This is a genomic window from Micromonospora sp. ZG13 (assembly GCF_059359355.1).
In genome coordinates this window covers 170,270-283,217 of record NZ_JCADBQ010000002.1, presented here as the reverse complement: position 1 = coordinate 283,217, position 112,948 = coordinate 170,270, and the positions used below count along the sequence as shown (strand labels likewise).

The following is a 112,948-nucleotide window of genomic DNA, read 5'->3' as shown; positions in this document are numbered from 1 at the left end:
GATGTCGACGCGACCTACACCGCCAGCATCATGCCGGGCATGATCGTGCTGGGCCTCTTCTTCGGTCTGGCCATGCCGGGCACCGCCAACACCGCCCTGTGGAAGGTCACCACCCAGGACACGGGCCTGGCGTCGGCGATGCAGAACGTCATGCAGCAGGTGGGTGGGGCCCTGGGCCTCTCGGTCCTGGTCGCGCTGGCCCTGCGGTTCGGCAACAGCCAGCTGGGCGAGGGCGCGGCGCCCGCGGTGGCCGCCACCGAGGGCTACGCCCTGTCGCTGCGGATCGCCGCCGGTGTGCTCCTGGTCTGCGCCGTGGTCGTCCTCCTGGCCCTGGAGCGGATCACCGTGTCTCCGGAGCTGACCGGGGCGCCCCGGAAGAGCGAACCCGAGCAGGTCGCCAGCGACCCGACGCCGAGTCACTGAGCACCACGGCTTCCGGGTCCACCGGTCGCGGCCTCCGGGTCTCCCGGCGCCGCGTCCGGACCCGCCGGCCGGGGCCGCCCGGCCCGCGACGCGAAATGCCCCGCCGCGAATGCGGCGGGGCATTTCGCTCGGTGGGTACCGGCTTCAGTGAGCGGCCACCGGTGGCGTCGTCTCCGGCGCCTTCTCAGCCGCCTCGCCCTTGCGCCGACGCCCGTTGAGCAGGCGCCCGATGAAGGTGTAACGCACCAGGTAGCGGTAGCTGACCAGGGTCAGCGGGTAGGTGACCAGCAGGATCAGCGGGTACTTGACGAACCACGGCAGGCCCACCTGGGCGACGGCCGTCTGCAACGCCATGACCACCGGCAGGTGGATGATGTAGATCCAGTACGAGGCGTCCGAGACGTAGCGGATGGCCGGGTTGGGCTTGGACAGGTACCGCATCGCCAGCCCCATCAGCGCCATCGTCCAGGCCCAGATCGCGAGCACGTAGACGACCGCGTAGACGATCTTCTTGGTCCCCATCGGCTCGGCCTCGTCGGGCGGGATGGTGCCCGCCATCGCGAGCGCGACGCCCGTGAGCACCACGGCGATCGCGAGGTTGCGCAGCCCGCGCCGCTCCCAGAAGCGGAGCAGGTCGATCTGCCGGTGCAGCAGCCAGCCGAAGCCGAAGGCCGTGCCGTAGGCGACCACCGCCACCGGGTTCGGGACGACGCCGTTCTCCGCCGGCGGTACGCCGTACCAGATCTCCCAGTCGTCCTTGAGCAGGAACGCCACGAGCAGCGGCGCCCCGATCACCACCGGGGTCAGGTCGGTCTTCACGATGGTCCGGATCACCGGGTCGACGACCCGCGACCGCAGGTTGCCGGCCTTGTCCAGCGACACCACGATCCCGCGCACGACGAGCGCCGCCACGTAGAGCATGAGCAGCCAGTAGAGGAACCACAGGTGGGTCAACGGGAAGGTGCTCGGGGTCATGGGCGTGGGACCGGGCACCTCCTCGCCGGCCTGGTTGGCGGCCCAGATGATCACCATGACGGTCGAGACCATCATCAGCGGCCAGAAGACGACGAAGGGCACGAGGATCCGTACGGCCCGGTTGCGGATGAAGCCGCCGGTGCCCCGGCGGTGCAGCAACATTCGCGCGAAGAAGCCGGCGATCAGGAAGAACAGCGTCATCCGGAAGACGTGCACCACGAAATAGACGCCGTTCATGGCTGGGCTGGTGGACACGTCGCCCACCACCCAGGTCCGCGGTTCGAGAAAGGAAAGTGTCGTGTGGAGGACGACTCCGAGCAGTAGGGCTCCCGCCCGTACCGCGTCGAGCGCGTGGAGCCGTTCGGAGTTGCCGGTGGCGGTGCTGGGGACATTTGCTGTGGGGATGGCCATGTTCTGCTCTCCACTATCCAATCTTGCCGGGACGGCCTCCGTTTACGTGACGTCGTACCGGTTGCCGATCGGTCCCGACAGGGCAGTCCGGTCGGTGCCGCGTACGGCCGTGAGTAGCGGGGTGGCCGACGCTAGCCGAATGCTTCCGGGGAGATTACGCGGTCGCGTCCGCGAAGATAATCCTCGATACCGTTGAGTGTCTTCCGACCGTCAGGACGATTACCGACGCCATCCGGATAAGAGCTGGGCACGGGCCAGGGATGGCGCTGCGGAACGAGCTGGGAAATGCCCTCTGCCCGCCGAATGAAGACGCGTCGAATGGCGGCCCGGCTTATTGCCGAAGCCGGATTCCGCCCGTTGTCGAGAATAGGCTCCAGTCGAGAGCACGCCCCCGTCGTCGGATGTCGTCAACGAGCAGACCCGGCTCTTCGACGCCGGGGCGGCGGCGCCCCGGTCGCATGCGACACCGACCTGCCGCGTCCATCCTGGACTGATCGAGGGGGTGCGGACATCTCCGCAATTGCGGAGTTGACATCCGCGAGCCGGTGGCGGGGGACCGGTCGGGTCGACCGGGAGGGTGGCTGCGGGCGGGCGGGGGTCAGCCGCTGGTCGCGTTCCGGGCCCGCGAGTAGAGGTAGCGCTGCTCGGGCAGGCTGAGGGTCTCCCGGGCGGCCAGCTCGTAGTGGGTGCGAGCGGCCTGCCGGTCACCGGTGAGGTCGAGCAGGTGGGCGCGGACCGCGTGCACGCGGTGGTGGCCGGCCAGGGCCGGGTCGGTCTCCGCCGCCGTGAGCTGACGCAGCGCGGCGTGCGGACCCTCCACCATGGCGACGGCGACGATCCGGTTGAGGGCGACCATCGGACCGGGCGCGATGCGCTGCCACAGGTCGTACAGGCCGAGGATCTGCCGCCAGTCGGTGTCCCCGGCCCGGGGCGCCTCGTCGTGCACGGCGGCGATGGCGGCCTGGATCTGGTACGGACCGACCGGGGCGTTGGCCAGCGTCCTCGTGATCAGGGCGATCCCCTCGGCGATGGCCCGGCCGTCCCACAGCGAGCGGTCCTGCTCGGCGAGCGGGATCAGGGCGCCGTCCGGGCCGGTGCGTGCCGGGCGACGGGCGTCGGTGAGCAGCATCAGCGCCAGCAGCCCCGCCACCTCGCCGTCGTCGGGGAGCCGGGCGTGCAACTGCCGGGTCAGGCGGATGGCCTCCGCGGTGAGTTCCATCCGGTTGAGGGCGGCCCCGGAGGAGGCGGTGTAGCCCTCGTTGAAGATGAGGTAGAGCACCTCCATCACCGCGGCCACCCGCTTGGGACGCTCCGCCGGTGAGGGCATCCGGAACTCGGCCCCGCTGGCCCGGATCCGCTGCTTGGCGCGGCTGATCCGCTGGGCGACGGTGGACTCGGGCACCAGGAACGCCCGGGCGATCTCGGCGGTGCTCAGCCCGCCCACGGCGCGCAGGGTGAGGGCCACCTGCGAGACCTGGGTGAGCGACGGATGGCAGCACAGCATCAGCAGGGCGAGCGTGTCGTCGGCCTCGGGAACCGGGCCGGAGCCCGGGGACGCCAGCGCGGCGGCGGTCCGCTCGCGGCGCCGCCGGGCCGCGTCGCTGCGCCAGAGCTCGGTCCAGCGGCGGGAGGCGACGGTGGTCAGCCAACCGATGGGGTTGGCCGGCACACCGTCCGCCGGCCACTGCACCGCCGCCGCCAGCAGCGCCTCCTGTACGGCGTCCTCGCAGGTGTCGAAGCCACCGTGACGGCGGACGAGCGCGGAGAGGACCTGTGGCGCGTGTTCGCGCAGCAGGTCCTCGACATCCGTGGCGGTGCTCACCGTCCCGTGGCCCCGGTGCCGAGCACCGGGCGAACCTCGACCTGGCCGAAGGCGGCCTCCGGAATCCGGGCGGCGTGCGCGACAGCGCTGTCGATGCCGTCGCACTCGATCAGATAGAACCCGGCGAGATACTCCTTGACCTCGGGAAACGGGCCGTCGGTGGTGGTCACTCTGCCGTTCTTCACGAGGACCCGCTTGCCGCGGCTCTGGTCGGCCAGCGCCTCCGACACGATCAGCTCGCCGGTCTCGGCCAGCTCGTCGCCCAGTGCGGCGTGAGCCTTGAGACCCAACTCGCGCTCGGCCTCGGACATGTTCTGCCAGGCGTTCCGTGTCTGCTGATTATGGGTGATCAGGAGTAGATACTTCACGGTACCTCCATGGGTCTCGCCCATTATCCCACCACTGTGTCGAAACCGACGGGAACGCCTCGACATCAGCCCGGCGTGGACGTCATGCGCGACCGGTGGCGAATTCGGTGACCGTGGCCGCGACGTAGTCGATCATCTCTTCGGTCAACGCGGGATAGACGCCCACCCAGAGGGTCTGCTCGGTGATGATGTCGCTGTTGGTCAGGTCACCCACCACCCGGTACGGCTGATTCAGATATCCCGGCTGCCGGGTCAGATTACCGGCGAACAACTGTCGGGTGCCGATCTTGCGATCCTCGAGGAAGGCCACCAGTTGCGAGCGGGTGAAGGGCGCGTCCGGGGCAACCGTGATCACAAAGCCGAACCAGCTCGGATCGCTGCGCGGCGTGGCCTCCGGCAGCAGCAGGTGCGGTACGCCGTCCAACTGCTCCCGCAGCCGACGCCAGTTGCGGCGCCGCAGCGCGGTGAAGTCGTCCAGCTTCGCCAACTGGGTGAGGCCGAGCGCGGCCTGAAGGTCGGTGGCCTTCAGGTTGTAGCCGACGTGCGAGTAGATGTACTTGTGGTCGTACCCGGCCGGCAGGTTGCCGAGCTGGTGCTTGAAGCGCTTCAGGCAGGTGTTCGAGTCCCCGGGCGCGCACCAGCAGTCCCGGCCCCAGTCGCGCAGCGACTCCACGACCCGGGCGAGCGCCAGGTTCGACGTCAGGACGCACCCGCCCTCACCCATCGTCAGGTGGTGCGCGGGATAGAAGCTGACCGTGGTGAGGTCACCGAAGGTGCCGGTGAGCCGGCCGTCGTAGGTGGAGCCCACCGCGTCGCAGTTGTCCTCGACGAAGAACAGCCCGTGTTCCCGGGCCAGCTCGGCGATCTCGGTCGCCTCGTACGGGTTGCCCAGCGTGTGCGCCAGGACGATCGCCCGGGTCTTCGGCCCGATCGCGGCGGCCACCCGCTCCGCCGTGGTGTTGTACGTGCCCAGCTCGACGTCCACGAAGACCGGCAGGAGGCCGTTCTGGATGATCGGGTTGACGGTGGTCGGGAAACCTGCGGCGACGGTGATCACCTCGTCGCCGGGGCGGAGCCGCCGCTCCCCGAGCACCTCGGAGGTCAGCGCGGTGACCGCGAGCAGGTTGGCGGACGAGCCGGAGTTGACCAGGTGCGCCTTGCGCCGGCCCAGCGTGCGGGCGAACCGTGACTCGAACGTGCGGGCGTAGCCTCCGGCCGCGATGCGCATGTCCAACGCCGCCTCGACCAGGGCCACCCGGTCGTCGGCGTCGAGCATGGCACCGGAGGGCCAGATCTCGGTGACGCCCGGCTCGAACGCCCGGTCGGGTTGCACGTCCTGGTGGTACTTGCGTACCTCGTCCAGCAGCAGGGCCTTGCGGTCGCTCATGGTGTGTTTCCTCTCCTGGTCACGACAAAAGGTGCGACGGACGCGGTGGTTCTCGGACCGGCGCTGGGGCCGGAGGTGGTGGGGAACGGCAGCGACCGCGCCGACGTTCACGAACCCGCCGTCGGTCGGCCGGGCCCGGCGGCCGTGATCGGCCTCAGCGGCGACCGGTGAAGGTGGCGGTGCCGACGGCCGGTTCCGCCGGCCGCCCGGGTCCGGCCGCGGCTCCGCCCGCCACCATCCGTTCGAGTACGCCGACGACCTCGGCGGGGGTCGGCTGAGCGGCGATCTCCCGGGCCACCGTCGCGGCGGCCGCGCGGAACCGGGGGTCCGCGAGGACACGACCGGCGTGGTCCGCCACCCCCTCCGGGGTGGCCTGCTCCAGCCGCAGCGACAGGCCGACCCCGGCGTCGACCACCGCCTGGGCGTTCTCGAGCGCGTCGTCGAACCGGGGCAGGACGACCTGCGGGCACCCGGCGGCCAGGCCGGTCAGCGCCGACCCCTGGCCGCCGTGGTGGATCAGGAGCCGGCAGCCCGGCAGCACCTCGGCCAGCGGCACCCGCCCGGCGTGCAACACCGTCTCCGGCAGCGTGCCCAACTCCTCGGCCACCGCGTCGTCGACCGCGATCACCAGCTCACAGCCGAGCCCGCCCAGGCTGTCCACCAGCCGGCGCAGGAACCCGGCCGCGCCGTCGGTGGAGAGCTGCGGGATCACCGTCCCGAGGGTGAGGCAGACCCGTGGCCGGGTGCCGGGCGCGGACGCCCAGGCCGGCACCACGGCGGCCCCGTTGTAGGACACGTGCCGGAGGCTGAGGTCGGCACGGGCGTGCGGCAACCGGAGGCTCGGCGGCCACGGGCTCAGCCTCAGCCCGGGTGTCGGGAGCCCGGGCAGGCCGAGTGCCCGCAGCTGGTCGCGGAGGACGTCCTCGCCCGCCGCCCGGTACTCCGTCAGCTCCGCCACCCCCCACCGGAGCTCTGCGTGGGGTGTGCCGGCTGCGGCTGCGGCGACCGGACCGGCGAGTTCGGAGCGTTCGTTGACCACCAGGTCGGGGCGCCAGGACTGGACCAGGGCGTGGGTGTCGGCCAGGTTCCGCGACGCCATCGCCCCGAACACCTCGCCGTGGGCGTACGGGGCGTTGTCGATGCCGTGCGCCGCGGCCGGGGCGGCCAACTCGCTCAGCGCCATCCCCGGCCCGACGGGCGCCGCAGGCAGGCCGGCCTGCACGACGCTCGGTACGAAGTGCTCCGTGGTGGCGACCAGCACCTCGTGCCCCGCCGCCCGGCAGGCCCAGGCCAACGGCACGAGCGGAAAGAGGTGACCGTGCATCGGTGCGGTGGTGAACAGCACGCGCATCTGAGCTCCACGGTCGAGGAAGGTGGGGCCGGTGCCGTTCCGCCCGGCGGCGGTTCCTACCGGCTGGTGATGTTGCGGCTTGATCGTGACAGAGGAGCGGATGCGCGACATCTCCCCGATTGCCCTATCTGGCAGAGATGTCGCACATCCGCTCGTCAGCGACTCAGGATGCCGGCCGGAGCGTCACCACGCTCGGCAGACCGTTGTCCGCGGTGGTCTGCACCCCGGCCGTACGCGGACCCATCACACCGATCCCGTCCATCCGCACCACCGGAGCGAACCAGGCCAGCTCGGTCGTCCGGGCGACCGCCTGCTTGAACAGCGCGGACTGCTTCCCCTGGTCGGGCTCGGCGATGGCCTGGTCGAGCAGCCGGGCCAGCTCGGCGTCGGCGGTCGCGAACGGGTTGAACGGGTTGGGCACCGGACGCATGAAGTCCAGCGACGACAGGTAGGTGGGCAGGTTGCCGTAGCCGAAGCCGACCACCGGGAACTTGCGTGACAGCACGTTCTCCAGCCACTGCTGCACCTGGGTGTCCGTGGTCAGCTCCACGTTTACGCCGATCTTCTTCCACTGCCCGATCACCGCCTGGGTGACCACGCCGATGCCGGGGGTGTGCGCCTCGACCTTCAGCGTGAACCCGTTCGGGTAGCCGGCCTCGGTCAGCAGTTGCTTCGCCTTCGCCGGGTCGTACGGGTAGCGGTCGTCCAGCGCCGGTTGGTAGCCGTCGAAGCCGGGCGCCGCCGTCTGGCTGGTCGGGTGCGCGAAGTCACCGAAGACCGTCTTGGTGATGGTGGCCCGGTCGATGGCGTGGTTGAGCGCCTGGCGGACGCGGACGTCCTTCAGCGCCGGCGCCACGGTGCCGTTCCGGTCGGCGAGGACCACGCCGACGAGGGCGACGCTGGCGGTCACGTGCCGCAGACCGGCGGCCTTGACCGCCGGGCCGGCGTCGGCGTTCAGCGCGGCGTAGTCCACCTGACCCGACTGGATCGCCTGCACGGTGGAGTTCGAGTCGGGGATGATCCGCACCACCACCTTCTTCCAGTGCTGGTCCGCCTTGTTCCAGTAGCGGGGGTTCGCCACGTACGTGTAGTGGTCGTTCGGCACGGTCTCGGCCGCGTCGAGCACGTACGGCCCGGCGCCGAAGGTCCGCTGGGCCAACTGGTCGGGGTCGGCCAGCCCGGCCGGCGAGATGATCGAGCCGGACAGCACCGCCTGGCTGAAGATCTGGCGCATGGAGGGGTTGGGCGCCTTGTTGGTCACCACCACGGTGCTGGCGTCCGGGGCGGTGATGCTGGTGATCGTGCCCGCCCAGGTCTTCGCCTTCGGGCTGACCTTGCGCATGTACTCCAGGGAGGCCACCACCGCCTTGGCGTCCAACGGCGTGCCGTCGGCGAAGGTCAGCCCGGGGCGGAGCTTCATCTGGAAGGTCTTGTTCTGCTGGTCGACGTACCCGAACGACTCGGCGAGCTCACCGGTGAAGGTGCGGTCGGCGTTCATCCGGATCAGGGGCGCGTAGGCCAACGCGACGGTCGGGATGTTGTTGAGGTCGATGTTGGCCTTGTACGGGTCGAGGTTGGGTGGCGCCGAGATCGCCAGGGTCAGCGTCTGGGTGTCGGCGTTCGACGCGCCGTCGGTGGCGGCGCCGGAGCATCCGGTCAGCGCCGCGGCGGCCAAGAGCGAGGCGGCGGCCAGGAGACGTACCCGGCGCGTGCCCGCTCGTAGGACATGACGAGACATGGTCGTCCTTTCCCGGCGTACCGCCGGTGTCGGAGGGGGTTCGGCGAGTGGTGGTCAGTGGGCCATGGATGCGACCTTGGGCCGGGCGAGGTCCGCGATCTCCCGTTGCCGCAGGCAGGCGACCTGGGAACCACTCCAGGCCTGGGTGAGCGGGGGGCGCCGGCGGGTGCACTCGTCGACGACGTACGGGCAGCGCGCGGCGAACCGGCAACCCGGCCCGCCGGCCGGTGCCGACCGCTCGACGGGCTGGTCCGGCTGGACGGGCGAGTCGGCTCCCGTCCGCGCCCGTGCCGGGTCGGGCACGGGCGCCGCCGCGATCAGGGCCCGGGTGTACGGGTGCGCGGGTCGGGAGTAGACGGTCTCGGCGGGGCCCGACTCCATCACCTGGCCCCGGTAGAGCACCACGACGCGGTGCGACAGGTGGCGGACCACGGCCAGGTCGTGCGCGATGAACAGGTAGCTCAGCCCGAGTTCGGCCTGGAGGTCGGCGAGGAGGTTGATGACCTGTGCCTGCACCGACACGTCCAGGGCGCTGACCGGCTCGTCGCAGATCACCAGCCGGGGTATGCCGACCAGCGCCCGGGCCAGCACGATGCGCTGCCGCTGCCCGCCGGAGAAGTGCGCGGGGTAGCGCTGGGCCGTGTCGGTAGGCAGGCCCACCCGGCGCAGCGCGGCCTCGATTAGCTCCCGGCGTCGGCGCGGCTCCACGTCGCGCCGGGCCAGGAGCGGCTCGACCAGGCTGTCGCCCACCGTCCGGGCCGGGTTCAGCGAGCTGTACGGGTCCTGGAACATCATCTGCAACGCCGCGCTGAGCTGCCGCCGCCGGCGGCGGGTGGCCCGGGTGATGTCCTCGCCGTCGAAGGTGACGGAGCCGGCGGTGGCGGCGGCCAGCCCCACGACGGCCCGGCCGATGGTCGACTTGCCGGAGCCGGACTCGCCGACCAGGCCGACGGTCTCGCCCTCCGCGACGGAGAGGCTCACCCCGTCGACCGCGCGGAAGGCGGTCCTTCCCCGGCCGTACTCCACGGTCAGGTCCCGGACGTCGAGCAGAGGGTGTCGCGTCACACTGCAACCTCTCGCTGGAGATCGTCGTCGGCACGCAGGCAGCGCGCGACGTGTCCCGGTTCGGGTCGGCTCAGTCCGACCGGCTCGCGGCGGCACCGCTCCTCCACGAGGCGGCACCGGTCGGCGAACCGGCAGCCGGTCGGCCAGTCGGACGGCGCCGGCACCGTTCCCGCGATGGTCGGCAGCCGCCCGTCGGGTGCGGCCCGGTGCGGATCCGCGGCCAGCAGACCCATCGTGTACGGGTGGCGCGGGCGGCTGAACATCCGCGACACCGGGCACACCTCGACCACCTGCCCGGCGTACATGACCACCGCCCGGTCGCACAGTTCGGCCACCACACCCAGGTCGTGCGTGACCAGCAGCACGGCCATCCGGCGCTCCCGGCTCAGCCTGCGCAGCAGGGCCAGGATCTCCGCCTGGACCGTGACGTCCAACGCCGTCGTCGGCTCGTCGGCGATCAGCAGCCTCGGGGAGCCGGCCAGTGCGAACGCGATGGCCACCCGCTGCGCCAGCCCGCCGGACAACTGGTGCGGATAGAGCCGGGCGACCCGTGCGGGGTCGGGCACCCCCACGTCGCGTAGCAGGTCCAGGACGCGGTCGGCGGCCTCCGCCCGGCGGACCCCGGTGTGCCGCCGGACCGCCTCGGCGAGTTGCGCACCGGCCCGGACGGCCGGGTCGAGGCTGACCATGGAGTCCTGCGCGACGTATCCGATCCCGCGTCCGCGCACCTCCCGCCACTCGCTCTCCGAGGCCCGCGCCAGGTCGTGGCCCGAGAAGAGGAACGCGCCGCCGGTGACCCGCCCACCGCCGGGCACCAGGCCGAGGATGCTGAGCGCGGTCACCGTCTTGCCGCAGCCGGACTCGCCGACCAGGCCGACGATCTCGCCGTCGGCGACGTCGAACGACACGTCGCCGACAACCGGGGCCGCGGGCGCGCCGGGCGGTCCGGAGCGCACCGGGATCTCCACCGACAGGTGCTGCACCGACAGCAGGACGCCCTCGGGCACCAGGGTGGCCGCGCCGTTCGGCGCCGGTTCCGATCCGCGCCGCGGCGTGGACCGGACCAGCTTCGACGAGGACCAGGACTGCGTGGCGGTGTCCCGTACGGCGTCACCGAGCAGGGTGAAGGCCAGGACGGTGATGGCGACGGCGAGGCCGGGCGGGACCAGGGCCCAGGGGTGCTGCACGATCACGTCGCGCGCCTCGTCGACCATGCCGCCCCAACTCGGCTGCGGCGGCTGCGGCCCGAAGCCCAGGAAGGCCAGCCCCGCCTGGATGACCAGGGAGACCGCCGCGATCAGGGAGGCCTGGACGATGACGAGGCCACGCAGCCGGGGGAGCACGTGCCGGCGCAGGATCTGCCCGGAGGACAGCCCGGAAACCCGGGCCGCCGCGATGAACAGCTCCTCCCGCGTGGACCGGGTCGCCGTGCGTACCACCCGGATCAGGCCGGCGGCCAGCAGCACACCGAAGGTGACCATCGCGATGGTGACGTTCTCCGGGAACACCGCCACCACCACCAGCAGGATGATGATCGCGGGGACGGCGAAGAGCAGGTCGGAGACCCGCAGGATCGCCGCGTCGACCACCCCGCCCAGGTAGCCGGCGGGCAGACCCAGCAGCACACCGAGCACCGTGCTGGTCAGCACCGCGACGAGGACGCCCCACAGCGTCGTCCCGGCCCCGTGCACGAGGCGGCTGAGCAGGTCCTGACCGAGGCGGTCGGTGCCGAGGGGGTGCTCCGCCGAGGGCCCCTGCAACGCGGCGATCAGGTCCTGTTCCAGCGGGTCCCGGTCGGTGACCAGGTCGGGGAAGAGGGCGCACACCGCCACGACGACCAGCCACAGCAGGGCGGCCACGGCCAGCGGCCGGCGCAGCAGCCGCAGCGCGAAGCCCTCCGGCCCGCTCACCGGTGCCGCACCCGGGGGTCGAGCCAGGCTTGGCAGAGGTCCACCAGCAGGCCGATGACGATCACGATGAGGGTGAAGTAGACCACCGCGCCCTGCAACACCGGGATGTCGTGCTGGGCGGCGGCCAGGGCGGCGCCGGAGCCCAGCCCGGGCAGGCCGAAGATGTTCTCGATCAGCACGGTCGTGCCGAGCAGGCTGGCGGAGATGACCCCGAGCAGGGACACCACCGGCACCGCGGCGGTCCGCAGGGCGTGCCGGTAGACGATCGACCGGCGGGACAACCCGTTGGCCTGCATGACCCGGACGAAGTCGCGGTCGAGGGTGTCCAGCATGGAGTCGCGGGTCTGTTTGGCCACCGCCGTGACGGCGGCCAGCGAGGTGGCCGCCACCGGTAGCACCAGGGACCCCAGCCAGTCGCCCGGGGACTGGGTGACCGGGACGTACCCGGTCACCGGGAAGAGCGGCCACCGTACGGCGAACCAGGAGACCAGCATCAGGGCCAGCCAGAATCCCGGTACCGCGAGGCCGACCACGGAGAGCACGTCGACCATCCGGCCGAGCGGGCCGCCGCGGACCCCGCTGAACACGCCGAGGCCCACGCCCAGCAGCATGGCGGTGAGGGTGGCGAGGACGATCAGGGAGAGCGTCGGCGCCAGCCGCGCGTTGAGCATGGGCCCCACCTCGGCCCCGGTGATCACGGAGACGCCGAGGTCGCCCTGGACGGACCGGCCCAGCCAGCTCACGTACTGGTGCAGCAGCGGCCGGTCGAGCCCCATCTGCTGGTGCAGCGCGTCGACCTGCTGCTGCGGGGCGAGCGGGCCGAGCACCGAGCGGGCCGGGTCGCCGGGCACGAGCGACACCAGCAGGAAGCAGAAGAAGGAGACGACGAACAACATCGGCAGGGCCCACGCGAGGCGCAGGGCGACGAGACGGAGCACGGCCACCACCGAGCCTCTACATGTACGTTCCGGGACGGGTCGGGACCGACGACGTCCGCGCCGTTACTCCGACGGCGCGGCCCTGCGGGTTCGGGAAGCAGGTGCTCTGCGCGTCGGGTCGGGCGTCGGTGATGGCGTCACGCTCCCAGGTCGGTCGGCCTCGGGTCTGCGGTGGATCACCGCCGCGAAGCCGTGTCGACTCTCCCAGAACGGGGGCGTGCTGTCTTACGCGCGATTGCTCAACGGTGGAAACCTGGCCGGTAGAAATCTCATGCGGGTACATCCGTCCTGAAGGGACTGTCCCATCGGGTGGCAGGGGTCCCCGGTCCGGCCCCGCCGGGGTGGTACCTCCGGCGGTCGGACATCGACGAGTACGGAAGTGCCAGGGCCGATCAGCCCGCGGTGTGCGCCAGGATGGCGGGCACCACCGTCTCCCAGGTGGCGGCCGGGGGCATCTGGTGCCCAACCCCGGCCAGCGGCAGCAACCGGGCGTCGGGGATCTCGTCGGCCAGGGCCTCGCCGTGCCCGAGCGGGAACAGCGGATCCTCGGTGCCGTGGATCACCAGGGCGGGCACGGCGATCCGGGACAGCGAGGAGCGGTAGTCCGACCCGCCGTCGATCATCCAGTGGTTGGCGAGGCTGGCGGCGATGTCGCCACTGCGGTCGAACATCCGCCCGGCGATGCGGCGCAGCCGCGTCTCCTCGATGGCGAGCGCTCCGGCCAGCGGGCGCTGACCGGCGACGACGTGGTCGATCACCGCCGCCCGGTCGGTCCAGTCGGGCGTCGGCCGCTCCTCGGCGAAGCTGGCGAGCAGCGCCGGCGAGATCGGCGGCAGGTCGGGGTGGGGACGCTTGTTGACCCGGAGCGCCGGACTGGTGGAGAGCAGGGTCAGCGAGGACACCAGGTGGGCGTGCTCGATGGCGAGACGCTGCGCGACGGCGCCGCCCATGGAGACGCCGCAGACGTGCGCCGGCCCCACCCCGAGCTGCTCGATCAGCCCCGCCGCGTCCGTGACGAGATCGTCGAACCGGTACGGCGGTTCGCCCGACGGGAAGCCGGTGGACCGGCCGGTGTCCCGGTGGTCGTAGCGGATCACGAACCGGTCGCCGGCCGCCAGCCGCCGGCAGAGGTCGTCCTCCCACCAGTCCATCGAGCACGCCGTACCGCTGATCAACAGGACCGGCGACGCGCCCGGGTCGCCGAAGGTCTCGACGCAGAGCTCGACGTCGTTGGCCGGGATGAACAGTTCCTCAGCCGCGCGTACCCGCTGGGACGTCGCCCGTGGCGTTGTCATGTCGTCTCCTCTTGCCCTGGATCGCTGGGGAGTAACCGCTGTGCGACGTCCGTCCCGATGATGTCGAAGCCGAGCCGCCGGTCACGACATCCGGCCGGAGATCGTCGGGACCAGCCAGGCCGCGGATGCGGAGGAGCACCTGCCCCCGGCGTCCCCGCCGGGCCGGTCCGCATGCCCAGGATTATCGGGTACGGGCGGGCCGACCCGTCGACGATTCGCCGCACACACGGACGGTGCCCCCCGATTCGGAAGGCCGGACGTGGATCCGGTCACCGAATCGGAGGGCACCTCGTGTCGTACGGGCTGTCGCCGACGACGCGGTGGATGGCGCGTCGGGTCAGCCGCCGGCCCGCGCCGCCGCCGCGAGGGCGTCGTCGTAGCGGGGATGCTGGCCGATCTCCGGCACGTACTCGACGTACGCCAGCCGGTCCCCGGCATCGACCACGAAGACGGCGCGGGCGAGCAGCCGGAGTTCGGCCACCGCCACCCCGTAGGCCGTGCCGAACGAGAGGTCACGGTGGTCGGAGAGCGTCTCGACGCCGCTGAGGCCGGCGGCGCCGCACCAGCGCTTCTGCGCGAAGGGCAGATCCGCCGAGACGGTCAGCACGCTGACCCCGTCCAGCCGGGCGGCCTCCTCGTTGAACCGGCGGGTCTGCTGGTCGCACACGTCGGTGTCGAGCGACGGCACCACCGAGAAGATCCGCGTCGTCCCGGCCGACGAGGCGAGGGTGACCGGGGTGAAGTCGTTGGCGAGCACGGTGAAGTCCGGTGCGGTGTCGCCGACGTGCAGTTCCGGGCCGAGCAGGGTGATCGGTCGGCCGCGAAAGGTGGTCACGCCGCTACGGTGCACGGCTACGGTCATGCGGGTCTCCTGTCCGGGTCGGGGACGGCCAGCCGGTCGGCTGGCGGTCAGCTGGAGGCGTCCTGCGCCTCGGGGGTCCGCGCGCGGGCGCGATCCACCACCGCCGCGATCCGGTCCCGCAGCTCGTCGAGGTCGGCGGTGGTGACCTCGCCGTCCTGCCAGCGGGCCAGCGGGTCGGTGCGGAACGTGTCGTGCAGCCGCCGGAGGTCGTCCCGCACCCCGGCGAGGGTGGCGGCGAGCGATTCGTCGCCGTGGTCCGCGACGAGACGCCCCGCCGGGACCAGGTCGGCGTCGAGCTGCTCCAGCCGGGGCACGACGGTCGTCCGGACCGCCTGGGCCGCGGCGACCAGCACGGCGGTCCGGTGGAACAGCTCGTTCATCTGCTCGACCGCCGCCGCGACCGTCAACCGGACCCGGCCGTCCTCGGTGATGTGACGCTGGGCCAGCGGCGGCGGCGTTCCCTCGACCAGGATCGACGCCTGACTCAGCAGGGCGCTGATCCGGTCCAGGTCGGCGGCGGTCGGCCCACGGTCGACGGCCAGCGGGCGGGCCACCTCGTCGACGACCGCCGAGTAGGCGTTGAAGATCTCCCACAGCCGGGCCAGATCGGCCCGCGCCCGGTCCCTGCTCTGCCGGCTTCCACCGGTCAGTTCCGTCCCGACGAGCGGCTGCCGCTCGAAGCCGCGCTCGAGGTCGACGAGGTTGGCCTGGATGGCGTCCCGGTCGGCCACCACCGTGGCCACGGTGGTGGCGGCCTCGTCCCCGCTGAGCACCACGGCGGCGGGCGTCGCGACCAGCGGAGCACGGGGCAGCGCGCGCGGGCGTGCCGTCCCCCGCCCGAGGAGCCGGTCGACCCGCGCGGCCAGCGGCTGTTCGAGCAGGTAGTAGCTGAGCGAGGCGAGGAGCACCGCGCCGCCGAGGGTGACCAGTTCCAGTTCCCAGAACCCGGCCTGGCCGTACAGCTCCCGGATGGGGCGCACCTCGCCGCGCAGGATGTTGCCGGGTTGCAGGTAGAAGTGCATCACGGCGAAGTGCCACAGGTACACGCCGTAGGAGACCCGCCCGAGGTGGACGATCGGCCGGGCGGTCAGCACCGCGTGGACCGGCCGGTAGGGCGCCGCGCCCGGCGAGATCAGCGGCAGCGACGCCAGCAGCCCGAAGAGCGCGACCATCACGTACGTCATGAACAGGCCGCTGGTCGAGTAGATCGCGTCCATGCCGATCACGCTGAACGGGCGGGCGCAGTTGACCAGGTAGACCAGCAGCGCGCCGAACCAGAACAGGTGGGGACGGGCCGCCGCCGCGCGGAGCAGCCGGGGGGTGTCGGCGGGCGACACCTTGGACAACGCCAGCAGGACGGCCAGCGCGATGCCGATACCGATGGTGGGCGCGAAGCCCTGCGGCCACCAGAACACCATCCGGTTGTCCCAGCCGTTGCCCTTGACCAGGAACAGCCAGCCGACCCCGACGCCGATGAGCACCGGCACCGGGAGCAGCAGCCGCCGGGCCCGGCTCACCGGCGTGGCGCCCTTGGCCGCGAACCGGTGGGTGGCCGCGGCGATCAGCGGCAGCGCCAGGTACCACTGGACCATGCTGGGCACGGTCCAGCTGACCTCCATCCCGTTGATGAAGTTCGGTGCGAACGGGGTGGGCGAGTAGATCTGGAGCAGCAGGATCGGCCGCAGGACGTACCAGAGTCCGTCGACCGCGTCCCGGTTGAGCAGGACCAGCACCACCAGGTACATGGCGTAGTACGCGGGCAGCAGCCGCATCAGCCGGCGTACGACGTTGCGGCCCTGCGGGGGACGCTCGGTGCCGGCGATGATCGCCTTGGCCAGGGGCAGGTACAGGAACAGCGCGGGCAGGACGAAGAACACCCCGATGAACGAGGGCAGCCCGCTGACGAAGAACGCGCCGAGCCAGTTGCTCGGCGGGCGTGGCGTACCGAACGCCTTGGTGCCCAGCAGCCCCGAGAACATGGCCACGTGGACGGTCAACAGGGCCAGCGCGGCCAGGCCCCGGATGCCGAAGATCGCCGGCGACCGGTCGCCGCCGGTGCCCGCACCCCCGCTGCGGCGTACGTCCCTCGTCATGACGCTCACGTCATCGTCCTTCCAGTCGGGCGGGCGAGGCGCACAGGCGACCGACCGCACGTGGTGTCGTGCGGTCAGCTGATGACGGACTTCACGAACCGCAGGGTCGTCCGGACGTCCGGGTTGTCGGCGATCTCCCGCACCCGCTTCAGCTCCGGTACGCGGTCGATGACGAGGTCCCGCAGTGCCTTCAACTCGTTGGAGTTGACGCTCAGAGTGGTGGAACCGTCCTCGTTGTGAGTCAACTGGGGCATCTGTCCGTCCTCATCTCGCAGCCCACCCGACGGCGGGGGCGGTGACTGCGACCGCCGGTATGACGATGGTCCGAGGCCGACACCGGATTCACCTTCGAGAATGCGCTGGGGTGTGCCGGTCGCGCGGGGCGGCGGGGATTGGGCACGTTGGAGGAAGATCCGGCCGGACGCCCGGTGGTTGCATGAGCAGCACACGGCCGAGCCTCACGACACGGGCGGTGCGCACGGGCGATTCGGTGGCCCTGCTGCGGCTCGGCGCCGCGACGGTGGACGCGACCACGTCCACCCTCGCGAACCGGGCGACCCCACAGGAGGCATCGGAGCGATGGGCGACCAAGTTGGAGCAGGCACGGGCGACCGGGACGGCGGGCTGGTCGGTCGGTTGCTGGCCGCGATCCGGGGACGGCCGCCGGCGGCACCGACCCCCCGGCTGATCGGCGAGCGGGCCGTGGTGGCGGGCGGGAGCATCGCGGGCACCCTGGCCGCCCGCGTGTTGTCCGAGTGGTACCGCGAGGTCGTGGTGGTGGACCGGGACGAGGTGCTCGGCGCGGTCGGCCCACGGCGCGGCGCCTCGCACGCCGTGCACGCGCACGGCCTGCACGCCCGGGGGTACGGCATCCTCGCGGAGCTGTTTCCGAACCTGCTGGAGGACGCGCGGGAACTCGGTCTGCCGGTGCGCGACTTCGGTCTGATGCGGTGGTACTTCGACGGCCGGCCGATGTACCGCACGGAGACCGGCCTGCTGTCGATCGCCGGCAACCGCCCGGTCCTGGAGAACTACCTGCGTACGCGGGTGGCGGAGCTGCCGAACGTCACCTACCGGCAGTCCACGGAACTGCTCGGGCTGCTCTCCTCGCCCGACCGGAGCCGGGTCACCGGCGTACGGCTGGTGGAGCGGGGGGAGGGCAAGCAGGCGTTCGAGGTCGGGGCGGACCTGGTGGTGGACGCCACCGGCCGGGGTTCCCGCCTGCCGGTGTGGCTGGCCGAGCTGGGGTACGAGCGCCCGGCCGAGGAACGGATGACGATCGGCCTGGCCTACACCACCCGCACCTACCGCCGGGCGCCCGGCACGTTCGACGGCCCGATGGCGATCAACCCGGTGGCCTCGCCGGCCCATCCCCGGGGCGCCTTCTTCGGCCAGACCGCCACCGGGGACGTCCGGCTGTCACTGACCGGGATCCTCGGCGACCACCCGCCGACCGATCCGGACGGCTACCAGGAGTACGTCCGGTCGCTGCCGGTGCCCGACATCTACCAGGCGGTCGAGCACGCCGAGCCGACCAGCGCCCCGATGTCGTTCACGTTCCCCGCCAGCGTCTGGCGGCACTACGAGCGGCTGTCCCGGTTCCCCGCCGGCCTGGTCGTACTCGGTGACGCGGTGTGCAGCTTCAACCCGGTCTACGGGCAGGGGATGACGGCGGCGGCGATGCAGATCACCGCCCTGCGGCGGCACCTGGCCCGCGACGTCGCCGCCGACCCGCGCCCCTTCCTGCGGGACGTGGCCCGACTCATGATCGACCCCTGGCAGATCTCGACGCGGGGCGACCTGGACTTCCCGGGGGTGGTGGCGCCCCGTCCCCTGCGTACCCGGATCTACAACGCCTACCTGCGCCGGGTGCAGTACGCCAGCACGAAGGATCCGGAGGTCACCCGGGCGTACATGCGGTTCGCCGGCCTGATCGACCGTCCCCGGGAACTGTGGCGGCTCCGGCTGCTCGCCCGGGTGCTCTGGCTGTCGCGGGACATGCCGGCCCCGTCGGCGCGTACGCCTGCGGCACCTGCCCGGGAGCGGGTCGCCGCGGCCCCGGTCAAGGCCGACCGGGTCGACACGTAGGGGTGGCACGGCCCGGCCGACGGGACCTCGGCCGGGCCGTGAGCCTCACTGTTTGCCGCGGTCGCCGCCGTCCACCTCGTCGGTGGACTGCTGCGTCGGCCCTTCGGGTCGCGGCGGTGGCCACGGAAGGTACGGCCGGGTGTTCCGTCCCGGCCGGGACGGCCCCGGGGCCCGGGTCGGGGTGGGCCGGCTGGGCCGTACGCCGTCGGTCATGCGACGTGGCCGCGCGGAGACCACCAGCGAGCGACCGGCGCCCTCGCACCGGGCGTGGTCGCCCACCGGGCCGTACGGCTCGACGGTCGGCCCGCCGGCCCGCGCGTCGAGGAGCCCCTCGCCCGGGGGAGCGTCGGCGACGGCGTGCACCACCGGTGGGTCGAAGGCCTCGCGCGGACGGAGGACGAGGTCCACGGGCCGGGGCGGGGCGCCGCGCTGGACCACGACCGGCCCGTGGGCGCCGACGAGCAGGTCGCGGGGCGCGTCCGCGGCCGGGGGCGTGCCGGCGCCCGGGTCGACCGCGTGCGCCATCAGGTACCACTCGCCGGCCGGCACCTGGTCGAGGACGAACGGTCCCGGACCCGGCAGGAAGACCGAGCGCACCGGCTCGCCCTGTTGGATCCGGCTCGGGAAGAGCCCCAGGAAGATCCAGTGCGGACTGGTGCCCGGCGGCGTGCGCACCTCGCCGCGCAGCGCCGGGCCCGTGCCGGCGGGCGGGGGCGTGCACTGGTCGGTACGGGGCCGGGGCAGCACCCCGCCGAGCCGGCGGTAGTTGGTGGGTGAGGTGCCGACGCTGCTGCTGAAGCGGGTGCTGAACGTGCCGACGCTGGTGTAGCCGACCAGGTGACTGATCTCGGTGACGCTCAACGAGGTGGAGACGAGCAGGTACTTCGTCCGTTGCAGGCGCAGCGCGGAGAGGAAGCGCCCGGGGGAGACCCCGGTCATCCGGTGGAAGACCCGGCAGAAATGGAACTTGCTGAACCCGGCCGTGCGTGCCATTTCGTCCACGGTGAACTGCTCACCCACATCGCTGTGCATTTTCTCGATGACGCGCTGGATCGCTGTTCTGACGTGATCTTCCATCATGCCCCCAACGAGAGGAAATGTCGGCGAACAGGTCCCTGACGCTACCGTTGCGAGAGACCCTGTCGTTGGTAATGATTTGGATTTTGGTCATGAAAGGCCCGCCTCGCCATGCGCGAGTGCGGTCGGGTGACTGGTTGCCAATTGCCGAGTTGCGAAAACAATGTCCGCGCCTCAATGGGCCAACTCGATGCTATGTCAACGGAAAGTGGCGGTCAACGTTGCGGAAAGTAGTCGAATGACTGGTCCGCATATCAGACTCAGGCGGACTATTTCCGTGCGATTACCGCCCGCCTCGCGATGATTCATAGGGCTTTATGGCATTTGAGCCATAGCCTGCCTATGGTGGATCTGTAGACTATGGGAGAGTTGTCCCATTAGTACGGTTCGTCCGCTCTGCGTACGCCCAGGACGAGGGCGCCCGAGCGTCGCCAAAGGCGCCCTGACATCGGAGGTTGTCTTTGTATCACGTGCGTCGGGGCGTCCTCGCGGAGGATCGGCGGGGAGCGGCACGCGGCGCGAGGAACGGCGGATCATCCGAGGTGGGGACCGATGGCCGGCGCGAAGGGTGGAGCGTGCGACTCCGGGGCGGAGCGGAAGGCAGACCATTCACGGGGCCCTGTAATTGTTGTTACGGCCCTCCGCTGCGCGCGGCAGAAAGGGGGATCCGCCGGCGCGCCGAAGAGGGCGCGGACCGTCTTCCGGACGGGCGGCGGTCGGCACCCCGATGCGGAGAGCTGGCGGCGACTGAAATGTGTCGCGTTTGCGACAAGAGGCGGGCGCCGATGTGTGCCCGTAGCCCTTACGCGTCCGCCGGGGGGTGATCGGAGCGAAAGAGCGCCACGGGAATCGGCGCCCGCCTGGTCGGTGGTGCGGTTCTACTGATCCACGAGTGCGTAACCCGCCTCGGTGGAGATCTTGTCCTCCTGCCACCAGTCCCGGTTCGACCGGTACCAGTCGATGGTCGCCGCCAGACCGGCCCGGAAGTCCGCGTACTCCGGGGCCCACCCGAGCTCACTGCGCAGCTTCGTGCTGTCGTTGGCGTACCGCAGGTCGTGCCCGGCCCGGTCCCGGACGTGCTCGAAGTCGCCCGGATCCCTCCCCATGAGCTGGTTCACCAGTTCGACGACCTCCCGGTTGGTGCGGGTGTCGCCCGAGCCGATCAGGTACGTCTCGCCGATCCGGCCCCGGTCCAGGATCAGGTGCAGGGCCCGGTTGTGGTCGTCGACGTGCGTCCACTCGCGGACGTTGACCCCCTGGCCGTACAACCGGGGCCGCCGGCCCTCGATGATGTTGGTGACCTGCCGGGGGATGAACTTCTCCACGTGCTGGTAGGGGCCGTAGTTGTTGGCGCAGTTCGACAACGTCGCCGCCACCCCGTACGAACGCACCCACGCCCGGACCAGCATGTCCGAGGCCGCCTTGGTGGCCGCGTACGGGCTCGACGGGTTGTAGGGCGTCCCCTCGTGGAACAGCTCCGAGCCCTCCAGCGGCAGGTCGCCGAAGACCTCGTCGGTGGAGATGTGGTGCAGCCGTACGTCGTGCCGGCGCACCGCCTGGAGCAGCGCGTACGTCCCGATGATGTTGCTGTGCACGAACGCGTCGGCGTCCCGCAGCGAGTTGTCGACGTGCGACTCGGCCGCGAAGTGGACCACGATGTCGCTGTCGGCCACCAGCCGCTCGACCAGTTCCGCGTCGCAGACGTCGCCGTGCACGAACTCCACGTCCTCGGCGACGGACCGGTGACCGGCGTAGGTCAGCTTGTCGAGCACCTTGATGCGGTAGCCCGGGTGGTGCTCCAGGGTGTGTCGCACGAAGTTCGTACCGATGAAACCGGCTCCGCCGGTGACGAGCATCCTGGTCACACCAACGCCCCGAACTCCTCGGCGATGTCCATCACGTACCGACCGTAGTTCGAGCCCGACATTCCCGTGCCCAGCCGGTAGCACGTCTGCGCGTCGATGTAGCCCATCCGCAGCGCCGTCTCCTCGATGCAGGCGATGCGTACGCCCTGCCGCTCCTCCAGCGTCCGCACGTACTGGCTGGCCTGGAGCATCGCCTCCGGCGTCCCGGCGTCCAGCCAGGCGAAGCCGCGGCCGAGGTCGATGAGCTTGGCCCGGCCCGCCGCGACGTACGCCCGGTTGACGTCGGTGATCTCCAGTTCCCCCCGGGCCGACGGGCGCAGGTTCTTGGCGATGTCGACCACGTCGTTGTCGTAGAGGTACAGGCCGGTGATCGCGCGGTTGGAGTGCGGCCGGGACGGCTTCTCCTCGATGTCGACCAGCTTGCCGTGCTCGTCGGTCACGCCCACGCCGTGGCGTTCCGGATCCTTGACGGAGTAGCCGAAGAGCGTGCAACCCCGCAGGTCCCGGACCTCGTCGCGGAGCAGCTTCGAGAAGGCGGTGCCGTGGAAGATGTTGTCGCCCAGGACCAGGGCGCACTGGTCGTCGCCGATGTGGTCGGCGCCGAGCAGGAACGCCTCGGCGATCCCGCGCGGCTCCGGCTGCGCGACGTAGGTGAGGTCCAGGCCGAGGTGGGAGCCGTCCTTGAGCAGGGTCCGGAACTGCGGCAGGTCGGCGGCCTTGCCGATGATCAGGATCTCCCTGATGCCGGCGAGCATGAGGACCGAGAGCGGATAGTAGATCATCGGCTTGTCGCTGATGGGCAGCAGCTGCTTGGACACCGGGATGGTCAACGGATAGAGCCGCGTACCGGATCCTCCGGCCAGGACGATTCCCTTCACGGGCGAGCTGTCCTCCTCAACTGTGTCATGTCAGTGACGGTCGAACGGGCTGGACGACCTCGGGCGGAGCGGATGAGCTGGGCATCGACGGCCCGAACCCCGGGTGGTGAGTCCCATGGACCGGACTTCGTCGGCGGGCACGTCGCGGCGGCGCCGACCATGGACACACCCGGGCACCCGGTCGTGTCATGGCCTCGCGAGGACTGCGACCCGCACGTCCCGACGGCGAATCCCCGGCGTGCTGCCGGTCGTCGCCACCCGGGACGCGGTCGGTCGCGACTCCCCCGATCCCAGGACCTTGATCCTGAACGCTCGGACGAAGGTGCGCACCTTCTGAGTTGCCCGACGCGGTTCCGTTCTGCGCGCACCACGACGGCGGCTCACCCGAACGGACACGTCCGCCACCGTCTCGACGTGTCGCTGACCTGTCCATGGCCGTGCCCAGGCGAGGGAGCCGATGGCGGGAACGCGGCTGAGGCCCGGGCTGGCGGGTGGCGAGCCGGTGTCGCGCGGTTTCCGTCTCAGCCGGCCGGGGCGGGTGGTGTGGTGGTGGCGCGGGCGAGCATGCCGATGGCGGCGATGGCGCAGCATCCAGCGATGGCGGCGAGTAGCGGCACGTACCCCGCGGCGGTGTGTAGGAGGGTGGCCGCGGCGAGGGGCGCGGCGGCTCTGGCGATGGTGACGGGGGCGGTGAGTCGCCCGGCGATGGTGGCGTAGGCGGTGGTGCCGTACCGGTCGGCGAGCAGGGCGGGAGTGGCGAGGCTGGTGATGCCGAAGCCGAGTCCGAAGCCGACGACGGTCGCGGTGGCGCCGGTGCGGGTGTCGGCGAACAGGGGCATCGCGAGGACGGCGGCGGCCTGGATGGCGAAGACGGCGGCGACGATGGTGGTGACCCGCAGGTGTCGGCGGGCGGCGGTGAGGACGAGCCTGCCGGTGACGGACAGGACGCCGAGTAGGCCGACGGCGGTGGCGGCGAAGGTGGTGGGGTGTCCACGGCTGACGAGGTAGCCGATGAGGTGCACGGTCATGGTGCTGGTGGCGGCGCCGTGGGCGACGAGGCTGCCGGCGAGGATCCAGAACCGGGCGTCGCGCATCGCGGCGGTGGCGACCGCGCGCCGCTGGGCGTGCCCGGTGCGCGTGGTGCTGGCGGGTGCCGTCGTCGCTGTCGGCGCACGGCGGACGGCGAGCGCGTGCAGGGGCACGGTGAGCAGGCCGTGGATGGCGGCGAGTACGAGCAGCGTGTCGCGCCAGCCGAGGTGTGCCTCGAGCAGGCCGGTCAGGGGCATGAAGATGGTGCTGGCGAACCCGGCCACGACCGTCACCGCCAGCAGCGCCGTGGTGCGTCGGTCAGGGGTGAACCAGGAGACGATGACGGCGAAGGCGGGTTCGTAGAGGACCATCGCGCTCGTGATCCCGATGCCGGTCATGACGGCGTAGAGCTGGCTGATGGTGTGGACCTGCGACCAGGCCACGAGCAGGGCGGTCGCGGCGAGCGAACCAGCGGTCATGAGCGCACGTCCGCCGTGGTGGTCGAGCCACCGGCCGACGGGGATGGCCGTGAGGGCGCCGGCGAGGACGGAGGCGGTCAGCGCGCCGGTGACGGCGGTGGTGGAGACGCCGAGGGTGGAGGCCATCGGGGCCAGCAGGACCGCGTAGGCGTAGTAGAGGACGCCGTAGCCGACGGTCGAGGTGACGGCGAGAGCGGCGACGATCCGCCAGCCATGGGCGTGGTGCCCGCCGACCGTGGGGCCGGCGGGCACTGTCGTGGTGGCGGGCATCAGCTGCCGCAGCAGCCGCCAGCCTGACCGCCAGCGGGTGCGGCGTCGAGGGTGACCAGTTGCAACGGTGCGGCCAGTAGCCCACCGGAGACGCCGGTGGCCAGCCCTCGTCCCGCCGGCTCGGCGTCCCGGGCTGGCCCACAGCAGCTGTCGCTGGTCGCCGAGTCGTCGGGGTTGCTGTTGCATACGCCGGTTTCGGGCAGGTCGAGCTGGACGTCGCGGGCTGCCCGCCAGTCACCGGCGAGGGCGGCGACGACGGAGCGGACCTGCTCGTAGCCGGTGGCCATGAGGAAGGTGGGGGCCCGGCCGTAGCTCTTCATGCCGACGGCGTAGTAGCCGGGCTCGGGGTGGGACAGTTCGTCCACGCCGTGCGGGGGGACGGTGCCGCAGGAGTGCTCGTTCGGGTCGATCAGTGGGGCGAGGGCGCGGGTGGCGCCCATGACCGGGTCGAGGTCGAGCCGCAGTTCGGCGGCGATGGAGTGGTCGGGGCGGAAGCCGGTGGCCGCGACGACGCGGTCCACGGTGACCGGTTCCTCGCTGCCGTCGGCGTGCCGGACGAGCACGGTGACGCGGTCGTCGGTCGGGGTGAGGGCGTGCACGGAGAAACCGGTGAGCAGCCGGATGCGGCCGGCGTCGACGTGCGTGCGCAGCCGCGAGCCGAGCGCGCCGCGCGCCGGCAGGGCATCTGCGTCCCCGCCGCCGTAGGTGCGCGCCGGCGAGGAGGATCGGATCGCCCAGGTCACCTCGGTGCCCGGCTGTTCGGCGGCCAGATCGGCGAGGGACAGCAGGGTGTTCGCGGCGGAGTGACCGGCGCCGACGACGAGGGTGTGCCGGCCCGCGAACCGGTCCCGGTCGGCGCCGAGGACGTCCGGCAGCGCGTGCTCCAGGTACCTGGCCGCGTCGCGCTCGCCGCGGGCGGGCAGACCGGAGGCACCGAGGACGTTCGGGGTGCCCCAGGTGCCGGAGGCGTCGACGACCGCCCGGGCCAGGACCTCCTCGCCGTCGGCGAGGCGGACGAGGAACGGGGTGGTGTCGCGGCCGGCGGTGCGCAGCCGGTCCAGGCCCAGTCGGCTGATCGCCTCGACTCGGGTGCCGTAGCGCAGGTGCGGCTTGAGAGCCGGCAGCTCCGCGAGGGGCTGGAGGTAGGCGGTGACGAGTTCGGCGCCGGTGGGCAGGGCCTCGATGTCGGGGGCGACCCAGCCCGCGTCGTCGAGGAGCCGGCGGGCGGCCGGATCGATGTTGTACCGCCATGGGGAGAACACCCGCACGTGCCCCCACTGTCGCACCGCCGCGCCCGGGGTGTCGCCGGCTTCGAGGACGGTGAAGGCGATGCCGCGTTCGTACAGGTGCGCGGCGGCGGCCAGACCGACCGGGCCGGCGCCGATCACCACGACGGGCAGTTCGGTCAGCGTGCTCATCAGGTAACTCCTCTGTCTTGAAGACTGTCGAATCAGTTGGGCGGACGGGCGCTCTGCCCGGGCTGGGGTTGGTCAGGTGATGGCGGGGCTGCGTCGTTCGAGCAGGACGACGTCGCGCCATCGGCCATGGTGGCGCCCGACGCGTTCGCGGGTGCCGACGATCCGGAAGCCGGCCCGCCGGTGCAGGGCGAGGCTGGCGGCGTTCTCGGGGAAGACGCCGGACTGGATGGTCCAGATGCCGGCGGCTTCGGTGGAGGCGATCACCGCATCGAGGAGCAGCCGCCCGGCGCCTCGGCCCTGGGCGGCGGGGTCGACGTACACGGAGTGCTCCACCACGCCGGCGTAGACGGCGCGCGTCGAGGTGGGCGAGACGGCGATCCAGCCGAGGAGGTCGTCGCCGTCGACGGCCACGAAGCGGTGCGCGGGCAGCTTCGCGGCGTCGAACCTCGCCCAGGTGGGTGCGTCGGTCTCGAAGCTGGCCTGTCCGTCGTCGAGGCCCGCCTGGTAGATGGTGAGGACCCGCTCGGCGTCGCCTGCCGCCATGGGGCGGACGGTGATGTCGGTCATCAGCAGGCTCCGTTCGGGTGAGGAGCGGGTCGGCCCATGACGACGTCGGCGGCGGAGGGGAAGCAGCCGACGCAGGCGTCGTTGATGCGGTAGTGCCGGGCCGTGCCGACCGGGTCGACGAGGACGAACCGCACCTCGGTGAGGATCTTCAGGTGCTGGGAGACGGTGGACTGGGCCAGGCCGACGGCGGCGACGATCTCTCCCACGCTCATCGGCCTGGCGTGGCGGGCGAGGTACTCGACGATCTGCACCCTGGTCGGGTCCGCGAGAGCCCGGAACCACGACGCGTATCGCTGTGCGGTCGCCCGTTCGAGTAGCTCGTCCACACCCGTCCGCCTCCTTCTATCGTCTATCGCCGATTGACGATGAAGTGTAGCGGGTGCGGAGGCGGCCGGCGCAGGGGTCGCAGAGCCGCACTCCCGCCGACCGCCGAGCCGTGCCGGGCATGAGGATCCCTCTTCCGTGGCGCCTGTCTCGACGTTTGTCGAATCAGAGAGTTGCACGCTGATTAGACGTCTGTCAACCTAGAGGAATGTCAAAGCAGCCGGCGTCGCTTCCCGTCATCGACCTCACCGCCGACACGCCGTGCTGCCCACCGCTGGCGCAGCGCCGGGTGCCGGCCGAGACCGCCGCTGTCCTCGCGCCGGCGTTCAAGGCGCTCGGTGATCCGGTGCGCCTGCAGTTGGTGTCGATGATCGCTTCGGCCGAGGGCGGGGAGGCCTGTGTCTGTGACCTGACCCCCGCGTTCGACCTGACCGGGCCGACCATCTCGCATCACCTCAGGACGCTGCGCGAGGCGGGCCTCGTCGATGCCGAGCGGCGGGGCACCTGGGTGTACTACCGGGCCCGGCCCGCCATCCTGCGCCAACTCGCCGCACTGCTCACCGTCGAACCGGCCGCCGACGCTTGAGCCACGGTCGGCGCCCCGCACCGCGCAGGCCCTCGGCCACGGCGGCGACGACGTACGCGGCGTCGCGGCCGACGCCGCGCAGGGTGTTCGACGAGAACGACCGTTGAAACTCCAACCCCAGGTAGACCAGCCCGGGATGGGTGGTGGAGACCCCGCTGATCTGCCGGGGCGTGCCGTTGGGCGTGAGGGCTCCGAGCGTGGCGAGATAGCCGAGGTTCGGGCGGTAGCCGGTCGCGAAGATGACCGCGTCGACCGGCTCGGTTGCGCCGTCGGGCCAGCGGACGCCGTCGGGGGTGAAGGCGGTGAACATGTCCCGCCGGGGGAGCAGGCCGGAGGCGATGGCGTCGCGGTATGCGCCGGTGTCGAGCACGGCGGCGTGACGGACCAGGCGGGTGAGCGCCGGGCGCGGAAGGCGGTCCGCCCCCGTGACGTGGAGCCAGTGATGCAGGTCCCGGCCGCGGATGCGCTGGGGCACGAACCGGACCGGCGCCCGGGTCGCCAGCGTGACCCTCGCGAGCGGTGCCAGTTCGTGGGCGACCTGGACGGCGGAGTTGCCGGCGCCGACCACGACGACCCGCTTGCCGGCATAAGGCTCGGGCCGCCGGTAGTGCGCGACGTGCCGCACCTCGCCGGTGTAGTCGACGCGGCCGGGCAGCTCCGGCAGGTGCGGGTTTGCGAAGGAGCCGCTGGCGGCGACCACGCCCGCCGCCGCGATCTCGTCACCAGCGCGGGTGTGCACCAGGTAGCCGCCGCCCGGGCGTTGCCGCACGGCGGTGACACCGACGCCGGTACGGATGTCGGCATCGATGTCGCGGGCGTAGCGGCGCAGGTAGCAGACGACCTCGCCGCGCGTCGGGTAGCGGTCCGGATCCCTCTCGTCGAACGCCCTGCCGGGCAGTGCGCTGTAGCGCGCCGGGGAGAACAGGGTGAGGCTGTCGTAGTAGTCCGGCCACGAGCCGACCGGCTCCTCCCCCGCTTCGAGTACGACCGGGCGCAGACGTGCGGACAGGGCGGCACGAGCGGCGGCGAGGCCGGACTGGCCGCCGCCCACGATGATCACAGGTTCCGAGGAGGCGCTCACCTCGTCATCATATTGTCATTTCGTTGAATGACAATATGATGACAGTGCGGGAGGGTGGAGCCATGGACCACTCGACACCCGCAGCCGAGGCGCGAAGCGCCGGGCCGACCGGGTTGGGTTCGGACACCCAGGAGTTCCTGAAGGCACTGGGTAGCCCGACGCGACAGCGGATCATGATGCTGTTCGCGCGGGGCGCCGAGCTGTCGGTCGGGGAGGTGGCCGAGCTTGCGGGCATCAGTCAGGCCACGGCGTCGCAGCAGTTGACCCTGCTGCGCCGGGGGCGCGTGGTCACCTCGCGCCGCGAAGGCAAGACCGTGTACTACCGGGCCGACCGCGACGGCGCAGTCGCGGCGCTGGCCGAGCTCCAGTCGTACCTGATGACCTGCTGCTGACGACGCCGTCCGCTCTCCGGCTGGCCGTACCTTGTGCACCCGGGGGAGCCGCCGCGCCGCGACCCTTGTTGTTCGCCTCCCAGGGAACTTGTCGTGATCCAGCCCTCGTTTGACCGGCCTATGGGTGGTGTTGCTGCAACGATGCAAGACGTGGGAACTGCGAAGACTACGACGCCTGCCATGTCGCCCCTTGCCGGCGAGCCGATCAAGCGTGCCGATGCCGAGCGGCTCGCGGGAGTGCTGAAGGCGTTCGCCGACCCGGCCCGCCTGCGACTGCTCAGCCTGATCCAGTCGTCGCCGGAGGGCGAGGCGTCCGTGACCGACCTCACCGCGCCGCTCGGTCTCTCCCAGCCCACCGTGAGTCACCACCTTCGGATCCTCACCGAGGCCGGTCTGCTCGAGCGTGAGAAGCGTGGCGTCTGGGCGTACTACCGCCTGGTGCCGTCCGCGATCGCCGCGATCGCGGACCTGTTGACGCCACCCCGCAAGCGGGCGGCGAAGAAGGCCCGCTGACTGGCACCGTCTGAGCTACGGCTCAGCCTCCCCCGCCCCGGACCGCAGCGGCGAGTGCTCCCCGGCTGCGAAGCTGCTCAGGGGCGTCGTCGGCGACGACCCGCCCGCCGTCGAGGACGACGACCCGGTCGGCGCGCATGATGGTGGCGAGGCGGTGGGCGATCACCAGGGTGGCCCGGCCGTCTCCGGTGGACTCCAGGGCGGCGGCCAGGTCCGCCTCGGTCGCGGCGTCCAGGTTGGCGGCGGCCTCGTCGAGGACGAGCACCCGTGCGCCGGTGATCAGGGCCCGGGCGACGGCGACCCGGGCCCGTTGACCGCCGGACAGTGCCGCCCCCCGCTCGCCGGCCGGCGTGTCCGGACCGGCCGGTAGCGCGTCGAGGAACGGTGTGAGCTGGGCGGCGCCGGCTGCGGCACGAACCTCCGTGTCGGTGGCGTCCGGTCGGCCCAACCGGATGTTGTCGGCGATCGAGCCGGGGAACAGGTGGACGTCCTGCGGCACCACGGTGACCGTGCGCCGCAGGTCGGCGTCGCCGAGGTCGCGCAGGTCCACGCCGCCGACGGTGATCTGTCCGGCGCTCGGGTCGTGGTGGCGCAGCAGCAGGTGCGCACACGTGGACTTGCCCACCCCGGAGGCGCCCACCAGCGCGACCGTCTCACCGGGCCGAACGGTGAACGACACGCCCCGCAGCACCGGCCGGTCCGGCAGGTACCCGAAGTGCACGTCGTCGAAGACCACGTCGCCGCTCGTGGGTGCGGGTACGGGTCGAGCCGGTGCCGGGACCGGCGAGGGTGCCTGGAGCAGGGCGTCGATCCGGTCGGCTGCGGCGCGCAGGGTGCCGGCCTCCTTGAGCAGGAGGGCCAGCTGACTGGCCGGGCCGAGGACCGCCCCGGCGAGGACCAGCGCCACCGGGCCGGCGGCGACGTCGAGCCGCCCCGCGCGTACGCCGTCGAGAACCACCAGCACCGCGCCGATGCCGGCGGCGGCGACCAGCGCGTCGATCAGCGCGGTCTCCAGGCCGGCGCGGGCGGCGTTGCGCCGCTGGACCCGCCCGAGCCGCCGGGTACGGGCGGCGAGGTGGGCGCGGCGCCGCTCCAGCGCTCCGAAGACGGTCAGCTCGCGCAGGCCGTGCACGGTGTCGACGATGTCGGCGGTCAGTTCGGCGGTGGCGACGCGAACCTGGGCGCCGTGCCGGTCGGCGTGCCGGCGCAGCAGCCAGGGGGTCACTGCGATCAGAGCCGCGGCGGGCAGCACCACGGCGGGTAGCCAGGGGTCGATCCAGGCCGCCAGCGCGGTGCCCGCGGTGAGGACGACGGTGGCGGTGAGCAGTTGCGCGATGGTGTGCGCGAACAGCCACTCCAGGGTCTCGATGTCGGACAGCGCGACGGTCGCCAGGTCGCCGGAGCGACGTCCGCCGAGGCCGCCGGGGGCGATCCGGGTGATGGCGTCGTAGACCCGGGTGCGCAGGTCGGCGAGGATGCGGTAGGCGAGGTCGTGGGAGACGTACATCTCCCACCAGGTCGCCACGGTGACGATCGCGACCAACGCGCCGAGGACCGCCGTGACCACACCGACCGGGGTGGGGACCCCTGCCACGGCCCGACCCACCAGGGTGGCGCCGAGCACCGCCGCGGCCAGCCCGGCGAGCTGCCCGAGGAGATTCGCCGCCAGGGTGCCCCGGAACGCGCGGGGATGCCCGGCGATCGCCGGCAGCAGCCGGCGCAGCGCCCCGGCACGTCGACCGTCGGTCGGCCGGTCCGGCGCGGTCATCCGGCCGCCTCCTGCGCGGCGACCAGGTCGGCGTACGCGGGGCAGGACGCCAGCAGGTGCTCGTGGCGGCCCGTGGCGACGACCCGGCCGCGTTCCAGCAGCACGATCCGGTCGGCGTGCCGCACCGCGTCGAGCCGGTGGGCGATGATCAGGCAGGTCTTCCCCCTGGCGGCCGTGGCCAGGGCGTCGAGGATCTCGGTCTCCTGCCGTACGTCGACGGCGGAGGTCGCCTCGTCGAGGATGAGCACCGGCGTGTCGGCGAGCAGCGCCCGGGCGATGGCCAGCCGTTGCCGTTGCCCACCGGAGAGGGACCCGCCGCGTTCGCCGACCTGGCTCGCGTACCCCTGCGGCAGCGCCCGGATGAAGTCGTGCGCGCCGGCGGCGCGGGCGGCGGCCACCAGGTCCGCGTCGGTGGCGTCCGGGCGGGCCAACCGCAGGTTGTCCGCCACCGAACCGTGGAACAGGTACGTCTCCTGGGCGACCACGGTGACCGCGCGGCGCAGCGCCTCCCGAGTGAGATCGCGCAGGTCGGTCCCGTCGACGGTGATGCGACCGGCGTCCGGATCCAGGTGCCGCAGCAGCAGGTTGGCCAGGGTGGACTTGCCGGCGCCGGAGCGGCCGACGACCGCGACGGTCTCACCGGGGCCCAGCCGCAGGGTCACGTCCCGTAGCGCCGGTTCGGGCCGGCCGGAGTAGTGGTGGCCGACCGCGTCGAAGACCACGGCCGGTACGTGGTCGAACCGGCGGTCCACCTCTCCCCGGTGCACGACGCCGGCCGGGGCGTGGAGCAGCTCGCTCAGGCCGTCGACCGCGGTGACGCCGAGGTAGCCGGCGTGCCAGTGCGCGCCCAGGTCGCGTACGGGCCGGAAGCACTCCACCGAGACGAGCAGCACCAGGAACACGGCAGCCGCGTCGGCCCGCCCGGCGTACGCGGCGACCGCCGCGGCCACGGCCGCGGCGGCGAGACCGGCCTGGATCAGCAGGGCGCTGACTCCGCTCTCGATCAGCGACAGGCGCAGCTGCGCCATGGTGGTGGTGTGCAGGTCGTGGGTGCGTCCCAGGATCCGGTCCCGCATCCGGTCGACCGCGCCGAACGCGCGCAGCGTCGCCGCGCCCTGGAGGGTGTCGAGGAAGTCGGCGGCGAGCGCGGTGAACGCCGCCCACCGGCCGCGCCCGCGACGTAGCAGGGTGGCGTCCCAGACACGGGGGACGGTCAGCACCAGCACCACGGCCGTGCCGAGCAGCGTGGCGGCGACCGGCTGCACGGTGGCGAGCCAGGCCACCAGGGCGGTCGGCACGGTGATGGTGACCAGCACCTGCGGCAGGTACCGGCGGTAGTAGGCGTCGAGCCCCTCCACGCCGTCGACGAGGGTGGCCTGGGTGCGGCCGGTGCGGGATCCGGCGAGCCACGCCGGGCCCAGCTCGGTGAGCCGGGCGACCAGCCGGTCGCGCAGCCGCGCCCGGATCCGGGCGCCGGCGGCGGCGCCGGCGACCTCGCGGCACCAGAGCAGCGCCGCCCGCACCACGATCACCCCGAGCGCGCCGGCCAGCAGGGTGGTGGCGGCGGCGAGGTCCCGCCGGGCCGTCGCCGCCAGCGCGCCGGCGACCAGCAGCGCCTGACCGACGTACGCGGCCGACACGGCCATGCCCAGCGCCGCGCACCCGACGACCGGTCCGGTGACGGCACCGGCCAGCCGGACCAGTTCCCGGTGGACGATCACCGGCCCGCCAACGGCTCGTCGGCCAGCGCGCGGACCGTGCCGGTGTGCGCGTCGGCGAGCACCCGCCCGCGTACGCCGAACACGTCGGCGAGCAGCGCCGGCGTGACCACCTCCGCCGGCGACCCGTCGGCGGCGACGCGGCCGCCGGCGAGCGCCACCACACGGTCGGTGAACCGGGCGGCGTGGTCCAGCTCGTGCAGCACGGTCACCACGGTCAGACCCCGCTCGGCGTGCAGCCGGCGTACCAGCGACAGCACCTCCAACTGGTGGCGGACGTCGAGGAAGGTGGTCGGCTCGTCCAGCAGCAGCACCGGGGTGCGTTGGGCCAGGGCGAGCGCGAGCCGGACCCGCTGCCGCTCTCCGCCGCTGAGCGTGTCGACCTGCCGGTCGGCCAGCCCGGTCACGCCGGTCGCGGCGAGCGCGGCGGTCGCCTCGGCGTCCTCGGGCCGCCAGAGCATGCCCAGTGGCCCCCGGTGCGGGTAGCGGCCCTGCGCGACGAGCTGCCGGACGGTCAGCCCGGGTACCGGCGGCAACTGCTGGTGCAGGACCGCCACCTGCCGGGCGACGTCCCGCCGCCGCTGCCCGTACGCCGGGCGACCGTGCAGCAGCACCCGGCCGCTCTCGGGCTGGTCGGAACCGGTGAGCAGCCGCAGCAGGGTGGACTTGCCGCAGCCGTTGCGCCCGACGAGCGCGACGGACTCGCCGGCCCGGACGGTCAGCGACACCCCGTCGAGCACGACCCGGTCGCGGTAGCGGTAGCGGGCCTGCTCGACGGTGAAGACCGGTGCGGTCACGACACCTCCACGTGCGGGGAACGACGGGCGACGACGACCAGCGCCGCCGCCCCGAGCAGGGCGGTGACCGCCCCGGCGGGCACCCCGAGCCGCTGCCCCGCCGACCCGGACTGCACCAGCACGGTCAGCGCCTGGGCCACCGCGTCCGCGCCGACGACCGTGATGGCCCCGAGCAGGGCGGCGGCGGGCAGCGCCCGGCGCAGGTCGGCTCCGCAGAGGGCGCGGGCGACGTGCGGGACGACCAGCCCGACGAAGGCCAGCGCGCCGGCCAGCGCGACCGCGCCGGCGGCCAGCGCCACCGCCAGGGCCAGGCCCAGGGCACGTATCGGCCGAGGCGACAGCCCGAGCGCGGCGGCATGCCCGTCACCGGCCGCCAGCATGCCCAGCCCGGCGGAGCACAGCCAGGCCAGCACCAGCGCCGTGGCCAGCCACGGCCAGGCGATGGACACATGCGCCCAGACCCGCCCGTCCACGGAGCCGACGAGCCAGCGCAGCGCGTTGCCGAACCGGCCCGGTTGGTACGCCAGCAGCAGCGTGGTGAGCCCGGCCAGGGCCGCCGAGCCGAGCAGCCCGTACGCCGCGACCTGTGCCGGGGAGCCGTCGCGGGCCAGCACCCACATCAGCGAGCCGCCGACGGCCCCGCCGAGCAGCGCCGCGACCAGCGCCCCGGCGGCCGAGTCGGCCGGAACCAGGCCGAGCTGGATGCCGCCGAGCACCCCCAGCACCGCACCGGGATTGACCCCGGCCAACTCCGGTGCGGCCAGCGGATTGCGCAGCACCGCCTGCAACAGCAGCCCGGCCGCGCCGAGCCCGGTGCCCGCGAGCAGCGCGGTGACCAGTCGGGGCAGCCGCAACTCGACGAGGATCCGCTGTTCCAACGGATCCAGCTGCGGCCAGTCGATGCCCCGCCCGACGGCGAGTTCGGCGGCCGTCGCGACGATCAGCGCCGCACCCGCCCACCACCACCTCACGACGCGCCCCGACGACGGAGCAGGACCAGGCCGGACAGGATGCCGACGGCGGCGGTCCACGCACCCAACGGGGTCTCGGCCGGTGCGAACGCGTGCCGGGCGGCCAGGTCGGCGACGGTGGTGAACAGCGCGCCGAACGCCGCCGCCCAGGGCAGCAGGGCCCGGGCGTCCGCGTCCGGGCGTACCCGCCGGGCCACGTGCGGGGCGACGAACCCGATCCAGGCGATCGGACCGCACGGGCCGACGACCACGGCGACCAGGACGGCGGCGAGCCCGAGCACCGCGACGCGTGCCCGCCCGACGTGCAACCCGAGGGCGCCGGCCGCCTCGTCGCCGAGGCGCAGCACACCGAGCGCGGGCAGGACCGCCACGACCAGCGGCCCGCAGAGCAACAGCCACGGCAGAGTGAGCCGGGCATGGTCCCAGGTGATCCCGGTGAGGCTGCCCACCAGGTAACGGAAGAGCGTGTCGTACTGGAGCCGGTCGGCGGCGGCCATCACCGCCAGCAGCACCGCCTGCAACGCGGTCGACATCGCCGCGCCGATGAGCAGGACCGCACCGGGACCACGGCCGGTACCGGCCGCGGCCAGGCAGAGCGCCCCGCCGCCGAGGGCCCCGGCCAGGGCCACCACGGGCTGCGCCGCCGCCGGAACCGGAAGCGCCCACACCACCACCACGGCGGCGGCGAGCGCGCCGCCGGTGGAGACGCCGAGCAGCTCGGGTACGGCCAGCGGATTGCGCAGCGCGGCCTGCATGAGCAGCCCGGCCACCCCGACCGCCGCCCCGCCGAGCAACGCCAGCAGCAGCCGGGGCGTCCGCAGTTCCCAGAGCACCACCCGGGCGACCTCGGCATCGGCAGGCAGGGCAAGAGCAAGGGTCAGCAGGATCGCCGCCGCCAGGGTGGTCGGCAACGCGACCGCCGCCGGCCACCGCGGAACCGTCCGGGCCGGTGTGAGCGCCGCGCCGGTGGCCGTTGCCGGCGCCGTCACGCCGTGGCCTTGGCGACCGCCTCGTCGAGGATCAGGCCCAACGCCCGGGTGCCACGGCCCGACGCCCACAGTTCTGCGGGAACCTCGTGGGCGCGGCCCTCGCGTACCGCGGTGATCCGCTTCCACACCGGGTTCTCGGCGTACTGGGCGGTGACGGTCCTGGCGTCCGGGCCGAAGGTGAACGACTGGATGAACACGATGTCCGGGTCCCGCGTCAGGATCTCCTCCACGCTGTACGCCTGGGCGGTGTCGAAGCCCCCGCCCTTGCTCGGCCACGGGTAGTCGAAGACCTGGGAGAGCAGGTGACCGAGCAGGTCGTCGGAGGTGTTCACGCCGATCGACGTGCCCCCGTACATCGCCAGCGCGGTCGTCTTCCGCAGGCCGCGCTGGTCGGCCGCGGCCCGGGCCGCGGCGAGCCGGTCCCGGAACCTCTGCTCCGCACCCGCCTGTTGCGCGCCCCGGTCGGTGAGCGTGGCGATGTCGCGCAGGTAGCGCACCGAGTCCTCGTAGGTCTTCACCTCCACCAGCCACAGCGGCGCGAACTTCTCGATCGCGGGCCGCAGCTGGTCGTGTACGCCGGCCAGGCCGATGACCAGATCGGCCCGCGTGGCGGCGATCGACGCGACGTCCTCGTTGCCGAAGGTGCCGGGCAGCGCCGGCACCGCCGCACCGGCGGCACCGAGGTAGTCCGGGCGGGTGAGGAGCTTGGGTGTGGTCGTCGCCGCGGGGGTGAGGCCGAGTTCGACCAGGGCGTCGTCGCACAACCCCGTGAGGCAGACGATCCGCTCCGGCTTCGCCTTGAGCGTGACGGCGGCGCCCTTGACGTCGGTGACGCTGAGCCGGTGCGTGACCGGCTCGACGGGCGGCGCGGAAGGGACGTCCGGCGTGGTGGCGGGAGCGGGGTCGGCGCTGCCGCAGCCCGTCAGGACTGCTGCGGCGACGAGGAGGGCGGCGAGGGCGTTGCGATGACGTGTCACGGCCTGCACTTCCGATAGCGAGTTGACCGGCAGACGATAATGGTTTTCATTGCTGACGGGCAAGGCTGCTCGTGTGATCCGCCTGACGGGCGGACGCTGCGGCAGGGCCGGGCGCGATCGCCGACGTCCGGGGCGGCCTGGAACGGCAGCCCCGGACGGGGATGGGCGCTTCGCGGGTCAGGCGGGGGTGACGTTGACCTGGAGGATCCAGGTGACGCCGAACCGGTCGGTGAGCATCCCGAAGCCGGGGGCGAACTGCGACGGACCGTACTTCTCGATGACCTCAGCGCCGTCGGCGAGCCTGTCCCACAGCGCGCTGACCTCTTCGGTGGTGTCGCCGCCGACGGCTACGAAGAACCGCTCGCCGGTCAGCGTCATGCCGTTCTCGCGCGTGGTGGCGGTCGGCGCGGTCGTGACCGGCGACTGGCCGGGTGCGTCGTACGCCATGATGCTGAAGCCGCTCTCGGCGGTGACCTGGCCGAAGACGACCTTGTCGGCGTCGGGTAGTTCCTTCGGCATCCCGAAGTCGCCGTACGCGACGACCGTCAGGTGCCCGCCGAACACGGACTGGTAGAACTCGAGCGCCCGACGGGCATCGCCACGGAAGTTCAGGTGCGGGGTGGCGGTGATGGCCATGGTGAAGACTCCGTAATCCAGGGGGTGGCCGGTGCTTCCGGCCGGGAGACCAACCCTCACCGCAGTAGGTGCCAGGATGTGACACCTACTGCGGGGAGAATCAGGTTCATGCCGAAGACGTCCGCCCGCCTGCTGACCCTGTTGTCGCTGTTGCAGGCCCGGCGGGACTGGCCCGGCACGCTGCTGGCCGACCGGCTCGGCATCAGCCTGCGCACCGTCCGCCGCGACGTCGACCGGCTGCGCGAACTCGGCTATCCGATCGCCGCGGTCAAGGGCCCGGACGGCGGCTACCGGCTCAGCGCCGGCACCGAGCTGCCGCCGCTGCTGTTCGACGACGAGCAGGCCGTGGCCCTGACCGTCGCCCTACAGATCGTCGCCACCACCTCGGGCGACGGCCTCGCCGAAGCCGCGGCCCGGGCGCTGACCACCATCCGGCAGGTCATGCCCGCCCGGCTCCGAAACCGCATCGAGGCCCTGCGGGTCACCGCCGTCGAACGGCCGACCACCCGACCGACCGCACCGGTCGACGGCGACCTGCTGCTCGCACTCAGCGCCGCCGCCCACGCCCGCGAGATCCTGCGCTTCGACTACGGCGCCACGGACGCGGACACGCCTCCGCGCCGCGTCGAACCCCACCACGTCATCACCTGGGACGGACGCTGGTACCTCATCGCCTGGGACCTCGACCGCGACGACTGGCGTACCTTCCGCGCCGACCGGATCACCCTGCGCACCCCCAACGGGCCACGCTTCACCCCACGCGAACTCCCCGGCGGAGACGTCGCCACCTACCTCATCGGCACGTTCCGTGGAGCGGGCGACGGGGGCGGGTGGCCCTGCCAGGGCACGGTGATCCTCGACCTGCCCGCCACCACGGTCGCCCAGTACACCCGCGAAGGCATCCTCGAAGAGGTCGGCCCCGGCCGCTGCCGCCTCACCCTCGGTTCCTGGTCCTGGCCCAGCCTCGCGGCCACCATCGCCCGGTACGACGCCGACATCGAAGTCGTCGGCCCCGCCGAACTGACCGAGGCCTTCGCACACCTCGCCCGCAGGTTCACCAGAACCGCGGCGCTACCTCGGTCGGAAGGCTCGTGATCGTGAAATTGGCTGCGCGGCACGGTCGTGCGTGCCGTTGAGGTTGCCGGGCTGTCAGCCGCTGAACCGCTGAATCAACGCTACGAGGGCATAGGCCACCCCAACCCACGCAGCCACTTGCCCGGCGCGAAAGTACGCCGTACCGGCGAGGAGGAATCGGATTCTCGCCTGCTCAGCCTCGTCTGGGGTCGGCGATCTGCTATCGATGAGTTTGCCCAGCTCATCCGGTGCGCCGGTGACGATATCTGGTCGAGTTGGCTAAGCTGTTAGCTAAACGAGGAGGTCGAATGATGTCGGCTGAAGCCGTGCACTACAACATGCATGATGCCAAGACCCACCTGTCACGCATCATCGAACGGGTGGAACGTGGCGAAGAGATCATCATCGACCGCGCGGGCACTCCGGTGGCGAAGGTGGTGCCGCTGGTACGGCGGGCCAACCGCACCGCAGTCGGCTCCCTCGCCGGGCAACTGGACCTCTCGGGCGACTGGGATTCCCCTCAGACTAACGCCGAGATCGCCGCTGACTTCGGCATCGGCGCATGACCCTCCTGCTGGACACTCACGTCGCGCTCTGGGCCATCACCGGCGATGCGACCCTCGGCACCGAGTTCCTCGACCAGCTACGTCACGATCCAGACATCTCTCTCTCCCCGGTCAGTCTGTGGGAGATCACCATCAAGCAGAGCGTGGGAAAGCTTGCAGGACCCCCTGACCTCGCCGAGCGGGTAAGGGACATGGGCTTCCGTGAACTCCCGGTAACTCATGCCCACGCCATCGCCGCCGGCCGCCTGCCACCCCATCACCGCGATCCCTTCGACCGCATGCTCGTGGCACAGGCGATCACCGAGAACTTGACCCTGGCCACCCGCGACGCGTCGATAGCGCTGTACGACGTGGACGTCCTCAAGGTGTGACCGGACGAGGTCGTCCCGGCACGCCCGAGTACCCGTCGGAGAAATGCGTCGTCGCTCGCCCATCTGCACCGGGTGGGAGTCGGGCTCGGGCGGTGCGGTTACGGCCGGAACACCGGCATGGCCCGCGACCACCCGGATCCCGAACCCCTCCGTCCGGGCATCCGTTCAGGTGGGCCGCCAGGGACTCGAACCCTGAACCTATGGATTAAAAGTCCACAGCTCTGCCATTGAGCTAGCGGCCCGCGCGCTCAGGTTACCGGAAGGCGGCCGGTTGCGACTCTCGGCTTTCGCGCCGTAGGAGGAACCGGCAGCTCAGGCGAGGAGCGGGCCTCGCCGTCCATGGCGGGGCCTTCGGCGTACGGGAAGAGTCGGGCCGGGCGGCGCGGACGGTGCCGGGAGGTCAACTGCCCTCCCGACCGCGGCCCGCTGAGGGTCTTCTGGATCTTGGCGGGCCTGGGCCGGACGTGGTCCGGTGATCGATCCCGAAGCAGGCTGGTGGGACTCCGGTTGGACCCTATCGGAGAGTCGGCGCCCGCGGTGTCCCTCCTCGTCATCGTGCCGGCTTGTCGGCGCGCTGGTGGGCTCGCCCAGCGCCGTGACCAGCGGCTCTACCAGGGGTGTTGGCTGGCCGAAGCTGCCGCAAAAACCGGGCCATGGGAATGTAACAACTTGGGAACAACGCGAGCCGCGTTCTTGTCGGCGGTTTGTTAGCCGCCTGTACTAACCGTGTGACGTGCATTGATGAGACGGGGACCACGCCGCCGGAGCCGCAGGGCCGCGCGGTGGGGACCGTGCGGCGAGACCGGGTTCCGGCCCGGGTCCGCTCCGGCGAGAAGGTGCTCCCGGAGCAGGCCCGTGTGCACAACCGCGAGTTGCTGCTGCGCATGCTCTACCGGGAGGGGCCGCACAGCCGGGCGGATCTGGCGCGGCGCACCGGGCTGACGAGGGTCTCGGTCTCGGACGTCGTGAGCGACCTCCTCGCGGACGACCTCGTGGTCGAGGTGGGTACGCGGGCGGGGACGCGGCCCGGGAAGCCGGCCATGATGCTCGAGTTCAACGAGCACGCCTACCAGGCGATCGCCGTGGATCTGAGCCACTCGACGCTCTACCGGGGCGCCGTGTTCAACCTCGGCGGCTCAGTGGTGGCTCGTCAGCAGGTCGAGATCGAGGGCAGCGCCGGCGCCGACGCGTTGGCGAAGGTCGTCGGTCTCGTCGGGGCGCTGCGCGAACAGGTGACGGCGCCGCTGCTCGGCATCGGCATCGGCACCCCGGGCATCGTGGACCTCGGTGGCGTCGTCCTCAGCGCACCCAACCTGGGGTGGAAGGACCTCGACCTCCGTTCGGTGCTGACCGGGCACTTCGCCTGCCCCGTGGTGGTGTCGAACGACGCCAACGCCACCGCGCTCGCCGAGCGCAGTTACGGCGAGAGCGCGGCGGACACCCTCCTCGTGCGGGTCGGTGTCGGCGTGGGGGCGGGCCTGCTGCTCGGCGGCACGCCCGTCCTGGGCAGCAGGTTCGCGGCCGGCGAGATCGGCCACGTGGTCGTGGACACCGCCAGCGAGCGGGCCTGTGTCTGTGGAAAGTTCGGTTGCCTCGAGACCTGGCTGTCGACCCGGCGCATCCAGGAAGACCTCTCGGAAGCCCGTACCGATGCGGAGCACACCCGGGTCCTCGCCGCCGCGGGCGAAGCCCTCGGTTCCGTGCTGGCCCCGATCGTGGCCGCCATCAACGTCTCGGAAATCGTCCTCAGCGGGCCGCACCGGGTGCTGGAAGGACCGCTGGCCGCCGCGGCGATGGAAACCATCCGACAGCGCGCCCTGACAGAGGTCCACGGCGACATCGTCCTGCGGCTCTCGGAGCTCGGCGACGACATCGTCCTGCGCGGCGCGACCGCCATGGTCATGAGCCAACAACTCGGGATCGCCTGAACCGCACGATCCGATCCCCGTCACTTGGAGCGACGCCGACCGGCGCTGGCTTTGCAGCAATAGAAGGGAACACGGTGCAACTGACACGCACGCTGACGGCAGCGTTTGCCGTAGTCGCTCTCGCCCTCGCCGGTTGTAGCGGTGGTGGGCAGGCGAATGAAGCAGGCTCGTCCCAGCTCGTACTGGGCAACAACGGCGACGTGCTGACCTGGGACCCCGCCGAGATGAAGGAAGGCGCGGTCATCCACTACGCGGAGGCCGTCTACGACCCGCTGCTCCGCAAGACGCCCGAGTCGAAGATCGAGGGCAACCTGGCCACCGCGTACGAGTACAACGCCGACCTCACCGAGCTCACCCTGAAGCTGCGCGACGGCGTCACCTTCAGTGACGGCGCCGCCTTCGACGCCGACGCGGTGAAGGTCAACCTCGAGGCGCGCAAGAAGGGGGCGGGCAGCGCCTCCGAGGCGGCCCGGGCGATCGAGCGCGTCGAGGTCGTGGACAAGGCCACGGTGCGCCTGCACCTCAGCGAGCCCAGCCCCGGCCTCCTGGCCGCCCTGGCGACGTACCTGGGATACATGGCGAGCCCCACGGCGCTCAGCTCGGGCACCATCGCCTCCAACCCGGTGGGCTCCGGGCCCTACACGTACGACTCCGGCGCTTCCGAGAAGGGCGTCAAGTACACCTTCAAGGCGCGCGACGGCTACTGGAACCGCGAGGCGTTCCCCTTCGAGAACGTCGTGATCCGCCCGTACGAGGAGTTCACCGCCCGGTACAACGCGCTCGCCACCGGCCAGATCCAGTTCATGTACGGCACCTCCGACATGGTGCCGAAGGCCAAGACCGACGGGCTCACCGTCAAGACGGTGCCCGGCGAGTGGCAGGGGATCATCCTCCAGGACCGTGCCGGCAAGGCGTCGGCGGCACTCGGCGACGTGCGGGTGCGGCAGGCGATCAACCACGCGCTCGACCGCAAGGCCATCCTCGACACCCACTACGGCGGCTTCGGTCAGGTCTCCACCCAGACCTTCAACCCGTCCAGCGAGGCGTGGGTCCCGGAGTTGAACGCCCGATACCCGTACGACCCGGCGAAGGCGCGCGAGTTGCTGGCCGCGGCGGGCTACGGCAGCGGCTTCAAGATCAAGATTTCGTACAGCGAGGGCTTCATGTCCCCGCTGGTGCCGATCGTCACCCAGTACCTGGGCGACGTGGGCATCACGGTCGAGCAGGTGCCGGTCAACGGCTTCGCCAACGGCGGCCTGGAGACCCTGAAGGGCCAGCCGGCGTTCATGCTCTCGTTCTCCACGAACATCCCGGCGTGGACGGACGTGCTGAACAAGCTCACGCCGACCTCGCTGTGGAACAACTTCAAGTACACCGACGAGACCGTCACCCGGCTGCTCAAGGAGATCCCGGCCGCGCAGGGTGACAAGCAGGCCGCCCTCTACAAGGAGCTGAACACCCACCTCGTCGAGCAGGCCTGGTTCGCGCCGATCGTCACGCAGGAGAACGTCTACCTGTTCAAGTCGGACATCGACGTGACCATGCAGCAGGCGCAGCTCATGCCGAGCCTCCGCTTCTTCGCCCCGGCGAAGTAACCGCCGATCAACCCCGGATGGGTCGGACGACGGGCCGGCCCATCCGGTGGATCACTACAGCTCATCTAGGAGGTAGCAGGCATGCTGGGCTTCATCGGTCGGCGGTTGGCCACGGGCCTGCTGCTGGCGTTCTCGGTCGTGACGGGGATGTTCTTCTTCCTCATGCTCACCGGCTCCGATCCGGCCCGGGGCGCGTTGGGCCTCTACGCCACCGAGGAACAGGTCGCGGTCAAGCGGGAGCAACTTGGCCTCGACCGGCCGCTCGTCGAGCAGTATCTGAGCTGGCTGAGCGGGGTCGTACGCGGTGACCTGGGGGTTTCGTCCGCGCAGAACGCCGAGGTGAGCGAGCTCATCGTGACGCGGCTGCCGGTCACCGTCTCCCTCGCGTTGGGTGCCGTCCTGGTGGCCGCGGTGCTGGGTGTCGTGCTCGGGCTGCTCGCGGCGACCCGACCCGGAACGTTCGACCGCGTACTCCAGGTGTTCATGGTGCTCGGCTTCAGCCTTCCGAACTTCTGGGTCGCGATCATCCTGGCCCTGGTCTTCGCCGTGCAACTGGGCTGGTTCCCCGCCACGGGCTACGTCCACCTGGGCGACTCACCCGGCGGTTGGCTCTGGTCCATCACCCTGCCGATCGTCGCGCTGTCGATCGGTTCGATCGCCGCGATCGCCCAGCAGCTGCGGAACTCCGTGATCACCGTCAACAGCCAGGACTACGTCCGTACGCTGCGCAGCCGGGGTCTCTCGCAGCGCGACATCCTGCTCACCCACGTCCTGCGCAACGCGGCTCCGCCGGCGCTGACGATGCTCTCCCTCCAGTTCATCGCGGCGATGAGCGGCGCCGCCATCATCGAGCGGGTGTTCGGCCTCCAGGGCATCGGCGCCGTCGCCATCAACGCCTCGGGCAACAGTGACATCCCCGTCATCATGGGCGTCCTGCTCTTCACCGTGCTCGTCGTCGTGCTCGTCAATCTCGCGGTCGACATCCTCTACGCCGCACTGAACCCGAAGGTACGGAACGCATGAGCGCCGACGTGACGGCCCGCGCGGGCCTGACAGCCAGGAGATTCCGCTCCTTCCTGCGTAACCCCATGGGCGTGGTGGCGGGCGGTGTCCTGCTGGCCATCGTCGCGGCGAGCATCCTCGCGCCGCTGCTCGCCCCGCAGGACCCGAACCTGGTCGTGCTCTCGGAGGCGCTCCGACCGCCGAGCGGCGACCACCCGCTCGGCACGGACGGAAACGGGCGGGACATCCTCAGCCGCCTCCTGTGGGGCGGCCGGGTGAGCCTCCAGGCGGGCGCGATCATGGTCGCCGTCGCTCTCCTGTGCGGCATTCCCGCAGGTCTCCTCGCCGGCTACCACGCGAAGCGGTTCGACGGGGTGTCGAGCTGGATCTTCAACATGCTGATGTCCCTGCCGGAGATCCTCATCATCATCGTGGTCATCGCCTCCCTCGGCAGCGGCCTCGCCCCGACGATGATCACCCTTGGCGTGCTGGCGTCGCCGGACATCTTCCGGCTGACCCGGAGCGCCGTGATCGCGGTGCGCGAGGAGCTCTACCTCGACGCCGCCCGCGTCGCGGGGCTGTCCGACCTGCGCATCATCTTCCGTCACGTGCTCTCCGTGGTGCTGGGGCCGGTCCTCGTACGGTCCTCGTTCATCTTCGGCATGGCGATCATCGTCCAGTCCGGCCTGGAGTTCCTCGGCTTCGGCGACCCGCAGCGCCCCAGCTGGGGTGGCGAACTCAGCAACGCCTTCCAGAACTTCCAACGCGCGCCCGAGCTGGTCATCGCACCCGGCGTCGCCATCGGCCTCACGGTCATGGCACTTGTGCTCTTCGGCACGGCCCTGGCGGATTCGCTGGGGGTCAGCCGCAAACCCAAGGCCAAGCAGGCGGCGCGGTCCGCCCGCCGGGACGACAAGACGGTCACCCAGGGCGAAACCGACCGTACGCCCGCGACCGCCCTCCCCGCGGACACCCTGCTCCGCGTCGAGGACCTGTCGGTGCGGTACGTGACCGAGGACGGAGCCACCAAGGACGTGGTACGGGGCGTGTCGCTGCACGTCGCGCGAGGAGAGGTGCTCGGCCTGGTCGGGGAGTCCGGCTCCGGGAAGTCCCAGACGTCCTTCGCGATCCTCGGACTCCTGCCACCCGACGCCTCCGTGTCCGCCCGACACCTCTCCCTCGACGGGCAATCCCTGATCGGGCTGCGCGAGGGCGAGTTGCAGAAGCTGCGCGGGCCGAAGATGGCCTACGTACCGCAGGAGCCGATGTCCAACCTGGACCCGTCCTTCACCATCGGTGCCCAGCTGACGAAGCCGATGCGGCGCAAGCTCAACCTGTCCAGGAAGGCCGCGACCGAGCGGGCCCTGCACCTGCTCGAACGCGTCGGCATTCCCGACCCCGCCCGCACGCTCGCCGCCTACCCCCATCAGCTCAGCGGCGGAATGGCACAGCGGGTGCTCATCGCGGGCGCCGTCTCCTGCGATCCCGAGCTGCTCATCGCGGACGAGCCGACCACCGCCCTCGACGTCACGGTCCAGGCGGAGGTCCTCGAACTCCTCCGTGACCTGCAACGGGAGCGCAACATGGGCCTCATCCTGGTCACCCACAACCTTGGTGTGGTCGCCGACCTCTGCGACCGGGTCGCGGTGATGCGGGACGGCCTCGTCGTCGAGCAGCAACCGGTCGCCGAACTCTTCGCCGACCCACAGCACGAGTACACCCGCATGCTCTTGGACGCGACCCTGGAGGACGCCCCTCCCCGGCGGTCGCGCGACGACCTTCAGGAGGCGCAGTCATGAGCACCCGCGACGATTCCGGCGCCCCACTGCTCGACGTCCGCGACGTCAACGTCGTCTATCGCGGGTCCCGGTGGCGCAGTCCGTCCTTCCACGCGCTGCACGACGTCTCGATGCAGATCCGGGCGGGAGAGACGGTCGGCCTGGTCGGCGAGTCCGGCTCGGGAAAGACGACCCTGGGCCGTGCGCTCCTGGGGCTCGCCCCGATCAGCGCCGGCACGGTCACGTTCGACGGCGCCGACATCACCCGGGCGAACCGACGCGCCCGCCGGGCCCTGAGCCGGGACATCCAGGTCGTCTTCCAGGACCCGTACTCGTCGCTCAACCCGGCGATGTCCGTGGAGAGCATCCTCGCCGAGCCGCTCAGGGCGCAGGGGGTGCCCGGGGCCGAAGCCTCCGCGCGGATCGGTCAGCTGCTGGGCCAGATCGGCCTGGAAGCCGACGCCGGACGACGGTACCCGCGCGAGTTCTCCGGCGGGCAACGGCAGCGCATCGCCATCGCCCGCGCCCTCGCGCTGAAGCCCCGACTCATCGTCTGCGACGAGCCGGTGAGCGCCCTCGACCTCTCCACCCAGGCACGCATCCTCGACCTGCTCATCGACATCCAGGAGCAGACCGGCGTCGCGTACCTCTTCATCTCCCACGACCTGTCGGTGGTGCGCTACATCTGCCACCGGGTCGCGGTCATGCTCAAGGGCCGCATCGTGGAGACCGGTGACGGTGACACCGTCACGTCACGACCGCGCCATGCGTACACGAACCGGCTGCTCATGGCGTCGCCCATCCCTGACCCGGCACGCCAGGCGGAACGACGCCGCCAGTACGCCGCGCTCTCGTCCTGACCCCTCCAACCCGACCGAAGGAAGTACCCGTGCAGTTCGGCTTCAGCTCCTACTCCTTCTACCAGCACCTGCGCACCGGCCGGATGAGCCTCCTCGAGGTCATCGACTGGATCGGCGCCAGCGACGCCACCCACATGGAGATCGCGACGGTGTCGCTCTCCCCGGAGATCTCCAACGACACCTCCACCCTCGACCAGGACCCCGGATTCGTCCAGGAGATCAAGACCCGCGCGGCCGACCAGGGCGTCACCCTGTCCAACCTCGTCGTCCCGGCCGACCTCCTCGGCGAGGACGCGGCGAAGAACATGGCGCGGGTCAAGCGGCACATCGAGGTGGCGGCCGCGCTGGACATCACCCTCTTCCGCCACGACGTCGCCAAGTGGGCCCACCGGGCCAAGGACGTCGCCGAGTTCGAGGCGCTGCTGCCCCGCATGGTGGAGGCGTGCAAGGAGATCGCCCAGTACGCCGCCCCGTACGGCATCACCACCAGCGTGGAGAACCACGGGCTGCTGATGAACGGCGGTGAGCGCGTACGCCGGCTCATCCACCTCGTCGACGAGCCGAACTTCAAGACGACCCTCGACGTCGGCAACTTCATGTCGGTGGACGACAACCCGGTGGTGTCGGTCGCCGAGAACGCCCCGTACGCCAGCATCGTGCACCTGAAGGACTTCTACGTCCGCTCGCAGTACCCCGGCGACGGCTGGCACCACACCCCGGGCGGCACCTACCTGCTCGGCTCCATCGTCGGCTACGGCGACCTCGACATGCGCAGGATCGTGCGGGGCATCGTCGACGCCGGCTACGACGGCTTCGTGTCCATCGAGTTCGAGGGCATCGAGGAGTGCCTGATGGCCAACCCGATCGGTCTCGCCAACGCGAAGCGGCTCTTCGCCGAGGCGGAGGCGGCCAAGTGAGCCGGCTCGGCGTGGGCGTGATCGGCGTCGGGAGCATCGCGGAGATGCACCTGGGCGCGTACGCCGCCAACCCGGACGTCCACCTCGTCGGGGTGTTCGACGTCAACCACGAGCGGAGCGCGCAGAAGGCCGAGACCTTCGGCGTGACCCGCGTGCACCCGACGCTCGACAGCCTGCTCGCCGACTCCGAGATCGACGCGGTGAGCATCTGCACGTGGAACGACAGCCACGCGGAGATCGCCACGGCGGCGCTCGACGCCGGCAAGCACGTCCTGGTGGAGAAGCCGTTGAGTCGTACGGCCGGCGAGGCCGAGGCGCTCGTCGAGGCCGTCGAGCGCAGCGGCAGGCACCTGGAGGTCGGCTTCGTCCGGCGCTTCGGCGCGAACGCCAAGGTCCTCAAGTCGTTCGTCGACAGCGGGCTGCTGGGCGACGTCTACCACGCCCGCGCGACGAACATCCGACGGCTCGGCAACCCCGGTGGCTGGTTCGCGGACCACAAGCGGTCCGGCGGGGGGCCGCTCATCGACATCGGCGTGCACGTCCTGGACCTCTGCTGGTACTTCATGGGCACCCCCAGGGCCGTCACGGTCAGCGCGGTCACCCACGCTCGGCTGGGCAACCGGGCGAACGTCACGTCGTTGTCGCGGTACAAGGTCGCGGACTACGACCCGGCCCAGAGCGACGTCGAGGACTTCGCCGCGGCCTTCATCCGGTTCGACAACGGGGCGTCCCTGACGCTGGAGACCAGCTACTCCCTGCACGCGATCGAGGACCGCCTCGAAGTGGCGGTATTCGGTGAGCGCGGTGGCGCGGAACTCGAACCGGAGCTTCGGATCGCCACCGAGATGCACGACACCATCCTCAACGTGGGACCGCAGATCGACCACCTCAGCTTCGACTTCGCCGAGGGGTTCGCCAACGAGATCGCGCACTTCGTCTCGCTGTGCCTGGGAGAGGCCGAGCAGGTGGCCCCCGTCTCCCACGGCACGGAGATCATGCGCATGCTCGACGGGATCTACGAGTCGGCGCGGGCCGGCCACGAGATCAGGCTGTCCTGACATGGTCCCCATCGGAGGAACCGTGCGGGTGGGGGTCGTGGGGTGCGGAAACGTCAGTTCCCGCTATCTGGCCAACCTCGCCGGGGAACCGGCGGTCACCGTCGTCGCCTGCGCCGACGCCGACCCGGCGCGCGCACGGGCGCTCGGCGCCGCCCACGCGGTGCCGGAGGTGCACCCGGTCGACGACCTGTTGGCCCATCCGGAGATCGACCTGGTCCTCAACCTGACCCCACCCAGGGCGCACGCCGAGTTGACCCTGCGCGCCCTGGAGCACGGCAAGCACGTCTACACGGAGAAACCCCTCGCGACCACCATGGCCGACGGTCACCGCATCGTCGAGGCCGCCCGGGCGCGGTCGTTGCAGGTCGGCACCGCTCCGGACACCTTCCTGGGAGTCGGGGCGCAGACCTGCGCGGCGCTGCTCGCCGAAGGCGCGATCGGCACCCCGACCTCGGTGAACGCCGCCATGATGAACGCCGGGCCGGAACGGTTCCACCCCGAGCCGGAGTTCCTCTACCAGGAGGGCGCCGGACCCCTGTTCGACATCGGTCCGTACTACCTCACGGTCCTGACCGAACTCATGGGTTCCATCGTCCGGGTGGGGGCGCTGGGCGCGACTGCGCGTACCGAGCGCGTCGTGTTGGCCGGACCCCGCGCGGGGTCGACCTTCAGCGTGCAGACACCCACCCACGTCAACAGCGTCCTGGAGTTCGCCAGCGGGGCCATGGGCATGCTGGTGACCAGCTTCGACGTCGTGGCGACGCGTACGCCGCACCTCGAGATCCACGGCACCGAGGGCACGATCGTCGCGGCGCAGGCCAACTCGTGGGGCGGCCCCGTGCTGCTCAGGGGAGCGGGCAGCACCGACTTCGTCGAGGTGCTCCCCGGCCCACGCGACTCCGACGGATTCATGGGGATGGGCCTGGTCGAGATGGCCAGGGCCATCCTGACGGGGCGGCCCGCGCTGGCCGCGGCGACACGGGGGCTCCACGTCCTGGAGGTGCTCACGGCCATCGCCGCCGCCGCCCGGGACGGCGGGGGTTTCACGACGATCAGTTCGCGGCTGGACACCCCCGACCGACGTGACGTGGGTGTCGTCGGGTGAGGGCCGGCCGAGCGCGGGCAACCGCCGCCGGATACGCCCGCCCGTCGTGGGCGGGCGTCTCCGGGCGTACGGGACGAGGCAGGCCCGGGGCGTCGCGCAGATGTTGAGCGGCTCTGCCATGGGCGGGCGGGACAGCGTCCGGTTGACTGGTGGGACGACGACGGGGGAGGACCACCGATGACCGAGACGATCCGCATCGCAGCCCTGGCCGGGGCGACGCTGACCACCGGGCTGGTGGCGGGGCTGTTCTTCGCGTTCACCTGCGCGGTCATGCCGGGGCTGGCCGCCACCGACGACCGGACGCTGGTCGGCACCATGCAGTCGATCAACCGGAAGATCCTCAACGGCTGGTTCCTGAGCGCCTTCCTCGGCGCGCTGCCGCTGCTCGCCGCAGCCGTCGCCACGCATTTCACCCGGGGCGGGCCGGTCCTGCTCTGGACCGTCGCCGCGCTGGCCTGCTATCTGGTCACCTTCGGCGTCACCATCCGCCTCAACGTGCCGCTCAACGACCGGCTGGAGGCCGCCGGCCCGGTGGACCGGATCGCCGACCTGGGCGAGGTGCGGGCCTGGTTCGAGGCGGCCTGGGTGCGCGGGAACCTCGTCCGCACGATCTCCTCGGTGGCCGCGTTCGGCTGCCTGATCGCCGCACTGCTGGCCGAACGGGGCTGAGCTACGCCGCGCCGAGCCGGCCCGCCGCCACGGCAGCCCGCGGGCCGCGGAGCACCCGGCCGACGGCGCGGCCGAGGGGCGGCAGGCATGGGCGGTCGACGGCGGGGAACCGTGTCCGCATGAGGATGAGCAGCACTCCGGCCGTGGCGGCGTCGAGCGAGGAGACGGGCCCGGACGGCGTACGGGGGCCGGCCGGCGAGGTGCACGCCTGGCTGCCGGGGCAGAACCAGACCGTGTGCGGGCTTCCCCTGAGCCGGACCCGGCTGCGCCGCTTCCCGCACGTGCGGTTCGAGTACACCTCGACGGACGTGCTCACCGAGACGGACCCGGTCGGCCGGATCTGCCCGCGCTGCCTCGCCGCCTCGCAGGGTCGCCGGGGCGGGCAGAAGAACTGGGTCCGCCACTCGCCCCGCCCCTGACGGGCGCCACTCGCCCGGCCCCTGGAAGCGGGCCGATCGCCCTACTCCTGACAGTGGTCGTGATCGGCGATTGACTCGGGGCTGACCGGGTACGGGGCGGACATGCGGATCGTGGTGGTGGGGGCGACCGGCAACGCGGGCACCGCCCTGTTGCGCCGGCTGCGGCGGGAACGCGGAGTGGATCTCGCCGGGGTGGCCCGCCGGCTGCCCGGGCCGGAGTGCGGTGAGCCGTACGACCAGGTGGAGTGGCACTCCTGCGACGTCGGCCTGCCCGGCGCCGCCGACCAGCTCGCCGAGGTCTTCGCCGGGGCCGACGCGGTGGTGCACCTGGCCTGGCAGATTCAGCCCAGCCACGACCAGCGCGTACTGCACCGCACCAACGTGGGCGGCAGCGCGGCCGTGATCGACGCCGTGGTCCGCGCCGGCGTGCCGGCCCTGGTGTACGCGTCGTCCGTCGGCGTCTACGCGTCCGGCCCGAAGGACCACCCGGTCTCCGAGCGCTGGCCGGCGACCGGGGTGCCCGGCTCGTCGTACAGCCGGGACAAGGCCGAGGTGGAGGCGCTGCTCGACCGGGCGGAGCGGGAGCACCCGGACCTGCGGGTGGTGCGGCTGCGGCCCGGCCTGAACTTCCAGCGGGCGGCGGCCACCGAGATCACCCGCTACTTCCTCGGCCCGTTCGCGCCCGTCCGGCTGCTGCGCTTCGGCCGGATCCCGCTGGTGCCGACGAACCGGCGGCTGCGGATGCAGGCGGTGCACACCGACGACGTCGCCGACGCGTACGCCCGCGCGGTCCTGGGTGACGCGCGCGGCGCGTTCAACGTCGCCGCGGACCCGGTGCTGACGCCGGAGCTGGTGGCCCGGCACTTCCACGGTTGGACGGTGCCCGTCGCCGCCCCGGTGCTGCGCGCCGCCGCCGCGCTGACCTGGCGGGCGCGGCTGCAACCGATCGACGCCGGTTGGGTTGAGCTGGCGCTGCACGCGCCGCTGATGTCGAGCGAGCGCGCCGAGACGGAGCTGGGCTGGCACCCGCACCACGACGCGCTCAGCGCACTGAAGGAACTCTTCGCCGGCATGGCCGACGGCGCGCACGCCGCCGGCCCGCCGATGTCGGCGGCCGGCGACCTCCCTGGCCGCCCCACCGCCCTGCTGCGTGGCCGCCCCGCCGGCCACGGCAACCCCTACTGACACGCCCCCGCCGGCCCGCGTCACCATTCGGGTCGATCAAGAGGGTTGCGCCTCGAATCGACGCCCCGGAGGACGCAAACCTCTTGATCGACAAGGCGGAGGGCGGGAGGGAACGGGGTCAGAAGTCGGCGAAGACGTACGGGTGCTCGCGGGGGAAGAGGCGGCGCAACTCGGCGGCCGCCTCCGGCGACACGTCGCCCAGCCCGCGCAGACCCACCTCGACCGGGTCCAGCACCCCGTACGCCAGGGCGGAGATGCCGGCGGCGGTCAGCGTGCTGGTCGGCGGCGAGCCGGCCGTGGCGGCGGAGCCGGTGACCAGCTCCAGCGTGCCGGTGGTGCCGTCCAGCAGGTACGACCCGGCCAGCCACCGGTCGCCGGTCAGCTCCACCCGCACCCGGCCCGGCCCGACGGGCAGCCCGGCCAGCGCGTCGACCGACAGCAGCCGGGCCATCGGCGCGGAGGAACCCGGCCGGGCCACCTGCGCCTCGACGTGCACGGCCAGGTCGGTCAGCCACAGCTCCGGCACCTCGTCGACGGGCACCTGGACCGTGACCCGCTCCACCTGGTCGACGTGCCGGCCGAAGAACTGCAACAGCAGCGCCCGGGCGACCGGGTCGGCGGCGAGCAGGTCACCGGCGGCGAGCGTGCCGCCGTGGTCGTCGATGCGGTAGATCACGGCACCGGTGACCGTGCCGCCCGTGCGGGCCGTCAACAGCCAGTGCTCGTCGCGGTCGCGCAACCCCACGTCGCGGTAGCTGGGGAAGATCGCGAAGCCGTGCCGCTCGTTCAGGCACCGCTCGGTGAACCGGCGCCAGTCCTGGTAGCCCTCGCCGATGCGCTGCCAGCCGACCTCGCCGGGCAGGTCGGCGCCGAGCAGCTCGCCCAGGTCGGCCGGCGAGAACGTGACCGTACGCGGCTTCGGCAGCCCCACGTAGCCGAACCGGGCGTAGAACGACGGCCGGAACGGGTAGAGCGCGCTGAGCTGGTGCCCCTCGTCGCGCATCTCGTCGAGGAGCCGGTGCAGCAGGGTGCGTACGTGCCCGCGCCGGCGGGCCAGCGGATGGGTGGCGACCCCGGCGACGCCGGCCATCGGCAGCACCTCGCCGCGCACGTTCTGCCGCATCGGGATCGCCGAGGCGGCGGCCAGCGTGACGCCGCCCTCCTCGACGACCAGCGTCCGGTTGCCCTCGTTGTAGGGCAGGTAGCCGCGGAACTCCTCCGCCCGGGCCGCGCTGCGCGGCGACGCCTCGAAGGCGTACGCGCCGAGCGCGAAGCTGGTGGACAGTCTTTCTTCGGCGTTCACCCGGCGGACGGTCATCCGCCCATCCCATCCCGACCCGGCGGTCGCCGCAACCGCAATCGCCGGTGACCGGACCGGCGGACGGTCAGCCGATCGGCAGGTGTCGAAGGTGCCGGCGGCGGCGCAGCCGGACGCTGAACACGGCCGCCACGGTGCCGATCAGCAGCGCGGTGACGGCCAGCCCGTGCAGCGACCCTCGCGCCAGGTAGCCGGAGTCGGTGTGGTCCACGGCCCAGGTGGCGATCTCCCGGCTGGACCAGAACGGGGTCAGCTTCGCGCCGGTGCCGGCCGGGTCGATCAGCATCTGCACCGCCACCACGGTGAGCAGCAGCAGCGTCCCCTCCAGCTCGCGGGGGAGCAGCGCGCCGATCAGCATCCCGAAGGGCGCGGCCACCCCCACGCAGCAGAGCATCGCCACCGCCACCCCGCCGTGCCGCAGCTCGGGCGCGTCGACGACGGTGAGCACGAAGAACGGCACGGACAGGATGAGCCCGGTCGCCCACAGGCCGAGCATCCGGCCGAGGTAGAGGTCGTGCGGGCGGTAGCCGGCCAGCCGCAGCCGGGGCTCCAGCTCGCGGGCCGCGCCGGTGGCGAAGAGGGCGGCGGTGCTGACGGCCCAGCTGATGCCGAGCAGCAGCGAGCGTACGGACTGCCCGACGTGCGAGTCCCGCCGGATCAGCCAGAACGCCAGCGGCATCAACAGCAGCAGCAGGAGCACGCCCCGACGGCGCAGCAGCTCCCGCAGGGTCATCTCGGCGACGGTGACGAGCCGGTTCACGCACGCCCTCCCTGGGTGGCCGGGGTCAGGTCGAGCACCAGGTCGACCCGGTCGAGTTGGTTGAGCAGGTGGGTCACCACGACGATCGCCCGTCCCTCGTCGCGCAGCCGGGCGAGCTGGTCCCAGAAGTTGACGTACGTGCCCCGGTCGAAGCCCTGGTAGGGCTCGTCGAGCAGCAGCATGTCCGGCTCGCTGAGGGTGGACATGGTCAGGTTCAGCTTCTGCCGGGTGCCGCCGGAGAGGTTGCGGGCGAGGACGTCGCCGTCGGCCTCCCAGCCGAGGTGGCGGGCCGCCGCCCGACCGGCACGGCGGGCCGGCCCCCGGGCCACGCCCCGGCCGGCGCCGATCAGCACGAAGTGCTCGTCGGGCAGCAGGAAGTCGGCGGTGCCGCCCTGCTGGGGGCAGTAGCCGACCCGGCCGGAGACGGTCACGTCCCCGGCGTCGGGGGAGACCAGCCCGGCGCAGACGCGCAGGAAGGTGCTCTTGCCGCAGCCGTTCGCCCCGATCACGGCGGCGATCTGACCGGCCCGGACGGTCAGGGACGCGTCGCGCAGGACGGTGTGTCGCCCGTACCGCTTGGTGATGCCCCGCGCGTGCAGCCGGACCGGTCCGGGGCGCGCAGCGGGCGAGGTGCCGATGGTCTCGACGATCGCGGCGGCGTAGTCCTGCGGCCGGCCGAAGACGGCCCACGGGTCGCCCCCGCCGTCGCGCAGGTGCGCGGCGGCCTCGGCGACCACGTGCCGGGCGGCGTCCGCCCGGACCCGGCGCCGGTCCAACTCGGCCGCGAACGCCCGCAGCCACTCGTCGGCGTTCATCCGTCGACCCCCTTCGTGACGAGGCCGGTCACCGGGGCGACGAACGCGAGCCAGGCGCTGCCGCCCTGGCGCAGGGTCGCCCGCCCGCTGTCGGTGAGCCGGTAGTACTTGCGGGCCGGACCGGACGCGCCCTCCCGCCAGTCGGCGGTGACCAGACCGGTGCGTTGCAGGCGCAGCAGCACCGGATAGAGCGTGCCGCCCTGGATCGGCCCGATGCCGGCGGCCTCCAGCGCCTGGGCGAGCTGGTAGCCGTAGGACTCGCCCTCGCGCAGCAGGGCCAGGACGCAGAGGTCGAGCACCCCGCGCAGCCACTGCCCGCGCCGGTCGGAATCCACGCGAGGAACATAGCGGCACTACCTAGCTGGCACAACTACCTAGCTGCCGGCGGCTGACCGCGACGGGAGCCGGGACGCGCTCAGACGGCGACGACGTCCGAGACCACGACGGTCACGTTGTCCGGCGCGCCGGCCTGGTGGGCGAGCTTGACGAGCTGCTCGCCGCACTGGTGCCGGTCGCCGTACGTGCTCAGCGCGGCGGCGATCGTGCCGTCCTCGACGTAGTCGGAGAGCCCGTCGCTGCACAGCAGCAGCCGGTCGCCGGCCACCACCGTGAGCACCCCGATCGCCGGGGGCGTGTCCGAGCCCTGCACCGCCCGGGTCACCAGGGACCGCTGCGGGTGGTGCCGCGCCTGCTCGGGCGAGAGCGCCCCCTGGTCGACCAGCGCCTGGACGAAGGTGTCGTCCCGGGTGAGCTGGGTCAGCTCCCCGTCGCGCAGCAGGTAGCAGCGCGAGTCGCCCACCTGGGCCAGCACCAGCGCGTCCCCGGCGAGCAGGGCGGCGGTCAGCGTCGTACCCATGCCGTCGCGCGCCGGGTCGACCGTGATGGCGGCGTGGATGCGCCGGTTCGCGGTGCTCACCACGGCCCGCAGGGCTCCGGCCGCCTCGTCGGGGGTGGTGGGCGGGCTCAGCTCGTCCAGGATGCGGATGACGATCTCGCTCGCCACCTCGCCCGCGGGCAGGCCGCCCATGCCGTCCGCGACCGCGACGAGGCGGTCACCGGCGAGGGCGGAGTCCTCGTTGTTGGTGCGGACCAGGCCGATGTCGTTGATGATGGCCGAGCGGAGGATCAGCGTCATGGGGTCAAGCTTGCCAAGAACACCCTCCCGCCGTCTCTACGCACTACTGCGTAGGGTTGGGGAATGATGCCGGTGTCCATGGTCGGGCGCGCCGGTGAGCTGGTCGAGCTCGACCGGGCGTGGTCCACCGTGGTCGATTCCCGGCGCTCCGCGCCGGCCGTCGCGGTGCTCACCGGCGAGGCCGGGGTGGGCAAGTCCCTGCTGGTCGCGGCCGCCCTGGACGCGTTCGCCCCCCGACCGGCGGTGGTGCTCTCCGGCGCCGCCCGCGTGCACAGCCCCGCCCCGTACGACTGGCTGGCCGCCGTCCTCACGGGCCGCGACACGAGCCGGCTCGACCTGCCGCCCGACGCGCTGGCCTGGCTCGCCCAGCAGCCCACCGCGCCGCGCGAGCGCTACGCGCCGGGCACCCTGCTCCGGCTCGCGGTGCGGGTCGTCCGGCTGCTCGTCGGCGCCGGCCCCGCCGTACTGGTGGTGGAGGACCTGCACGCCCTCGACCCGGCCAGCCTGAACCTCGTGGGCGAGCTGGCGACCGCCGCCGACCTGCCGGCGCTGCTGGTGGTGGCGAGCCGGCCCGCCGAGGACGCCGTCGCGCCGGACCTCGCGGTCCGCGCCCTGGCCCGGCTCTGCGGCGTCCGGGGCGCCGTCCGCCAACACCTCGGACCGCTGCTGCCGGCCGAGGTCGCCGAGGTGCTGACCCAGGTGTACGCGGACCCGCGCCCGTCCGGCCGGCTGGTACGCGCCGTCTGGCAGCGCACCGGCGGCAATCCGTACGCGCTCACCGAGCTGCTCGCCGCGCACGCCGGCCGGGGACCCGAGGCCCTGCTCCGGCCGCCGCCCGCCCCGCGAGCGCCGAGGGTGGCGCCGCAGCGACCCGCCGACCCGGTCGACGCCGAGCTGACCGGGCGGGAGATCGAGGTGCTGGGCTGCCTGGTCGCCGGGATGTCCAACAAGCAGGTGGCGCGGGCCCTCGGCATCTCGGTGCGGACCGTCACCGTGCACGTGTCCAACCTGCTGCGCAAGACCGGGTCCGCGTCGCGTACCGAGGCGGCGATCTGGGCCGTGCAGCGGCGGCTGCCGGTGCCGACGCCGGTCGACGGCTGAGCGTACGCCCGACCGGGCCGGCGCGGCCCGCGTCGCCGGCGGATGCTCAGCGGCGGGGGTAGCGGAGCAGGAGGCTGGCGGCGACCTCCTCGTCGCCGACGGCGGCGTACACGTGCGGCACGTCCGAGGTCCAGCGCAGGTGCCCGCCGGCGGCGGCGGTCAGCGGCGCGTCGACCGGGCCGGCGCGTAGCACGCCCGAGAAGACGGTGACGTGCTCGGTGACGCCCCGCTGGTGTGCGGGGGAGAGCTGCTCGGGGCCGGGCGAGACCAGCATCCGGTACAGCTCGTAGGTGGCGTCGCTGTCCTCGAAGACCTCCAGCAGGATGGCGCTGACGGCAGCGCCGCGTACGACCGGCCCGGCCGCCGGGCCGGAGAGCACGGCCGTCAGCGGTACGCCGAGCTGCGCGGTGATCGCGTAGAGCGTCTCCAGGGTCGGGTTGCGGGTGCCGTTCTCCAGGCCGGAGAGGGTCGCCTTGCCCACCCCGGCGAGCCGGGCGAGGGCGGACAGCGACATCCCGCGCTCCTCGCGCAGGGCGCGTACCCGGCGACCGACGGCCTCGGCTCCCGGATCGGGGGCCGATCGGTGGACTGGTGACGTCTGCGGCACCCCGCTATGGTGCTACAGGTTGTTGTTCCGTAAACGGAACGGTCGGGGGAGTGGGATGGCGGGACTGTCGCAACCGGTGCTGGCGGGCGTGGTGACCGCGCTGGTCGGGTTCGCCAGCTCGTTCACGGTGGTGCTGGCCGGCCTGCGGGCCGTCGGCGCCTCGGACGCGCAGGCCGCCTCCGGGCTGCTGGCGGTGTGCGTGGCCTCCGGGCTCTCCGCCGTGTGGCTGGGCCTGCGGCACCGGATCCCGATGAGCGTGGCCTGGTCGACCCCGGGCGCGGCGCTGCTGGTCGCCACCGGTGCGATGCCCGGCGGGTGGCCCGTCGCCGTCGGGGCGTTCCTCGTCTCGGGCGCGCTGATCGTGGCCGCCGGGCTGTTCCCCGCCCTAGGGCGGGCCGTCGCGGCTATCCCCCGGCCGATCGCCGGCGCGATGCTCGCCGGGGTCCTGCTGCCGCTGTGCACCGCCCCCGTCCGCGCGCTGGTCGAGGTGCCCCGGCTGGCCGTCCCCGTGGTGCTGGCCTGGCTGCTGCTGCACCGGTTCGCCCGGCGGTGGGCGGTGCCCGGCGCGCTGGTCGTCGCGGTGGCGGCGATCGCGCTGACCACCTCGGTCTCCGGGTTCGGTGGCGCCCGGCTGCTCCCCGCGGTCGAGCTGACCGCCCCGGCCTGGAACGTCTCCGCGATGGTCGGCCTCGCGTTGCCGCTCTTCCTGGTCACCATGGCCGCGCAGAACGTACCGGGAATGGCGGTGCTGGTCGGCTACGGCTACCGCCCACCCTTCGGCGCCGCGCTGCGCGCCACGGGGCTGACCACCGTGGTCGCCGCGCCCGCCGGTGGGCACGCGGTCAACCTCGCCGCGATCACCGCCGCCCTGGCCGCCGGCCCGGACGCCCATCCGGACCCCGACCGTCGCTGGATCGCCTCGGTCACCGCCGGGATCGGGCTGGCCCTGCTGGGGCTGGGCGCCGGTGCGGCGACCGCGCTGGTGGCGCTCGCCCCGCCGGTGCTGATCGAGGCGGTCGCCGGGCTGGCGCTGCTCGGCGCGTTGGCCACCGCGCTCACCTCGGCGCTGGCGGAGCCGGCGGCCCGCGAGGCCGCGGTGGTCACCTTCGTGGTGACTGCCTCCGGGGTGGCCCTGCTCGGCGTGGGCGGCGCGTTCTGGGGCCTGGTCGCGGGCGGGGTGATGCTCCTGCTCTTCCGCCGGCGCTCCGACGGGCCAACCGCGCCGGAATCACCATCCGAAACCCCGACCGCATCGCCGGAGCCGCCGCCCGCACCCGTGACCGCACCGCCGGAGCCGGGTGCGGCCGGGGCGTCGTTCACTCCTCGGGCGGCAGGTCGCGGGCCGGGACGTCGAGGCGTACCTGGTCGTCGGTGACGGCGGCGATCTGCTCGGCGAGCACGTAGACCGCGCCGGTGCGGACCAGGTCGGTGGAGACCTTCAGGTAGCCGCTGTGTAGCAGCCGGGCCGCCAGGTCGGCCGGCACGTCCGGCTCCTCGACGGCCGTCGACTCGATCAGCTCGTCCAGGCTGCTGCCCGGGTCGGCGGTCGGCGCCTGCACGGTCACCGCGTTCGGGTCGCCCCGCTGGACCAGGTCGACGGTGCCGACCTCGGTGCCGTCGACGTCGACCACCCGCATGCCCGTGGTGACCCGGGAAACTGTCGCCTGTCGCTCGGTGTCCTGCTGCTCCATCCTGGCGCGGTTCCCGGACCCCGCTCCGGCTAAACCATCGTCGAGATCTTGGACAGTTGTCGCTCGGGCCGAACGGCAACTGTCCAAGATCTCGTGGTGGCGTACCGGTCACACCTCCGGGGACCAGGCGCTCGGCGGGCGGGGGGAGAGTTCGCGCCAGGTGTCGGTGCCCTGGAGCAGCGCCCGGACGGTCTCCTCGGCCTCGTCGGCGGTGCCGTGCTCGTAGAAACGGGAGACGCCCTCGGAGCCGCCGGCGCGCTGCTCGACGTGCCACCGGTCGCCGTCCACCCGGAGGAAGACGTCGCGCCGGGCCAGCCGGCCCCATTTCCCGTTCCACCAGTGCTTCCGCTGCTCCATGGCGGGACTCTATCGAACAGGCGTACGAAAATGTGCGGCCCCCGCGGGATTCCCGCAGGGGCCGATGTGCGTGCGCCGGGTTCAGCGCGGGGTGGGCGGTTCCTCCCGGCGGCCGAGGACGTCGTCGAGCGCGCCGCGCTGCTGCCCGGGGGTGGTGTGGCCGGCGGCGACCAGGGCGTCGCGGATCTCGGTGAGCAGCCTGACCTCCTCGCTCGGGGCCTTCGGCGGCGGCTCCTCGCCCCGCTTGCGCCGCTCGGCCAGCTTGTTCATCGGGAACACCACGAGGAAGTAGAGCGCCGCCGCGGTGAGCAGGAAGGTGATCAGCGCGTTGACGAAGGCCACCCAGTCGAACGGAATCTCGCGGAACGTCGGCGTGGACCCGGTGAGGCCGTTCTTGCTGCCGGTGAGCAGCGCGATGAGCACCCGGACCAGCGGTTCCAGGAACGACTTGGTGAGCTGGGTGACCACGCCCGTGAACGCGGCGCCGATGACGACACCGACCGCCAGGTCGACGACGTTTCCGCGCATGATGAAGTCTTTGAAGCCCTTGAGCATCCGTACTCCCGAGGTGTCCGGTCTTCCGTCCGGCACAACCTATGCCCCGGGCGTGGGCTCCAGAAAAGCGCCGGCCTCGATCGCCGCCCGGTCCGGGTCGCCGGCCCGGATCGCCTCGACCAGCCGGGAGTGGTCGGCGTAGCGCTCCGGCTCCAGCGCGCCGCCCATCGACTGGGCGATCGTGCTGTGCAGCGCGGTGCCGACCGAGGCGTACAGCTCGGCGAGCATGCCGTTGTGCGCCGCCGCGACCACGGCGGTGTGCAGTGCCGCGTCGGCCGCCACGAACTCGTCGAACCGGCCGTCGCGCCAGGCCGCCTCACGGGTGGCGAGCGCGCCGTCCAGGGCCGCCAGGTCCTCGGCCGTACGCCTCAGCGCGGCGAGCCGGGCGGCCTCCACCTCGAAGGCGCGGCGCACCTCGACCACTTCGGCCATCCGGTCGGCGGTGAGCCGGCGGGCCACCACGGGGGCCAGTTCGTCGGTCGACACCACGTACGTCCCGGAGCCCTGCCGGCACTCCAGCACCCCGGCGTGCACCAGCGCCCGCACCGCCTCGCGGACCGTGTTTCGCCCCACGCCGAGCGCCGCGACGAGTTGCGGCTCGGTGGGGATCCGCCCGCCCAGCGGCCACTCGCCGCCGAGGATCCGCTCCCTGAGCTGCGCGATGGTCTGCCGCACCCGGTGCCCCCGGGGCGGCGCGGCGGCGGAATCAACCGACGGTGGCACTGGTTACAACACCCGCCAGGAATTCATCCCATGATTGTAGGTTCAGACGCATGACCCCGCCAACCACCGCCGCCGTCGACGCCGGAACCGCGCCGCGTTCCGCGCGGGAGACGATCGCCGGGCCGGACGACGTGCCCGCGCCGGCGGATGCGACGGCTCCTGCCGCCACCCCCGCCCCGGCCGGGCCGGTCGCCGGTGGGCTGCTCGTGCTCGTCGGCATGCTGCTCGTGGCGCTCAACCTGCGGGCCGCCATCACCAGCCTCGGCGCCCTGCTCGACGAGGTACGCGGCGGCCTGGCCCTCTCCGGGGTGCTGGCCGGGGTCGTGACCACCCTGCCCGCGGTGGCCTTCGCCGTCTTCGGGTCGCTCACCCCCCGGCTGGTCCGCCGGCACTCTCCGGCCCGGGTGCTGGTGGTGGCGATGCTGATTCTCGCCGCCGGGCAGCTCGTCCGGGTCGGTACGGACTCCGCGCTGGTCTTCATCGCCGGCAGCGCCCTGGCGCTGGCCGGGATCGCGGTGGCGAACGTCCTGCTCCCGCTCCTGGTGAAGCAGTACTTCCCGCACCGCATCGGGCTGGTCACCGGGGCGTACTCGATGACGTTGACGGTGGGCGCGACGGTGGCGGCCGCGGCGGCGGTGCCCGTGGCGCACCTCTTCGGCACCTGGCGGGCCGGGCTCGCCGTCTGGGCCGGGCTGGCCCTGGTGGCCGTACTCCCGTGGGTGCCCCTGGCGCTGCGGGCGCGCGCGGCCCGACGGGCGGCGACCCCGACGGCGGCGGCGCCCCGCCCCGGGCGGATCCGGCCCGGGCGGACCCGGCTCGGCTGGGCGATGGCGGTCTACTTCGGGACGCAGTCGCTCGGCGCCTACGCGATCATGGGCTGGCTGGCCCAGCTCTTCCGCGACGCCGGCTACCGCCCGCAGGACGCGGGCCTGCTGCTCGCCGGCGTGACCGCCCTGGGCGTGCCGATCGCGCTGCTGATGCCCACCCTGGCCGGGCGGCTGCGCACCCTGCACCCGCTGGTGCTGACGCTCTCCGCCGCGATGGCCCTGGCCTACGTCGGGATGGCCGTCGCGCCGCACGACGGGGCGTTGCTCTGGGTGGTGCTGCTCGCGATCGGGCAGAGCGCCTTCCCGATGATCCTGGCCACCATCGGGCTGCGCGCGCGCACCGCCGAGGGGACGGTGGCGCTCTCCGCGTTCAGCCAGAGCGTCGGTTACCTCATCGCCGCGCTGGGGCCGCTGCTCGTGGGCATCCTCTACGGGACCACCGGCGGGTGGACCGTCCCGATCGGGTTCCTGCTGGTAGCACTCGCCGTGCAGACCGGCGCGGGCATGGTGATCGCCCGTCCCCGACACATCGAGGACGAGGCGTGAGGGGGAACCGTCAGGAGGTGGCGGGCGTCGGGTCGCCGGCCACGGCCTGCTCGACCGTGGGGTAGGTGTGCAGCACCTCGACGAGGCCGCTCACCTCGAGGATGCGCAGCACGCCCCGCTGCGGGGCGGCCAGCCGCACCACGCCGCCGGCCTCGTCGCAGCTGTTCTTGGCGCGGACGAACACCGACAGCCCCGTGGAGTCGCAGAACGAGACGTTCGCCAGGTCGAAGACGAGTCGGCTGCGACCCTTGTCGAGCAGGTCGGTGATCTGGTCCTGCAACTGCGGTGCGGTCGCCATGTCCAGCTCGCCCGCGACCGAGACGACGACCACGTCGCCGCGCTGTTCCGTGTGCACCGTCAAGGACATTCGCCAGACCTCCTGTTATCGGGGAAACGGTATCCCACCATCGGGGTGGTACGCAGAACGGGAGGCGGTATCCGGTGGCCGTGCTCATTCGTTTGCCCTGCGGCAACTAGCGCTCCGGCCTCCGGTGATAGAGTCCGCCGTCGAGGTCGAAGGGGGTTCACCATGGCGTTGAGCACGGAGGAAGGCAACCGGCTGGCCGGTCTGCTGACCGGTCACGCCGAGCGGGTCACGCAGCGCTGGACGGAGATCGTCGCCGCGTCCCTGCGCGGGCGGCTCAGCCAGGGCGAGCTGCGCCGGCAGGTGCAGGAGCTGCACTCTAGCATGATCACTGCGAGTGAGCAGGGTGCCGTCGACCTTGACTCCGAGCAGGCCACGGAGCTGCGCGCCGTGCTCTCCGAGCTGTCCCGGGGGCGCGCCCGGCAGGGCTTCTCCGCCTCCGAGACCGCGATCAGCGTGTTCGCGCTGAAGGAGGTGCTGCTGGAGCTGCTGGAGGCCGAGGGCGGCGCCGAGAGGCTGCGCGACTACGTCGCCTTCTCCGGGCTGATCGACCAGATGGGCCTGTTCACCTTCGAGAGCTTCGTGCGCACCCGCGAGAGCCTCATCGCCGACCAGGCGGAGCAGTTGCTGGAGCTGTCCACCCCGGTGGTGAAGCTCTGGGAGGGCGTGGTCGCCGTGCCGCTGGTCGGCACCCTCGACTCGGCCCGGGCCCAGGTGGTGATGGAGCGGCTGCTCCAGACCCTGGTCGACACCGGCTCGCCCTACGCGATCATCGACATCACCGGCGTACCGGCGGTGGACACCCAGGTCGCCCAGCACATCCTCAAGACCGTGGTGGCCGCCCGGCTGATGGGCGCCGACTGCATCATCTCCGGCATCCGGCCGCAGATCGCGCAGACCATCGTGGCGCTGGGCATCGAGTTCGGCGACATCGCCACCAAGGCCAGCCTCGCCGACGCGTTGCGGCACGTGCTCCGGCTCACCGGGGTCGAGACCGGCCGCCGCCAGCGCCGGGAGGCCTGATGGAACGGGTGCCGATCCTCAAGATCGGCGACATCCTGCTGGTCTCCATCCAGGTCGACATGTCCGACCAGACGGCGGTCCAGCTCCAGGAGGACCTCGCGGAGCGGATCGTCGCCACCGGCTGCCACGGCGTGATCATCGACATCACCGCCCTGGACATCGTCGACTCCTTCGTCGGGCGGATGCTGTCGACCATCGCCTCGATCTCCAAGGTGCTCGACGCGGAGACGGTCGTGGTCGGCATGCGTCCCGCCGTCGCCATCACCCTGGTCGAGCTGGGCCTGTCGCTCAACGGCATCCGGACGGCGCTCAACGTCGAGCGGGGCATGGAGTTGATCGCGGCGGCCCACGCCGACGAGCGCGAGCTCGCGTTCGACGACGAACCGGACGCCGAGACGACGGCGTTGTCATGACCGCCGGAGTCGACCTGGGCCAGCCGCAGGCGCAGGCGATCCGCAGCGACGAGGACGTGGTACGCGTCCGACAGCTGGTGCGTACGGTGTCGGTGGCCGTCAAGCTCTCGCTGGTCGACCAGACCAAGGTCGTCACCGCGGCGAGCGAGCTGGCCCGCAACACCCTGGTGTACGGCGGCGGCGGCACGGTCGAGGTGGCCACGGTGGACAACGGCCGGCGGCGGGGAGTGCGGATCGTCTTCGCCGACTCCGGCCCGGGCATCGCCGACCTCGACCTGGCGCTGACCGACGGCTACACCACCGGCGGCGGGCTCGGCCTCGGGCTCAGCGGCGCACGCCGGCTCGTCGACGAGTTCGACATCCAGACCGCCGTCGGTGAGGGAACCCGGATCACGGTCACCAAGTGGTCCCGGTGAACGACGACGCGGTCCCCGACCGCGGAATCTGGTTCCGGGTCGAGAGCGGCAGCGCGGCCAGCACGGTGCGGCGGGCCGCCGAACGGCTCGCCGCCCAGCTCGACCTGGGCGCCGCCCGCACCGCCGACCTGGCCATCGTCGCCGCCGAGCTGACCAGCAACCTGGTCAAGCACGCCGACGACGGTGTCCTGCTGCTGCGGCCGGTGCGGCGCGACGGGGAGGCCGGCGTGGAGCTGATCGCCGTCGACGCCGGGCCCGGGATGGCCGACCTCACCGCCTCCTCGCAGGACGGGCACTCCACCGCCGGGACGCTCGGCATCGGCCTCGGCGCGATCGTCCGGCAGGCCACCTGGTTCGACGGCTACTCCCGGCCGGAGCGCGGCACGGTGCTCGCCGTGCAGATCTGGCCGAACCGCCCCGGCGGGCACGAGCGGTGGCCCTGGGTCGGCGCGCTCAGCCGGCCGCTGGCTGGGGAATCGGTCAGCGGCGACGGGTACGCGTGGCGGATCGTCGAGGGCCGTCGCCAGGTGCTGGTCTGCGACGGCCTGGGACACGGGCCGCTGGCCTCCGCCGCCACCGACGCCGCGCTCGACGCGTTCCGCAAGGCGCCGGCGGGGGCGCCGGCGGCGGTCGTCGCGCACCTGCACCGCTCGATGTCGCACACCCGGGGCGCCGCGCTGGCCGTGGCCGAGCCGGATCTGTCGGCCGGGGTGCTGCGCTACTCGGGGCTGGGCAACATCTCCGCCGCCGTCATCGGCGCGGACGGCAGGCGGCGGGGCCTGGTCTCGCTGCCCGGCATCGCCGGGCACCAGCGCCCCCCGATCCGGGAGTACGACTACCCCTTCGAGGCCGACGCCCTGCTGGTCATGCACAGTGACGGGGTGGTCGACCGCTGGCAGCTCGCCGACTATCCCGGTCTCGTCGACCGGTCGCCCCTGGTGGTGGCCGCGACGCTGCTGCGGGACGCCGGCACGCGCCGCGACGACGCCTGCGTCCTGGTCGCGCGGGGATGGTCGTGACCGGGTTCGCCGGGGCGCCCCTGCTGACGATGGCGCTGCGGGTCGAACACGACATCTTCGTCGTCCGGCAGCGGGGCCGCGAGGTCGCCGCCGCGGTGGGGCTGGAACACCAGGACCAGGTACGCATCGCCACGGCGCTCAGCGAGGTGGCCCGCGACCTGCTGCACTCGGCCGGCGGGGCGGAGGTGGCGTTCGTCCTCGTCGACGACCCCGCCGACGGCAGGCGGTACCTGCGGGTGGACCTCCTCCCGGTGCGTCCGCTGCCCGGCGGGCGGTACGAGCCGCGGTCCGGCGCGGTGGCGCGGTTGGTGGACAAGTTGGGCGTGGTGCCACGGGAGGGGGATACGGTCGTGAGGATGTCCCGACGTGTTCCGGTCACCGCAGAGGTGCTGACCCCCGAGCGTCTCGCCGAGCTGCGCGCCGAGCTCGACCGGAACGCGCCGGGCAGCGCCCTGGACGAGTTGGCCGCCCAGAACGCGCAGCTGATCGCCGCCCTCGACGAGGTACGCAGCCAGCGCGACGAGCTGGCCGTCCTGAACGAGGAGCTGGCCGAGACCAACCGGGGCGTGATGGCGCTCTACAACCAGCTCACCGAGGAGCTGGAGGAGACCAACCGGGGCGTGGTCGCCCTCTACGCCGAGCTGGACGAGAAGTCCGCCCAGCTGCGCGCGGCGAGCGAGTCGAAGAGCCGGTTCCTGGCGAACGTCAGCCACGAGCTGCGGGCCCCGGTCACCGCGATCATGGGGCTGGGCCGGCTGCTGGGCGACTCCGCCTCCGACCCGCTCACCGCCGAGCAGGCCCGCCAGGTCGGGCTGATCCGCTCGTCGGCGGGTGACCTCCTCACGTTGGTCAACGAGCTGCTCGACCTGGCCAAGGCCGAGTCGGGCCGGATCGAGCCCGACTGGAGTGAGGTCGACCTGCGGCCGGTCTTCGGCCAGTTGCGCGGCACGCTGCGCGCCCTCGCCACCCGGCCCGACGTCGAGCTGGTGGTGGAGGAGCCGCCCGTGCCGGCGACGCTGCGCACCGACGAGGTGCTGCTCGCCCAGGTCCTGCGCAACCTGCTGCACAACGGGCTCAAGTTCACCGAGCGCGGGGAGGTCCGGCTGCGGGCGGGGCGGCGGGACGACCAGTGGTCGCTGGCCGTCTCCGACACCGGCGCGGGCATCCCCCCGGAGCTGCACGAGCGGATCTTCGAGGAGTTCTACCAGGTGCCCGGCGCCACCCGGGTCGGCGGCACGGGCCTCGGCCTGCCGTACGCGCGGCGGCTGGTGACCCTGCTCGGCGGCAGCCTGGTGGTGTCCAGCGAGCCGGGCCGGGGCAGCACGTTCACCGTCACCCTGCCTGTGGGCGGAGCGTGACGTGGAGGGCGGCCCGGCGACGGTCCTGGTGGTCGACGACAGCCCCACCAAGCGCTACCTCCTGGTGAGCTGGCTCTCCCGGGCGGGCTTCGCGGTGCTGGAGGCGGAGAGCGGCGGCGAGGCGCTGGCCCGGGTCGGGGTGGACCCGATCGATCTCGTGGTGCTCGACGTGCGGTTGCCCGACCTGAACGGCTTCGAGGTCTGCGAACGGATCAAGGCGGCGTACCCGGCGATGCCGGTGATCCACGTGTCCGCGCACGCGGTGGACGTGGTGGACCGGGCGCAGGGGCTGACCCGGGGCGCGGACGCGTACCTGGCGGAGCCGATCGAGCCGGAGGAACTGGTCGCCACCTCCCACGCGGTGCTGCGCTACTACCGGGCCCGGCAGCGCGCGGAACTGCTCGCCGAACGGCTGCTCGGGCTGGCCGACACGACCATGGCGGTGCACTCCGCCCCGAACTTCGCGAGGCTGCTGGAGGCGGCGGCGGCCGGCGCCGCGCAGATCTTCAGGAGCCCGGCCGCCGTGGTCGCGGAGACGTTCGACGGCGACTGTCTCGCCGGGATCGCGGACTTCCCCGACGGCGCGGCCACGATCGTCCCCTGGATCGTCGACGACACCGGGGTGCCGACCGGGACGACGGTCCGGGTGGACGAGCCGGCAGCCTGGGGCCTGGTCGAGTGGCCGGCGGACGACACGGTCACGGTGGCCGCCGCCCGGCTGCGCGAGGACCGGGCGCCGCTCTACGTCGTCGTGCCCACCGCCACGCAGACCGCCCGCACCCCCGTGCTTCGGCAGCTCGCCCAGGCGGTGGCGGCGGCGGTGGAGGCGCAGCGCTCCTTCGACGAGGAGCACCGCATCGCGGTGACCCTCCAGCGCAGCCTGCTGCCGCGCCGGATACCGCAGGTCAGCGGGCTCGACCTGGCCGTGCGCTACGAGCCGGCGAGCGCGCAGACCGAGGTGGGCGGCGACTTCTACGAGCTGGTGATGCTCGACGGCCACCTGCTCCTGGCGATCGGCGACGTGGCCGGCCACTCGCTGCACGCCGCGACGGTGATGGCCGAGCTGCGGCACGCGGTGCGGGCGTACGCGGTGGAGGGGCACCAGCCGGGCGAGATCCTGCACCGGGTCAACGAACTCATGCGTACCCTGCTGCCCGACGAGCTGGCCACGATCTGCGTGCTGCTGCTGCACCCGCCCAGCGGCCGGATCCGGCTGGCCAGCGCCGGTCACCTGCCGCCGTTGCTCAGCCTCGACGGCAAGGTCGAGTTCGTACAGCACTCGGCCCCGCTGCTCGGGGTCCGCGCGCCCCGGCCGCCCGACCTGGAATTCGTGCTGCCGGCCGGGGCGACGCTGGTGTTCTACACCGACGGCCTGATCGAACGCCGGGACGCCACGATCGACGACGGGTTGGCCGCCCTGGCCGCTTCCGCCGGCCGGGTCGACGACGACCTGGACCGGTTCTGCGAGCGGCTCCTGGTCGAGCTGGCTCCGCCGGAGATCCACGACGACGTCGCCGTGGTCGCCCTGCGCCGCAACTGAGCCGGCCCCCGGTCGACCTCGGCTTCACCACGTACGGCTTCGCGAGCGACTTGCGGGGGGCGGCGACGCCGGGGCCATCCTCGTACCCTGAGCGCATGGCCACGAAGACTGGTGATCTGCTCGCAGCCACGACCCCCCGTGCCGTCGCGGTGGTCCGGGGCATCTCGGACGACCAACTGGACCTGCCCACCCCGTGCAGCGACTACACGGTACGCGACCTGCTCAACCACCTCCACGACGTGGTGGTCAACTTCCAGGCCCTCGCGCACAGACGGCAGCCGGAGTGGGCGGAGAAGCCCGACCATCTGGCCGAGGGCTGGCGGGACCGGTTCGAGGCGGAGACCGCGAAGCTGGTCGAGGCGTGGTCGGACCCGGCCGCGCTGGACGGCATCTCGCCCGGGATGGGGCTGCCGCAGGAGACGGTCGGCAGCATGGTGCTGCTGGACCTGACCGTGCACGCCTGGGACCTGGCCGTCGCCACCGGGCAGCCTTACCGCCCCGCGCCCGAGGTGCTGCCCCCGCTGTACGCCCTGTGCGAGCAGATGGGGCCGGCGGCCCGGGAGCAGGGCGTCTTCGCGGCGCCGGTGGGCACGTCGTCGTCGGACGTCTCGGAGATCGACCGCCTGCTCGCCCTGACGGGCCGGGACCCGGACTGGTCGGCGCTCGACTGACCCCGACCGAGCCCACCTCAACCACAGGCCCGCGCGGCACCCGCCGCGCGGGCCTCCTTGACAGTCGCTATTCACCCGGTGAATAGTGACGCGGTGTCCACCCCGCATGTACTGCTCGGGCTGCTGGCCGCCGGCAACCGGCACGGCTACGAGCTGAAGCGGGCCCACGACGAACGCCTGCCCCGCGCCCGGCCGCTGGCCTTCGGGCAGGTCTACTCGACGCTCGGCCGGTTGCAGCGGGACGGCCTGGTGGCACCGGCCGGGCAGGAACGGGAGGGCGGCCCCGAGCGCACCGCGTACGCGCTGACCGCCGACGGCCGGGCCGCGCTGGAGCGCTGGCTCGCCGAGGTCGAGCCGCCGATGCCGTACGTCGCCAGCACCCTCTTCGCCAAGGTGGTCGTGGCGCTGCTGGTGGACGACGCGGACCGGGCCCGGGCCTACCTGGTCGCCCAGCGGCAGGCCCACACCGAACGACTGCGGGAGTTGACCGCGGTGAAGACGGCGCCCTCGGCCAGCCTCGACGACATCGTCGCGGCCGACTTCGCCATCGCCCATCTCGACGCCGATCTGCGGTGGCTGCGGACCACCCTGGACCGCGTCGCCGACTGGCACCGGGAGGTGCACTCGTGACGCAACTTCAGGCTCGCGGCGTGGTCAGGTCCTACGGGCCGACACCCGCGCTGCGCGGCGTCACCCTCGACGTCGCCGAGGGCGAGATCGTCGCCGTCACCGGCCCGAGTGGCTGCGGCAAGTCCACCCTGCTGCACTGCCTCGCCGGCATCCTGCGCCCCGACGCCGGCGAGGTGAGCTGGAACGGACACCGGATCGACACCTGGTCGGAGGCGGCACGGTCGCGGCTGCGGCGCACCGAGTTCGGGGTGCTCCTCCAGTTCGGCCAGCTCGTCGCCGAGTTGACCGCCGCCGAGAACGTCGCCCTCCCACTGCTCCTCGCCGGCACCCGGCGGCGAGAGGCGCGGACGGCCGCCCTGTCCTGGATGGACCGGCTCGGCGTGGCGGACCTGGCCGACGCCCGGCCGGGCGAGATGTCCGGCGGGCAGCAGCAGCGCTGCGCCACGGCGCGGGCCCTGGTCACCGAGCCCCGGGTGCTCTTCGCCGACGAGCCGACCGGCGCGCTGGACACACTCGCCGGTGAGCAGGTGCTCACCCAGTTGGTCCGGCTCGCCCGCGAGCAGAAGACCACCGTCGTCCTGGTCACCCACGAGCCGCAGATCGCCGCGTACGCCGACCGCGAGATCATCCTCCGCGACGGCATGGTCGACCGCGACGGGCTCGGCCTCGACACCCCGCTGCCGGGCGTACGCCGGTGAGGCCGGCCACCCTGGCCCGCCTCGCCCTGGCCGGCACCCGCACCGACACCGTCCGGGTGGTCCTCACCGCGATCAGCGCCGCCCTGGCCGCTGTCGCCGCCCTGGCCGCGCTCACCGTGCTGGCGATCCCCACCCCACCCGCCACGGACGACAACGCCAACCGCTGGTCGCAGCACTACTCCAACCCCCTGCTCGTCGAGCCGGGGCTGCGCGGCGGCACCGCCTTCGCCCTGCTGCTGCTGATGATTCCCGTGCTGGCGCTGGCCGGGCAGTGCGCCCGGCTCGGTGCCCCGGCGCGGGACCGCCGGCTGGCCGCGTTCCGGCTGGCGGGCGCCACCCCGGGCCAGGTGACCCGGATCGCCGTGTTGGAGACGGGCCTGGCGAGCCTGCTCGGCACGCTGGCCGGCGCCTCGGTCTACTTCGCCGGCCGGGAGCTGTGGGACCGGCCCGACGCCCGGGGCCGGCTCGCGCTCCCCACCGACGTGCTGCCCACCCCGGGCGCGCTGGCGGCGGTGCTGGCGGGGCTGCCGGTGGTCGCGGCGCTGGCCACCGCGCTGATGCTGCGCCGGGTGAGCACGACCCCGTTCGGCGTGCTGCGTACGCACCGCCGGGAACGCGGCCCCCGGCCCTGGGCGGGCGTCCTCATCGTCGCCGGGCTGGCCGCCTTCGCCGCCATCGAACCCGTCACCCGCTTCTACGACCGGCGCGACGCCGACGCGCCGCTGTGGCTGGTGCCGATGCTGCTGGTCGGCGGCGGGCTGGCCGCGATGATCGGGGTGGTCGTCGGCACCGGCTGGATCTCCTGGACCGCCGGGCGGCTGCTGCACCGTTACGCCCGGGGCCCGGCCGCGCTGCTCGCCGCCCGGCGGCTGACGGCCGACCCGTGGGCGGGCAGCCGCACCTTCGCCGCACTGCTGGCGGCGGTACTGCTCGGCGCGGGCGCGGCCGGGCTGCGGGAGTACTTCGTCGCGGCGGGCGAGCTCAGCCGGCGGACCGGGGCCGGGCTGGCGGGCGGCGACTTCTACCTGCGGACCATGGACCTGGTGGACCTGGCGGTGGTGGTGGCCATGCTGGTCGCCGCCGGTGGGCTGGTCGTCGCGGTGGTGGAGGGGATCACCGCCCGGCGGCGCGCGTACGCGGCCCTGGTGGCGACCGGGGTGCCCCGGCCCACGCTCGGCCGGTCCATCGCCTGGCAGTCGCTGGCCCCGGCCGTGCCGGCGGTGGCGGTCGCCCTGGCCGTGGGCCTGCTGCTGGCCCGGGGGCTGTTCCGCGCGCCGAGCGGCGCCGACTACGACGAGGTCTGCGTCGCCACCGCGCAGCTCTGCGCCGACCCCGTCACCCGGGCGCGCCACACCCGGGTCGTGGAGACCTCGCAGGTGACCGTGCCGCCCGACGTACCCCTGGGGCAGCTCACGATGCTCGGCGCCGGCGCCTTGACGGCGGTGCTGGTGACGGTCGGTGTCGGCCTGCTGTTCCTGCGCGCGAGTACGGCGGTGGAGGAGCTGCGGACGACCTGAGCCCGTGATCCGCCAGCTCGCCCCGCGAACCGGCGTCGGGCCGCCCGGGCCGCGTCAGGCGGCGAACAGGCCGGTGGCGAGCGCGAGCAGCGTCCCGGCGGCGGCGGAACAGCAGCACACCAGCAGGAACGCGACCACCGCGAGGATCGCCCAGACGCGCCGGTCGCGCGCCGCCGCCCGCCAGCCCGAGGCCGGTACGCCCTCGGCCGGCTCGTCCTCCACCCCGCCGGCTCCGGTCACCCCGGCAGTCTAGGCGCGCCACCCCCGCCGTCCCGGCCGCAACCGCGCGGGACCGTTCGTCCGCCCCGGATCGGGCAGGATGGGGCGATGGAGCTGGTCTCGATCACCGACGTCCGCAACGCCGCCGCCGACATCGAGGGCACCGTGCTGCGTACCCCGTTGCTGCGGACCGGATGGGACGCGCAGCTGTGGCTCAAGCCGGAGAGCCTGCAACCGGTGGGCTCGTTCAAGCTGCGCGGGGCGACCCACGCGGTGGCCCGGCTGACGCCCGAGGAGCGGGCGCGCGGCGTGGTCACCCACTCGTCGGGCAACCACGGCCTGGCGCTGGCGTACGCGGCCCGCGCGGCCGGTGTGCCGTGCCGGATCGTGGTGCCCGAGGGCGCCCCGGCGGCGAAGGTCGACCGGATCCGCGCGCTGGGCGTCGAGGTGCTGCTGGTGCCGCCGCCGCGACGCGGCCCGGAGGCGGAGCGGATCGCCGCGACGACGGGTGCGGTGCTGGTGCCGCCCTTCGACGACCGGCGGATCGTGGCCGGGCAGGGCACGGTCGGGCTGGAGATCGTCGAGGACCTGCCCGACGTCGACGTGGTGCTGGTGCCCGTGGGCGGCGGCGGGCTCTCCTCCGGCGTCGCGACCGCGGTCACCGCCCTGCGCCCGGCGACGACGGTGATCGGCGTCGAGCCGGAACTCGCCGCCGACGCGCGGGACTCGCTGGCGGCCGGCTCGGTGGTGGTCTGGGGCGAGGAGCGCACCTACCGGACGATGGCCGACGGGCTGCGTCTGCCGCCGTCCGAGCTGACCCTCGCCCACCTGCGGGCCCGGCTGGACCGCATCGTCACGGTGACCGAGGAAGAGATCCGGGCCGCGATGGGTCGGCTGGTGCGCGACGCCCGCCTGGTGGTGGAGCCGAGCGGCGCCGTGGCCGTGGCCGCCCGGCTGTTCCGCGCCGCCGAGCTGCCGCCCGGTCGTACGGTCGCCGTGGTCACCGGCGGCAACGTCGACCCGGCGGTGCTGGCCGGCGTCCTCGGCTGAGACCGTCGGGCGGGGCCCCTACCGGCGAGCGGAGGGGCCCCGCCCGACCAAGCTCAGGCGCGGCCGAGGCGGTCGAGGATCCAGGCGTTGACGAACGCCTCCTCGCGCCAGGAGTCGTAACGGCCGCTGGGGCCGCCGTGGCCGGCACCCATCTCGGTCTTGAGCAGGTAGTCGCCCTGCGGCGCGACCGCCCGCAGCCGGGCGATCCACTTCGCCGGCTCGTGGTAGAGCACGCGGGTGTCGTTGAGGCTGGTCACCGCGAGGATCGCCGGGTAGTCCACCGCCCGCACGTTCTCGTACGGCGTGTAGGACTTCATGTACGCGTAGACCTCCGGGTCGGCCAGCGGGTTGCCCCACTCCTCCCACTCGGTGACGGTCAGCGGCAGCGACGGGTCGAGGATCGAGGTGAGCGCGTCCACGAAGGGCACCTGCGCGACGATCCCGGCGAACGCGTCGGGGGCGATGTTGGCGACCGCGCCCATCAGCAGCCCGCCGGCCGAGGCGCCCCGGGCGACGAGCCGGTCGCTCCCCGTCCAGCCCGTCTTGACCAGGTGCCGGGCGCAGGCGACGAAGTCGGTGAAGGTGTTCTTCTTGGCCAGCAGCTTGCCCTGGTCGTACCAGCTGCGGCCCAGCTCGCCGCCGCCCCGGATGTGCGCGACGGCGAAGATGACGCCCCGGTCCAGCAGGGAGAGCCGGGCGATGGAGAACCACGGGTCCATGCTCGCCTCGTACGAGCCGTAGCCGTAGATCACGCAGGGGGCGGAGCCGTCCTTCGGGGTGCCGGCCCGGCAGACCAGCGAGATCGGCACCCGGGTCCCGTCGTCGGCGAGCGCCCAGTCGCGGTGCTGCTCGTAGTCGGCCGGGTCGTACGCCCGCCCGTCCGGCCCGGGCTTCACCGGCTTCTGCCGGCGCAGCACCATCTGCCGGGTGACCAGGTCGTAGTCGTAGACCGAGTCGGGGGTGACCAGCGAGGCGTAGCGGAGCCGGATCTGCCCGGTGCGGTACTCCGGGTTGTCGTGCAGGCCGACGCTGTAGAGCGGCTCCGGGAAGTCGATGTCGTACGCGTCGCCGCCGCCGACGGGCAGCACCCGTAGCCCGGTCAGCCCGTTGGTGCGCAGCGAGACGACCAGGTGGTCGGCGAAGGCGTCGACCGCCTCCAGCCGGGTGCCGGGCGAGTGCTCGATCAGCGGCACCCAGTCGCCGGGCGCGTCCGCCGAGGTGTAGGCCAGCGCGAAGTCCTCCGCGCCGTCGTTGTGCAGGATCAGGAAGCGGTGCCCGTGGTGCTCGACGGTGTATTCCACGCCCTGCCGCCGGGGCGCCACGGACGCCGGCGCGCCGGTCGGGTTGCCGGCCGGGATCACCAGCACCTCGCTGGTGATCTTGCTGTGCACGTCGATGAGGACGAACCGCTCCGAGCGGGTCAGCTCCACGCCGACCCAGAACCGCTCGTCGTCCTCCTGGTAGACCACCACGTCCTCGGTGGACGCCGTGCCCAGGGTGTGCCGCCAGACCCGGTTCGGGCGCCACGTCTCGTCCACCGTCACGTAGAACAGCACGGAGGCGTCGGCCGACCAGGCGGTGCCGTAGAACGTGCCGGGCACCTCGTCGGGCAGCAGCTCGCCGGTGGCGAGGTCCTTGACCCGCAGCGTGAACCGCTCGTCGCCGGAGAAGTCGGTGGAGTAGGCCAGCCACCGCCCGTCCGGGCTGACGTCGAACGCGCCGAGCGAGAAGAAGTCGTGCCCCTCGGCGAGCACGTTGCCGTCGAGCAGCACCTCCTCGCCGTCGAGCGGAGCGCCGTCCACACTGACGGGCGGCTCGGTCTCGCCGTCGCGGACCGCCCGGCGGCACTGCACGCCGTACTGCTGGCCCTCGACCGTGCGGGTGTAGTACCAGTAGCCGCCCTTGCGGCCGGGCACCGACAGGTCGGTCTCCTGGGTGCGCCGGCGGATCTCCTCGAACAGCTCGGCGCGCAACCCTTCGAGATGCGCCGTCCGGGCCTCGGTGTACGCGTTCTCGGCCGTGAGGTGGGCGATCGTCTCCGGGTCGTCCTTGGCGGTGAGCCAGGCGTACTCGTCGACGACGGTGTCGCCGTGGTGGGTGCGCTCGCTGGGCACCCGCTTCGCCGTGGGCACGGGGGTCTCGGTGGTCACGGCGTCACGTTACCGGCCGCGCGCCGCCCGCCGCGCGGCCTCGTCGGCGACCCGCCGCCACACCTTTCGAACATGTGTACGATGGCCGGCATGGCGGCTGCAGCGAGTTCCACCGACCGGCCCGGAGCCCTCGACATCACCCGGCGGTTGACCGAGATCTGCGGCCCGCCGTTCGCCCGCTTCGCCGGCCCCGCCGACGAGGTGGCCGGCCGCCCGGCCCGCTGGGTCGCCGTCCCGGGTGGGGCGCACGCCGCGGCCGAGGTGCTGCGGCTCGCCGCCCGGCACGACCTGACGGTGGTGCCGCGCGGGGCCGGCACGAAGATCGACTGGGGTGCCGCCCCCGACCGGGTCGACATCATGCTCGACACCGGCCGGCTCGCCGGGATCGGCCACGAGCCGGCCGGCTCGCCCACCGCGCAGGTCGGGGCGGGCACCCCGCTGCGCGCGGTGCAGGCCACGCTGGAGCGCACCGGGCAGCGCCTGGCGCTCGACGCCCCCTCGCCCGGCGCCACCCTCGGCGGCGTGCTCGCCGCCGGCGAGGCGGGGCCCCTGCGGCACCGCCACGGCAGCCCCTGCGACCAGCTCGTCGGGGTGCGCTACCTCGACGCCGACGGCGAGCTGGTCGACGCCGGGGGTGGCGCCGCCGGCCTGGAACTGGCCCGCCTGCTCTGCGGCTCGCAGGGAGCGCTGGGCGTGCTGGTCTCCGCGACCCTGCGGGTGCAGGCCGTCCCGGCCGGCCGGATCTGGGTCAGCCGACCCGTCTGGACCCCGCTGGAGGTGCACGACCTGATCCGCACCGTGCTCGCCTCGCGCCTCGACCCGGCAGCGGTCGAGCTCGACCTGCCGGCCGGCGCGGGACCCCGGCCGCGCCAGGGCACCCGGGCCGCCGCGATGGCCGCGCACCCGTCCATGGCGGGGCGCGTCCGCGGCGGCCCGGCCGGTGCCGGGCGGCTGGTGGTGCTGCTGGAGGGCGGTCCGGCCGACGTGGCCGAGCGCGCGGACCGGCTCGTCGCGCTCCTCGGCCCGGGCGCGGCCGCGAGCCACGCCGCACCCGACTGGTGGCGGCGCTACCCGTTCGGCCCGGGCGACACGGCGCTGCGGATCGAGGTGCCCATCGCCGACCTGCACGCCGCCGTCTACGCGCTGCGCGACGCCGCCGGCGGGCCCGTTCCGGTACGCGGCTCCGCCGGCCTCGGCGTGGTGCACGCGGCCCTGCCCGGCGCCATGTCGCCCGACCGGGTGGCGTCGATCCTGGCCGCCGTCCGCGGCGTGCTCCTCGCCCGGCAGGGCCGGTGCGTGGTGCTCTCCGCGCCGCCGGCCGTCCGGCGGGCCGTCGACCTGTGGGGCGAGCTGGCCGGGTTGGCCCGGCTGCGCGCGGCCAAGGCGCACCTCGACCCCCACCACCGCCTCGCCCCGGGCCGCCTCCCCGGCGGCCTCTGACCGGGCCGCGATGCCACGTGCGGACGCCGTGACCGGGCCCTTGAAGATCAGGCCCGGTCACGTTCACTAGCCCGTCAGCGATTCCACAGTGCGGCCAATGCCGCGACGAGGGCAGCCACACCGGTCAGCGTGGCGGGCAGTGTCCTCAGGTATGCCAGTACCAACCGGTGCCGAGCCGGCGTCTCGTTGTTCCGCTTCTCGTTGCTTGTTACGGTCGTCAAGGCTCCTCCTGCCTGCGGTGACATGTCAGGTGACCGGAGTCGTCGAGGACGCCCGGTGGCAGCCGGGCGTTCTCTTTGTGTCCAGGCGAACCCGATCTGGACATCCTCTGGTCTGACCAGTGCCAATTTGAGCGGCTGGCAGATTGGCCGTCAAGTCACTCCGTTTCCGACCCGGGTGGGTCGATTGGAACGGGTTGCCGGGCGGCAATTGGAGTGATAATCGCGCGTTGCGTGCGTGCGTATTCGCCTAAAGGTCATCTGGCCGCACGTAGCTATGTGCGCTGTTCGCGTACGCGCGTGCGCGCGCATATACGCCTTCTGGATCGCGCGTGCATGCGCGCCCGTGCGCGCGCACCCGCGCGTGGGCGCGTTCTTGGATATCACTAATGCGAGTGGTGGGTCTGCGTCTTCTCGAAATGTGAGAAGAAGTGTGTCCCACGAATGCATGAAATGGGGCTATAGCGGGCGCCGCGAGGCCTGCTGTGATCTCTGTCATGTCATTGAAGACTCTCGATCAGCTCGCCCTCGTGGTGATCGGCCAGGGCCGCCATAAGCTCGACCACCCCTCACTGACCGCGTTCGAGTCGTCATCCATGGTGGTGGTGCTCTCCCGAAGGATGGCTGCTTGCGGCCTGTGGCAATTGGAGGTCGGCGTGGGCGGGGTACCAATTGAATATTGGCAGATCAGGCCCGAGTTCAGGGTGAAGTGCAAATGTCAGCTGGCGTCATTGCGCAGCACCAGGATGGCGATGTCGTCGCGCGGCGCCTCGGTCGAGAATCCGATCGCCGTCGAGCGGAGCCGGGCCGCGATCACGTCGGCCGAGTAGCCGGCCAGCGGGGCGGCGGCGTCGCGCAGCCGGTCGGTGCCGAACAGCTCCCGGCCGCGCCGCCGCTCGGTGACCCCGTCGGTGTAGAAGACCAGCGCGTCGCCCGGATCGAGCGGCACCACCGCCGTCGGGGAGGCGATCGAGTCGAGCAGGCCGAGCGCGGTGCCGCCGGTGCCGACGAAACGCGCCCCGCCGCCGGCGGGCAGCAGCACCGGCCGGTCGTGGCCGGCGAGGTGCAGGGAGACGTCGAGTTGGTCGCCGTCGCCGGGGCCCACCGCCGCCAGGGCCAGCGTGCAGTAGCGCCCGCCGCCCCGCTCGAACAGCGTCTCGTTGACCCGGGCCAGCGCCTCCGGCAGCGGCTTGCCGTCGCCCACCAGCACCCGGATGACGTCGCGGACCAGGCCGGTGACGGTCGCCGCCTGCACCCCCTTGCCCGAGACGTCGCCGATCACCACCAGCCAGCGCCCGTCCGGCAGGGGCACCACGTCGTAGAAGTCGCCGCCGACGTCGACGTCGCCGCCGGTCGGGACGTACTCGGCGGCGAAGCCGATGCCCTCGACCACGGGCAGCACCGGCGGCAGCAGCGACTGCTGGAGGGTGTGCGCGACGCGCCGACGCTCGGCGTGGATGCGGGCGTTCTCGATCGCCAGCGCCGACCGTCGGGCGACGTCCTCCAGCACGGCGACCTCGTCCGGGTCGTGCCGGTGCCGCTGGTGCCGGCCGACGGCCAGCGTGCCGAGCCGCTGACCCCGGGCGATCAGCGGGACGGCGAAGCCCTCCATCGGCGCCCCGAGCGGCATCTGGGTGCCGTTGCGCGACGCCTCGCGCAGCCGGGCCTGGACCGAGTCCGGCCCGGTCTCCTCGAGCACCTGGTGCAGTTGGGGCAGCACCGACTCGTCGGCGTGGCTGGCCGCCGCGAGGCGCAGCCGGCCCCACTCGTCGGTCGTGTGCACCGCGCACCACTGCCCGAGCCGGGGCACCACGAGCTGCGGGACGAGCGCCATGGTCAACTCGACGTCGAGCGACTGCGCGAGCAGCTCACTGGCCTCGGCGAGGAAGGTCAGCCAGGCCTGCCGGCGGACGTCCGCCCGGCGCAGCCGGTCGTTCTCCAGGTGCAGCGAGAGCCGTTCGGCCATCAGCACGGCCAGCGGCCGCGCGTACGCCGACGGGGCCGCGTCCAGCTCCAGTTCGCCGGCGTACGGCCGGTGCACGGCCAGCGGCACCCGGAGCAGCTCGTTGCCGGGCCGGGGCTGGCGGCCGTAGCGGGCCAGCGCCTGGGTGCCCTGCCCGTCGCCCCGGTCCAGCCGTACCACCCCGCCCGCCGCGCCGACCATTTCCGCCACCCGGGTGAGCAGGCTGGTCGCGAAGTCGGGCAGCGGATCCTCGGCGTACGGGTCGGGGGTGGTCTGCATCAGTTCGCTCATGGCCCCGGCGCTCGGCGCGGAGCTCTCCGGGATCGTCGGCGTGCCGCCCCCGGCGGTCGCCGCGGCGGGCCTGCCCGCCGCCCGGTCGCGCCCGGCCGGGTCGGGCAGGTCCAGCCGGAACCAGACTCCCTTGCCCGTGGGCAGGTAGGTGGTGCCCCAGCGGCTGGCGAAGTGGTCGACGAGCAGCAGCCCCCGACCGCGTTCGGAGACCTCGTCGATGTCGGTGGCGTCGTTGCGGACGCCGACGATCAGCTCCTCCACGGGCCCGGCGGCGAAATCGGACACGGTGACGGTGATCCCGACCGGGTCGGCGACCACCTCGATGTCCAGTTCGGTGCGGGCGTGCTCCACGGCGTTGGTGGAGAGCTCGGTGGTGAGCAGCATGGCCTCGTTGGCCAACCCGTCCAGGTGGGCCTCGGTGAGGACGGACCGCACGAGGGCCCGCGCGGCGGCGGGCGTACGCCGGTCTGCGGGGAGCCTGACGCGCCGGACGTGCTCGTCTCGGCCCCCGGTCGCCGCGGGCCCCGTCTCCGCCGACATCCCCGTATCCTCCACCGCTACCCGCGCGACTGCCAAGCCACTCCACACCTCCCGCCCTGTCGATCATGCAGTTGTGGCGGACGTCTCCTGGTGATTGGCCCGCTTTGCGGCGTGCCACAACTGCATGATCAACCGCCCGGGTGGGGTGGGGGCGGCGGGATCCGGCGGGGGTCGGGACGGCGTGGGTGGGCGCGTGGGCTTGGTGTGGGGGAGGTCGCGGGCACAATGAGGGCATGGCCGGCGTCGGCAGGAGCCGGTAGCCCCGAGCTGAGCGAGGAATGATGACCACGAAACAGTCGGCGACCGTGGACCCGTCCGCGCCCGACCACGAGGCGCTCCTCGGCGAGCTGACCGAGGCGCTGCGGCGGGTCGGTCGGGGCGACCTGAAGGTCCGGCTGCCCCGCCGGGCGGGCCGGGCCGGCGAGGTCGCGGACGCCTTCAACGAGGTCGTGTCGCTCCAGGAGCGGCAGTACCTCGACCTGCGGCGGATCAGCCGGATCGTCGGCCGGGACGGCCGGCTCACCGAGCGCCTGGACGACGAGGGCCTGGACGGCTCCTGGGCGGAGGGGCAGCGCGCGGTCAACTCGCTCATCGACGACCTGGGCCGGCCGACCACCGAGATCGCCCGGGTCATCGTCGCGGTGGCCGACGGCGACCTCTCCCAGCACATGGCCCTGGAGATCGACGGCCGGCCGCTGCGCGGTGAGTACCTGCGGATCGGCCGCACGGTCAACACGATGGTCGACCAGCTCTCGTCCTTCTCGAACGAGGTCACCCGGGTCGCCCGGGAGGTGGGCACCGAGGGCAAGCTCGGCGGCCAGGCCGACGTACGCGGCGTCGCCGGCACCTGGAAGGACCTCACCGACTCGGTGAACACCATGGCGTCGAACCTGACCGGCCAGGTGCGGTCGATCTCCCAGGTGGCGACGGCGGTGGCGAAGGGTGACCTGTCGCAGAAGATCACGGTCAGCGCGCGCGGCGAGGTCGCCGAGCTGGCCGACACGATGAACTACCTCACCGACACCCTGCGGCTCTTCGCCGAGCAGGTGACCCGGGTGGCCCGGGAGGTGGGCACCGAGGGCAAGCTCGGCGGCCAGGCCGAGGTGCCGAACGTGGCCGGCACCTGGAAGGACCTGACCGACAGCGTCAACTCGATGGCGTCGAACCTGACGGCCCAGGTGCGCAACATCGCCCAGGTCTCCACGGCGGTGGCCCGGGGCGACCTGTCGCAGAAGATCACCGTGGCGGCGCAGGGCGAGATCCTGGAGCTGAAGGACACCGTCAACACGATGGTGGACCAGCTGTCGTCCTTCGCCGACGAGGTGACGCGCGTCGCGCGCGAGGTGGGCATCGAGGGCAAGCTGGGCGGCCAGGCCCAGGTACGCGGGGTCTCCGGCACCTGGCGCGACCTGACCGAGAACGTCAACCAGCTCGCCGGCAACCTGACCAGCCAGGTCCGCAACATCTCCCAGGTCTCCACCGCGGTGGCGAAGGGCGACCTCTCCCAGAAGATCACGGTCGACGCCCAGGGCGAGATCCTGGAGCTGAAGAACACCGTCAACACGATGGTGGATCAGCTGTCGTCGTTCGCCGACGAGGTGACGCGCGTCGCGCGCGAGGTGGGTACGGAGGGCAAGCTGGGCGGTCAGGCCCAGGTCAAGGGCGTCTCCGGTACGTGGCGGGACCTGACCGACAACGTGAACTCGATGGCGTCGAACCTGACGTCGCAGGTGCGCAACATCGCCTCGGTCACCACGGCGGTGGCGAAGGGCGACCTGTCGCAGAAGATCACCGTGGATGCCCGGGGCGAGATCCTGGAGCTGAAGTCGACGGTGAACACGATGGTGGACCAGCTGTCGTCGTTCGCCGACGAGGTGACGCGGGTGGCCCGCGAGGTGGGTACGGAGGGCAAGCTCGGCGGCCAGGCCCAGGTGCGAGGTGTCGCCGGCACCTGGCGGGACCTGACCGACAACGTGAACTCCATGGCGTCGAACCTGACCGCCCAGGTGCGCAACATCGCCCAGGTCTCCACGGCGGTGGCGAAGGGCGACCTGTCGCAGAAGATCACTGTGGATGCCCGGGGCGAGATCCTGGAGCTGAAGTCGACGGTGAACACGATGGTGGATCAGCTCTCGTCGTTCGCCGACGAGGTGACGCGGGTGGCCCGCGAGGTGGGTACGGAGGGCAAGCTGGGCGGTCAGGCCCAGGTCAAGGGCGTCTCGGGTACGTGGCGGGACCTGACGGACAACGTGAACTCGATGGCGTCGAACCTGACGTCGCAGGTGCGCAACATCGCCTCGGTCACCACGGCCGTGGCGAAGGGCGACCTGTCGCAGAAGATCACGGTCGACGCCCAGGGCGAGATCCTGGAGCTGAAGTCGACGGTGAACACGATGGTGGACCAGCTCTCGTCGTTCGCCGACGAGGTGACCCGGGTGGCCCGCGAGGTGGGCAGCGAGGGCAAGCTCGGCGGTCAGGCCCAGGTCAAGGGCGTCTCGGGCACATGGCGCGACCTCACCGAGAACGTCAACCAGCTCGCCTCGACCCTCACCACCCAGTTGCGCGCCATCGCGCAGGTCTCCACCTCGGTGACCCGGGGCGACCTGACCCAGCGCATCGCCGTCAAGGCGCAGGGCGAGGTCGCCGAGCTGAAGGACAACATCAACCAGATGATCGTCACCCTCCGGGAGACGACCAAGAAGAACGCCGAGCAGGGCTGGCTCGACTCGAACCTGGCCCGGATCGGCGGTCTGCTCCAGGGGCAGCGCGACCTCGGCGAGGTCTGCCGCATGATCATGATGGAGGTGACCCCGCTGGTCGACGCGCAGCTCGGCGCGTTCTTCCTGGCGGACAACTCCGAGGGCGTGATGCGGCTGCGGCTGACGGCCTCCTACGGCTACGTCGCCCGGGGACACGAGGTCACGTTCGGCCCCGGCGAGGGTCTGGTCGGCCAGGCCGCCCTGTCCCGGCGCACGATCCGGATGGGCGGGGCACCGGACGGCAAGCTGATGCTCCGCTCCGGGCTCGCCGAGACCCCACCGGCCGACCTGGTCGTACTGCCCGTGCTCTTCGAGGGCGAACTGCTCGGCGTCATCGAGTTCGCCAGCGTCGCGGCCTTCTCCGAGCTGCACCTGTCGTTCCTGGAACGGCTCGTGCTCACCACCGGCATCGCCGTCAACACCATCCAGGCCAACCGGCGTACGGAGGAGCTGCTCGCGCAGTCCCAGCGGCTCGCCCACGAGTTGCAGGAGCAGTCGGCCGAACTCCAGCGCACCAACGCCGAGCTGGAGGACAAGGCGCAGCTGCTCTCGGAGCAGAAGGGCAACATCGAGACGAAGAACCGGGAGATCGAGCTGGCCCGGCTCGGCCTGGAGGAGAAGGCCCAGCAGCTCACGAGGGCGTCGGCGTACAAGTCGGAGTTCCTCGCCAACATGAGCCACGAGCTGCGTACGCCGTTGAACTCGCTGCTGCTGCTCGCCCGGCTGCTGGCCGAGAACTCGGAGCAGAACCTGACGCCGAAGCAGATCGAGTTCGCCCGGACGATCCACGGCGCCGGCTCCGACCTGCTGTCGCTGATCGACGACATCCTGGACCTGTCCAAGATCGAGGCGGGGCGGATGGACGTCGAGCCCACCGCGGTCCGGTTCGACGAGATCCGCGGCTACGTGGAGCAGGCGTTCGCGCCGCAGGCGGAGGAGAAGGGCCTCGACTTCCAGGTACGGATCAGCAAGGACCTGCCGGAGGCGCTGGTCACCGACGCCCAGCGGCTCCAGCAGATCCTGCGCAACCTGCTCTCCAACGCGGTCAAGTTCACCGACAACGGGGCGGTGACGCTGCGGATCGCGCCGGCGCCCGACAGCACGGTCTTCGACGTACCGGCCCTGACCAACGCGCGGCAGGTCATCGCGTTCACGGTGGTCGACACCGGCATCGGCATCTCCGACGACAAGCTGTCGTTGATCTTCGAGGCGTTCCAGCAGGCCGACGGCACCACCAGCCGCCGCTACGGCGGTACGGGGCTGGGGCTGTCGATCAGCCGCGACCTGGCCCGGCTGCTGGGCGGCAGCATCGTGGTGGCGTCGGCGCCTGGCCAGGGCTCGACGTTCACCCTCTTCGTGCCGGACGTGCTCGCGCCGGACGCGGTGGTGGCGCCGCTGCCGCCGTCACCGGCGCGGGCCGGGCTGCCGTCGTCCCTGCTCATGCCGCCGCCGGAGCTGCCCGAGCCGGCCTCCACGCCGGCCACCCGGCGGCTGGAGGGCGCCACCGTGCTGATCGTCGACGACGACGTCCGGAACGTCTTCGCGCTGACCAGCGCGTTGGAGCTGCACGGCCTCACCGTGTTGTACTCGGACAACGGGGCGGACGGCGTCCGCCTGCTGGCCGAGCATCCGGAGGTGGACATCGTCCTGATGGATGCGATGATGCCCGATCAGGACGGGTACGAGACGACCCGACAGATCAGGCGCAACCACCGGTTCGCCGACCTGCCGATCGTCTTCCTGACCGCGAAGGCCATGCCCGGCGACCGTGAGTCGGCGCTGGCGGCCGGAGGAAGTGACTACATCACCAAGCCCGTCGACCTGGACGAGTTGATCGAACTCATGTCGTCCTGGATCAGCGGCAGCCGAACCGAGGAGAGTTCGTGACCCAGATGGCAAAGGCGCTGCTGGTGGACGACCGCCGGGAGAACCTGATGGCACTGGAGGCGATTCTCCAGGGCCTGCCGGTGCAGTCCGTCGCCGTCGAGAGCGGCGAGGCGGCCCTGAAGCAGCTGCTGGTCGACGACTTCGCGGTGATCCTGCTGGACGCCCAGATGCCGGACATGGACGGCTTCGAGACGGCCAGCCACATCAAGCGGCGCGAGCGTACGCGGCACGTGCCGATCATCTTCCTCACCGCCGCCGACCGGGACGCCCAGCTGGCGCTGCGCGGTTACGCGGTCGGCGCGGTCGACTACCTGACCAAGCCGTTCGACCCGTGGGTGCTGCGCGCCAAGGTGTCGGTCTTCGTCGAGCTGTGGGTGAAGACCCGGCAGCTCGCGGCCCAGTCCGACCTGGTGCGGGAGCGCGACGCGCAGTTGCGGGTGCTGACGGACGCGGTCGACGAGGCCACCACGATGCTGCGCCTGGACGAGGCGGACGCCCGCGACCGCGCGGTGCAGCTCCTCGAAGAGGCCCGCTGGGGCAACACCCCCTGACCCACCCGTGTGGTAGCGAGATCTTGGTGGCTGGCGGCCCCCGGAGGGCCGTTTCCCACCAAGGTCTCGCCGCCTGCGCGGAGCGTGCGACCGGTGCGCAGGGCGCGGAGGGGCCGGGAACGGGTGGGAGATCAGCCCGGTGGGCCGGGGGCGGTCAGCCGGTGGTCTGGTCGTTGCGGATCATCAGGGCGCTGCGCAGGCCCGTGATGTCCAGGACGCGGAGCAGGAAGTCGCCCACGTTGGTCAGGATCAGCAGGCTCTGGGCGTGACTGGCCTTGCGGCTCAGCACGACGAGGGTGCCGAGGCCCTGCGAGTCGCAGAAGGTGACCCCGCCGAGGTCGAGGACGATCCGCGGCGGCGGCTCGGCGAGCACCTCGTTGACGACGGTCGACAGTTGGGCGGCCGTGAGCATGTCGATCTCACCGGCCAGGCGAAGCACGGCTTCGTCACCCGTCCGGTGTAGCGTGATGGACAGTTCGGCACGATCCACCGGGTCAGCCTAGCGCGATCCGAGTGACCCGGCCTGTCGAGCGGTGGCGACCGAGCCAGCCGAGTGCCGCGACCCCGCTCCCGCCAGCGCAAACATCCCCGCACCAGGACGCCGACGACACCCACCCGACGGTGCTGGGCGACCACCACGCCCTCCCGGGGTCCGGAGCGCGACGGCCACGCCCTCCCGGAGTGCGGAGCGGGACGGCCACGCCCTCCCGGAGCGCGGAGCGGACCCGTCCCGGCGGGGCGCGGGCGGACCCGCTCTCAGGGAGGCGGGGCGGAGGCGTCCCGGGCATCCGCCGGGGGAGTGTGGGAGGCCCGGTCCGGGTGAGCCTGGTAACCCCGGTGCGGGGTGCCTGCCGATTCGCCGCCCGACGCTGACACAATGGCGGCATCGTGACCGATATGTTTCCCGCCGGATCTGGCCGCTACCCGGCCGACGCGCCGGCCTCCGAGGCCCTGTTCGACCGCGCCAAGGCCATCGTGCCCGGCGGGGTGAACTCCCCCGTGCGCGCGTTCCGTGCCGTCGGCGGCACGCCGCGCTTCATGGTCCGGGGGGAGGGGCCCTGGCTCTACGACGCAGACGACCGGCGCTACGTCGACCTGGTCTCCTCCTGGGGCCCGCTGATCCTCGGCCACGCCCACCCGGAGGTCGTGGACGCGATCAGGTCGGCCGCGACCCGGGGCACCAGCTTCGGCACCCCCACCCCCGGCGAGGTCGAGCTGGCCGCCGAGATCGTCGACCGCACCCCGGTCGAGCAGGTCCGGCTGGTCAACTCCGGCACCGAGGCCACCATGTCGGCGATCCGGCTGGCGCGCGGGTTCACCGGCCGCCCCCGGATCGTCAAGTTCTCCGGCTGCTACCACGGGCACTCCGACGGCCTGCTGGCCGCCGCCGGCTCGGGGGTGGCCACCCTCGGCCTGCCCGACTCGCCGGGCGTGACCGGCGCGGCGGCGGGCGACACGATCGTGCTGCCGTACAACGACGTGGCCGCCGTCGAGCAGGCGTTCGCCGCCGAGGGCCAGCACATCGCCGCGATCATCACCGAGGCCGCCGCCGGCAACATGGGCGTGGTCGCCCCGCGCGACGGCTTCAACTCCCAGCTCGCCCGGATCGCGCACGCGCACGGCGCACTGCTCATCGTCGACGAGGTGATGACCGGGTTCCGGGTCTCCCGCGCCGGCTGGCACGGCCTCGACCCCTCCGACGCCGACCTGTGGACGTACGGCAAGGTCATGGGCGGTGGGCTGCCGGCCGCGGCGTTCGGCGGGCGCGCGGAGATCATGGAACGCCTGGCCCCCGCCGGCCCCGTCTACCAGGCCGGCACGCTCTCCGGTAACCCGCTGGCCTGCGCCGCCGGTCTGGCCACGCTGCGGCTCGCCGACGACGCGCTCTACCGCAAGCTGGACGACACGGCCGCCGTCGTGGGCCGACTCGCCGCCGACGCGCTGGCCGCCGCCGGCGTTCCGCACCGGCTGTCGTACGCGGGAAACATGTTCTCGATCTTCTTCACCGACGCCGACGTGGTCGACTACGACAGCGCCCGCACCCAGCAGGTGCCGGCGTTCAAGGCGTTCTTCCACGCGATGCTCGCCGGCGGCGTCTACCTGCCGCCGAGCGCGTTCGAGGCGTGGTTCGTGTCTGCGGCGCTGGACGAGGCCGCTCTGGAGCAGATCGCCGCCGCCCTGCCGGTGGCGGCCAACGCTGCGGCAGCGGCGGGTCACGGGGGGTAGCGTACGGTGAGCAAGACGGTGGTCCACGTGCTGCGGCACGGCGAGGTGCACAACCCGGACGGCATCCTCTACGGCCGGCTGCCGGGCTTCCGGCTCTCCGAGCTGGGGGTGCAGATGGCCAAGGCCGCCGCGCAGGGGCTGGCCGAGCGGGAGGTCGTGCACGTGGTGGCCAGTCCGCTGGAACGCGCCCAGCAGACGGCCGAGCCGATCGCCGCGCAGTTCGGGCTGCCGGTCGGCGTGGACGAGCGGCTCATCGAGAGCGCCAACTGGTTCGAGGGCAAGAAGGTCTCCCCGGGCGACGGCTCGTTCCGCGACCCGCGCAACTGGTGGGTGCTGCGGGACCCGGTCACCCCGTCCTGGGGCGAGGCCTACCGCGCGATCGCGGAGCGGATGTTCGGCGCTCTGCAGGCGGCCCGGGTGGCGGCCGAGGGGCGCGAGGCCGTGCTGGTCTCCCACCAGCTGCCGATCTGGACGCTGCGCCGGTACGTGGAGCGCAAGCGGCTCTGGCACGACCCGCGCAAGCGTCAGTGCGGGCTGGCGAGCCTCACCTCCTTCCACTTCGACGGCGCCAAGGTCGTCGGCATCGGCTACTCCGAGCCGGCCGCCCACCTGATCGCGATGTCGCCGACAGCCAGGACGGCCAAGGGGGCCTGATGAACGCCCGGAGGTGGACCGCGGGTCTGCTCGCCGCCGTCGCGACGGTGGCGCTGGCCGGCTGCTCGTCGCGCGACGGGGAGGAGGCCTGCGACAACTCCGGCGGCATCATCGAGTGCGCCCCCGACCAGCGTTCGGCCGCCCCGAAGCTCGCCGGTGAGCTGCTCACCGGCGGCGACCACGACGTGGCGAGGGACCGGGGCCAGGTCGTGGTGGTCAACTTCTGGGGCTCGTGGTGCGCGCCGTGCCGGGCCGAGGCCGACGACCTGGAGAACACCTACCAGGCCACGAAGGCCTCCGGGGTGACGTTCCTGGGCATCAACATCCAGGACCAGCGGGACAAGGCGCTCGCCTTCGAGGAGAGCTTCAAGGTCACCTATCCGAGCCTCTTCGACCCGCCGAGCCGGCTGGCGCTCGCCCTGGACATCCCGCCGAACACCATCCCGGCCACCGTCGTGCTGGACCGCGACGGCCGCATCGCCGTGGTGATCCGGGCGGCGGTGAAGCAGGAGGGCCTCCAGCCCATCGTCGAGCGGATCGCGGCCGAGAAGCCGGCCCCCAACGGTTCCCGCTGATGGGCGAGACGTTCTCCGAGCTCGCCCAGTCGGGGCCGCTGCTGCTCGCCATCGGCGCGGCCGCGCTCGCCGGGCTCGTCAGCTTCCTCTCCCCGTGCGTGCTCCCGCTGGTGCCGGGCTACCTGTCGTACGTCACCGGCCTCGCCGGCGCGGACCTGGAGACCCGCCGGCCGCGGGTGGGGTCCCCAACCGAGGCCGGCAGCGGCGGCGGGGTGGCCGTGCAAGAACGCACCGAGCCGGCGAAGGTCGCGGTCAAGGGCCGGGTGCTGGCCGGCACGATGCTGTTCATCGCCGGCTTCACCGCCGTCTTCACCGCCACCGCGATCCTCTTCGCCGGCGTCGGCCGGGTCTTCTTCGAGTACGAGCGGACGCTGGAGATCGTCATCGGCGCGCTGATCGTCGTGCTCGGGCTGAGCTACGTGGGGCTGGTTCCCGGCTTGCAGCGGGAGTTCCGGTTCCAGCGGCTGCCCGCCGCCGGGCTGCTCGGCGCGCCGGTCTTCGGCGCGGTCTTCGCGCTGAGCTGGGTGCCCTGCGTGGGCCCGACGCTCGGCGCGGTGATCGGCATGGCCGCCGTCGGCGGGCAGACCGACCGGGCCGTGGTGCTCGCCGTGGCGTACTGCCTCGGGCTGGGGATACCGTTCGTCGTCTTCGGGCTGGGCTTCGAGCGCCTGCTCGGGGTGTTCCGCGCCGTGCGGCGCAACAGCCGCTGGGTCACCCGGGTGGGCGGCGCGCTGCTGATCCTGATCGGCCTCGCGCTGGTCACCGGCGGCTGGACGAACTTCGTGATCTGGTTGCAGACCACCGTCGGGGTGGGCGAGGTGAGCATCTGATGACCGCCGTCGACGACCGGCCGGCACCGCCGGCCGAGGCCCCCCGGCGCCGGCCCAACCGCCTGCTGGCCCTGCTGCGCAACTCGTGGCGGCAGCTCACCAGCATGCGTACGGCCCTGGTGCTGCTCTTCCTGCTCGCGGTGGCGGCCATCCCCGGCTCGGTGCTGCCGCAGCGCGGGGTCAACCCGGAGGACGTGCGGGACTACTTCACCGCGCACCCCGACCTGGCCCCGGTGCTCGACCGGATCGGCGCCTTCGAGGCGTTCGGGTCGGTCTGGTTCTCCGCGATCTACCTGCTGCTCTTCACCTCGCTGATCGGCTGCATCACGCCCCGGCTGCGCGACCACGTGCGGGCGCTGCGGTCGAAGCCGCCGGCCGCGCCGAGGCGGTTGGACCGGCTGCCCCAGCACGCCGTGCTGGCCGCGCCGGAGGGCGGCGCGGCGGCGATCGCGGACGCGCTGCGTCGGCGGCGCTGGCGGGTGGTGGTGCGCGGCGACGAGGTCTCCGCCGAGAAGGGCTACCTGAAGGAGACCGGCAACCTGCTCTTCCACAGCTCGATGGTGGTCGTGCTGGTCGGCGTCGCGCTCGGCTCCTGGTACGGCTGGAGCGGCAACAAGCTACTGGTGGCCGGCAAGGACAACGCGTTCTGCAACACCCGCCAGCAGTACGCCGAGAGCAAGCTCGGCCCCCGCGTCAGCAGCGCCGACCTGCCGGGCTTCTGCATCCAGCTCGACGACTTCCAGGCCCGGTTCCTGGAGTCCGGCCAGCCGGAGTTCTTCGACGCCAAGGTGACCGTCGACGACGCCGACGGCGAGCGGCGGCAGGCCAACTTCTCGGTCAACTCCCCGCTGCGCCTCGACGGCGCGAACGTCTACCTGCTCGGCCACGGCTACGCCCCGGTGATCCGCTACACCGACCGGTTCGGCAAGAGTCAGACCAGCAACTTCCCGTTCCTGACCACCGGCGACGTCGGGCTGACCAGCGAGGGGCTGGCGGCGTTCCCGGACATCAACGTCGACCCGGCCACGGGCACCCGCGACCCGGACCTCCAGATGGCCTTCTCCGGTCTCTACCTGCCGACGGCGCCGGCCGCCGCGCCGTTCGCCCGCTCCGAGTACCCGACCGAGCGCAATCCCGCGCTGAACCTCGTCGCCTACCGGGGCAACCTCGGCATGGACGCCGGCATCCCCGGCTCGGTCTACGAGCTGGACCAGCGGCAGGTGCGCGCCGGCAAGGTCAAGGAGGTCGGCACGAAGCTGCTCCGCAAGGGCGAGACCTGGGAGCTGGACGACGGCACAACGGTCGAGTTCCTGGGCACCGTGCCGTACATCACCCTGTCGGTCCGGTACGACCCCGGCTCGACGCTGCTGCTGGTCAGCTCCGGCGTGCTGCTGGTCGGGCTGATGGGCTCGCTGTTCGGGCGGCGCCGCCGGGTCTTCTTCCGGGTGCTGCCGGCCGGCACCGTCGACCCGACGAGTGGATCTCCGACGAGCGGTAGTAGTTTGGTCGAGGCCGGTGGCCTGCCGCGCACCGACCACCCTGGGTTCGCCGACGAGTTCGCGCAGCTCGTGGCCGCGATCGGCGGCGACGGGCGGCCGGACGACGAGGCCGGCGTCGGCCGCGACGGCGGCGACCGGGCCGGAGCGCGAGAAGGAGCCGAGTGATGTCCGCACTCTCCGACCAGCTGGTGTCGTTCGCGATCCTGGCGTACCTGGTCGCGATGATCAGCCACGCCGTCGAGTACGCGCTGGGCAACTCCCGCGCCCGGGTCGCCGCGGCGCCCGCCCGCGAGCTGGTCGGCGCCGGCGTCGGCGCGGCCGGGGGCAGCACCCCCGACGCGTCCGTCGACACCGGCGCGGCGGCGGCCGAGCGTACGGCCCGACGCGCCCGGCTGGGCGGCCTGGTCGCCGTCGCGGCCACCGCGCTCGGGGCGCTGCTGCACCTCGGGGCGCTGGTCACGCGCGGTCTCGCCGCCGACCGGATGCCCTGGGGCAACATGTACGAGTTCGTGCTCACGGGCACCTGGATCGGGGTCGCCGCCTGGCTGGCGGTGCTCTGGAAGCTCCCGCAGCTGCGCCGCCTCGGGCTCTTCATGTCGCTGGTGATGGTGCTGCTGGTGGCGACCGCCGAACTGGTGCTCTACACCCCGATCGTGCCGCTGGTGCCGGCCCTCAACTCGTACTGGTTCGTCATCCACGTCTCGACCATCGTCTTCGCCTCCGGCATCTTCCTGCTGGGCGCGGTGCCGGCGGTGGCGTTCCTGATGCGCTCCGGCTACGAGCAGGGTCGGCGCAGCTTCCCGTACACGCTGGCGAAGCGGCTGCCGCCGGCGGCCGCGCTGGAGCGGCTGACGTTCGTGCTGCACGCCTTCGCGTTCCCGGTCTTCACCTTCGCGGTGATCGCCGGGGCGATCTGGGCCGAGGCGGCGTGGGGGCGGCCGTGGGGCTGGGACCCGAAGGAGACCTGGTCGTTCATCTCCTGGGTGATCTACGCCGGCTACCTGCACGCCCGGGCCACCCCGAGTGTGAAGCGGAACGTGGCGACCTGGCTCGCCATCGTCGGCTTCCTCACCATGCTGATGAACCTCTTCGGGGTGAACATCTTCTTCGAGGGCCTGCACTCGTACGGCGGCCTGGACTGAGCCGACCCGCTCGCTCGGGAACGCTGCTCGCCATCGGATCAGGTGGGGCCGTCTGCTGGGCCGGCCCCACCTGATCGACGGCTGCGGGCGCGCGAACTGCTCGGCGCCCGCCCTGGGCTCGAAGCGGCTGCGCCGGACCTCGACGCTCGACGGGTGGTCGGTGCGTCCCGATACCACACAGGCATTTATATGCCTGAGAGGCATCGTTGTTCCGGCGGTGGTGGCTCATCGGCTCGACGCGGACCCGACCGCTTGAGACACGTCTCAGGCTCGAAGCCGAGAGGACGCGGCCGTGCTGCTGCGGCCCACCTCCCACGCCGACCCGCCCCCGGGCAGGTCCCACACGGGGAACCGCACCTCGGCCGCGAACGCCAGGGGACGGTGGTCAGCCACCGAACCAGCCGGGCACGTCGAGGCGGAAGAGGTTGGCCGGGGTGACCGCTCGCAGGTCGTCCTCCAAAGCGGCGACCCGGTCGGGGCCGAGGGTCGCGGCCCACCGCTGCCGGAGCTGGTCGAAGACGGCGGCCGAGCGGCGCAGGCCGTCCAGGCCGTGCGGGGTCGCCCGGACCAGCTTGCGTCGGGCGTCGCGCGGGTCGTCGGCGCGCTCCAGGTAGCCGAGGGCGACCAGCCGGTCCACCGTCTTGCCGGCCGCCTGCTTGGAGACGCCGAGTCGCTGGCCCAGCTCGGTGGCGGTGGTGCCGTCGCCGCCGACGGCCTGGAGGACGAAGCCGTGCAGCGGCCGCAGCTCCGGGTGCCCCTGCCGGGCCAGCTCCGCGTGCAGGTCGTCGATGAGCGTACGGAAGCCGGCCAGCAGCAGCAGGGGCAGCAGGAAGCCGGGCCGGTCGGGTTCAGCCGTTGCCATGTTCGACAACCACGTTTACTATTTCGACAACCACGTTGACCATCCTACGTCACGCGCGGCGCGACGCCGACCGTCCCCGACCTCCCGAAAGCAGGTTCCCCGTGCCCCCGTTCACCGCGCACACCGTCGAGACCGCCCCCGCCGCCGCCCGGCCGACCATCGAGGGCGTACGCCGCAGGCTCGGGCATCTGCCCGCCGCCGTCGGCCTGATGGCCGGCTCCCCGGAGCTGCTCGACGGGTTCCTCACCGTCAACGGCATCTTCGAGAAGTGTGCCCTCGACCCCGTCGAGCGGGAGGTCGTCGTCCTGACGGTCGCCACCCGCAACGAGTGCCACCTCTGCGTCGCCATGCACACCGCCGCCCTCACCCGGCACGGCGCCACACCCGAGCTGATCGGCGCGCTGCGCGCCGGCACGCCCCTGCCCGACGACCGGCTGGAGGCGCTGCGGCGCTTCACCCTCGCCGTGCTCGACCACCGGGGCGCGGTGCCCGAGGACGGCACCACCGCCTTCCTGGCGGCCGGCTACCAGCCCCGACACGCGCTGGACGTGGTGCTCGGCGTCGGCACGTACACCATCTCCACCTTCGCCAACCGGCTCACCGGCGCGCCGCTCGACGCGCCCCTGGCCCCGTACGCCTGGGAGCCTGCCGTGTGATCGCGGGTGTCACACCACCCGGCGTGGTCGCCGCCGAGGTCGGTGCGGGAGACTGGCAGGCATGGCGGCACGTGGCTTCCCGTACACCGATCTCAAGGACTTCCTCGCGGCGCTGGAGCGCGCGGGCGAGCTGCGGCGGGTGAGCGCCCCCGTCGATCCCACCCTGGAGATCAGCGAGATCGTCACCCGGACGGTCCGCGCGGGCGGCCCGGCGCTGCTCTTCGAGCGGCCGACGCGCGGCGAGATGCCGGTGGCGGTCAACCTCTTCGGCACCGAGAAGCGGATGGCGATGGCGCTCGGCGTCGAGTCGCTGGACGAGATCGGCGAGCGGATCGGCAACATGCTCAAGCCGGAGCTGCCGGTCGGCCTCTCGGGCATGATGGACGGCCTCGGCAAGGTCAGGCAGCTCACCTCGATGCCGCCGAAGAAGGTCAGGACCGCGCCCTGCCAGCAGGTGGTCTACCGGGGCGACGACGTCGACCTGAACCGGCTGCCCGGGCTCCAGGTCTGGCCGGGTGACGGCGGGATCTTCCACAACTTCGGGCTGACGCACACGAAGCACCCCGAGACCGGCAAGCGCAACCTGGGGCTCTACCGGTTGCAGCAGCACTCGCAGAACTCCATCGGCATGCACTGGCAGATCCACAAGAACTCCACGGCGCACCACGCGGTCGCCGAACGGCTCGGGCAGCGGCTGCCGGTGGCGATCGCCATCGGCGCCGACCCCGCGGTCGCCTATTCGGCCAGCGCGCCGCTGCCCGCCGACATCGACGAGTACCTGTTCGCCGGCTACCTGCGCGGCGAGCGGGTCGAGATGGTGGACTGCCTGACCGTCCCGTTGCAGGTGCCGGCGCACGCGCAGGTCGTCCTGGAGGGCTACATCGAGCCGGGCGAGCGGCTTCCGGAGGGCCCGTTCGGCGACCACACCGGCTTCTACACGCCGGTGGAGCCCTTCCCCGTCATGCACGTCGAGTGCATGACCATGCAGCGCGATCCGGTCTACCACACGATCGTCACGTCGCAGCCGCCCCAGGAGGACCACGGCCTCGGCAAGGCCACCGAGCGGATCTTCGCGCCGCTGCTGCGCTTCCTGATCCCGGACATCGTCGACTACGACCTGCCCGCCGCCGGGGTCTTCCACAACTGCGCGATCGTGTCGATCCGTAAGCGCTACCCGAAGCACGCCCAGAAGGTCATGAACGCGATCTGGGGCGCGCACATGATGTCGCTGACCAAGCTGATCGTGATCGTCGACGAGGACTGCGACGTGCACGACTACAACGAGGTCGCCTTCCGCGCCTTCGGCAACGTCGACTACGCCCGGGACCTGCTGCTCACCGAGGGCCCGGTGGACCACCTCGACCACGCCTCCTACCAGCAGTTCTGGGGCGGCAAGGCGGGCGTCGACGCGACCCGCAAGCTGCCCGAGGAGGGCTACACGCGGGGTTGGCCGGAGGAGATGCGGATGGCCCCCGAGGTCGTCTCCCTGGTCGACAAGCGCTGGAAGGAGTACGGCATCTGATGGCCACCGCCGTCGAACCGACGCAGCGGCCGGGCCGGGTCAAGTCCTTCCTCAAGCTGGTGGCGATCGAGCACTCCGTGTTCGCGCTGCCGTTCGCGTACCTGTCGGCGCTCACCGCCATGCAGGTGCACGGGGGGCGGGTCCGGTGGCTGGACCTGCTGCTGATCACCGTGGCGATGGTCGGGGCGCGGACGTTCGCGATGGCCGCCAATCGGATCCTGGACCGCCGGATCGACGCGCGGAATCCGCGTACGGCCGCCCGGGAACTGGTCACCGGGGCGGTGAGCGTGCGGACGGCCTGGACCGGCGCGGCGGTCGCGCTCGCGGTCTTCCTCGCCGCCGCCGCCCTGCTCAACCCGCTCTGCCTGGTGCTCGCGCCGCTCGCCGTGGTGCCGCTGGTCGTCTACCCGTACGGCAAACGATTCACCAACTGGCCGCACGCCATCCTGGCGATCGCCCAGGCCGTCGGGCCGGTCGGCGCCTGGCTGGGCGTCACCGGCACCCTCGACGGCTCCTGGCCCGCCTGGCTGCTCGGCGTGGCCGTCGGCCTCTGGATCGGCGGGTTCGACCTGATCTACGCCTGCCAGGACGCCGAGGTCGACCGGCAGATCGGCGTGCACAGCGTGCCGGCCCGCTACGGGCTGCGGTTCGCGCTGCACGCCTCCACCGCGGCGCATGTGGTGACGTTCGCGCTGTTCATCTGGTTCGGGGCGCTGATCGGCTTCGGCTGGCTCTGGTGGATCGGGCTGGGTCTGACGGCGCTCGCCTTCGGCTACCAGCACCTGGTGGTCAGCCCGACCGACCTGAGCAAGGTCAACCGGGCCTTCTTCACCGCCAACGGGTTCGTCGGCATCGCCCTGTTCGTCTTCGCCCTGCTCGACCTGGTGATCCGCCTGGGCCTGCGCGCCTGACCCTGGGCCGGTCGCCGACGCCGGCCCTGGCTCCTCGCGAGGCCCGGCGGCTCAGCGGAGGGCGACGGGCTCGGCGCGGGCGCCGGGGTAGCGGGTGCTCTCCAGGGTCCAGTCGACGGTGGCCCGTACGGCGTTCGCCACCCCGTCGAGGTGGTCGGCCACCGCCCGGTCCAGCCCCGGGCCGAACGACGGCACCGCCGCGCGCAACTCGACGAACCGCCCCATCGACGCCCGCCAGCGCTCGGCCGTCAGCCCCACGGCGGCCGCCACCGGCACCCGCTGCTCGGCCGCCGTCGCGAGGACCAGGTTGTGCCCGCCCGAGGTGGCCTCGTCGCGCTCCAGCGAGGCCAGGTCGTTGTACCAGGAGAGCAGGTCGTTGCCGGTGTCGGCGATCTCGCGCAGCAGCGGGTGGTGGTGGACCGCGTCGGGCAGCGGGCGCCCGGTGACGAACTCCACCAGCGGATACGACACGTACGCGGCGGAGGTGGCGCGCCGCAGCGCCACGTACTCGGCGACTCCGGGGCGGCGGCCTGCCGCCTTGTTCGCCGCCTCCCGCCACGTGCCGTCGAGGTGGTCGGCGACGGCGTCGGCGAAGCGCAGCCGCCAGCGGGCCGGCATCCGCCGGCGCGGCTCCCGCCACCCGTGCACCAGCAGCCGCCGCAGCGGCCCGGTCAGGCCGGCGTGCCGGAGCCGGGGACCGGCGTGCAGCAGGGTCAGCGCCCCGTCGCGCAGCGCCCGGATCCGGTCGGTGCCGAGCCGGCCCGGCCCGTCGCACGCGTCGTCGACCAGGAAGAACCAGGTGAACAGGGCCGTCAACGCCCGCAGGTCGGCCTCGGCGGCCCGGGGGTAGAGCCGGCCGGCGTACCGGGCGACGCCGGCGCGCGCCAGCCGCCGCGGGGCCGCGTCGTCGGCGGGCAGGCCGAGGCCCGGCAGCAGGTCGCCGACCAGCCACTCCTGCACGCGGTCGGCGTACGGCGAGAGCCGGGGCGGGATCGGGCACTCGGACCGCAGCGACCAGAGGACCTCGCCGGTCATCACCGATTCCTCCCGGGTGCGATCCGCTTCGCGTGCGAATTGCCACCGGCAGCATGTCAGGCCACTGGGATGGGCGCGTTCCCGGCCCGACATCGCGCCCGCCGCAGGACAACCGACACCCGAGGGGGACATCACGGACGCAGCGGGCGGGGTGCCCGGCGTCGGGAGGAGGCGACCAGGCAGGCTGGAGGCATGCGTGAACCATGGGTGATCGGAGTCTCCGGGGCGTCCGGCACGCCGTACGCGGCTGCCGTCGTACGGGCGCTGCTCGACGCGGGCGAGCCGGTGGACCTGATCGTCTCCCGGGCCGCCCGGCTGACGGTCCTCGACGAGACCGGCCGCCCGTTCCGGGACGGGCACTGGGCCGAGGACCTCGCCGCCTGGCTGGGCCGCGACCTGACGGGAGCCGACGTGCGGCACTGGCCCGCCGGTGACCTGGCGGCCGGCCCGAGCAGTGGCTCCTACCGCGTACGCGGGATGGCGGTGGTCCCGGCGAGCACGGCGGCCTGCGCCGGCATCGCGATCGGGCTCTCCAAGGACCTGTTGCAGCGGGCCGCCGAGGTCAACCTCAAGGAGCGCCGGCCGGTGGTGGTGGTGCCCCGGGAGACGCCGGTCACCCGCAGCCACCTGGAGCATCTGATCGCGCTGCACGACGCCGGGGCGGTGGTGCTGCCGGCCAGTCCCGGCTTCTACGGCGCCGGGGCGTCGGCCTCCGCGCCGCAGCTCGTCGACTTCGTGGCCGGCAAGGTGCTGGACGCCCTCGGCGTACCGCACACGCTGTTCCGTCGTTGGTCGGGCGAGCTCGGCGCGGCGCGGGAGTGACCCGGGCCCGGCTCACCGGGACGCGGACCGGAGCCTGTGTCCGGTCCGCGCGATGATCCGCACCATTCAGTACATGCCGGCGTTGGCCGGGCCGGGCCCGGTCGAGGCGGCCGGCCCCGCGTTACGCGGCTTGCCGACGTCTTCCGCCTCGTCCAACATGCCCTCCCCCTCAAGCAGGGCCCGCACCTCGGATTCCCGAAACCGGCGATGCCCGCCTGGAGTCCGGATGCTGCCTATCCGGCCCGCCGCCGCCCATCGCGTCACAGTCTTCGGGTCAACCCGAAACAGCGCGGCAACTTCACCCGGTGTCAGCAGGCGATCTCCAGTGTCCACAGCCCCCTCCTCGCGTCGACGAAGCCCCCGGCTGAACACACTGCCCCCGGCCGGTGCGAGCCCAGAGCCGTCATGAGGGACGTATGGCAATTACAGCACCAGCGACCTGGCCTGTCCGCCAAACGCGAAAAACGCACTGAGTGGGAAGTTAGGAAATATTACCTGCGCACGGCCCCTTCGACTGCGAGTTTGCGAACGACTACACCCTGTCATGTCCAACGCGCGCCGGATGCCCGACGTTACGCCCCGACCGCTAGGGTCACAGTCCGTGGACGCCATCGACCTGAGCCTCGTGGAACTGCTGCGCAGCAACGCCCGCCTGTCCTACGCCGAGCTGGCCCGGCAGGTCGGCCTGTCCGCGCCGGCCGTGCACGAGCGGGTCGGCAAGCTGGAGTCCAGCGGCGTGATCCGGGCCTACCGGGCGGAGGTGGACCCCGAGGCGATCGGCTTCGCCGTCACCGCGCTCATCGGGATCGTCGAGGACTCCGGCGGCGACACCGACGACGTGCTGGAGGCGTTCCGGCAGATGCCCGAGATCGAATCCTGCTACTTCATGGCCGGCGTCGAGTCGTTCATGCTCAAGGCCCGGGTGGGCACCATCGCCGAGCTGGAACGGCTCATCGTGCGGCTGAACCGGACCCCGGGCGTCGCCTCCACCCGGACCGGCATCGCCCTCTCCACCAAGTGGGAGAACCGCCCGCAGGCCCCGGTGCCGCCCGCCGCCTGACCCGTCCCCGGCGCCGCCCCGGCCGGCTCTGGCGCGCGGTCGCCGGACGGCGATAGCGTGCGCCGATGACGAAGCCAGCCCCCGGAACGGCGGTGGTCACCGGTGCGGCCGGCGGCCTGGGCCGCGCCATCGCCACCGCGCTGCACGCCGACGGCTGGCCGGTGCTCCTCACCGACCACGACGGCGAGGCGGTGGCCCGGGCCGCCGCGCCGCTGGGCGGCTGGTCCCGCCCCTTGGACGTACGCGACGAGGACGCCTGTGCCGCCGTCGCCGCCGAGGCGGCCGGCCGGGGCGGGCTCGGCCTCTGGGTGAACAACGCCGGGATCCTCGTCACCGGCCCCTCGTGGGAGCACGACGCGGCGACCCGCCGCCGGGTGGTCGAGGTCAACGCCCTCGGCGCGATGAACGGCACCCTCGCCGCGCTGGCCGTCATGCGGGCCCAGGGGCACGGGCACGTGGTCAACGTCGTGTCGCTGGCCGGCCTGGTGGCCGCGCCCGGCGAGACCGTCTACGCGGCCAGCAAGCACGCGCTGATCGCCTTCAGCGTCGGCACCCTCGCCGACCTGCGGCTGGCGGGGCACCGGGGCGTACACGTGTCGTGCCTGTGCCCGGACGGGATCTGGACGCCGATGCTGCACGACCGGCTCGACGACCCGGGCGCCGCGGCCTCCTTCACCGGGACGCTGCTGACCCCCGAGCGGGTGGCCCGGCGGGCCGCGCGGCTGGCCCGCCGGCCCCGCCCGGTCGTCAGCGTCCCCCGCTGGCGCGGCGCGCAGGTCCGGCTCCTCGACGCGCTGCCCGGCGCCGCCGTGCGGCTCGCCCCGCTGATCCTCGCGGCCGGCCGGGCCGGCCAGCGCCGCCAGCGCCGTCGGGTGGGGGCCTCCGGGGACTGAACGGCTTGCTAGGTTTCGAGCGTGACTCATCTCGACCGGTGCGACGAGGCCAGCCGGCGCTGGGTGACCGAGGCGATCGCCGCCGTCGAGGCGGACGCCAACCGCTCCGCCGACACCCACCTGCTGCCGTTCCCGCTGCCCCGGTCGTGGGGGATCGACCTCTACCTCAAGGACGAGTCGGTGCACCCGACCGGCTCGCTGAAGCACCGGCTGGCCCGCTCGCTCTTCCTCTACGGGCTGTGCAACGGCTGGATCGGCCCGGAGACCACGATCGTGGAGGCGTCCTCCGGCTCGACGGCGGTCTCCGAGGCATACTTCGCGCGGATGCTGGGGCTGCCGTTCATCGCGGTGATGCCCGCCTCCACCTCGCCCGAGAAGATCACCCAGATCGAGTTCCAGGGCGGTCGCTGCCACCTCGTCGACGACCCGGCCAAGGTGGTCGTGGAGGCCCGTTGGCTGGCGGAGGACTCGGCCGGGCACTTCATGGACCAGTTCACCTACGCCGAGCGGGCCACCGACTGGCGGGGCAACAACAACATCGCCGAGTCGATCTACGCGCAGCTCGCTCTGGAACGGCACCCGGTGCCGGCGTGGGTCGTGGTGGGCGCCGGCACCGGCGGCACCAGCGCCACCATCGGCCGGTACGCCCGCTACCAGCGGCTGCCCACCAAGCTGTGCGTGGTCGACCCGGAGAACTCCGCGTTCTATCCCGCCTGGCAGGCCGCCGACTGGTCGGTGCGCACCGGGCGGGGCTCCCGCATCGAGGGGATCGGCCGGCCGACCGTCGAGGCGTCGTTCGTGCCGTCGGTGGTGGACCGGATGGTCCAGGTGCCCGACGCCGCCTCGCTGGCCGCCATGCGCGCCGGCTCGGCGGTGCTCGGCCGTCGGGTGGGCGGCTCGACGGGCACCAACCTGTGGGGCGCCTTCGGGCTGATCGCGGAGATGCTCGCCGCCGGACGTACCGGCTCGGTGGTCACCCTGATCTGCGACGCCGGCGACCGCTACGCCGACACCTACTACTCCGACGACTGGTTGGCCGCCCAGGGGCTCGACCCGACCCCGCACCTCGCGACGGTCGAACGCTTCCTCACCACCGGCGCCTGGCCGGCCTGAGCCGCCCGCCGGCCGGAGCCGACGGGCCGGCGCCTCGTAGCCCGGTCAGCGCGGATCGACGCGCTCGGCCAGCCCGGGGTAGCGCACCACGTAGCCGTCGCCGTCCAGGTCGATGTCGGCGGTGAAGGTGTCGCTGGAGAAGCGCACCCGGCCCGGGCCGAGCGGCGTGTAGACCTGCTCGGCGGGCACCACCAGCAGGCTCGGCACCAGCACCCACGCGACGTCGATGCGGTGCGGGACGTCGGCCGCGGCACGGGTCAGCCCGAGCCGGTGCACCGGCAGCGTGTTGAACAGCGCCGCCCCGCCGAGGTCGACGTCCACCGCCCCGGCCAGCCCGCCCGGGTCGTCGGTGCCGGGCAGCCCGACCGGTGGGTGGCCGGCCGCCCGCAGCGCCGCGTCCAGGTCACCCTGCTCGGCCGTGGTCACCCGCCACCCGTCGCCCACCCGTTCCAGGCGTACGCTCCGCAGCCATCCGGTGCCCTCCGCCTCGACCTCCACCCGGGCGCTGGCCCACTGCGGGTCGGTGGCGAGCTGGTAGCGGCAGGTGTAGGGGATCGGGTCGACGGCGGTCAGGGTGCCCCGCGCGGTCAACCCACGGCCGTCGTCGAACAACGCGTGCTCCGCGCCGGCGGTGTCCGTCCGGGTCCAGAAGAGCGACTTCGGCATGGTCGGCATGAGCCGGACGTTACGCGACCCGGCCGACACCGGCAGCGGATGCGGAAACGCCGCCCCGGAGCCGGGCCCCGAGGCGGCGTTCGCCGATGACGCTGGAAATCAGTGCGTACGCGCCGGTGGGCGCCCGCCGAAGCCCCGTCGATCGTCACGCGGCCGCTCGTCACGCCCCCGGCCCTCGGGCCGGAAGCCGCCCCGGTCGCCGTAGCCGCGGCCCTCGGTGGGGCGGTCGCCGTAGCGGCGCTCGCCCTGGGGGCGGTCGCCGTAGCTGCGGCTGTCGGTGGGGCGGTCGCCGTAGCGGCGCTCGCCCTGCGGGCGGTCGCCGTAGCCACGGCCGCCGTCGCGCCCGTCCCGGTCACCGAAGCGCCGCTCGCCACGGTCCGCGAAGCTCCGCTCGCCGTAGCCCCGGCCGTCGGTGGGACGGTCGCCGTAGCGCCGCTCGCCCTGCGGGCGGTCGCCGTAGCGGCGTTCACCCTGCGGGCGGTCGCCGTAGCGGCGTTCACCCTGGGGCCGGTCGCCGTAGCGGCGCGGGCCGCCCGGCCGGTCGCCGTGCCGGCGCGGCTCGTCGACCTCGACGCGCACCGGGACGCCGCTCGGCTCGCGGGCGCCGGTCAGCTCCGCGAGCGCCGGGTCGCCGGCCCGCACCCGGGTCTCGGCCGGCGCCACGCCGGCCTTCTCCAGCATGGCGAGCGTGGTCCGCCGCTGCTTCGGCAGCACCAGCGTGGCCACCGCGCCCGACTCGCCGGCCCGGGCGGTACGACCCGCACGGTGCAGGTAGTCCTTCGGGTCCTTCGGCGGGTCGACGTGCAGCACCAGCGAGACACCGTCGACGTGGATGCCCCGGGCCGCCACGTCCGTGGCGACCAGGACGTTCATCCGGCCCTCACGGAACTCGGCCAGCGTCCGGGTACGCATCCGCTGGGTCTTGCCGCCGTGCAGCCCGCCCGCCCGTACGCCGACGGCGGCCAACTGCTCGACCAGCCGGTCGACACCGAGCTGGGTACGGGCGAAGACCATCGTCCGCCCGTCCCGGGCCGCGATGGACGCCGCGACCGGGAACTTGTCGTGCGGCGGGATCAGCAGCATGTGGTGGTCCATGGTGGACACCGAGGCGGTGGACGGCGCGGTGGAGTGCGTCACCGGGTCGGTCATGAAGCGCTTGACCAGCGCGTCGACGTCGCCGTCCAGGGTGGCCGAGAAGAGCAGCCGCTGGGTGCCGGCCGGCGTCTTCGCGAGCAGCTCGGTGACCTCGGGCAGGAAGCCCATGTCGGCCATCTGGTCGGCCTCGTCGAGGACGGTGACCTCGACGTCGTCCAGGTGGCAGACGCCCCGGGCGATCAGGTCGCCCAGCCGACCCGGGGTGGCCACGATGATCTCCACCCCGCGCCGCAGGGCGTCGACCTGCCGGTCGTACGGCACGCCGCCGACGGCGGTCTTCAGGAACACGCCGACGGCCTTGCCGAGCGGCATCAGCGCGTCGTTGACCTGCATCGCGAGTTCCCGGGTCGGCACCAGGACCAGCGCCCGGGGGCGCAGGGGCCGGGCCCGGTTGCGGTCGGCCACCAGGGCCAGCAGGGGCAGGCCGAAGGCCAGGGTCTTGCCGGAGCCGGTCTGGCCCCGGCCGAGGACGTCCCGGCCGGCGAGCGCGTCGGGCATGGTGGCGCGCTGGATCTCGAACGGGGTGGTGATGCCCTGTCGGGCGAGCGCGTGGACCAGCGGCTGGGGCAGCCCCAACGCGGCGAAGTCGGTGGCCTCGGGCGTCACCGTGGCGGCCGGGTCCTGGCCGGTGCCGTCCCGCTCGACGGCGGTCTGCGCGTCGGCGGTGTCGAGGGCGGGCGTGAACGTGCTGGGTTCAGCAAAGGTCGTCAAGAAATGCCTTTCGAGCGGGGCGCATCTTCGCGATGGCCTGCCGCAGCTGAACGCCGCCGAATCGCCCGCAAGATCGCCCATGGGCGCGCGGGGCGCGCCGGGTCAGTGATCCTCACCAGTGTACGGCGACGGGACGAACCCGCCACCCGACCTCGGACGGGTAGTGGGCGGGCTCACCATCGACGTCGTACGCGGCTCACTTGCTCAGGACGCCGCCCACCAGCCCGCCCACCGTGTCGTTGGCGAGCAGCACCACGAGCACGCTGATCGCCACCAGCAGGCCCAGCGAGGCGGCCAGTACGACCACCACCTTGGTCGTGCTGGAGCGCTCCTCGGTGGGGGTCTCCGTCCAGCCCTGGGCCAGGATGTGCCCGGTCAACGAGCCGGAGTTCTCCACCGGGTTGCTCGGCAACGAGACCGTGCTGAAGCCCGGGCCCTCGGTGCCGGCACCGTAGATCGTGCCCAGGTCGGGCCCGCCGTCGTAGCGGCCCGCCGCGGTGCCCTCGGCCCGCCCGGCGCGCGTGGCCGAGCCGCCGCCGGCGTGGCCGGCCAGCTTGCGGGCCTCGCGGGGCGCGGCGGCGGGCTCCGCACCACCGGGCCGGCGGTCGCCGGGGCTGGTGGGCGGCGGCCAGGCCGGCAGCGCGGGCGCGGGCACGACCGGCGGCGCGGACGTCGACCCGGAGAACGGCGGCGCGGACGCCGGGGGCGCGGAGAACGACGGCGCGGAAGCCGGGGCCGCGGAGAACGGCGGGGCGCTCGCCGGGGGCGCGGAGAACGACGGCGCGGACGCTGGCGGCGCGGAGAACGAGGCCGCGACCGGTCGCGGAGCGGCTGCCGGCGGCGCGCTCACCGGAGGCGCTGAGGACGGCGGCGCGCTCGCCGGAGGCGCAGAGAACGGCGGTGCGAATGCCGGCGGCCCGGAGGCCGGCGGGGCGCTCGTCGGGGGCGCGGAGAACGGCGGGGCGCCCGCGAAGGGGCCCGATCCGGCGCCGGGCGTGGCCGTGAGGGGTGGCGGCGGGAACGGTGGCGCCGGCATCGGGCCGGGCGGAGGCGGCGGGGCGGGCACCGGTGGTCCGGGTGGCGGCACGGGCGGACCCGGCACGGGTGGTACCGGCGCCGGGGGCCTGGGCCCCGGGCCCGGGGGCACCGGGCCGGGCGGGTAGGGCCCGGGGACCGGGGGCGTGGGGGTCGGGACCGGCGGGGCCGGCGACGGCGGGTTCGGGCCCGGCACCGGCGGCGTGGGGGCGGGCGCCGGCTCGGGCTCCGGGACCGGTGGGGTCGGCGGCTGAGCCGGCTCCGGGGGCTGGGCGGGCTCCGGGGGGTCCGGGTTGACCGGCGCCGCCCGGTAGATCCGGGCCTCGCCCGTCCGGGAGCGGATCGCCCCGGCCTCGTCAGCCGAGATCCGCCTCATCCCGGGTACGGCGGCGCTGGCCCGCGCCCCCGCCGTACCCCGCTGCCCGGGGACCGCGGCGGCGGGGGCGGCCGTTCCGCCGGCCCGGTAGGTGGTGCCGGCGCTGGGGCCGGTCGACGGCGGGGCGTCGCCCTCGGCGGGCGCGGCGGCGGTGGTCACGGACACCCGGCCCCGGGCCGGCGCGGCGGGCTGTCGGCGTACGTCGTCGGCGGGCGGCTCGGACGACGACCCGGACGGCCCCGCGGAGCCGGCCGCCGGCGCGGCTGCGCCCCCGGGCGGGGGCGCCGACGGGGCGCCGGCGGGCGTCAGGGGGTGCGGTGCCCCGGCACGGCTCCGGTCGGGCGCGGATCCGTGGTCGACCGGCTCTGCCGGAACATCTTGCTCGGCCATGCTCGCCCTCCGCGCACGCTCGCGCCCGGATCCGCTACGTCGGACCGGGCGTGCCTGACTGTCACCGTGCCACATTCCGGCCCGGCGGCACAGCCGGAGCGCGTTGCGGGGCCTTGTCGACCCGCCCCCGGTCGGCGGCTGGCCGGCCCGGTCGGACGGCCCGCCGAGGGCCCTGGTCAGCTACCGGCGCTCGCCGAGGCGCTGGCCCGGGTGCTGCTCGACGGAGCGGAACTGCTCTGCGCCGTGGTCGGCGCCACACTACCGGTCGAGGCGCTCGGCGAAGAGGCCTCCGAGGCGCTCGCCGACGGCGACGGCGAGGTCGACGCCGACGCCGACGCCGACACCGACGGTGACGGTGAAGTCGAGGTGCTGGGCGTGGGCGTGGGGGACCCGGTCGGCGACGGCGAGGTCGACGGGCTCGGCGACGAGGTGGGCTTCGGGCTGGTGGTCGGCTTCGGGCTGGCCGGCGGCTTCGGGCTGGCCGGCGGCTTCGTCGTGGGCGGCTTGCTCGGCGTCGGCGTCGGCGAGGGAGTGCTGGCCGGCGCGGGCACCGCCCCGATGACGCGGGTGGCGGCATAGAGCCGGGACCAGCGCACGGTGGAGATCTTGACCACGTCGCCGGTGGTAGGCGCGTGGATCATCTTGCCGCCGCCGACGTACATGCCCATGTGGTGGATCGTCGTCCAGCTCGTGCCGGAGGCGAAGAAGAGCAGGTCGCCGGGGAGCAGAGCGGTGCGGGACACGGTGCGGGTACGGGTGGCGTAGTACTGGTCGCGGGAGACCCGGGGCAGCCCGTAGTAGCCCGCCGACCGGTAGGCGGCGTAGATGAGGCCGGAGCAGTCGAAGCGGTCCGGCCCCTCGGCGGCCCACAGGTAGGGGTCGCCGAGCTGCGCCCTCGCGTACGCCAGGGCCTTGAGGGCCGTCGGGTGGGCGGCCAGTCCGTTGGCGGTCTCGTTGCCGAGGTAGCCGGCGCCGAGGCGCTGCTCGGCGGCCTCCTGCTGGCGCTCGATCTGGATGAGCTGTGCGGCGTTGTCCCGCTTCAGCTTCTCCAGCTTCTTCTCTGCCTCGCGCAGGGCCTTCTCGCCGACGGCGTACTCCGTCTTGGCGCCCGCGAGGCGGGACTCGGCCGAGACCATCGCCTGGCTGGCGGCCTGCTCGCCGACGCGGGCCCGGGACACCTCGCCCTCGGCGGCGGTGGTGCCGCCCTCGGCCTTCTCGCCCCGGATGATCCGGGAGAGCCGGCTCAGCTCGTGCAGGTCGTTGGCGAACTCGCCGGGCGGGAGGGCGGCGGCGGCCTTGAAGGCGCCCGCGGCGGCGGCGTCGGCGCTCTCCTGCGCGCGGGCGACCGCGTCCCGGGCCTGGGCGAGGTTGCGCTCGGCGGTGGCGCGCTGCCCCTCGGCCTCGGTGAGCTTCTGCCGCAGCGAGAGCAGTTGGTCACGAAGCTGCCCGACCTGGGCCTCGGCGGCGTAGATCTGGGCGGCCAGCGGGCCGGTGCCGAGGCTGCCGGCGGGCACGCCGGGGACCGTGCCGGGCCCGGGGAGACCCGGGACCGTGCCGGGCAGACCCGGGACCGTGCCCGGCAGGCCGGGGACCGGCGCGCCGCCGGGGAGCTGGAGCGGCCCCGAGTAGGAGGGGCGGGACCCGGTGTCGGGGATGCTGGTGGGCAGCGCCGGGTCGGCCATGACCGGGTTGGCCAGGACGGTGGCGGCGACGGCGCCGAGCAGTGCGGACCAGAGCGCCGGGCGCAGCACCGGCGAGATCACCGGGCTCCGTCGTCGCTGCCGTCGCCCGCGCCCACTGTCGACCATTCCGCTCCCCGTCCGGCGTGACTCGCCGCACCGGGTGGGCGCGGCCGTGGGGACGCTACCAGCGTGTGGCGAACGTCCCACCCTGTCTTACCGCACCCACGCAGCGATGTCGATGCGTTGGCGGGTAACAGGAGCCTGAGAGTTCGGTGAGCCGGCGCACGGGGGCCGACCGTGCTGCGGCGGCGTCGGCGGGCCGACGTACGCTCGATTCCTACCGCAGGTGGAAGGGACGTGGCTTTCGATGGACGCCGGACTCAAGCGTGAGCTGGAAGCGAAGGTGTACGCCGGCGAGCGGCTGACCCGCGAGGACGGGATCGCCCTCTACGACAGCGACGACCTCGCGTGGCTGGGCCGGCTGGCGCACCACCGGCGCACCGAGCTCAACGGCGACCGGGTGATGTTCAACGTCAACCGGCACCTCAACCTGACCAACGTCTGCTCCGCCTCGTGCGCGTACTGCTCGTTCCAGCGCAAGCCGGGCGAGAAGGACGCCTACACGATGCGCATCGACGAGGCGGTCCGCAAGGCCAAGGAGATGGAGGACGAGCAGCTCACCGAGCTGCACATCGTCAACGGCCTGCACCCGACCCTGCCCTGGCGCTACTACCCGAAGGTGCTGCGCGAGCTGAAGGCGGCGCTGCCGAACGTCAAGCTCAAGGCGTTCACCGCGACCGAGGTGCAGTGGTTCGAGAAGATCAGCGGCCTGAGCGCCGACGAGATCCTCGACGAGCTGATGGACGCCGGCCTGGAGTCGCTGACCGGCGGCGGCGCGGAGATCTTCGACTGGGAGGTCCGCCAGCACATCGTCGACCACGCCTGCCACTGGGAGGACTGGTCGCGCATCCACCGGCTGGCCCACACCAAGGGGATGAAGACCCCGTCGACCATGCTCTACGGCCACATCGAGGAGCCCCGGCACCGCGTCGACCACGTGCTGCGGCTGCGTGAGCTCCAGGACGAGACCGGCGGCTTCATGGTCTTCATCCCGCTGCGCTACCAGCACGACTTCGTCGACTCGGCGGACGGCAAGATCCGTAACCGGATCCAGGCCCGTACGACGATGGCCTCGCCGGCCGAGTCGCTGAAGACCTTCGCGGTCTCCCGGCTGCTGTTCGACAACGTTCCGCACGTGAAGTGCTTCTGGGTCATGCACGGGCTGTCGGTCGCCCAGCTCTCGCTCAACTTCGGCGTCGACGACCTGGACGGCTCGGTCGTGGAATACAAGATCACTCACGACGCCGACTCGTACGGCACCCCGAACACCATGCACCGTGACGACCTGCTGCACCTGATCTGGGACGCCGGCTTCCGCCCCGTCGAGCGGAACACCCGCTACGAGGTGGTCCGCGAGTACGACGCCGCCCCGTCCCTGGCCGAGCGCCGCGCCGAGCCGCAGCAGGTCTGGGCCTGAGCCGGCACGTACCCTCTGAGGCCATGACCGAGCAGCGGAGCGGGTTCCCCCGGCGGGACGCCGAGGGGCGCATCCTCACCCTGGGCGACCTGCTCGGGGTGAGCCTGGCCGGCCTCGTCATCGGCGTGCTGGCGGTGGTGTTGTTCGACTGGGCGTTCGAGCTGATCGGCGCCGGCGACTTCGGCGGCGCCAACGGCTGGCTGGCGATCATCCTGCCGGCCTGGCTGTTCTGGGACGACTTCCGCGCCTGGGAGTTCGGCGCGGCCCGGGTGGTGGCGGCACTGGCGGCCGCCGCGGTGGGGGTGGTCGCCGGGCTCGTGGTGGCCGGCCTCGCCGCCGGGCTCCCGCCGCTGCTCTCCGGCGGGCTGGGGGCGGCGACCTTCACCATCGGGTACGCGGTGGTCTGGTTCCACGGCGTCCACTGGCTGGCCCGCCGGACGGGCTGAACCTGCCGCCGGAGGTCCCGGCGGCGGAGAACGGAGTGCGGAACGTGAGCGCGGCGGTCAAGTACACGCTGGGCCGGATCGGGCTGTTCGTCGCCGTGCTGGCGGCCCTCTGGCTGGTCGAGATGAACACCTTCATCAAGCTGATGGTGGCGCTGGCCTTCTCAGCCGCCCTGTCGTTCTTCCTGCTCAAGGGCTGGCGGGACGAGATGGCCGAGGAGATGGCCACCGCCGCCGAGCGGCGCCGCGCCGAGAAGGAGCGCCTCCGCTCCGCCCTCGCCGGCGAGGACCAGGACGGGGAGACGCCGCCCAACTAGGACCTGCGCGCAGTCCTGGCGGCGTTCTGGCTGACGGGAGACGTGCAAGGCGCGTGAAGCTGGTGCACCAATGCCGCCGGGACGCTGATACCTGAGGGGCATGAAAATACCTGTGTGGTATCGATGCGAGGGAACTTGCGTCACCGGCCGGCGTTCATGTCATCTCCCGCCTCCCGGCCCCAGCAGTACGAGCATTCGCCCGCGTAGTTCCCTGGTCGGATGTCGACTTCCGCATGCGCCTCGCAGGTGAGTGAACGGTTGGGTCCTCCAATGCCCTATCGGCGCCGGGGTGGTGTCACCAGGTGTCCGGGCGGTCGAGGTCGCGGGCCGGCTGGTACCCGCTCAGTACCGTCAGGCCCTCCGACTCGGTGTAGCCGTTGCCCCAACCCTTGAGGAACGCCTCGACCACGCATGGCTTGACGAACATCTCCAGCACGTCGCTGCCCTGCCGGCGTGCCCGGTAGGGCCCTGCGACGAGGTCGGCGGCCCTGGGGTCGCGCCCCGGCACGGGTTGCGCCCGGACCGTCAGCCAGCGACCGGATCCGTCACCTATCACCAGCGAAGCCTCGATGAAGGAGCCAGGCTCCGATCGGGAAAGCGTGACCGAGCATCCGAGCAGACGCCCACCTGGCGGCAGCGACTGCAGGCGGAACGGCACCACGCAGCGGTGGGCGCCGTCGAACCGGACGCGACTGGCCGCGTCCGTCGCCTCGTCACGGCTGGTCGCGTAGATGTCGAGCTGCGACCAGAGCCCATCAACGGGTTGCCAACGGACGAACCACAGTTTCGTGTCGCCGGACGGATCGAACCAAGCGACCCCCGGGCGGCCTCCGACCCGCACATCGGCCGGCGGCTGCGGTCGCCCCGCCGACGACAACGTCTGCTGCAGCCCGTCCAGCGTCGCGACGCTGCGCGCCAGCACGAACCGGGCCTGCTCGGTCGGGCCCCGGAACTCAACGCTCTCGACCCCGCGCCCGGCGCTCCAGGTCGCGGACCAGGCCCCGCTGACCAGGCTGTCGGTCGTGAAGTGCACCACGCCGGGATCGGCCCCCACGACCTCGGGCCGGGCCATGGCGCCGGGCTGATCCGGTGCGTCCGGCAGCACGAGTGCCGTGGCCGGCACGGTCACGCCATCGGGTGCCCGACCGGACGGAATCACCATGACCGCCGCGACCAGGACGACGCATGCCGCTGCCGTCCCCCCGGTGGTCAGCCAGCGGCGGCGCACTCGGAGGCGGTGGCCGCGCCGCCGGGCGTGTGCCACGATCGGCGCGGGGTCGATATCGCCGCCCGCGTGGTGCTTGAGCGTCGTGGCGAGCTGCTGATCGAGGTCGCTGGACATCAGAACTCTCCTCCTGTCAGGGCGGAGGCGGATGCTTCCTGCCGCTTGCGGAGTGCCGTCAGGGCCCGCTTCGCGTGGGTACGAACTGTGCCGGTCGAACAGTCCAGGAGCTCGGCGATCATCGTGTCGTCAAGATCCTCGTAGTAGCGCAGGACGATGACGGTGCGTTGACGCATCGGCAGGGCGCAGACGAGCCGCCACAGCGCGTCACGTTCGTCGACACCGGCGGCCTCGTCCGTAGCGTCCGGCCGATCGTTCACGACGGCGACCGAGATTTCCTGGTTGCTACGCCGGCGCCACCACGAGTGATGGGCGTTGACGAGCATCCGACGGACGTACGCATCGGGTCGATCCGTCCGGGAGATGCGCGCCCAGCGGGCGTACGCCCTGGCGAGGACATCCTGAACCAGGTCCTCGGCCCGATGCTCGTCGCCGGTCAGCAACCGGGCGAGCCGCACCAGCGCCGAAGTGCGGGCGAACGCGTACTCCTCGAACGTCACGCCCTATTAACGTCGCAAGTCGGCCAACCCGTAGACAGCCGGCCAGCACCTCACGAAGGAGAACCACAGGAGGACGCAGGCGCTGTGGGCAGATGCCCGGTCGCCCGAGAGGGTCGGTGGCCGGAAACGGCCGAGGGGCCCGGTCGCCGGGCTGAGCCGGGCGACGCGGACCCCTCGAACGACCGGGTCGGTGTCAGGTCACCAGTTGGTGGAGCCGGCGACCTTCGGCCACGGCTTCAGAGTCGGCTTGATCAGGTAGACGACGCCGCCGGAGCCGCCGGAGACGCCGCCGCTGGCGTTGGTCCGCTTGGTACGCAGCCAGATCTGCTCGAACTGCTCACGCTTGTAGACGTTGCGCACCGCCTCGTTGCTGGACGAGGCCGGGTCGTTGACGATCACGTCGCCGTCGGCGGTGAAGCCGACGACCACGAACAGGTGGCCCGAGGTGCCGTAGCCCGCCCCGTCCAGCTCGCTGGCGAGGAAGGACTGGCTGGTCACGACCGGGATCCCGGCGGCGATGAAGCGCTCCACCTCGTCCAGGGAGTGCAGCCGGGTGACCCGGGCCTCCAGACCCGGGAAGCTGGCCGCGTACGCGGTGTTGAAGGGCCAGTTGCCGGCGCCGTCGTACTGGTAGTCGTAGACCATCCGGGCGGCGTGGTTGACCGTCGGGTCCGGGTAGGTCGGGTCGACCCAGGAGGTGTCCTCCTCGGACGCCTTGCGGCCCCAGTACTCGATCACCATGGTGGTGGAGGTGGGGGAGCACCAGGCCTGGCCGCCGCCGTCGTACTCGGGGTAGTGGCCGGTGTGGATGTTCTGCGAGTAGCGGGGCACGGCGAGTTCCTTGCCCCAGGCGATGCCGCCGGCGCTCGGCTCGACGGTGAACCGGTCGGGCACGTTGGAGCTCATCGCGCCGACGGTGTGCACGACCGGCGCGGCGCGCTGGCCGGGGGCCTTGTAGAGGGTCAGCCGCAGCTGGTACGCCCGCAGCAGCACGCCGACCGAGGCGTCGTCGATGCTGAAGGTGTCGGTCCAGATGGTCGACCAGGGGTCGCCCTGCCGGTTGACGCTGGTCCGCTTGATGTCGGCGTCGCCGGAGGCCCAGCGTCCCATGACGTACCACTTGGTCTGCACGCCGGTGTTGTACGTGCCCTGCATCTCGACCTGGATCCAGGTGCCGGCCGGGGTCTGCGCGTTCCACGAGGCGATCAGCTCGGTGGCGTCGAACCCGATCTGGGTGACCGGGGAGGTCCAGGTCCCGTACTCCCAGCTCCTGGTCACGCCGGTGTGCGGGTCGGTGTAGTCGGTGGTGCCGAGCGGTCGGGCCAGCGTCACGCCGGGCCGGAGGCCGGGGACGGCCCGGGTGCCGGCGTGGCTGCCGCGACGCCAGTCGGGGTAGCGCGACCAGTCCTGGAAGGTGATCTGCTCGTCGTGGACCACCGGTCGACTGGTCGACGGGGCCGCGACGGGTGCGGCGGCGACGGCGGGTGCCGCGGTGCCGAGAAGGGTGAGCGCGGTGGCGGCCGCGAGGGCGGCCGTGCGCAGGCGTGTTCTGGCCATGGGTCCTCCGCAGGGACGGACGGATCGTTGCGGGTCAGTGTCCCGCTCGGAGGGAACTTTCGCCAGAGGCCGGCAGTTGGAAAATCCTTGCCGATGTGACGATCAGGATGGCATGGAACAAGGCAGCGATGGATGTTGATATGACCATGCGGGCGGTGGTGGAGTGTCCTCCACCGAGCGGGATCTTCTCCCGCCCCCCGAGGAGGTTGTCCATGGCCTTCCGCAACACCGCCCTCCGCCGTCGCCTGGCGGTGGCCGTAGCAGCCGCATTCGGCCTGCTCACGGTCGCCGCCGCGCCGGCCACCGCCCGGCCGGCCCCCGACCGGGCCGACTCCGCGACGACGTCCTACCGGGTGCTCGGCCCGCGTACCGTCGACGACCGCACCGCCGTCGCCGGCACCGGCGCCGCCATCGACTACGTCGAGCACGGCGTGCTGAACGTCTCGGCCACCCCGGCCGAGGCGGCGGCGATCACCCGGCTCGGCTTCCGGCTGGAGGCGGTCGCCGCCCCGTCGGCCGACGGGCACGACCATGCCGACGGGGACGTCGGCGCGGCCGCCTTCCCGCCCGCCGACTCCAACTACCACGACTACGCCGAACTGACCGCCGTGGTGAACAAGGTGGTCGCCGACCACCCGTCGATCGCCCGGAAGATCAGCATCGGCTCCTCGTACGAGGGCCGGGACCT

Annotated in this window: 106 protein-coding genes and 1 tRNA gene (2 of these 107 cut by a window edge); 53 read left to right on the top strand and 54 right to left on the bottom strand. The window is 72.8% G+C overall.

Going from position 1 to position 112,948, the window contains the following annotated elements; genetic code table 11:
• Positions 1-423: the end of a DHA2 family efflux MFS transporter permease subunit gene (locus tag AC5L34_RS05190; protein ID WP_494823925.1), read on the top strand. The gene continues 1,098 nt to the left of window position 1, outside the view; 423 of the gene's 1,521 nt are visible here — the last part of the coding sequence; its start codon lies beyond the left edge, outside the window; the stop codon is at positions 421-423.
• Between the two features lie 144 nt (positions 424-567).
• On the opposite strand, the gene AC5L34_RS05185 is transcribed toward AC5L34_RS05190, so the two are convergent.
• From AC5L34_RS05185 to AC5L34_RS05125, 13 genes are all read right to left on the bottom strand, one after another.
• Complete coding sequence (locus AC5L34_RS05185) at positions 568-1,809, bottom strand: acyltransferase family protein (RefSeq protein WP_494823924.1); 1,242 nt, start codon at positions 1,807-1,809, stop codon at positions 568-570.
• Between the two features lie 598 nt (positions 1,810-2,407).
• Positions 2,408-3,631, bottom strand: coding sequence for an RNA polymerase sigma factor (locus AC5L34_RS05180; protein ID WP_441173681.1), 1,224 nt, complete (start codon positions 3,629-3,631; stop codon positions 2,408-2,410).
• Complete coding sequence (locus tag AC5L34_RS05175) at positions 3,628-3,999, bottom strand: YciI family protein (protein WP_441173680.1); 372 nt, start codon at positions 3,997-3,999, stop codon at positions 3,628-3,630. Before AC5L34_RS05175 ends, AC5L34_RS05180 begins: the two co-directional genes overlap by 4 nt.
• Positions 4,000-4,081: 82 nt before the next feature.
• Positions 4,082-5,386, bottom strand: a complete 1,305-nt coding sequence (gene rfbH, locus AC5L34_RS05170) for a lipopolysaccharide biosynthesis protein RfbH (protein WP_494823922.1) — start codon at positions 5,384-5,386, stop codon at positions 4,082-4,084.
• 154 nt (positions 5,387-5,540) lie between these two features.
• A complete protein-coding gene (locus AC5L34_RS05165; protein ID WP_441173679.1) occupies positions 5,541-6,737 on the bottom strand; it encodes a nucleotide disphospho-sugar-binding domain-containing protein in 1,197 nt (398 codons plus the stop codon).
• A gap of 163 nt (positions 6,738-6,900) precedes the next feature.
• Complete coding sequence (locus AC5L34_RS05160; protein ID WP_441173678.1) at positions 6,901-8,475, bottom strand: ABC transporter substrate-binding protein; 1,575 nt, start codon at positions 8,473-8,475, stop codon at positions 6,901-6,903.
• A gap of 54 nt (positions 8,476-8,529) precedes the next feature.
• Positions 8,530-9,540, bottom strand: coding sequence for an ABC transporter ATP-binding protein (locus tag AC5L34_RS05155; protein ID WP_441173677.1), 1,011 nt, complete (start codon positions 9,538-9,540; stop codon positions 8,530-8,532).
• A complete protein-coding gene (locus AC5L34_RS05150) occupies positions 9,537-11,450 on the bottom strand; it encodes a dipeptide/oligopeptide/nickel ABC transporter permease/ATP-binding protein (RefSeq protein WP_441173676.1) in 1,914 nt (637 codons plus the stop codon). The genes AC5L34_RS05155 and AC5L34_RS05150 overlap by 4 nt, the downstream gene beginning before the upstream one ends.
• Entirely contained in the window at positions 11,447-12,394 is a 948-nt protein-coding gene (locus tag AC5L34_RS05145) for an ABC transporter permease (protein ID WP_197697772.1), read from the bottom strand. Before AC5L34_RS05145 ends, AC5L34_RS05150 begins: the two co-directional genes overlap by 4 nt.
• Positions 12,395-12,780: 386 nt before the next feature.
• A complete protein-coding gene (locus AC5L34_RS05140) occupies positions 12,781-13,683 on the bottom strand; it encodes an alpha/beta fold hydrolase (protein ID WP_494823920.1) in 903 nt (300 codons plus the stop codon).
• Positions 13,684-14,020: 337 nt separating this feature from the next.
• Entirely contained in the window at positions 14,021-14,518 is a 498-nt protein-coding gene (gene tpx, locus AC5L34_RS05135; RefSeq protein ID WP_231925821.1) for a thiol peroxidase, read from the bottom strand.
• 74 nt (positions 14,519-14,592) lie between these two features.
• Entirely contained in the window at positions 14,593-16,638 is a 2,046-nt protein-coding gene (locus AC5L34_RS05130; RefSeq protein ID WP_494824192.1) for an acyltransferase family protein, read from the bottom strand.
• A 74-nt stretch (positions 16,639-16,712) separates the two neighbouring features.
• Positions 16,713-16,892, bottom strand: a complete 180-nt coding sequence (locus AC5L34_RS05125; RefSeq protein ID WP_357716943.1) for a hypothetical protein — start codon at positions 16,890-16,892, stop codon at positions 16,713-16,715.
• Positions 16,893-17,217: 325 nt separating this feature from the next.
• On the opposite strand from AC5L34_RS05125, the gene AC5L34_RS05120 reads away from it, so the two are divergent.
• Entirely contained in the window at positions 17,218-18,726 is a 1,509-nt protein-coding gene (locus AC5L34_RS05120) for an FAD-dependent oxidoreductase (RefSeq protein WP_494823918.1), read from the top strand.
• 45 nt (positions 18,727-18,771) lie between these two features.
• Here the strand turns inward: AC5L34_RS05120 and AC5L34_RS05115 are convergent, their stop codons facing one another.
• From AC5L34_RS05115 to AC5L34_RS05085, 7 genes are all read right to left on the bottom strand, one after another.
• A complete protein-coding gene (locus AC5L34_RS05115) occupies positions 18,772-19,758 on the bottom strand; it encodes a helix-turn-helix domain-containing protein (RefSeq protein WP_494823916.1) in 987 nt (328 codons plus the stop codon).
• A gap of 923 nt (positions 19,759-20,681) precedes the next feature.
• Positions 20,682-21,659 carry a dTDP-glucose 4,6-dehydratase gene (rfbB, locus tag AC5L34_RS05110; RefSeq protein ID WP_494824190.1) on the bottom strand — a complete coding sequence of 326 codons (978 nt, stop codon included), beginning with the start codon at positions 21,657-21,659 and terminating at the stop codon, positions 20,682-20,684.
• Positions 21,660-21,664: 5 nt separating this feature from the next.
• Positions 21,665-22,546 carry a glucose-1-phosphate thymidylyltransferase RfbA gene (gene rfbA, locus AC5L34_RS05105; protein ID WP_441173672.1) on the bottom strand — a complete coding sequence of 294 codons (882 nt, stop codon included), beginning with the start codon at positions 22,544-22,546 and terminating at the stop codon, positions 21,665-21,667.
• Positions 22,547-23,067: 521 nt separating this feature from the next.
• Positions 23,068-24,324: an MFS transporter gene (locus tag AC5L34_RS05100; protein ID WP_494823914.1), complete on the bottom strand. Its 1,257-nt coding sequence runs from the start codon at positions 24,322-24,324 to the stop codon at positions 23,068-23,070.
• Positions 24,324-25,742: an FAD-dependent oxidoreductase gene (locus AC5L34_RS05095; RefSeq protein WP_494823912.1), complete on the bottom strand. Its 1,419-nt coding sequence runs from the start codon at positions 25,740-25,742 to the stop codon at positions 24,324-24,326. The genes AC5L34_RS05100 and AC5L34_RS05095 overlap by 1 nt, the downstream gene beginning before the upstream one ends.
• A 72-nt stretch (positions 25,743-25,814) precedes the next feature.
• Positions 25,815-26,309, bottom strand: coding sequence for a GNAT family N-acetyltransferase (locus tag AC5L34_RS05090; protein ID WP_494823910.1), 495 nt, complete (start codon positions 26,307-26,309; stop codon positions 25,815-25,817).
• Positions 26,309-26,635, bottom strand: coding sequence for an ArsR/SmtB family transcription factor (locus tag AC5L34_RS05085; RefSeq protein WP_089003757.1), 327 nt, complete (start codon positions 26,633-26,635; stop codon positions 26,309-26,311). Before AC5L34_RS05085 ends, AC5L34_RS05090 begins: the two co-directional genes overlap by 1 nt.
• A gap of 206 nt (positions 26,636-26,841) precedes the next feature.
• On the opposite strand from AC5L34_RS05085, the gene AC5L34_RS05080 reads away from it, so the two are divergent.
• Complete coding sequence (locus AC5L34_RS05080; protein ID WP_441173668.1) at positions 26,842-27,219, top strand: ArsR/SmtB family transcription factor; 378 nt, start codon at positions 26,842-26,844, stop codon at positions 27,217-27,219.
• Here the strand turns inward: AC5L34_RS05080 and AC5L34_RS05075 are convergent.
• The gene (locus AC5L34_RS05075) at positions 27,191-28,300 is read right to left on the bottom strand and encodes a flavin-containing monooxygenase (protein WP_441173667.1); all 1,110 of its coding nucleotides are present in this window, start codon (positions 28,298-28,300) and stop codon (positions 27,191-27,193) included. The genes AC5L34_RS05080 and AC5L34_RS05075 overlap by 29 nt on opposite strands.
• A 62-nt stretch (positions 28,301-28,362) precedes the next feature.
• Between AC5L34_RS05075 and AC5L34_RS05070 the strand changes: the two genes are divergently transcribed.
• Together AC5L34_RS05070 and AC5L34_RS05065 are read left to right on the top strand one after the other, a co-directional pair.
• Complete coding sequence (locus tag AC5L34_RS05070; RefSeq protein ID WP_363892475.1) at positions 28,363-28,692, top strand: ArsR/SmtB family transcription factor; 330 nt, start codon at positions 28,363-28,365, stop codon at positions 28,690-28,692.
• Between the two features lie 141 nt (positions 28,693-28,833).
• Positions 28,834-29,205 carry an ArsR/SmtB family transcription factor gene (locus AC5L34_RS05065; protein WP_441174073.1) on the top strand — a complete coding sequence of 124 codons (372 nt, stop codon included), beginning with the start codon at positions 28,834-28,836 and terminating at the stop codon, positions 29,203-29,205.
• Positions 29,206-29,227: 22 nt separating this feature from the next.
• Here AC5L34_RS05065 and cydC read toward each other — a convergent pair whose 3' ends face one another.
• From cydC to AC5L34_RS05030, 7 genes are all read right to left on the bottom strand, one after another.
• On the bottom strand, positions 29,228-30,973 hold the full coding sequence (gene cydC / locus AC5L34_RS05060) for a thiol reductant ABC exporter subunit CydC (RefSeq protein WP_441173665.1): 1,746 nt from the start codon (positions 30,971-30,973) through the stop codon (positions 29,228-29,230).
• Positions 30,970-32,694, bottom strand: a complete 1,725-nt coding sequence (locus AC5L34_RS05055) for an ABC transporter ATP-binding protein/permease (RefSeq protein WP_494823907.1) — start codon at positions 32,692-32,694, stop codon at positions 30,970-30,972. The genes cydC and AC5L34_RS05055 overlap by 4 nt, the downstream gene beginning before the upstream one ends.
• A complete protein-coding gene (locus tag AC5L34_RS05050) occupies positions 32,691-33,488 on the bottom strand; it encodes an ABC transporter ATP-binding protein (protein ID WP_494823905.1) in 798 nt (265 codons plus the stop codon). The genes AC5L34_RS05055 and AC5L34_RS05050 overlap by 4 nt, the downstream gene beginning before the upstream one ends.
• Entirely contained in the window at positions 33,485-34,459 is a 975-nt protein-coding gene (locus tag AC5L34_RS05045) for a FecCD family ABC transporter permease (protein WP_494823903.1), read from the bottom strand. The genes AC5L34_RS05050 and AC5L34_RS05045 overlap by 4 nt, the downstream gene beginning before the upstream one ends.
• Positions 34,456-35,448: a FecCD family ABC transporter permease gene (locus AC5L34_RS05040; protein WP_494823901.1), complete on the bottom strand. Its 993-nt coding sequence runs from the start codon at positions 35,446-35,448 to the stop codon at positions 34,456-34,458. The genes AC5L34_RS05045 and AC5L34_RS05040 overlap by 4 nt, the downstream gene beginning before the upstream one ends.
• A complete protein-coding gene (locus AC5L34_RS05035) occupies positions 35,445-36,425 on the bottom strand; it encodes an ABC transporter substrate-binding protein (protein WP_441173660.1) in 981 nt (326 codons plus the stop codon). The genes AC5L34_RS05040 and AC5L34_RS05035 overlap by 4 nt, the downstream gene beginning before the upstream one ends.
• A 177-nt stretch (positions 36,426-36,602) precedes the next feature.
• On the bottom strand, positions 36,603-37,061 hold the full coding sequence (locus AC5L34_RS05030; protein WP_494823899.1) for a VOC family protein: 459 nt from the start codon (positions 37,059-37,061) through the stop codon (positions 36,603-36,605).
• A gap of 108 nt (positions 37,062-37,169) precedes the next feature.
• Here AC5L34_RS05030 and AC5L34_RS05025 point away from each other — a divergent pair, with 108 nt between their 5' ends.
• From AC5L34_RS05025 to AC5L34_RS05015, 3 genes are all read left to right on the top strand, one after another.
• Complete coding sequence (locus AC5L34_RS05025; RefSeq protein WP_494823897.1) at positions 37,170-38,156, top strand: helix-turn-helix transcriptional regulator; 987 nt, start codon at positions 37,170-37,172, stop codon at positions 38,154-38,156.
• 290 nt (positions 38,157-38,446) lie between these two features.
• Positions 38,447-38,701 (top strand): type II toxin-antitoxin system Phd/YefM family antitoxin, encoded by a 255-nt coding sequence (locus AC5L34_RS05020; RefSeq protein WP_132405220.1) that lies wholly within the window; start codon positions 38,447-38,449, stop codon positions 38,699-38,701.
• Entirely contained in the window at positions 38,698-39,072 is a 375-nt protein-coding gene (locus AC5L34_RS05015) for a type II toxin-antitoxin system VapC family toxin (protein WP_441173655.1), read from the top strand. Before AC5L34_RS05020 ends, AC5L34_RS05015 begins: the two co-directional genes overlap by 4 nt.
• Positions 39,073-39,242: 170 nt before the next feature.
• Here AC5L34_RS05015 and AC5L34_RS05010 read toward each other — a convergent pair.
• Positions 39,243-39,314: transfer RNA gene (locus AC5L34_RS05010), tRNA-Lys, on the bottom strand.
• 549 nt (positions 39,315-39,863) lie between these two features.
• Here AC5L34_RS05010 and AC5L34_RS05005 point away from each other — a divergent pair.
• The 11 genes from AC5L34_RS05005 to AC5L34_RS04955 all read left to right on the top strand — a co-directional run bounded on the left by AC5L34_RS05005 (position 39,864) and on the right by AC5L34_RS04955 (position 51,588).
• Positions 39,864-41,000, top strand: a complete 1,137-nt coding sequence (locus tag AC5L34_RS05005; RefSeq protein ID WP_494823894.1) for an ROK family transcriptional regulator — start codon at positions 39,864-39,866, stop codon at positions 40,998-41,000.
• A gap of 74 nt (positions 41,001-41,074) precedes the next feature.
• On the top strand, positions 41,075-42,595 hold the full coding sequence (locus AC5L34_RS05000) for an ABC transporter substrate-binding protein (protein ID WP_441173643.1): 1,521 nt from the start codon (positions 41,075-41,077) through the stop codon (positions 42,593-42,595).
• Between the two features lie 81 nt (positions 42,596-42,676).
• Positions 42,677-43,618 (top strand): ABC transporter permease, encoded by a 942-nt coding sequence (locus AC5L34_RS04995; RefSeq protein ID WP_494823892.1) that lies wholly within the window; start codon positions 42,677-42,679, stop codon positions 43,616-43,618.
• Complete coding sequence (locus tag AC5L34_RS04990; protein ID WP_494823890.1) at positions 43,615-45,396, top strand: dipeptide/oligopeptide/nickel ABC transporter permease/ATP-binding protein; 1,782 nt, start codon at positions 43,615-43,617, stop codon at positions 45,394-45,396. The genes AC5L34_RS04995 and AC5L34_RS04990 overlap by 4 nt, the downstream gene beginning before the upstream one ends.
• Entirely contained in the window at positions 45,393-46,235 is an 843-nt protein-coding gene (locus AC5L34_RS04985) for an ATP-binding cassette domain-containing protein (RefSeq protein ID WP_357661266.1), read from the top strand. Before AC5L34_RS04990 ends, AC5L34_RS04985 begins: the two co-directional genes overlap by 4 nt.
• Positions 46,236-46,264: 29 nt before the next feature.
• Positions 46,265-47,152, top strand: coding sequence for a sugar phosphate isomerase/epimerase family protein (locus AC5L34_RS04980; RefSeq protein ID WP_494823888.1), 888 nt, complete (start codon positions 46,265-46,267; stop codon positions 47,150-47,152).
• Entirely contained in the window at positions 47,149-48,210 is a 1,062-nt protein-coding gene (locus AC5L34_RS04975; protein WP_494823886.1) for a Gfo/Idh/MocA family protein, read from the top strand. Before AC5L34_RS04980 ends, AC5L34_RS04975 begins: the two co-directional genes overlap by 4 nt.
• A gap of 28 nt (positions 48,211-48,238) precedes the next feature.
• Positions 48,239-49,315 (top strand): Gfo/Idh/MocA family protein, encoded by a 1,077-nt coding sequence (locus tag AC5L34_RS04970; protein ID WP_494823884.1) that lies wholly within the window; start codon positions 48,239-48,241, stop codon positions 49,313-49,315.
• A 177-nt stretch (positions 49,316-49,492) separates the two neighbouring features.
• The gene (locus tag AC5L34_RS04965; RefSeq protein ID WP_441173637.1) at positions 49,493-49,984 is read left to right on the top strand and encodes an anthrone oxygenase family protein; all 492 of its coding nucleotides are present in this window, start codon (positions 49,493-49,495) and stop codon (positions 49,982-49,984) included.
• Between the two features lie 119 nt (positions 49,985-50,103).
• Positions 50,104-50,403: a hypothetical protein gene (locus AC5L34_RS04960; protein WP_441173636.1), complete on the top strand. Its 300-nt coding sequence runs from the start codon at positions 50,104-50,106 to the stop codon at positions 50,401-50,403.
• Between the two features lie 102 nt (positions 50,404-50,505).
• Positions 50,506-51,588, top strand: coding sequence for an NAD-dependent epimerase/dehydratase family protein (locus AC5L34_RS04955; RefSeq protein ID WP_441173635.1), 1,083 nt, complete (start codon positions 50,506-50,508; stop codon positions 51,586-51,588).
• Between the two features lie 118 nt (positions 51,589-51,706).
• Here the strand turns inward: AC5L34_RS04955 and AC5L34_RS04950 are convergent, their stop codons facing one another.
• From AC5L34_RS04950 to AC5L34_RS04930, 5 genes are all read right to left on the bottom strand, one after another.
• The gene (locus AC5L34_RS04950) at positions 51,707-52,891 is read right to left on the bottom strand and encodes a GNAT family N-acetyltransferase (RefSeq protein WP_441173634.1); all 1,185 of its coding nucleotides are present in this window, start codon (positions 52,889-52,891) and stop codon (positions 51,707-51,709) included.
• 82 nt (positions 52,892-52,973) lie between these two features.
• The gene (locus AC5L34_RS04945; RefSeq protein ID WP_441173633.1) at positions 52,974-53,666 is read right to left on the bottom strand and encodes a hypothetical protein; all 693 of its coding nucleotides are present in this window, start codon (positions 53,664-53,666) and stop codon (positions 52,974-52,976) included.
• Positions 53,663-54,481 (bottom strand): ATP-binding cassette domain-containing protein, encoded by an 819-nt coding sequence (locus AC5L34_RS04940; protein WP_494823881.1) that lies wholly within the window; start codon positions 54,479-54,481, stop codon positions 53,663-53,665. The genes AC5L34_RS04945 and AC5L34_RS04940 overlap by 4 nt, the downstream gene beginning before the upstream one ends.
• Entirely contained in the window at positions 54,478-54,816 is a 339-nt protein-coding gene (locus AC5L34_RS04935; protein ID WP_101413693.1) for a PadR family transcriptional regulator, read from the bottom strand. Before AC5L34_RS04935 ends, AC5L34_RS04940 begins: the two co-directional genes overlap by 4 nt.
• A gap of 80 nt (positions 54,817-54,896) precedes the next feature.
• Positions 54,897-55,616 carry a PP2C family protein-serine/threonine phosphatase gene (locus AC5L34_RS04930; protein WP_441173631.1) on the bottom strand — a complete coding sequence of 240 codons (720 nt, stop codon included), beginning with the start codon at positions 55,614-55,616 and terminating at the stop codon, positions 54,897-54,899.
• 63 nt (positions 55,617-55,679) lie between these two features.
• Between AC5L34_RS04930 and AC5L34_RS04925 the strand changes: the two genes are divergently transcribed.
• The gene (locus AC5L34_RS04925) at positions 55,680-56,717 is read left to right on the top strand and encodes a helix-turn-helix domain-containing protein (RefSeq protein WP_494823878.1); all 1,038 of its coding nucleotides are present in this window, start codon (positions 55,680-55,682) and stop codon (positions 56,715-56,717) included.
• 46 nt (positions 56,718-56,763) lie between these two features.
• Here AC5L34_RS04925 and AC5L34_RS04920 read toward each other — a convergent pair whose 3' ends face one another.
• Entirely contained in the window at positions 56,764-57,231 is a 468-nt protein-coding gene (locus AC5L34_RS04920) for a helix-turn-helix domain-containing protein (protein ID WP_441173628.1), read from the bottom strand.
• Positions 57,232-57,379: 148 nt separating this feature from the next.
• On the opposite strand from AC5L34_RS04920, the gene AC5L34_RS04915 reads away from it, so the two are divergent.
• Positions 57,380-58,699, top strand: a complete 1,320-nt coding sequence (locus AC5L34_RS04915; RefSeq protein WP_494823877.1) for a benzoate/H(+) symporter BenE family transporter — start codon at positions 57,380-57,382, stop codon at positions 58,697-58,699.
• On the opposite strand, the gene AC5L34_RS04910 is transcribed toward AC5L34_RS04915, so the two are convergent.
• From AC5L34_RS04910 to AC5L34_RS04895, 4 genes are all read right to left on the bottom strand, one after another.
• Complete coding sequence (locus tag AC5L34_RS04910) at positions 58,641-59,015, bottom strand: hypothetical protein (protein WP_441173622.1); 375 nt, start codon at positions 59,013-59,015, stop codon at positions 58,641-58,643. The genes AC5L34_RS04915 and AC5L34_RS04910 overlap by 59 nt on opposite strands.
• Before the next feature lie 108 nt (positions 59,016-59,123).
• Positions 59,124-59,372, bottom strand: coding sequence for a hypothetical protein (locus tag AC5L34_RS04905; RefSeq protein ID WP_441173621.1), 249 nt, complete (start codon positions 59,370-59,372; stop codon positions 59,124-59,126).
• 81 nt (positions 59,373-59,453) lie between these two features.
• Positions 59,454-59,927 carry a large conductance mechanosensitive channel protein MscL gene (gene mscL, locus AC5L34_RS04900; RefSeq protein ID WP_357716862.1) on the bottom strand — a complete coding sequence of 158 codons (474 nt, stop codon included), beginning with the start codon at positions 59,925-59,927 and terminating at the stop codon, positions 59,454-59,456.
• A gap of 39 nt (positions 59,928-59,966) precedes the next feature.
• Positions 59,967-60,650: a FadR/GntR family transcriptional regulator gene (locus AC5L34_RS04895; RefSeq protein ID WP_494823874.1), complete on the bottom strand. Its 684-nt coding sequence runs from the start codon at positions 60,648-60,650 to the stop codon at positions 59,967-59,969.
• 218 nt (positions 60,651-60,868) lie between these two features.
• Between AC5L34_RS04895 and AC5L34_RS04890 the strand changes: the two genes are divergently transcribed.
• Positions 60,869-62,023, top strand: coding sequence for an MFS transporter (locus AC5L34_RS04890; RefSeq protein ID WP_494824188.1), 1,155 nt, complete (start codon positions 60,869-60,871; stop codon positions 62,021-62,023).
• 10 nt (positions 62,024-62,033) lie between these two features.
• Here the strand turns inward: AC5L34_RS04890 and AC5L34_RS04885 are convergent, their stop codons facing one another.
• Complete coding sequence (locus tag AC5L34_RS04885; RefSeq protein ID WP_089002493.1) at positions 62,034-62,390, bottom strand: STAS domain-containing protein; 357 nt, start codon at positions 62,388-62,390, stop codon at positions 62,034-62,036.
• Between the two features lie 162 nt (positions 62,391-62,552).
• On the opposite strand from AC5L34_RS04885, the gene AC5L34_RS04880 reads away from it, so the two are divergent.
• The 10 genes from AC5L34_RS04880 to AC5L34_RS04835 all read left to right on the top strand — a co-directional run bounded on the left by AC5L34_RS04880 (position 62,553) and on the right by AC5L34_RS04835 (position 71,672).
• Positions 62,553-63,410 carry an STAS domain-containing protein gene (locus tag AC5L34_RS04880; RefSeq protein ID WP_441173618.1) on the top strand — a complete coding sequence of 286 codons (858 nt, stop codon included), beginning with the start codon at positions 62,553-62,555 and terminating at the stop codon, positions 63,408-63,410.
• Entirely contained in the window at positions 63,410-63,823 is a 414-nt protein-coding gene (locus tag AC5L34_RS04875; RefSeq protein WP_357576874.1) for an STAS domain-containing protein, read from the top strand. The genes AC5L34_RS04880 and AC5L34_RS04875 overlap by 1 nt, the downstream gene beginning before the upstream one ends.
• Positions 63,820-64,239 (top strand): ATP-binding protein, encoded by a 420-nt coding sequence (locus AC5L34_RS04870; protein WP_089002490.1) that lies wholly within the window; start codon positions 63,820-63,822, stop codon positions 64,237-64,239. The genes AC5L34_RS04875 and AC5L34_RS04870 overlap by 4 nt, the downstream gene beginning before the upstream one ends.
• Positions 64,236-65,258, top strand: coding sequence for a SpoIIE family protein phosphatase (locus AC5L34_RS04865; protein ID WP_494823871.1), 1,023 nt, complete (start codon positions 64,236-64,238; stop codon positions 65,256-65,258). Before AC5L34_RS04870 ends, AC5L34_RS04865 begins: the two co-directional genes overlap by 4 nt.
• Positions 65,259-65,287: 29 nt before the next feature.
• Positions 65,288-66,616, top strand: coding sequence for an ATP-binding protein (locus tag AC5L34_RS04860; RefSeq protein ID WP_494824186.1), 1,329 nt, complete (start codon positions 65,288-65,290; stop codon positions 66,614-66,616).
• Position 66,617: 1 nt separating this feature from the next.
• Positions 66,618-68,156 (top strand): SpoIIE family protein phosphatase, encoded by a 1,539-nt coding sequence (locus AC5L34_RS04855; protein WP_494823869.1) that lies wholly within the window; start codon positions 66,618-66,620, stop codon positions 68,154-68,156.
• A gap of 95 nt (positions 68,157-68,251) precedes the next feature.
• Positions 68,252-68,827 carry a TIGR03086 family metal-binding protein gene (locus AC5L34_RS04850; protein ID WP_441173615.1) on the top strand — a complete coding sequence of 192 codons (576 nt, stop codon included), beginning with the start codon at positions 68,252-68,254 and terminating at the stop codon, positions 68,825-68,827.
• Positions 68,828-68,920: 93 nt separating this feature from the next.
• Complete coding sequence (locus AC5L34_RS04845; RefSeq protein ID WP_441173614.1) at positions 68,921-69,457, top strand: PadR family transcriptional regulator; 537 nt, start codon at positions 68,921-68,923, stop codon at positions 69,455-69,457.
• Complete coding sequence (locus AC5L34_RS04840; protein ID WP_441173613.1) at positions 69,454-70,155, top strand: ABC transporter ATP-binding protein; 702 nt, start codon at positions 69,454-69,456, stop codon at positions 70,153-70,155. The genes AC5L34_RS04845 and AC5L34_RS04840 overlap by 4 nt, the downstream gene beginning before the upstream one ends.
• A complete protein-coding gene (locus AC5L34_RS04835) occupies positions 70,152-71,672 on the top strand; it encodes an FtsX-like permease family protein (protein ID WP_494823866.1) in 1,521 nt (506 codons plus the stop codon). The genes AC5L34_RS04840 and AC5L34_RS04835 overlap by 4 nt, the downstream gene beginning before the upstream one ends.
• Before the next feature lie 54 nt (positions 71,673-71,726).
• Here AC5L34_RS04835 and AC5L34_RS04830 read toward each other — a convergent pair whose 3' ends face one another.
• Complete coding sequence (locus tag AC5L34_RS04830) at positions 71,727-71,912, bottom strand: hypothetical protein (RefSeq protein WP_441174103.1); 186 nt, start codon at positions 71,910-71,912, stop codon at positions 71,727-71,729.
• Between the two features lie 87 nt (positions 71,913-71,999).
• On the opposite strand from AC5L34_RS04830, the gene AC5L34_RS04825 reads away from it, so the two are divergent.
• Positions 72,000-72,941 (top strand): threonine ammonia-lyase, encoded by a 942-nt coding sequence (locus tag AC5L34_RS04825; protein ID WP_441173611.1) that lies wholly within the window; start codon positions 72,000-72,002, stop codon positions 72,939-72,941.
• Between the two features lie 53 nt (positions 72,942-72,994).
• Here the strand turns inward: AC5L34_RS04825 and AC5L34_RS04820 are convergent, their stop codons facing one another.
• Positions 72,995-75,091 carry a S9 family peptidase gene (locus tag AC5L34_RS04820; protein WP_494823864.1) on the bottom strand — a complete coding sequence of 699 codons (2,097 nt, stop codon included), beginning with the start codon at positions 75,089-75,091 and terminating at the stop codon, positions 72,995-72,997.
• A gap of 90 nt (positions 75,092-75,181) precedes the next feature.
• On the opposite strand from AC5L34_RS04820, the gene AC5L34_RS04815 reads away from it, so the two are divergent.
• Entirely contained in the window at positions 75,182-76,531 is a 1,350-nt protein-coding gene (locus AC5L34_RS04815) for an FAD-binding oxidoreductase (RefSeq protein WP_441173609.1), read from the top strand.
• A gap of 936 nt (positions 76,532-77,467) precedes the next feature.
• On the opposite strand, the gene AC5L34_RS04810 is transcribed toward AC5L34_RS04815, so the two are convergent.
• Positions 77,468-79,543: a SpoIIE family protein phosphatase gene (locus AC5L34_RS04810; protein ID WP_441173608.1), complete on the bottom strand. Its 2,076-nt coding sequence runs from the start codon at positions 79,541-79,543 to the stop codon at positions 77,468-77,470.
• Between the two features lie 278 nt (positions 79,544-79,821).
• On the opposite strand from AC5L34_RS04810, the gene AC5L34_RS04805 reads away from it, so the two are divergent.
• Positions 79,822-84,189, top strand: a complete 4,368-nt coding sequence (locus AC5L34_RS04805) for a HAMP domain-containing protein (protein WP_494823863.1) — start codon at positions 79,822-79,824, stop codon at positions 84,187-84,189.
• Complete coding sequence (locus tag AC5L34_RS04800) at positions 84,186-84,740, top strand: response regulator (RefSeq protein ID WP_089002479.1); 555 nt, start codon at positions 84,186-84,188, stop codon at positions 84,738-84,740. Before AC5L34_RS04805 ends, AC5L34_RS04800 begins: the two co-directional genes overlap by 4 nt.
• Positions 84,741-84,894: 154 nt before the next feature.
• Here the strand turns inward: AC5L34_RS04800 and AC5L34_RS04795 are convergent, their stop codons facing one another.
• A complete protein-coding gene (locus tag AC5L34_RS04795; RefSeq protein ID WP_089002478.1) occupies positions 84,895-85,230 on the bottom strand; it encodes an STAS domain-containing protein in 336 nt (111 codons plus the stop codon).
• Between the two features lie 398 nt (positions 85,231-85,628).
• On the opposite strand from AC5L34_RS04795, the gene hemL reads away from it, so the two are divergent.
• The 6 genes from hemL to ccsB are packed head-to-tail and all read left to right on the top strand — an operon-like array spanning position 85,629 to position 91,666.
• Complete coding sequence (gene hemL / locus AC5L34_RS04790; protein WP_494823862.1) at positions 85,629-86,966, top strand: glutamate-1-semialdehyde 2,1-aminomutase; 1,338 nt, start codon at positions 85,629-85,631, stop codon at positions 86,964-86,966.
• Positions 86,967-86,972: 6 nt separating this feature from the next.
• Positions 86,973-87,620: a histidine phosphatase family protein gene (locus AC5L34_RS04785; RefSeq protein ID WP_089002476.1), complete on the top strand. Its 648-nt coding sequence runs from the start codon at positions 86,973-86,975 to the stop codon at positions 87,618-87,620.
• Positions 87,620-88,195, top strand: a complete 576-nt coding sequence (locus AC5L34_RS04780) for a TlpA family protein disulfide reductase (protein WP_441173605.1) — start codon at positions 87,620-87,622, stop codon at positions 88,193-88,195. The genes AC5L34_RS04785 and AC5L34_RS04780 overlap by 1 nt, the downstream gene beginning before the upstream one ends.
• Positions 88,195-89,025 (top strand): cytochrome c biogenesis CcdA family protein, encoded by an 831-nt coding sequence (locus AC5L34_RS04775; RefSeq protein WP_441173604.1) that lies wholly within the window; start codon positions 88,195-88,197, stop codon positions 89,023-89,025. The genes AC5L34_RS04780 and AC5L34_RS04775 overlap by 1 nt, the downstream gene beginning before the upstream one ends.
• The gene (gene resB, locus AC5L34_RS04770) at positions 89,025-90,689 is read left to right on the top strand and encodes a cytochrome c biogenesis protein ResB (protein WP_494823861.1); all 1,665 of its coding nucleotides are present in this window, start codon (positions 89,025-89,027) and stop codon (positions 90,687-90,689) included. Before AC5L34_RS04775 ends, resB begins: the two co-directional genes overlap by 1 nt.
• Entirely contained in the window at positions 90,689-91,666 is a 978-nt protein-coding gene (gene ccsB / locus AC5L34_RS04765) for a c-type cytochrome biogenesis protein CcsB (protein ID WP_441173602.1), read from the top strand. Before resB ends, ccsB begins: the two co-directional genes overlap by 1 nt.
• A gap of 385 nt (positions 91,667-92,051) precedes the next feature.
• Here ccsB and AC5L34_RS04760 read toward each other — a convergent pair whose 3' ends face one another.
• Positions 92,052-92,528, bottom strand: a complete 477-nt coding sequence (locus AC5L34_RS04760; protein WP_334604715.1) for a MarR family winged helix-turn-helix transcriptional regulator — start codon at positions 92,526-92,528, stop codon at positions 92,052-92,054.
• A gap of 101 nt (positions 92,529-92,629) precedes the next feature.
• Between AC5L34_RS04760 and AC5L34_RS04755 the strand changes: the two genes are divergently transcribed.
• The 3 genes from AC5L34_RS04755 to mqnP all read left to right on the top strand — a co-directional run bounded on the left by AC5L34_RS04755 (position 92,630) and on the right by mqnP (position 95,617).
• Entirely contained in the window at positions 92,630-93,184 is a 555-nt protein-coding gene (locus AC5L34_RS04755; protein ID WP_494823860.1) for a carboxymuconolactone decarboxylase family protein, read from the top strand.
• Positions 93,185-93,245: 61 nt separating this feature from the next.
• Positions 93,246-94,706: a menaquinone biosynthesis decarboxylase gene (locus tag AC5L34_RS04750; protein WP_357661310.1), complete on the top strand. Its 1,461-nt coding sequence runs from the start codon at positions 93,246-93,248 to the stop codon at positions 94,704-94,706.
• The gene (gene mqnP / locus AC5L34_RS04745) at positions 94,706-95,617 is read left to right on the top strand and encodes a menaquinone biosynthesis prenyltransferase MqnP (protein ID WP_441173600.1); all 912 of its coding nucleotides are present in this window, start codon (positions 94,706-94,708) and stop codon (positions 95,615-95,617) included. Before AC5L34_RS04750 ends, mqnP begins: the two co-directional genes overlap by 1 nt.
• A gap of 51 nt (positions 95,618-95,668) precedes the next feature.
• Here the strand turns inward: mqnP and AC5L34_RS04740 are convergent, their stop codons facing one another.
• Complete coding sequence (locus tag AC5L34_RS04740) at positions 95,669-96,652, bottom strand: terpene synthase family protein (RefSeq protein WP_441173599.1); 984 nt, start codon at positions 96,650-96,652, stop codon at positions 95,669-95,671.
• Between the two features lie 192 nt (positions 96,653-96,844).
• On the opposite strand from AC5L34_RS04740, the gene AC5L34_RS04735 reads away from it, so the two are divergent.
• Positions 96,845-97,474, top strand: coding sequence for a UbiX family flavin prenyltransferase (locus tag AC5L34_RS04735; protein ID WP_441173598.1), 630 nt, complete (start codon positions 96,845-96,847; stop codon positions 97,472-97,474).
• 66 nt (positions 97,475-97,540) lie between these two features.
• On the opposite strand, the gene AC5L34_RS04730 is transcribed toward AC5L34_RS04735, so the two are convergent.
• Complete coding sequence (locus AC5L34_RS04730) at positions 97,541-97,807, bottom strand: BldC family transcriptional regulator (protein ID WP_089002465.1); 267 nt, start codon at positions 97,805-97,807, stop codon at positions 97,541-97,543.
• A gap of 268 nt (positions 97,808-98,075) precedes the next feature.
• On the opposite strand from AC5L34_RS04730, the gene AC5L34_RS04725 reads away from it, so the two are divergent.
• The 3 genes from AC5L34_RS04725 (at position 98,076) to cds1 (ending at position 100,540) form a co-directional block, all read left to right on the top strand.
• Positions 98,076-98,534, top strand: coding sequence for an Lrp/AsnC family transcriptional regulator (locus AC5L34_RS04725; RefSeq protein WP_350820975.1), 459 nt, complete (start codon positions 98,076-98,078; stop codon positions 98,532-98,534).
• A 65-nt stretch (positions 98,535-98,599) separates the two neighbouring features.
• Positions 98,600-99,427, top strand: a complete 828-nt coding sequence (locus AC5L34_RS04720; RefSeq protein WP_494823859.1) for an SDR family NAD(P)-dependent oxidoreductase — start codon at positions 98,600-98,602, stop codon at positions 99,425-99,427.
• Positions 99,428-99,448: 21 nt separating this feature from the next.
• Positions 99,449-100,540 carry an L-cysteine desulfhydrase Cds1 gene (gene cds1, locus AC5L34_RS04715; protein WP_101413734.1) on the top strand — a complete coding sequence of 364 codons (1,092 nt, stop codon included), beginning with the start codon at positions 99,449-99,451 and terminating at the stop codon, positions 100,538-100,540.
• A 45-nt stretch (positions 100,541-100,585) separates the two neighbouring features.
• Here cds1 and AC5L34_RS04710 read toward each other — a convergent pair whose 3' ends face one another.
• The 4 genes from AC5L34_RS04710 to AC5L34_RS04695 form a co-directional block, all read right to left on the bottom strand.
• Positions 100,586-101,206 (bottom strand): putative glycolipid-binding domain-containing protein, encoded by a 621-nt coding sequence (locus tag AC5L34_RS04710; RefSeq protein ID WP_441174068.1) that lies wholly within the window; start codon positions 101,204-101,206, stop codon positions 100,586-100,588.
• A 108-nt stretch (positions 101,207-101,314) separates the two neighbouring features.
• On the bottom strand, positions 101,315-103,081 hold the full coding sequence (locus AC5L34_RS04705) for a DEAD/DEAH box helicase (protein ID WP_494823858.1): 1,767 nt from the start codon (positions 103,079-103,081) through the stop codon (positions 101,315-101,317).
• A 196-nt stretch (positions 103,082-103,277) separates the two neighbouring features.
• Complete coding sequence (locus tag AC5L34_RS04700; RefSeq protein WP_494823857.1) at positions 103,278-103,931, bottom strand: hypothetical protein; 654 nt, start codon at positions 103,929-103,931, stop codon at positions 103,278-103,280.
• A gap of 1,127 nt (positions 103,932-105,058) precedes the next feature.
• Positions 105,059-106,690: a C40 family peptidase gene (locus AC5L34_RS04695; RefSeq protein ID WP_494823856.1), complete on the bottom strand. Its 1,632-nt coding sequence runs from the start codon at positions 106,688-106,690 to the stop codon at positions 105,059-105,061.
• Between the two features lie 241 nt (positions 106,691-106,931).
• Here AC5L34_RS04695 and mqnE point away from each other — a divergent pair, with 241 nt between their 5' ends.
• The 3 genes from mqnE to AC5L34_RS04680 are packed head-to-tail and all read left to right on the top strand — an operon-like array spanning position 106,932 to position 108,861.
• A complete protein-coding gene (mqnE, locus tag AC5L34_RS04690) occupies positions 106,932-108,101 on the top strand; it encodes an aminofutalosine synthase MqnE (RefSeq protein ID WP_089002460.1) in 1,170 nt (389 codons plus the stop codon).
• Positions 108,102-108,124: 23 nt separating this feature from the next.
• The gene (locus AC5L34_RS04685) at positions 108,125-108,547 is read left to right on the top strand and encodes a hypothetical protein (protein ID WP_101413738.1); all 423 of its coding nucleotides are present in this window, start codon (positions 108,125-108,127) and stop codon (positions 108,545-108,547) included.
• Between the two features lie 44 nt (positions 108,548-108,591).
• The gene (locus tag AC5L34_RS04680; RefSeq protein WP_494823855.1) at positions 108,592-108,861 is read left to right on the top strand and encodes a DUF4229 domain-containing protein; all 270 of its coding nucleotides are present in this window, start codon (positions 108,592-108,594) and stop codon (positions 108,859-108,861) included.
• Positions 108,862-109,156: 295 nt separating this feature from the next.
• Here the strand turns inward: AC5L34_RS04680 and AC5L34_RS04675 are convergent, their stop codons facing one another.
• The 3 genes from AC5L34_RS04675 to AC5L34_RS04665 all read right to left on the bottom strand — a co-directional run bounded on the left by AC5L34_RS04675 (position 109,157) and on the right by AC5L34_RS04665 (position 112,260).
• The gene (locus tag AC5L34_RS04675) at positions 109,157-110,203 is read right to left on the bottom strand and encodes a hypothetical protein (RefSeq protein WP_494823854.1); all 1,047 of its coding nucleotides are present in this window, start codon (positions 110,201-110,203) and stop codon (positions 109,157-109,159) included.
• Positions 110,203-110,703, bottom strand: a complete 501-nt coding sequence (locus AC5L34_RS04670; protein ID WP_494823853.1) for a SigE family RNA polymerase sigma factor — start codon at positions 110,701-110,703, stop codon at positions 110,203-110,205. The genes AC5L34_RS04675 and AC5L34_RS04670 overlap by 1 nt, the downstream gene beginning before the upstream one ends.
• Before the next feature lie 198 nt (positions 110,704-110,901).
• The gene (locus AC5L34_RS04665) at positions 110,902-112,260 is read right to left on the bottom strand and encodes a C39 family peptidase (protein WP_101413741.1); all 1,359 of its coding nucleotides are present in this window, start codon (positions 112,258-112,260) and stop codon (positions 110,902-110,904) included.
• 212 nt (positions 112,261-112,472) lie between these two features.
• On the opposite strand from AC5L34_RS04665, the gene AC5L34_RS04660 reads away from it, so the two are divergent.
• A protein-coding gene (locus AC5L34_RS04660; RefSeq protein ID WP_441173581.1) for a M14 family metallopeptidase crosses the window boundary here: on the top strand, positions 112,473-112,948 show its beginning. It continues 1,402 nt past the right edge of the window; only the first 476 of its 1,878 coding nucleotides appear in the window; the start codon lies at positions 112,473-112,475; its stop codon lies beyond the right edge, outside the window.

Excerpts from the sequence above, each read along its gene's own strand:
- AC5L34_RS05185 (WP_494823924.1), bottom strand. The coding sequence starts at position 1,809 with ATGGCCATCCCCACAGCAAATGTCCCCAGCACCGCCACCGGCAACTCC.
- rfbH (WP_494823922.1), bottom strand. The coding sequence starts at position 5,386 with ATGAGCGACCGCAAGGCCCTGCTGCTGGACGAGGTACGCAAGTACCAC.
- AC5L34_RS05165 (WP_441173679.1), bottom strand. The coding sequence starts at position 6,737 with ATGCGCGTGCTGTTCACCACCGCACCGATGCACGGTCACCTCTTTCCG.
- AC5L34_RS05160 (WP_441173678.1), bottom strand. The coding sequence starts at position 8,475 with ATGTCTCGTCATGTCCTACGAGCGGGCACGCGCCGGGTACGTCTCCTG.
- AC5L34_RS05140 (WP_494823920.1), bottom strand. The coding sequence starts at position 13,683 with ATGACAACGCCACGGGCGACGTCCCAGCGGGTACGCGCGGCTGAGGAA.
- AC5L34_RS05130 (WP_494824192.1), bottom strand. The coding sequence starts at position 16,638 with ATGACGAGGGACGTACGCCGCAGCGGGGGTGCGGGCACCGGCGGCGAC.
- AC5L34_RS05125 (WP_357716943.1), bottom strand. The coding sequence starts at position 16,892 with ATGCCCCAGTTGACTCACAACGAGGACGGTTCCACCACTCTGAGCGTC.
- AC5L34_RS05120 (WP_494823918.1), top strand. The coding sequence starts at position 17,218 with ATGGGCGACCAAGTTGGAGCAGGCACGGGCGACCGGGACGGCGGGCTG.
- AC5L34_RS05115 (WP_494823916.1), bottom strand. The coding sequence starts at position 19,758 with ATGCACAGCGATGTGGGTGAGCAGTTCACCGTGGACGAAATGGCACGC.
- rfbB (WP_494824190.1), bottom strand. The coding sequence starts at position 21,659 with ATGCTCGTCACCGGCGGAGCCGGTTTCATCGGTACGAACTTCGTGCGA.
- AC5L34_RS05100 (WP_494823914.1), bottom strand. The coding sequence starts at position 24,324 with ATGCCCGCCACCACGACAGTGCCCGCCGGCCCCACGGTCGGCGGGCAC.
- AC5L34_RS05095 (WP_494823912.1), bottom strand. The coding sequence starts at position 25,742 with ATGAGCACGCTGACCGAACTGCCCGTCGTGGTGATCGGCGCCGGCCCG.
- AC5L34_RS05090 (WP_494823910.1), bottom strand. The coding sequence starts at position 26,309 with ATGACCGACATCACCGTCCGCCCCATGGCGGCAGGCGACGCCGAGCGG.
- AC5L34_RS05080 (WP_441173668.1), top strand. The coding sequence starts at position 26,842 with ATGTCAAAGCAGCCGGCGTCGCTTCCCGTCATCGACCTCACCGCCGAC.
- AC5L34_RS05070 (WP_363892475.1), top strand. The coding sequence starts at position 28,363 with ATGGACCACTCGACACCCGCAGCCGAGGCGCGAAGCGCCGGGCCGACC.
- AC5L34_RS05065 (WP_441174073.1), top strand. The coding sequence starts at position 28,834 with ATGCAAGACGTGGGAACTGCGAAGACTACGACGCCTGCCATGTCGCCC.
- cydC (WP_441173665.1), bottom strand. The coding sequence starts at position 30,973 with ATGACCGCGCCGGACCGGCCGACCGACGGTCGACGTGCCGGGGCGCTG.
- AC5L34_RS05030 (WP_494823899.1), bottom strand. The coding sequence starts at position 37,061 with ATGGCCATCACCGCCACCCCGCACCTGAACTTCCGTGGCGATGCCCGT.
- AC5L34_RS05025 (WP_494823897.1), top strand. The coding sequence starts at position 37,170 with ATGCCGAAGACGTCCGCCCGCCTGCTGACCCTGTTGTCGCTGTTGCAG.
- AC5L34_RS05020 (WP_132405220.1), top strand. The coding sequence starts at position 38,447 with ATGTCGGCTGAAGCCGTGCACTACAACATGCATGATGCCAAGACCCAC.
- AC5L34_RS05015 (WP_441173655.1), top strand. The coding sequence starts at position 38,698 with ATGACCCTCCTGCTGGACACTCACGTCGCGCTCTGGGCCATCACCGGC.
- AC5L34_RS04995 (WP_494823892.1), top strand. The coding sequence starts at position 42,677 with ATGCTGGGCTTCATCGGTCGGCGGTTGGCCACGGGCCTGCTGCTGGCG.
- AC5L34_RS04990 (WP_494823890.1), top strand. The coding sequence starts at position 43,615 with ATGAGCGCCGACGTGACGGCCCGCGCGGGCCTGACAGCCAGGAGATTC.
- AC5L34_RS04985 (WP_357661266.1), top strand. The coding sequence starts at position 45,393 with ATGAGCACCCGCGACGATTCCGGCGCCCCACTGCTCGACGTCCGCGAC.
- AC5L34_RS04965 (WP_441173637.1), top strand. The coding sequence starts at position 49,493 with ATGACCGAGACGATCCGCATCGCAGCCCTGGCCGGGGCGACGCTGACC.
- AC5L34_RS04960 (WP_441173636.1), top strand. The coding sequence starts at position 50,104 with ATGAGGATGAGCAGCACTCCGGCCGTGGCGGCGTCGAGCGAGGAGACG.
- AC5L34_RS04955 (WP_441173635.1), top strand. The coding sequence starts at position 50,506 with ATGCGGATCGTGGTGGTGGGGGCGACCGGCAACGCGGGCACCGCCCTG.
- AC5L34_RS04940 (WP_494823881.1), bottom strand. The coding sequence starts at position 54,481 with ATGAACGCCGACGAGTGGCTGCGGGCGTTCGCGGCCGAGTTGGACCGG.
- AC5L34_RS04930 (WP_441173631.1), bottom strand. The coding sequence starts at position 55,616 with ATGACGCTGATCCTCCGCTCGGCCATCATCAACGACATCGGCCTGGTC.
- AC5L34_RS04925 (WP_494823878.1), top strand. The coding sequence starts at position 55,680 with ATGATGCCGGTGTCCATGGTCGGGCGCGCCGGTGAGCTGGTCGAGCTC.
- AC5L34_RS04920 (WP_441173628.1), bottom strand. The coding sequence starts at position 57,231 with ATGTCGCTGTCCGCCCTCGCCCGGCTCGCCGGGGTGGGCAAGGCGACC.
- AC5L34_RS04915 (WP_494823877.1), top strand. The coding sequence starts at position 57,380 with ATGGCGGGACTGTCGCAACCGGTGCTGGCGGGCGTGGTGACCGCGCTG.
- AC5L34_RS04910 (WP_441173622.1), bottom strand. The coding sequence starts at position 59,015 with ATGGAGCAGCAGGACACCGAGCGACAGGCGACAGTTTCCCGGGTCACC.
- AC5L34_RS04905 (WP_441173621.1), bottom strand. The coding sequence starts at position 59,372 with ATGGAGCAGCGGAAGCACTGGTGGAACGGGAAATGGGGCCGGCTGGCC.
- mscL (WP_357716862.1), bottom strand. The coding sequence starts at position 59,927 with ATGCTCAAGGGCTTCAAAGACTTCATCATGCGCGGAAACGTCGTCGAC.
- AC5L34_RS04890 (WP_494824188.1), top strand. The coding sequence starts at position 60,869 with ATGCTGCTCGTGGCGCTCAACCTGCGGGCCGCCATCACCAGCCTCGGC.
- AC5L34_RS04885 (WP_089002493.1), bottom strand. The coding sequence starts at position 62,390 with ATGTCCTTGACGGTGCACACGGAACAGCGCGGCGACGTGGTCGTCGTC.
- AC5L34_RS04880 (WP_441173618.1), top strand. The coding sequence starts at position 62,553 with ATGGCGTTGAGCACGGAGGAAGGCAACCGGCTGGCCGGTCTGCTGACC.
- AC5L34_RS04875 (WP_357576874.1), top strand. The coding sequence starts at position 63,410 with ATGGAACGGGTGCCGATCCTCAAGATCGGCGACATCCTGCTGGTCTCC.
- AC5L34_RS04870 (WP_089002490.1), top strand. The coding sequence starts at position 63,820 with ATGACCGCCGGAGTCGACCTGGGCCAGCCGCAGGCGCAGGCGATCCGC.
- AC5L34_RS04860 (WP_494824186.1), top strand. The coding sequence starts at position 65,288 with ATGGCGCTGCGGGTCGAACACGACATCTTCGTCGTCCGGCAGCGGGGC.
- AC5L34_RS04850 (WP_441173615.1), top strand. The coding sequence starts at position 68,252 with ATGGCCACGAAGACTGGTGATCTGCTCGCAGCCACGACCCCCCGTGCC.
- AC5L34_RS04825 (WP_441173611.1), top strand. The coding sequence starts at position 72,000 with ATGGAGCTGGTCTCGATCACCGACGTCCGCAACGCCGCCGCCGACATC.
- AC5L34_RS04815 (WP_441173609.1), top strand. The coding sequence starts at position 75,182 with ATGGCGGCTGCAGCGAGTTCCACCGACCGGCCCGGAGCCCTCGACATC.
- AC5L34_RS04810 (WP_441173608.1), bottom strand. The coding sequence starts at position 79,543 with ATGTCGGCGGAGACGGGGCCCGCGGCGACCGGGGGCCGAGACGAGCAC.
- AC5L34_RS04805 (WP_494823863.1), top strand. The coding sequence starts at position 79,822 with ATGATGACCACGAAACAGTCGGCGACCGTGGACCCGTCCGCGCCCGAC.
- AC5L34_RS04780 (WP_441173605.1), top strand. The coding sequence starts at position 87,620 with ATGAACGCCCGGAGGTGGACCGCGGGTCTGCTCGCCGCCGTCGCGACG.
- AC5L34_RS04775 (WP_441173604.1), top strand. The coding sequence starts at position 88,195 with ATGGGCGAGACGTTCTCCGAGCTCGCCCAGTCGGGGCCGCTGCTGCTC.
- resB (WP_494823861.1), top strand. The coding sequence starts at position 89,025 with ATGACCGCCGTCGACGACCGGCCGGCACCGCCGGCCGAGGCCCCCCGG.
- ccsB (WP_441173602.1), top strand. The coding sequence starts at position 90,689 with ATGTCCGCACTCTCCGACCAGCTGGTGTCGTTCGCGATCCTGGCGTAC.
- AC5L34_RS04760 (WP_334604715.1), bottom strand. The coding sequence starts at position 92,528 with ATGGCAACGGCTGAACCCGACCGGCCCGGCTTCCTGCTGCCCCTGCTG.
- AC5L34_RS04750 (WP_357661310.1), top strand. The coding sequence starts at position 93,246 with ATGGCGGCACGTGGCTTCCCGTACACCGATCTCAAGGACTTCCTCGCG.
- mqnP (WP_441173600.1), top strand. The coding sequence starts at position 94,706 with ATGGCCACCGCCGTCGAACCGACGCAGCGGCCGGGCCGGGTCAAGTCC.
- AC5L34_RS04740 (WP_441173599.1), bottom strand. The coding sequence starts at position 96,652 with ATGACCGGCGAGGTCCTCTGGTCGCTGCGGTCCGAGTGCCCGATCCCG.
- AC5L34_RS04735 (WP_441173598.1), top strand. The coding sequence starts at position 96,845 with ATGCGTGAACCATGGGTGATCGGAGTCTCCGGGGCGTCCGGCACGCCG.
- AC5L34_RS04720 (WP_494823859.1), top strand. The coding sequence starts at position 98,600 with ATGACGAAGCCAGCCCCCGGAACGGCGGTGGTCACCGGTGCGGCCGGC.
- AC5L34_RS04710 (WP_441174068.1), bottom strand. The coding sequence starts at position 101,206 with ATGCCGAAGTCGCTCTTCTGGACCCGGACGGACACCGCCGGCGCGGAG.
- AC5L34_RS04695 (WP_494823856.1), bottom strand. The coding sequence starts at position 106,690 with ATGGTCGACAGTGGGCGCGGGCGACGGCAGCGACGACGGAGCCCGGTG.
- mqnE (WP_089002460.1), top strand. The coding sequence starts at position 106,932 with ATGGACGCCGGACTCAAGCGTGAGCTGGAAGCGAAGGTGTACGCCGGC.
- AC5L34_RS04685 (WP_101413738.1), top strand. The coding sequence starts at position 108,125 with ATGACCGAGCAGCGGAGCGGGTTCCCCCGGCGGGACGCCGAGGGGCGC.
- AC5L34_RS04675 (WP_494823854.1), bottom strand. The coding sequence starts at position 110,203 with ATGTCCAGCGACCTCGATCAGCAGCTCGCCACGACGCTCAAGCACCAC.
- AC5L34_RS04665 (WP_101413741.1), bottom strand. The coding sequence starts at position 112,260 with ATGGCCAGAACACGCCTGCGCACGGCCGCCCTCGCGGCCGCCACCGCG.